The sequence below is a fragment of the Bradyrhizobium sp. BR 10261 genome, assembly GCF_019455395.1.
In the GTDB taxonomy this organism is placed as follows: Bacteria; Pseudomonadota; Alphaproteobacteria; order Rhizobiales; family Xanthobacteraceae; genus Bradyrhizobium; species Bradyrhizobium manausense.
In genome coordinates, this window is sequence record NZ_JACOFQ010000006.1 from 112417 (window position 1) to 227759 (window position 115343).

The following is a 115343-nucleotide window of genomic DNA, read 5'->3' on the forward strand; positions in this document are numbered from 1 at the left end:
GTCGCAGCGACGGCAGTTTCCAGCCTCACCAGCACGCGCTGGCTGTCGGTCTGACCGAGCGGAATCAGCCGGCTCGCCGCGGAAATCCAGTTCGAGACCAGCGCATGCAGGAAGGCGTGCAGCGTCGCTGCCAGGGGCACGCCGTGCAGCGCGGCGACAACGCCGACCGCAACGGGATAGACTAGTGGCGTGCGGCATGCCGCGACCATGGCATCCAGGCCGTCCGCATTCCACGCCGCGCGCGAGATGTCGATGAAGGCGCGGCCTTGCGAGATGGTTTCGAGCTGCCGCTCGCGCGACGGCACGAAGGCGGCGGCGAGCTCGGCGACGTCACTCAGAGCAGCATCTTCGCCCGCCTCGGCGGCACGGTAAGCATGAACGAGAAACGTCGCGTCACAAGCGCCGGAGCCGTCACTAAGCATGGCATCGAGCCAATTGGCGAGCGACGAGATGTCTGTGATATCGCCGGCCTCAACTGCCCATTCGATGCCGCTGGAATAGGAGAAGCCGCCGACGGGAAATGCCGGCGACAGCCACGTCATCAGCCGGTACAGCGCCGCCGCCTCGCGTTCGGCGAGGTCGCCGGCACCGTCAGGCTCATTTGTGGTCATGAGCATGCTTGTGGCCGTGATGATGGTCGGGATGGTCGCAATGTTCGTCATGGTGATGGTCGTGATCATGCCCATGGTCATGCGCGGCATGATCATGATGATGATCATGGCCGTGATGATGATCATGGTGACCGTGATCATGATGTGCATGATCGTGATGGCCGTGATCATCGTGGCCATGCGCATGACCGGCATCGGCGTAGGCCCCACCCTCAGGATCGAACGGCGCCTCGATCTCGACCACCTTCGCGCCAAGCCCCTTCACCATGGCTTCAATGACGTGATCGCGGCGAATGCGCAAGGCTTTGGTCATGAGCTGCGTCGGCAGATGGCGGTTGCCGAGATGCCAGGCCACACGAATGAGGTGGTGCGGATCGCGGCCGCGGATCTCGAGCAGCGGCTCGGGCGCTGCCACCACTTCGACGAGCCTTCCGTCCTCCAGCACCAGCGCGTCGCCGCCGCGCAGCGCAACGGCGTTTTCCAGGTCGAGCAGGAATTCGAGGCCTCGCGTCCCTGTCATCGCCATGCGGCGGCGGTGCCGATCGTCGAAATCGAGCACGACCGTATCCGCCGGCGTTTCCGTGAAGCGGTGCTGCCCCTTAACCTGCGTCGCCCGGATCATTCGCCGTTACCTCGTCTCGACCTTCTCGGGCGTGATATATTCGATCTTCGGCGGCGCCGTGAAGCACTTTACCGCGACCCGGCCGAACGTCTTCATGTGCTCGGCGGCACGATGTGGCCCCAGCGCCTCCATGTTCTCCCACTGCTCGACGAACACCATCTTGGTGGGATCGGTCACGCTCTCGTGCAGATCGTAGGCGATATTGCCGGGCTCCTTCCGCGTCTCCTTGATGCAGGCGGTGGCGGCTGCGATGAACTCGGCACGCGTTTCGGGCTTGATGGTCAAGGTGGCGACGACGTAGATCACGAGAAATCCTCCCGGCTTTTCTTCTCTGGTTAGATACCGGGCGAGACATTAGACCAGCCGGGATCGAACGCAAAACCGGAAAAGCCGTCCCCGGATGTGCCGGGGACATGCGTTGAGGCGCTATTTCAGTACATGAAATATCGCTGTGCCATCGGCAGCACCTCGGCGGGCGGACAGGTCAGCAACTCGCCGTCGGCGCGCACCTCGTAGGTCTCCGGATCGACCTCAATATTGGGCGTGGCGTCGTTGTGGATCATGCTCTTCTTGGAGATCCTGCTGCGGGTGTTCTGGACCGCATAGAGCTTCTTCTCGATGCCGAGCTTGCGGGCGAGCCCGCCGGTGACGGCAGCCTTGGAAGTGAAGACCACCGAGGACGCCGTACGGGCCTTGCCGAAGGCGCCGAACATCGGCTGATAGTGCACAGGCTGCGGCGTCGGGATCGAGGCGTTGGGATCACCCATCGGAGCTGCAACGATGGTGCCGCCCTTGACGATGCAATCAGGCTTGACGCCGAAGAAGGCCGGCGACCACAGCACGAGATCGGCGAGCTTGCCCTTCTCCACCGAGCCGATCAGCTTCGACACGCCATGCGCGATCGCGGGGTTGATGGTGTATTTGGCGATGTAGCGCTTGACACGGAAATTGTCGTTGTCCTTGCCCTTGTCCTGCGGCAGCGACCCGCGCTGCTTCTTCATCTTGTCGGCGGTCTGCCAGGTACGGATGATGACCTCACCGAGGCGACCCATCGCCTGGGAGTCCGAGGACATCATGGAGAGCGCGCCGAGGTCGTGCAGAATGTCTTCGGCCGCGATGGTCTCCTTGCGGATGCGGCTTTCGGCGAACGCGAGATCCTCCGCAATCGAGGGATCGAGGTGGTGACACACCATCAGCATGTCCAGATGCTCGTCGATGGTGTTGCGGGTGAAGGGCCGCGTCGGGTTGGTCGAGGACGGCAGCACGTTCTTGAGCCCTGCGACCTTGATGATGTCAGGCGCGTGGCCGCCGCCGGCGCCTTCGGTGTGGAAGGCGTGAATGGTGCGGCCCTTGAAGGCCTTGATGGTGTCCTCGACGAAGCCTGACTCGTTCAGCGTGTCGGAATGCAGCATGACCTGGACGTCGTAATCGTCGGCGACGGACAAGCAGTTGTCGATCGCGGCCGGCGTCGTGCCCCAATCCTCGTGCAGTTTTAGTGCGCAGGCGCCGGCCTTGACCATCTCGACCAGAGCAGCGGGCCGCGAGGCGTTGCCCTTGCCTGATATGCCGAGATTGACCGGAAAGGCGTCGAACGACTGGATCATCCGCGCGATATGCCAGGGGCCGGGTGTGCAGGTCGTAGCGAAGGTGCCGTGCGACGGACCGGTACCACCGCCCAGCATCGAGGTGACGCCACTCATCAGCGCGTGCTCGATCTGCTGCGGGCAGATGAAATGGATGTGGCTGTCGAAGCCGCCTGCGGTGAGGATCTTGCCTTCGCCCGCGATCACGTCCGTGCCCGGGCCGATGATGATGGTGACGCCCGGCTGGATGTCGGGATTGCCGGCCTTGCCGATCGCCGAGATCATGCCGTCCTTGATGGCGACGTCGGCCTTCACGATGCCCCAGTGATCGACGATCAGCGCATTGGTGATGACGGTATCGGCCGCGCCCTGCTTGTTCGTCACCTGCGATTGGCCCATGCCGTCACGGATCACCTTGCCGCCGCCGAACTTCACCTCCTCGCCATAGGTGGTGAAATCCTTCTCGACCTCGATGATGAGATCGGTGTCGGCCAGCCGCACCTTGTCACCGGTGGTCGGGCCGAACATGTCGGCGTAGACGGAACGCTTCATCTTGACGGACATCACAAGCCCCGTTTGCGTTTGAATTCTTGGTCAGTGCTCACAGCGAAGCCCTCGCCTTTCGCACCATGTGGTCGAATGTCGTCTCGAGCCAGGCGTTGCCGCCACGGCAGCCGGCGACGACCTGCTCGGCCCAGCCGGTGTAATCGGCGAGATCGTCGCGCTCTTCCGCGGTCGGATCGGAGTGAATGCGCGCCCCGATATTGCTGATCTTGTCGGCGATCTTGATCAGCTTTGCGCCGGGAGATTTGTGCGGAGCGTCCTCGATCTGCTTCCGCCGCCGCTCGGCCTTCGACAGGTTCATGTCGTCGGTGCACTCGGCGACGAGCCCGGCGACACGCTTGGAGAATTTTTGCGCCAGCTCCTCGCGCGTGGTCTCGGTGTCCTCGATCGTATCGTGCAGCCAGCCGGCAGCAACGAGCTCGGCATCGGCGCCATCGCTCGCCGTTGCCAGCAGGTTCGCGACCTCCGCGAGATGATTGATGTAGGGCTCCTTCCCCCGACCCTTGCGCGCCATGCCGTTGTGCCGGCGCGCGGCCAGTTCAGCAGCTTCGGAGATAAGGCGGATGGCAGGCAGCATGCCTCACAGCTTCCCCATCACGTCGCCGCGAAAACCGTAGATCGTCTTCTTGCCCGCCAGCGCCACGAGCTGGACCTCGCGGGTCTGGCCGGGCTCGAAGCGGACGGCGGTGCCGGCGGCGATGTCGAGGCGCATGCCGCGGGACTTCTTGCGGTCGAATTTCAGCGCCGGGTTGGTCTCGAAGAAATGATAGTGCGAGCCGACCTGGATCGGGCGGTCGCCGGTATTGGCGACCGTCAGTGTCACGGTCTTGCGGCCGGCATTGAGCTCGATCTCGCCGTCCTGGATGAAGAGTTCGCCGGGGATCATGTTGTGCCTTTCTCGGTCATTCCGGGGCAGCCCGCAGGGCTGAACCCGGAATCTCGATCAACAATCTCTGGATTCCGGGCCGCCCTTCCACCTTCGCTCTTCGAGCTTCGGCGGACAAGTCGGGCGCGCCGGAATGACGCGTGTGTCTAGCGGATCGGTTCGTGCACGGTGACGAGCTTGGTGCCGTCGGGGAACGTCGCCTCGACCTGAATGTCGTGGATCATCTCGGGGATGCCAGGCATCACCTGGTCGCGGGTGAGCACCTGCGCGCCCGACTGCATCAGCTCGGCGACGGTGCGGCCGTCGCGCGCGCCCTCGAGGATGAAATCGGAGATGATCGCGATCGCCTCGGGATGGTTGAGCTTGACGCCGCGATCTAGCCTGCGGCGCGCCACGATGGCGGCCATCGAGATCAGAAGCTTGTCCTTTTCGCGGGGAGACAGGTTCATGCGAAATCTCTTCGGTTCAACACTTCAATTCAGCCGGCCGTCAATTCAGCCAGAGTCGCGGCAAGGCCGCACCGGTGCGCGCCAGCACGGCCATCATGTCGGCACGCAAACGCGCCGCATCTTGGGCACAGAACCGCGCCATTGCAAAGCCATTCCAGGCTGAAATCCCGACCTCTCCGGCGAAAGAATCCGACCTCTCGCGGAGGCGTTCGACCAATGCCTCGTCGCCCGGCACGATCAGCGCCGTGCCGATCGCGGCAGCGCCCTTCGCGACCGCCGGTCGCGCGAGCTTCGCACCGATATCGCCGTCGAGCCTGACGGTCTCCGCAAAGACCAGCCTGCCGCCACGGGAGAGCCGCCAGCGGTCGACAAATTCGCCCTGCTCCATTCGCTCGCCCATGGCGGTGCGGCCGAATACGACAATTTCACAAAGCAGCAGGGAGGCGGCATCGTCGAGCTCGATGTCGAAGCGGCGATGGACCCGCGCGCGGTCGAACAGGATTGTCTCCTGCGGCAGCCAGCCGAGATGCGCGCCGGCGCCAACCTTCAGGGAAATGTTGAGCTGCGCTGCCGCCCCCGGCGTGCGGTAGACCTTTTCCGCGGCTGCCGTGGTCAGCGTCAGACGCGCAGTCTCAGCGGCCGAGATCTCGACATCGAAGCGGTCGCCGCCGGCGACGCCGCCGGCCGTGTTGACGAACACGCCGGACAGGCCGTCATCCTCCGGCGAGGGAAAGCGCACCCGGAGCGAGCCGGATTCATGCAAGGCGCCCCGCCGCGTCACGCCGTCACGGGCGTGCACGTCGAAGCGCACGGCACCACGGGCGCGATTGGCTTCGAACACCGAAGATGTCGCCAAAGATGTGACCAAGGCGTCGCTGCGCATCCGTCTCCCCCAGCCGGCCGCGGCAGGATTTCTCTAGCCTACAATGCCCCGGCCTACAGCGCCATCTGGCGGCTGATCTCGCTTGGGTCGAGATTGGAGCGGTCGCAGGTGAATTTCACCGCACCACGATCCATCACCGCAAAGCTGTCGCCGAGTTCGCAGGCAAAGTCGAGATATTGTTCGACCAGCACGATGGCGATGTTGCCGAGGTTGCGCAAGTAAGAGATCGCCCTGCCGATGTCCTTGATGATCGAGGGCTGGATGCCCTCGGTCGGCTCGTCGAGCAGCAGCAATTTTGGCCGCATCACCAGCGCGCGGCCGATCGCGAGCTGCTGCTGCTGGCCGCCGGAGAGGTCGCCACCGCGCCGGCCGAGCATGGATTGCAGCACCGGAAACAGCGAGAACACATCGTCGGGAATGTTCTTGTCCTGGCGCTTGAGCGGGCCGAAGCCGGTCTTGAGGTTCTCCTCGACAGTCAGCAGCGGAAAGATCTCGCGGCCCTGCGGCACGAAGCCGATGCCCTTGCGCGCCCGCTCATAGGGCTTGAGGCCGCTAATGTCGCCGCCGTCGAACAGGATCGCGCCCGAGGAGATCGGATATTGCCCGACCATGGCGCGCAGCAGCGAGGTCTTGCCGACGCCGTTGCGACCGAGCACGCAGGTCACCTTGCCGGGTTCGGCGGCGATCGAGACGCCGCGCAGCGCCTGCGCCGCGCCGTAGAACAGGTTGATGTCCTTGACCTCAAGCATTGCTCAGCGTCCCAGATAGACTTCGATGACCCGGTCGTTCGACGAGACCTGGTCAATGGTTCCTTCGGCGAGCACGGTGCCTTCGTGCAGACAGGTGACCTTGACCCCGAGCTCGCGCACGAATGTCATGTCGTGCTCGACCACCATGACGGTGTGGGTCTTGTTGATCTCCTTGAGCAGCTCGGCAGTGAGGTGGGTCTCGACGTCGGTCATGCCGGCGACGGGCTCGTCGACGAGGAGCAGTTTCGGATCCTGCGCGAGCAGCATGCCGATCTCGAGCCACTGCTTCTGGCCGTGGCTGAGGCTGCCGGCGAGGCGGTTGCGGGCGTCGGTGAGGCGGATCGTCTCCAGCACCTTGTCGATGCGCTCGGACTCGGCCCTGCTGCCGCGCCAGAACAGCGTGCCCTTGACGCTGTGATCGACATTGAGCGCCAGCAGCAGATTGTCCTGCACGGTCTGGCTCTCGAACACCGTCGGCTTCTGGAATTTGCGGCCGATGCCGAGCTCGGCGATGCGGGTCTCGTCGAGCCGCGTCAAATCGGTGACGCCGTCGAACAACACGGTGCCCTCGTCCGGCTTGGTCTTGCCGGTGATGATGTCCATCATCGTGGTTTTGCCGGCGCCGTTCGGGCCGATGATGGCGCGCATCTCGCCGGGCGCAAGCGTCAGCGACAGATTGTTGATGGCGTGGAAACCATCGAACGAGACGTGCACGCCGTCGAGATAGAGCATCGCGGAGGTCGCGCGGGTATCCATGACGTTCATGACCGCTACTCCGCCATCTTCGGTTCGGTGATGCCGTCTTCAGCCGCCGCGCTCGCACTCGTCGCGGCCGGACGCCTCTCCTTGGCCTGTTCGCGCCAGGCGCTGAAGGTGCCGACGATGCCCTTGGGCAGCAGCAGCGTCACCAGGATGAACAGCGCGCCCAGCATGAACAGCCAGTACGGGGCCAGCACACCCGAGGTGAAGAAGGTCTTTGCGTAGTTGACGACGATGGCACCGAGCGCCGCACCGACCAGCGTGCCGCGGCCGCCGACCGCGACCCAGATCACCGCCTCGATCGAATTGCCCGGCGCGAATTCGGATGGGTTGATGATGCCGACCTGCGGCACATAGAGCGCGCCGGCAACGCCGGCCATGCAGGCCGACAGCGTGAACACGAACAGCTTGTAGGATTCGACGCGGTAGCCGAGGAAGCGGCTGCGCGATTCGGCGTCGCGGATCGCGATCAGCACCTTGCCGAGCTTGGAGGACACGACGGAGCGGCAGATCAGGAAGCTGAAGATCAGCGCCAGACAGCTCAGCCCGAACAGCGCGGCACGGGTGCCCTCGGCCTGGACGTTGAAGCCCAGGATGTCCTTGAAGTCGGTCAGGCCGTTATTGCCGCCGAAGCCGAAATCATTGCGGAAGAAGGCGAGCAGCAGCGCATAGGTCATCGCCTGCGTGATGATCGACAGATAGACGCCGGTGACGCGGGAGCGGAAGGCGAGCCAGCCGAAGCAAAAGGCGAGCAGGCCCGGCACGACAAGCACCATCAACGCCGCGAACCAGAACATGTCGAAGCCGTACCAGTACCAGGGCAGCTTCTGCCAGTTCAGGAACACCATGAAGTCGGGCAGGATGGGATTGCCGTAGACGCCGCGGGTGCCGATCTGCCGCATCAGGTACATGCCCATCGCGTAGCCGCCGAGCGCGAAGAAGGCGCCGTGGCCGAGCGAGAGAATGCCGCAATAGCCCCAGATCAGGTCGATCGAGAGCGCCAGGATGGCGTAGCAGACATATTTGCCCCAGAGCGCGACCAGATAGGTCGGCACCTGCAGGAACGAGCCTGCCGGCAGCAGCAGGTTGGAGAGCGGGATGAGGATGCCGCAGGCGGCGACGACCATCAGGAAGATCGCCGCGCCGCGGTCCAGCGATCGCGTCAGCATGTGAGGGGTCATGCTTCCACCGCACGGCCCTTGAGCGCGAACAGGCCGCGCGGCCGCTTTTGAATGAACAGGATGATCAGGACCAGGATCGCGATCTTGCCGAGCACAGCGCCGGCGACCGGCTCCAGGAACTTGTTGGCGATGCCGAGCGTGAAGGCGCCGACCAGCGTGCCCCAGAGATTGCCGACGCCGCCGAACACCACGACCATGAAACTGTCGATGATGTAGCTCTGGCCGAGATTGGGGCTGACATTGTCGATCTGCGACAGCGCCACGCCGGCGATGCCGGCAATGCCCGACCCGAGCCCGAAGGTCAGCGCGTCGACGCGCGAGGTGGCAATGCCCATCGAGGCCGCCATGCGCCGGTTTTGCGTCACGGCGCGCATCTCGAGGCCCAGCGCCGTGTAGCGCAGCATGGCGAGCAGGATCACGAACACCGCCAGCGTGAAGCAGAGGATCCAGAGCCGGTTATAGGTGATGGTGATCTGGCCGAGCTCGAACGCACCGCTCATCCAGGAGGGGTTGCCGACCTCGCGGTTGGTCGGGCCGAACATCGTGCGCACCGCCTGCTGCAGCACCAGCGACAGGCCCCAGGTCGCGAGCAGCGTCTCCAGCGGCCGGCCATAGAGAAAGCGGATGATGCTGCGCTCGATCAGCACGCCGATGGCGCCGGCGACGAGGAAGGCGAGCGGCACCGCGATCAGCAGCGAATAGTCGAACAGAGCGGGATAGCGGGTGCGGATCACCTCCTGCACCACGAAGGTGGTGTAGGCCCCCAGCATCACCATCTCGCCATGGGCCATGTTGATGACGCCCATCACGCCGAAGGTGATGGCAAGCCCGATCGCGGCGAGCAGCAACACCGAGCCGAGCGAAAGGCCGTACCAGGCATTCTGCACCGTGGACCAGACCGCCAGCGTATTCTGGATCGAGCCGATCGCGCTCGTCGCGGCCTTCGCGACGGAGGCCGGCTGGTCGGCGCCGATGTCGGAGAGCAGCGCCAGCGCGTCCTGATCGCCGCGCGCCTTGATGGTGGCGACGGCCTCGAGCTTCTGGACTTCGGTGGCGTCGGACTTGAACAGCAGGATCGCCGCCCGTGCCTCGCCGAGCGCGGTCTTGGCCGATTTATTGCTCTCCTTGGCGAGCGCGCTTTCGACCGCCTCGAGCGCGGTCTCTTCATGCGACTTGAAGACGGATTGAGCGGCCTGGAGCCGCGCGCCGAGATCGGGCGACTGCAGCGTCAGGCTGCCGAGCGCAGCATCGACGCTGCGGCGCAGGCGGTTGTTGAGACGGACGGCGCTGGCGCTGTCAGGCACGCTGGCGACGGGCTCACCGGTCGCGGCGTCGATCGACTTGCCGTCGGTGCCGGTGACGTAAACTTTCTTGGTGTCAGGATCAGCCATGAGGCGGCCGTCCTGCAGTGCGCTGATGATCGGAAAGGCGAGCTTGTTGCCGCTGCTTGCGACCGCGCCGATCGCCTCGTCCGTATCCGAATAATCGTCGTTGGCGAATTTGGCGACTGCATCCTCGAACGGACCGGCCAAGGCCGGCAATGCGAACGCGATCAGGAACAGCGACAGGACAAGGCTGCAGAAACGAGCGGACAATTTGGTTGGCACTGTGGATCACCCCGGCAGAAGTGGGGAGAAGACGGCGGAATAGCCGTCTTCTCCCGTCGTGCAGTCGAATGTCAGGTCCGGATCAGGAGCCGGAGCCGAGGCACTTGTTGGTCTTGGTGTTGAAGTTGCCGCACTTCTTGCCGACCCAGTCGCCGATCAGGTCCTTGGAGCCCTCGAGCTCCTTCGACCAGGCGTCGCCCGCCACCAGACCCGGGGTCTTCCAGACCACGTCGAATTGGCCGTTGCCCTTGATCTCGCCGATGAACACCGGCTTGGTGATGTGGTGGTTCGGCAGCATCTTCGAAGTACCACCGGTCAGGTTCGGCGCCTCGATGCCGGGAAGCGCATCGATCACCTTGTCCGGATCGGTCGACTTCACCTTCTCGACGGCCTTGATCCACATGTTGAAGCCGATCACGTGGGCTTCCATCGGATCGTTGGTCGTGCGCTTCGGGTTCTTGGTGTAGGCCTGCCAGTCCTTGATGAACTTCTCGTTCGCCGGGGTCTTGATCGACTGGAAGTAGTTCCAGGCGGCGAGATGGCCGACCAGCGGCTTGGTGTCGATGCCGGCGAGCTCTTCCTCACCCACCGAGAACGCGACCACCGGGATGTCCTTCGCCTTGATGCCCTGGTTGCCGAGCTCCTTGTAGAAGGGGACGTTGGCGTCGCCGTTGATGGTGGAGACCACCGCCGTCTTCTTGCCGGCCGAGCCGAACTTCTTGATGTCGGCCACGATCGTCTGCCAGTCGGAATGGCCGAACGGCGTGTAGTTGATCATGATGTCTTCCTGGGCGACACCCTTCGACTTCAAATAGGCTTCCAGGATCTTGTTGGTCGTGCGCGGATAGACGTAGTCGGTGCCCGCGAGCACCCAGCGCTTCACCTTCTCGTCCTTCATCAGGTAATCGACGGCAGGGATCGCCTGCTGGTTCGGCGCAGCACCGGTGTAGAACACGTTGCGCTCGGACTCCTCACCCTCGTACTGCACGGGGTAGAACAGGATGTTGTTGAGTTCCTTGAACACCGGCAGCACCGACTTGCGCGACACCGAGGTCCAGCAGCCGAACACGACCGAGACCTTGTCCTTGGTGATCAGCTCGCGCGCCTTTTCGGCGAACAGCGGCCAGTTCGAGGCGGGGTCGACGACAACGGCCTCGAGCTTCTTGCCGAGCACGCCGCCCTTTTTGTTCTGCTCGTCGATCAGGAAGAGAATGGTGTCCTTCAGCGTGGTTTCGCTGATGGCCATGGTGCCCGAGAGGGAGTGCAGGACGCCGACCTTGATGGTGTCGTCCGCAGCCTTCGCGCCGGAAATGGACGCCAAACCGAGCAACAGTCCGGTGGTCGCGGCGAGCACGCCGCGGCGGCTAAATGACGCCGCTATATCGTGAATGGATTTGGTAGGCATGGATGTATCATCTCCCTGACGCAGACGTGAAAACGCTGCGAAACGGCCCCACGGCCGCTTGCGATTAACGGAATCGCAAGAACCATGCCATGGGCTCGGCACCTGCCAAGTGATTGGTCGATCTAGACAATTCCGCCGCTATCAAACTTTAGCCGCAGTCTGGCCGCTCAAAATTTAGGCAGATAAATTGTATGCGCATGCGGCAGCCAGTTCATTTTTTGAGCAAAATGGGCTCATTGGCTAAATTTCCGGCATAACTATTTTTGCACCGCCATCGATCCCGGCCGACGGCCCGCCTTGAAAGCGCCCCGTCAATGTTCCATATGAGGGTGGAGATCGCTTGCGAATCGAGCGGTCGTAGCGAGCCGCGTGTTCTTAAGCCCCCACGGGCCTCTGGCTTGCCCCATATCTCCCAAGCCATCCGACACCCCAAACACGCAGGTGTCTTCTCGACACCCTTATGCACGCGCCCCGCTGATTGCGTCGGGCGCCGGCATTTGACATGGAAAGAACCCATCTTTTGACTTCGTTTCAGGACTTCGGCCTCGCCGAACCCATCGCACGTGCTCTCGCCGAAGAGAATTACGTCACCCCGACCCCGATCCAGGCCCAAACCATTCCGCTGGCGCTGACCGGCCGCGACGTCGTCGGCATCGCCCAAACCGGCACCGGCAAGACCGCGTCCTTCGCGCTGCCGATCCTGCATCGCCTGCTCGAGAACCGGATCAAGCCACAGCCCAAGACGGCCCGCGTGCTGGTGCTCTCGCCGACCCGCGAACTGTCCGGGCAGATCCTCGACAGCTTTAACGCCTATGGTCGCCACATTCGCCTGTCCTCGACGCTCGCCATCGGCGGCGTGCCGATGGGTCGCCAGGTCCGCGCCCTGATGCAGGGCGTCGACGTGCTGGTTGCCACCCCCGGCCGCCTGCTCGACCTCGTGCAGAGCAACGGGCTGAAGCTTGGCAGCGTCGAGTTCCTCGTGCTCGACGAGGCTGATCGCATGCTCGACATGGGCTTCATCAACGACATCCGCAAAATCGTCGCGAAACTCCCGATCAAGCGACAGACGCTGTTCTTCTCCGCCACCATGCCGAAGGACATTGCCGAGCTCGCCGATTCCATGCTGCGTGATCCGGCGCGCGTCGCGGTGACCCCGGTCTCCTCGACCGCCGAGCGCATCAACCAGCGCATCATCCAGGTGGATTTCCCGGCCAAGGCCACCTTCCTGACCAAGCTGCTGAAGGACGAGCCGATCAACCGCGCGCTGGTTTTCACCCGCACCAAGCACGGCGCCGACAAGGTCGTGAAGACGCTGGAACGGGCCGGCATCCCCGCCAGCGCGATCCACGGTAACAAATCGCAGAACCATCGCGAGCGCACGCTGGCGCAGTTCCGCTCCGGCGAAATCCGCACCCTGGTCGCCACCGACATCGCCGCCCGTGGCATTGACGTTGACGGCATCAGCCACGTCATCAACTACGACCTGCCGAACGTGCCGGAGACCTATGTGCACCGGATCGGCCGGACCGCGCGCGCCGGCGCCGACGGCACCGCGATCTCGCTGGTCGCCGGCGGCGAGGAACTCAGCTATCTCCGCGACATCGAGCGGCTGATCAAGGTGGCGCTGCCGCGCGAGGACCTCCGCACGGATGCCGGCCGCCGCGATGCCGGCGCTCCCCCGCCCCAGCAACAACGGCAGGGCCGGCCGGGCGGCCGCCCGGGCCAGCGCCCGCAAAGCGCACGGCATGGCGACGGACGGCGTAGCGACGACAGGCATGCCGACGGACGCCATCACAGCTCCGGCAAGCCGAGCGACGGGCGGCCCGGAGAGGGCCGTCATGGCGAGGCGCGGCATGTGGACGGCAGGCCCGGAAACGGCTCCAAGGGCTCTCGTCGCCGCCGCTCCGGTGGTAAGATGCATTCGCCAAACGAACGCCCGGAACAGCGTTCCGCGCATAGCGCAGGAGCGCCTGATGGGATACAAGGCGTGGCCTTTTTGCGCCGTGAGAGTCGGCCGAACGGCCACCCGAACCGCAAACCCCATTCGCACTAGCCGTCCACGACCTGGAGAAATTCATGGCTAAGGAAGAGCTGATCCAGTTCGAAGGACTGGTCACCGAAATCCTCCCCGACGCGCGGTACCGCGTCCAGCTCGACGCCGGGCACGAGATCGTCGCCTATACCGCCGGCAAGATGAAGAAAAACCGCATCAAGACGCTGGCGGGAGACCGCGTGACGGTGGAAATGTCGCCCTACGACCTCGAAAAGGGCCGGCTGATTTTCCGTCACAAGGACGAACGGCCCGCGACCGCCGGTGGACCGCCGCGCGGTGGCCCCCAGCGCGGCGGCCAGTTCCGCCGCCGCTGATCTGCCCTCGCCCCGCCTGGGCGCGGAATTAAAATGCTGACCTGTATGCTGATCCGCCGCGGGCATCACGGCGGATCAAAAAATCGTGCACGTCAGCATTGTTTTGAGGCCTTAATTCCAATAAAATGAATTAATCGATTTTCGGCCGGACGACATTAGCATCCACCGGTACAGCCGGTTCAGACACGCTGACGACCCTTCCAAAAATTCGATCTAACCTGCCTGCGCGAGCGGGCTCTACCATTGTGTATCTGAGAAGGGACTATCCCCGTGAGCATGGGAACCGTGAAGTGGTTTAACGCGACCAAGGGCTATGGCTTCATCCAGCCCGACGACGGCGGCAAGGACGTGTTCGTTCACATCAGCGCCGTCGAGCGCGCCGGCCTCGGCTCGCTGCGCGAAGGCCAGAAGGTCTCCTACGAGATCGTCGCCGATCGCCGGTCCGGCAAGTCGGCTGCCGACAATCTCCGCGACGCAGGCTGACATCCAACGCGCACCTTGCGAGGCGCGCACCTGGATCAGCCTGAACGCACCGAACAACGGAAAAGGCCGTGCGGAACGCACGGCCTTTTTTCATGTCCGAGGGGCAGATGGGCTCAATAGGTCGTGCATGTCGTGCCCGGGCTGTAATAGACGCAGGCGGACAGGCGCGGGCGGGTGTAGGCGACGTCGCTCAGCGTGATCAAATTCTTGAGCACGTAGCCGACCGACGGCGTGTAGATGTAGCTGACCTCGCTGAAGATCAGATAGGTGTTGGCGACAGCGAGCGTCGTGGGAATTGAGACAGTGGATCTCTGCGCCCGCGGGGCCGCCCCCTTGCTCCACTGCACATGCGCCGTCTGCGTCGAATCCACGTAAAGTTCGGTGATCGTCGCCGACACGGGCGTCGCGTCATAAGGCGTCATGATCGCGGTCGAGGCCGCGAAGAAATTGGTCATGTCGGTGTCGGCGACAGTGGTCGACTGCGAAGTGAGGTCCGCCAGCGTCCGCGCCATCAGCGTCACCTTGCGATCGATCGCTATAGCTGACGAGAATTCGACGGTGCCGAACATCATCACCAGCATCAGCGGAACGATCACCGCGAATTCGGTCGCGGCAAGACCTCTGCCGTCGGCAAGGAATTCGCACGCCGAAAAACCGGCCGCCCGCCATAATCTTGCAATCGCCTGCATCGCCGTGCCCGATCCGTTGTCCTAAGGCGCGATGAGATTGGGTTGAATCGTCATCGCGCTTTAGCTCTTTGTTTGAGCATGATCTTTTTCGGAAAACCGCTTTTGCGGATCATGCTTTAGTAGGGCTCGTTCTTGAACGCGGCGGTTGCCACCAGCAGCCGCTTGTTCGTGCTGCCGCAGCCGATGTTGTAGCCGAGCCCGGTCACGAACAGCGGCCACTGATAGAACAGCCGGACCACCACGATGTCGCCGGCATTGCCGGCGTTGTAGTTCATGTTGGTGTCGAAATTGCACGCCCCATCGAGATGCGTCGGCAGCGTTACCGCCGAGAAGGACGAGTAGCTCGTGACGTCGACATACAGGCTGTTGCAGTTGAACAGCGCCGGAATCTGGCTACAGACGTAAGTCTTGAACGTCGCCTGCGTGCAAGGCGAAGCGACGCCGCTCACCGCGCAGGCCGCCACCGAACCCGACTGCGCCTGGCCGGTCAGCACCACGCGGGCGGAATTCTGCGTGATGGTCTCGAGCACCTGGCCCGAAAAGAACACCAGCGCCGTCTCGATGATGGCAAATAGCAGCGCGAAGAAGATCGGCGCAACCAGCGCGAACTCGACCGCCGCCGATCCACCGCGATTCCCGCGAAACCGTCGCAGAGCAGACCGGAACGTCAATCTCGAAGCTACAGGCGATGGCATCGCGTTGAGTTCCCCGGCGGCAGCGATCATGTGCCTCGATCAATATCGGAAACTGATTGTCCAAATGTTTCCGACACTCGATTCGGGCCGGGCGGGGTTGTTAGCAATGGGTTAACCACGCCGGCAGTGCGAAGACCGGAGAACAGAAAGTACGTCGCCCGCGACCGCGTGCGGGACCGGATGGTCCCGCCCTGGCCTGCCGACCGATCGTGCCGGTTCGTCTTGTCAGTCGGTCTTTGTCAGTTCGTCTTTATCAGTTGGTCTTGGCGGCCGCAGAGGCGTTGCCGCTGGCATTGCTGCTCAGCGAGCCGGCCTGGCTCATCGTGGTGTTGAAGTATTGGTCGCTGTCGCCGAGCGTGACGCGGCGCTGGCAGAGCGGCATGCAGCTGTAGGATTCCCGCTCGATCCCGCGATAGACGGTGACGAGCCGGTCGCTTGGGCCTTCGACCTGGATCTGCCGATCGACCAGGATCTCACCGCCGCGATCGAGCGCGATGAAGTTGGTGGCGCCGTAACCCTTGCCGGTCACGACGATCATGCCGCCGGGCTGGAGCGTCACGTCGGCGATCAGCGGATTGCCGACCACGATGGTGGCGACCTTGCCGGGCAAGCGCACCAGCTTGGCCTGGTCGACATTGACGGCAATGGTATCGACGGCAGGCTCGGCAATGCCGATCGCCGGCGATGCCAGCATCGCAGCCGCAGCCAGGAGACAGACGCGCGCATGGCGGCGCAGAAACTCTTTACGCATACTCTTACCCCGGGACGTCACAGACCGGCAGAATCGATTGGAAGCGGAGCCGGCGCCCGACCCGGTTAACCTGCCTGTAATTCGTGAACGTTCCGCAAATTCGCCGACTATTGTTCTACGGACTTGCGTTTTATCGCCCGGCCTGGTGGCGGAACGGATAGGCGAGCTGGCCGGCGATCTCCTTCGGCATGGTCGCATCGTCCTTGCCATAGTCCTGCGGCAGCTCGCCCTTCGGCATGCGGAAGGTGCCGAACAGCACATCCCAGATCGGGAAAGTGCCGGCAAAATTGGTGTCACCGCCCTCTTCGAGCGCCGTGTGGTGCCAGCGGTGGAACACCGGCGTCGCCAGCGCATACCGGAACGGCCCGAAGGTCCAGTTCAGATTGGCGTGCACGAACGCCGAATGGAAGGTCGTGAACGGGCCAACCCAGATCATCACGTTCGGCGATATGCCGGCCATCAGCAGCACGACGTCGACGCCGATCGTTCCGAGCATCAGATTCACCGGATGAAAGCGCGCCGCTGAAATCCAGCTGATCTCCTCTGAGGAGTGATGGATCGCATGGTATTTCCAGAACCCGCCGCCGTGAAACAGCCGGTGCAGCCAGTACAGCATGAAGTCGGACGCTACCAGGAACAGCACCCCCTGCAGCCAGAGCGGCAATTGCGACAGCGGGCCGTGGCCATTGTCGTAGAAGGCGATCAGCTCGTCCGCGTCGTGGATATTGAAGACGATGCCGGCGGTGACGATCAGCAGTCCGATCCGCATGGTGCGGGCAAACACCGGAACGAAGAACCAGTAGCAGATGTCGGTCACGATCTCGCGCTTGCGCCACCACGCCGGACCTGGATTGCAGGCCCAGAAATGCTCGAGCACCGTGAAGATCACCGCGAGCATGAAGGTAACGGGGATCACCTTCGCGATGGTCTCGCCGAGCATCAGGGCGACTTGCATGGGCAGGCTCGACATCATCGCGTCTCTTCCAGGCTGCTGATCCACTCACGCCTACGCCGCGAAATTTAAGGTTGGGTGAAGTTGACGCAGAGTTCAGAACCGGAACGAATCACGGCGGGCGCCTTAAGGCGAAATTCACTCTGGCCAAAAGCATCGGGCACGCGGCGGGTTTGAGCGATTGAATTAACCCCGCCGAAAGAGCTCGGCTCACAAGGTCGGCGCGTCAAGACAGCGCCGAACGAGGCGACCTCACCCAGACGGAGTTTAGTTCATGAAGAACCTGATTGCGCGTTTCGTGAAGGATGAATCCGGCGCCACCGCCATCGAATACGGTCTGATCGCCGCCGGCATCGCGCTGGCCATCATCACTGTCGTTAACAACCTCGGCAGCACGCTGAACACCAAATTCGGCTCGATCAGCACCTCGCTGAAGTGAGCCGAGCGACAAAAAACGGAAAAAGCCCCGGACCTGCGGGGCCTTTGTTTTTTCATGACACGGCGAGTTCCAGTGGCGTTGCGTAAGCACAGAACCGATGCCGCAATGGCGGCGACCGAGGCGGACACGGCGCGCGGCGACGCGTCGGCCTATTGGGTTTGCCTTGCGCTGCTGCTCGCAATGATCACGCTGGCGATGCGCATCGCCAGCATGTGGTGAGACCGCCGGCGACGTCGTTGCCAGGCTGCGGCGGCCGTTGTCGGTTTGTTTAACACTGCCTTCTAGCATGCGCCGGCGCCCCGTTTCCGCGACAGACCCAGGCCTCCAGACGCAGCCCATGACACTCGACCTCGCGCGCCTTCTGCTGTTCCCGGCCCTGATGGCGTTCGCGGCCGCCAGCGATCTTTTCACGATGACGATCTCCAACCGCGTGTCGCTGACGCTGGTCGCGGGTTTCTTCGTGCTCGCCTTCGCCGGTGGTATGGCACCTTACGAGATGCTGAGCCATGTCGGTGCCGGCGCGCTACTGCTCGTCGTGGCCTTCACCTGCTTCGCGATGGGCTGGATGGGCGGGGGCGATGCCAAGGTTGCCGCGTCCGTGGCGCTCTGGTTCGGCTTCGCCCAATTGATGGACTTCCTGCTCTACGCCTCGCTGTTCGGCGGAGCGCTGACGCTGCTGCTGCTGCAGTTCCGACAATGGCCGCTCCCTTACGGACTTGCCGGCCAGGCCTGGCTCGCACGGCTTCACGACAAGCAGACCGGCATTCCCTACGGCATCGCGCTCGCGCTTGGCGCACTGTTGGTCTACCCCGAAACCGAATGGGTGAAGGCGATCGACCTCGCTCACCTCGCACTGCGCTGAACGCCGCGATAACCCGGCGTTAAGGCGATTTAGATACGCCTCATTAACCATGCTTTGACGAATAGCTGGTCAACTGCCGATTACGGCGGCGGCAGCGTCGCGGCGTTTTGTGGAAAGTGAGCGTATGAATAGGGCACGCATAGTCGTCCTGACGGTCGCCATCTGCGCCGGCGGCATCGCTGCGTACCTGGCGAGCGGCTCGGACTCTGCGCCGCCTCCAGCGGCTCCGGTCGCGCAGCTTCCCACCACCGACGTCCTGGTCGCCAAGAACGACATCGGCCTCGGACAGACCCTGAAGCCGGACGACGTGCAGTGGCAGACCTGGCCGACGGCGACCGCCAGCGCCACTTTCATTCGCCGCAACGAGCGCCCGGACGGCGCGACCCAGGTTACGGGTTCGATCGCCCGTGCCCCTTTCATCCAGGGGGAACCGATCCGCGACCAGAAGCTGGTCAAGGCCGATGGTTCGGGCTTCATGGCCGCGATCCTGCCGAGCGGCAAGCGGGCCATCTCGACCGAAATCACGCCGGAGACGGGTGCCGGCGGCTTTATCCTGCCCAACGATCGCGTTGACGTTCTGCTCACGCGCCGCCTCAAGAATCCGGACCCGAGCGGACAGGATATCGTCACGTCCGAGATCCTCCTGACCAATGTTCGCGTGCTGGCCATCGACCAGGCGCCGAAGGAGAAAGAGGGCCAGAACGCAGTGGTCGGCAAGACCGTGACCCTGGAACTCGATTCCGCGCAGACCAGAATGCTGTCCTCAGGCCGCCAGGCCGGAACGCTGTCGTTGGCGCTGCGCAGCATTGCCGATGTCAAGACGACCGAGATCACACTCGATGAATCCGCGCAGCAGCGCGACGGCGTTTCGATCATTCGCTACGGCATTCAAAGTCAGGGTGCGAAAGCACGATGAGGACAGTCGATATGAAATGCAGGGCAGATCAGGCGACGATGCGGACCTCCGTGGTCCGCGCCCTGTCGTTCTCGGCCGCTGTCGCGCTGACGCTTAGCCCCGCGCTGACTCCGGTGATTGCGGCTGACTATCGTCCGGCGGCGCCGGTCGCGGCCGATGGTCAGATGAACGCGCGCTTCCTTTCGCTCGGCGTCGGCAAGTCGATCGTGATCGACCTGCCACGCGACATCAAGGACGTGCTCGTCGCCGATCCCAAGATTGCCAATGCGGTGGTCCGCTCGTCCCAGCGCGCCTACATCATCGGCGCCTCGGTCGGCCAGACCAACATCGTGTTCTTCGATTCCGCCGGCCAGCAGATCGCCGCCTATGACATCGCAGTCAAGCGCGACCTCAATGGCGTGCGCGCGGCGCTGAAGCAGATCTTGCCCAATTCCGACATCCAGATCGACGGCCTCGGGGAGGGCGTCGTCCTGAGCGGCACCGCGGCCAACCCGGTCGAAGCGCAGCAGGCCAACGATCTCGCCGCACGCCTCGCTGGCGGCACCGAGAAGGTGCTGAACTCGATCGTGGTCCGCGGCCGCGACCAGGTCATGCTGAAGGTGACCGTTGCGGAAGTCGCGCGAAACATCGTCAAGCAGCTCGGCATCGATCTCACCGCGAACCTCAACTACGGCACCTCGGTGGTGAGCTTCACCAACTCGAACCCGTTCACCGCGCTTGGCCACAATCTCGTGGACGGCAACAGCCTGAGCGCGAAGTTCGGCGGAGGCCCCTCTGTGCAGGCCACCCTGCGCGCCATGGAAACCGCAGGCGTGATCCGCACGCTGGCCGAGCCGAATCTGACCGCGATCTCCGGTGAATCGGCGACGTTTATCGCCGGCGGCGAATTCCCGGTGCCGGCGGGCTATGCTTGCGATCCTACCACGCATGTCTGTACCACCCAGATCAGCTTCAAGAAGTTCGGCATCTCGCTCAATTTCACCCCCGTGGTGCTGACCGAGGGCAAGATCAGCCTGCGGGTGATGACCGAGGTGTCTGAACTCTCCAACGACAACGCGATCACGCTGTCGCAGGCCGTCACCACGAGCTCGGTGAACTCGGTGACCGTCCCCTCGATCAGGACCCGCCGCGCCGAGACCTCGCTCGAGATTCCCTCCGGCGGCGCAATGGCAATGGCCGGTCTGATTCAGCAGCAGACCAAGCAGGCGGTCAGCGGATTGCCGGGCCTGATGCAGCTGCCTATTCTCGGCACGCTGTTCCGCAGCCGCGACTTCGTCAACAGCGCGACCGAACTGGTCGTGATCGTGACGCCCTACATCGTGCGCGCAACGTCGCCAAAGGACCTCTCGCGTCCGGACGACGGCTTCTCGGCGCCGGCCGATCCGCAGGCCGAACTGATCGGCAACATCAACCGCCTTTACGGCGTTCCGGGGCGGACCGAACCGGCCAAGAACTACCGCGGCACTTACGGCTTCATCACCGACTGAGGCGGAACGGGGACTCAAGTCATGATTACTGCACGACCCCAGATCCGCCACCGCGCCGCCGGCCTCGGCGGCGTGCTCGTCGGTATCGCGCTCGCACTCGGCGGCTGCCAGCACGACGAGGTGGCGACGGCTTCCATTCCCGACGACTACAAGCAACGTCACCCGATCGCGATCGAGGAGCAGAACCGCTCGATCGTGGTGTTCGTCGGTCACGCCCGCGGCGGCTTGACCGCAGCCCAGCGCGCCGACGTGATGGGACTGGCTTCGACCTGGACGCACGAGGGTACCGGCGCGATTCACATCGACGTGCCCACGGGAACGCCCAATGCACGTCCGGTTGCGGAATCCATGCGAGAGATTCAGGCGATGCTGGCGGCCGGGGGCGTCCCCCCGCGCGGCATCATCGCCCGCCCCTACCGGCCGGACGACAAGCGCTTCCTGCCGCCGATCCGACTGACCTATTCGAAGATCGCGGCGGTCGCGGGCCCATGCGGCCTGTGGCCGGAGGACATCGGCCCCTCGATGAAGAACAAGGGCTGGTTCGAGAACAAGGACTATTACAATTTCGGCTGCGCCTATCAGCGCAACATGGCGGCCATGGTCGACAATCCGTCGGACCTCGAGCAGCCGCGGCCTGAAACTCCTGTTTACACCATACGACGCACGGCCGCCTTCGAGAAATACCGCAAGGGGTTGCCGACAGCGACCACCTATCCCGAGGCCGAAAAGGCCAAACTCAGCGACACGGGCAAATGATCAACTACGCGCGCCAGACTCAGGAAGAGCAGCCGGAGATCCCGCCGCCGGTCGAGGAGCATATTGCGCCCGCGCCGCGCGTCTCCGTCCAGGCCTTCTGCGATACCGTGGAGACCGCTGCAGCCGTGCAATCGGCCGGCGAGGATCGCCGCCTCGGCAAGGCCCATCTGAAGATCCAGATGGGCGGCATGATGGCTGCAATCGAAGCTTACCGCTCGGCGCCCACGCCGAACGTGATCGTGCTCGAGAGCGACGCCCGCACCGATCTGTTGGCCGGGCTGGACCAGCTCGCCACCGTCTGCGACGCCGGTACCCGCGTCGTCGTGATCGGCCGTATCAACGACGTCATGCTCTATCGCGAGCTGGTGCGCCGCGGCGTCAGTGACTACGTGCTCGCGCCGGTCGGTGCGATCGACGTCGTGCGCTCGATCTGCAATCTGTTCTCGGCACCGGAAGCCAAGGCGGTCGGCCGCATCATCGCCGTGGTCGGCGCCAAAGGCGGCGTCGGCGCCTCCACCATTTCCCACAACGTCGCCTGGGCCATCGCACGGGACCTTGCGATGGACGCCGTGGTCGCCGATCTCGACCTCGCTTTCGGCACGGCCGGGCTCGACTATAACCAGGATCCGCCCCAGGGCATCGCGGACGCCGTGTTCTCGCCCGATCGCGTTGATACCGCCTTCATCGATCGCCTGCTGTCGAAATGCACGGACCATCTCAGCCTGCTGGCGGCGCCGGCGACGCTCGACCGGGTCTATGATTTCGGCACCGACGCTTTCGACGCCGTGTTCGACACGCTGCGCTCGACCATGCCCTGCATCGTGCTGGACATCCCGCATCAATGGTCGGGCTGGACCAAGCGCGCCCTCATCGGCGCCGATGACATCCTGATCGTGGCGGCGCCGGATCTCGCCAATCTGCGCAATACCAAGAACCTGTTCGATCTCCTGAAGGCCGCCCGTCCCAACGACCGCCCGCCGCTGTACTGCCTCAACCAGGTCGGCGTTCCCAAGCGGCCGGAGATCGCCGCGACCGAATTCGCCAAGGCGATCGAGAGCCAGCCGGTGGTCTCGATTCCGTTCGAGCCGCAGATCTTCGGCGCGGCGGCCAACAACGGCCAGATGATCGCGGAGATCTCCGCGAACCATAAGTCTATCGAGATGTTCCTCCAGATCGCCCAGCGCCTGACCGGCCGGAGCGAGACGAAGAAACAAAAGTCGTCGTTGCTTTCACCGCTGATTGAGAAGTTGCGGGGAAAATAAGCCGCCGCATGGAGTTGTTAAGTGTTCGGTAAGCGTAGCGGAACAGACACCGACTTTCGGGCTCCCAAGCCCGGCGCCGTGTCGCCAGAGCCTGTCTCGGCTCCGGCGCCGACGGTGTCGCGCGCGCCGCCCCCGCCGGTGGTCGCGTCCCCGCCGCTCGCGCCGTCCCGGCCCCCGCCGGTCATGGAAACCCGCCGCTCGGACAATTATTACGAGGTCAAGGCGACCATCTTCGGCGCGCTGATCGAGGCCATCGACCTCGCCCAGCTCGCCAAGCTCGATTCCGAATCGGCGCGCGAGGAAATCCGCGACATCGTCAACGAGATCATCGCGATCAAGAACATCGTGATGTCGATCGCCGAGCAGGAAGAGCTGCTCGACGACATCTGCAACGACGTGCTCGGCTACGGCCCGCTCGAGCCGCTGCTCGCCCGCGATGACATCGCCGATATCATGGTGAACGGCGCCGGGACGGTCTTCATCGAAGTCAGCGGCAAGATCCAGCGGACCGGCATCCGCTTTCGCGACAACCAGCAGCTCCTCAACATCTGCCAGCGCATCGTCAGCCAAGTCGGCCGGCGCGTCGACGAATCCTCGCCGATCTGCGACGCGCGTCTCGCCGACGGCTCGCGCGTCAACGCCATCGTTCCACCGCTCGCGATCGACGGCCCCGCGCTCACCATTCGTAAGTTCAAGAAGGACAAGCTGACGCTGGATCAGCTGGTCAAATTCGGCGCGATCTCGCCTGAGGGCGCCGAGATTCTCCAGATCATCGGGCGCGTCCGCTGCAACGTGCTGATCTCGGGCGGTACCGGCTCGGGCAAGACCACCCTGCTCAACTGTCTCACCAACTACATCGAGCACGACGAGCGCGTCATCACCTGCGAGGACGCCGCCGAACTTCAGCTCCAGCAGCCCCACGTGGTGCGGCTCGAAACCCGCCCGCCCAACATCGAGGGCGAAGGCCAGGTCACCATGCGCGAGCTGGTGCGAAACTGCCTGCGTATGCGCCCCGAACGCATCATCGTCGGCGAAGTCCGCGGGCCGGAGGCCTTCGACCTCCTCCAGGCCATGAACACCGGCCACGACGGCTCGATGGGGACGCTGCACGCCAACAATCCCCGTGAAGCGCTGTCACGCTGCGAATCCATGATCACGATGGGCGGCTTTTCGCTGCCATCGCGAACGATCCGCGAGATGATCTGCGCCTCGATCGACGTCATCGTCCAGGCCGCGCGTCTGCGCGACGGCTCGCGCCGCATCACCCACATCACCGAGGTGATGGGCATGGAAGGCGACACCATCATCACCCAGGACATCTTCCTCTACGACCTGATCGGCGAGGACGCCAACGGCAAGATCATCGGCCAGCATCGCTCGACCGGCATTGGCCGCCCGAAATTCTGGGAACGCGCCCGCTATTACGGCGAAGAGAAACGCCTTGCCGCCGCGCTCGACGCCGCGGAAAAGAAACCGAACACGTGAGCAGGCCGGCGCAGCCATGAACATTCAGGTCCTCGCCCTCGCCTTCCTCGCCACCGCCGCTGTCGGCGGCATCGCCTGGGTCTTCGTCTATCCGATGCTGTCGGGCGAGCGGAAGGCCGAGAGCCGCCGTGCCTCGATCGCACGCGCCGAGGCGCCGACGGCCCGCCAGGCCGAGAAGACCCAGCGCTCGCGCCGCGAGCAGGTCGAGAGCTCGCTCAAGGATCTCGAGGCCAGGCGCACGCAGGAGAAGAGCGTCCCGCTCAACATCCGCCTGTCGCAGGCGGGGCTCGACTGGACCACGCAGAAATTCTGGATCGTGTCCGCGGTCGTGGCGGGCGTGTTTTTCGTCGGCACATTGTTTGGTGGCGGCGGCCTGCTCGGCGCGGCAGGTCTTGCCTTTGCCGGCGGCTTCGGCCTGCCGCGCTGGGCCCTGGGCTTCCTGAAGAAGCGTCGCGAGAACAAGTTCCTTGCAGCGCTGCCCGACGCCGTCGACGTCATCGTCCGCGGCATCAAGGCCGGCCTGCCGCTGTTCGAATCGATCAAGGTCGTCGCGGCCGACGCGCCGGAGCCGCTGCGCAGCGAATTCCTGGCCATCATCGAGACGCAGGCGATCGGCATGCCGCTCGGCGAGGCCTGCTCGCGCCTCTATGAGCGCATGCCGCTGCCCGAGGCCAACTTCTTCGGCATCGTGGTGTCGATCCAGCAGAAATCGGGCGGCAACCTCTCCGAGGCGCTGGGCAACCTCTCCAAGGTGCTGCGCGACCGCAAGAAGATGAAGGAGAAGATCCAGGCGATGTCGATGGAAGCCAAGGCCTCGGCCGGCATCATCGGCTCGCTGCCGCCGATCGTGATGTTCCTCGTCTATCTCACGACCCCCGGCTACATCTCCCTGCTGTGGACCCATCCCACCGGACAGCTGATGCTGGTCGGCTGCGTCGTCTGGATGTCGATCGGCATCATGGTGATGAAGAAGATGATCAACTTCGATTTCTGAGTGATGGTGCCGCATGGTCGAGTTCCTCGTTACGAAACTGCATGACGCCCACTTCATGACCATGCTGCTGGCAGCCATCGCTGCCAGCGCCACCGTGTACACGCTGGTGATGCCGATGTTCGCCGGCGAGGGCCTCTCCAAGCGCATGAAGGCGGTGGCGAGCGAACGCGAGCGCATCCGGCAGCGCGAGCGCGAGCGCCTCAACAAGAGCGAGAAGGTCTCGCTGCGCCAGACCCCCAAGCAGCTCGTCTCGAAGGTGGTCGAGGACTTCAATCTCACCAAATGGCTGGCGCAGGAGGCTGCGCGCGACAAGCTGATCATGGCCGGCTATCGCGGCCATGCGCCTTACATCACGTTCCTGTTCGCCCGCCTGGTCGCGCCGATCGTGCTGTTCATCGGCTCGGTCATCTACGTCTTCCTGATCGCCCATATGGACCGCCCGATGCCGATCAAGATCGGCATCTGCGTCGGCGCGGCCTATCTCGGCCTGCAGGCGCCGATGCTGTTCCTCAAGAACGCGATCTCCAAGCGCCAGCTCTCGATCAAGCGCGCCTTTCCCGATGCGCTCGACCTGCTGCTGATCTGCATCGAATCCGGCATGTCGGTGGAAATGGCGTTCCGCAAGGTCGCAACGGAGATCGTCGGCCAGTCGATCGCGCTGTCGGAGGAATTCACCCTGACCACCGCCGAGCTGTCCTATTTGCAGGACCGCAAGGTCGCTTACGAAAACCTGGCGAAGCGCACCGGGCTCGAAGGCGTCAAGTCGGTCTGTCTGGCGCTTCAGCAGGCGGAACGCTACGGCACCCCGCTCGGGCAATCCTTGCGCGTCATGGCGCAGGAAAACCGCGACATGCGCATGAACGAGGCCGAGAAGAAGGCCGCCGCGCTGCCACCGAAGCTGACGGTGCCGATGATCCTGTTCTTCCTGCCGGTGCTGTTCGTCGTCATTCTCGGACCGACCGGCATCAAGATCTCCGAGCTGCACTGACACGCGATCCAAGAGCGCGAAAACAACCCCATGCACAGTAGCCGGCTGGCGCCGGCTCGGCGTCATGTGGATCGCGGCAAACGTCCGAATGATCGGATGAAATTCACGCCATCGCGCCAAAGGCGGCGGATCAGTCGGGCTGGCTGAGGGAAGCGACCGGGGTGCGCTTCGGCGCGCCGCGCGGAGCGTCGTTGCGGCTCAGCATCTCCTTCAGATAGGCGACATTGGCCGCCGCCTGGTCCGGCGGCAGGTCCGCCTTCACGATGGTCTCGGCTTCCGCGAAGCGGCCCTGGAGACCGACCACCAGGCCGAGATTCTGCCGTACCCGCGCCCCCGCGCGCGGCGACGCATAGGCCTGCCGCAGCGCCTCTTCCGCCTTGGGCAGGTCCCTCGTCAGCATGTAGGACAGGCCGAGATTGGAGAGCACGCCGGGATCATCAGGCGCGATCTTCAGCGCGCTGGCATAGTAGCCGCGCGCCTCGTTGTGGCGGCCCATCTGGTCGAGGCAGGTGCCCTGCACCGACAGCAGGCGCCAGTCCGGATTGTCGGGCGAATGCGCCTTCGACAGCACGTCGAAGGCCTGCTGGAAATTGCCGGTGTCGGAGAGCGCGCGACCGTATTGGGCCAGCAGCGCCTTGTTGCCGGGATTGGCGATGGTCGCCTGTTCGAGCACGGCCGCGGCCTGGGCGCGCTGGCCGTTGGCGCGCAGGGCCTGGCCATAGGCCAGCGCCGTATCGGCATCCTTGGGATTGGCCCGATAACGCTCGCCATAGACCTCGACGGCGCGCGCCGGATCGGCCGGCGCAGCAGCCTCCGCCTTCGGCCCGATCGAGCCGGTGACGTCGGAGAGCTTGGACATTGCCGTGCAGCCGCCGAGGCTCGCGGCCACCAGCGCGATCAGCGAGGCGGACGCAAGAAGCCGGACAGGACGGAACCGTTGACTCATGACGCTTTGACTCTCGAGCGGATTGATCGAGCCGAACGCGCCAGCAATAGACGGTTAACCCTAATGGCCGGTTAACGTGGGCCCGTGCTGCCCTGCAGCGGCGCAGACTGTCGAGCTTGCGAACGAGCTCGGCCAGTGCATGGGATGTCGCGAGGTGCCCTGCGGCAGCGCACGCATCAACGGCAGTTCTCGACGAAGATACGCGCGCCGCCCGTGGATCGTTTCGAGAGGCCCGATCAATATTCGATGGCGAGACGCTTGCGGATTTCATCAATGCGTCTGTCGAGCGCGTCGAACCGCGCGTGGATCGAACGATCATGGAGATAGAAGACGTAACCGCCGGCGAGGAATGCGAAGACCCAATGGTGATGCTCGACATAGCCAAAGATGGCCTCGATGGCCTGGCCAATGAATGTGATCCCGCTCCACACGAATTCCATCGCAATTCCTCCCGGCACGCATTGTCGTCGGCCACGGGCGTTCTCTGCACCCCTGATGACCTGCTTGGCGACCACTGCCGGAACCTAGCATGGGTCTTGCTCTGCGAGTAGCGGCTCGCCGAACGGTGACCGCAATGCCGATTGCGGCCACGGCAAAACTCTGCGAAGTCTGCTTTCCACCCGAACGACCTCCGAGCCCGCCAATGCCTTCCATCTTCGAGACGTCCTCGACTGCCACCCCGATCAATTTCGTCACCAAGTCGAGCTGGGACGCCGTGCGTGAGACGCTGCCGCCGGCGCAGCGGCAATTCGCCATGGCCAGCGCCTTCACCGCCAAGCCGGGCGGCTATCTCGCGCTGCCCGCGCCAGACGGCGCGATCGCGCGGGTGCTGTTCGGCCTCGAGGACGACGGCGCCAAGTCGCGCGATCCGTTCCGGCCCGGCGCCCTGCCCGGCCTGCTGCCGGCCGGCACCTATCGCTTTGCCAATGCACCGCACGATGCACGATTGGCGGCGCTCGCCTTCGCGCTGGGGTGCTATCGCTTCGCCCGCTACCGCAGGGACGAGAGACCCGACGTCCGCCTGATGCCGCCCGATGGCGTCGACGCCGCCGAGATCGATCGCATGGCTGATGCCGTGATGCTGGCGCGCGACCTCATCAACACGCCGTCCAACGACATGGGGCCGGAGCAGCTGGCCGCCGCCGCGCAAGCCCTCGCGACCGAATACGGCGCGAGCTATGCCTGCACCATCGGCGAGGAACTTGAGAACAACTTTCCGCTGATCCATGCGGTCGGCATCGCCTCCAGCCGCGCCCCGCGCCTGATCGATATCGGGTGGGGCGACCCTGATCATCCCAAGGTGACGCTGGTCGGCAAGGGCGTCTGCTTCGACACCGGCGGGCTCGATTTGAAGCCGTCGAGCGGCATGCTGATCATGAAGAAGGACATGGGCGGCGCCGCCAATGTGCTGGCGCTGGCGCGCATGGTGATGGACGCCAAGCTGAAGGTGCGCCTGCGCGTGCTGATCCCGGCCGTCGAGAATGCGGTTTCCGGCAATGCCTTTCGCCCGCTCGACATCTTCACCTCGCGCAAGGGCATCACGGTCGAGATCGGCAACACCGACGCGGAAGGACGGCTGGTGCTCGCCGACGCGCTGGCGCTGGCCGACGAGGAGAAGCCCGAGCTGCTGATTGATCTGGGCACGCTGACAGGCGCTGCGCGCGTTGCGCTGGGGCCGGATCTACCGCCCTTTTACACCAATGATGAGACGCTGGCCGCCGACGTCGCGCGCTGCGCGGCGCAGGAGAACGATCCCTTGTGGCGCATGCCGCTGTGGCCACCTTACGATGCCTGGCTGGACTCCAAGACCGCCACCATCACCAACGCGCCGTCAGGCGGCTTTGCCGGCTCGATCACCTGCGCGCTATTTTTGCAACGCTTCGTCGAGCATGCCGGGAGCTGGCTTCATGTGGATATTTTCGGCTGGACGCCGTCGGCGAAGCCGGCGCGGCCCGAGGGCGGTGAATGCCAGGCCGCCCGTGCCATCTACAAGATGCTGAGCGAGCGCTATGCATGATATCAGGCTGACACCGGCGCGCGGCGACCTCGCCGCGAAATATCTCGAGGGCAAGGTGCAGGCCGATCGCTTCGTCACCGGCGAGGAGTTCGAGGTCATCGCGCCGATCGCACCGGTGCGCGAGCAGCCGTCCTCGAACGCGATGCTGATGACGGAAGCGCTGCGCGGCGAGCGCGTCACGGTCTACGATCGCAACGGCGAGGGCTGGGCCTGGGGCCAGCTCGGCAGCGATGGCTATGTCGGCTGGCTGCCGGATGCCGCGCTGGCGAAGCCGGCGGCGGCGCCGACGCACAAGGTGACCGCGCTGCGCACGCTCGCCTTCCCCGGCCCCTCGATCAAATTGCCGCCGGCAGATTCGCTGGTGCAGGGGTCGCAGCTCACGATCACGCGCGAGGACGGCCCTTTCGCCGTTACACGCGAGGGCACGTTCGTGCCGAAGACCCATCTTTCGCCGCTCGACCATCGCGAGGGCGATTTCGTCGCGGTCGCGGAACGCTTCGTCGGCACGCCCTATCTCTGGGGCGGCAAAAGCAGTTTTGGTATCGATTGCTCGGGGCTGGTGCAAGTGTCACTGACGGCCGCAGGCATCGGCTGCCCGCGCGACAGCGACATGCAGCAGACGGGCCTCGGCCGCGCGCTGGAGCCGCATGAGCGGAGCAGCTTGCTGCGCGGCGATCTGATCTTCTGGAAAGGCCACGTCGCCATCGTGCGCGACGGCAGCACCATGGTTCACGCCAACGCGTATCACATGGCGACGGTGATCGAGCCGATCGCGCCGGCGATCGCGCGGATCAAGGCGGCCGGCAGCGAGGTCGTTGCGATCAAGCGGCTGTAGCGTCACCTCGTAGGGTGGGTTCGCCTTGCAGATGCGCGGAAGCGCATCTGCTTGGTGTAACCCACCTCTTCAGCTTCGGCAGATAAAGGAGTGGCGGGTTACGGCTTCGCCTAACCCACCCTACACACTGAATTCACTGATCAGGAGGTGCCCAGCGAGTTGATGTCGGTCACCACATCAGCGCCAGGCACAAACCTGACCAGGCCGGATTTGATCGCATATCCGCCTACTATGACTTTTGGACGAACGCCGGCCGGCAACTCTCCGACACGGGCGGAGATGGCCGCCACACTGTTGAGCTGTTGGGGCAAAGCCATCGAGATCAACAATGCTTTGGGCGCAGCTTTGAGAATGTGCTGCGGCAGTTCTCGCGGATCGAGATGATTGACGACGGTTGGTGTACAGATGCCGCGACTTTCGAGCCAAAGGGCAAGAATGCGGACTGCCAGCGTATGAGTATTGCCCGGCGCATTCATGAGAAAATACCGTGGCACGCCTGCTCGACGTCGTGTCCTGCCCGGTTGCATGCTGGCTTCGATCATCTCGATCACGCGCCCGCTAAAGGCCGTGAACTCGTGTTCGTCCGCAACGGTGACGGTGCCGGAACGCCACTGTTCGCCGATCTTGTAGAGCAGCGGGGTCAGAATTCCGAGGAGGATATCAACGGGCCTGAAGTTGGCAGCAATCGATTCTTTAACAAGCTGCTGAGCCGAGGGAAGATCATTCCGGCGCCCTGCTTCGTAGAGCGAATGGTAAACACTGCGGAGAAACTCGGAGTGCCTGACGACTTCGCTTGCGAATATATCGGGGTGGTCGGACTCGCATCTTCGGCAGAGGCCGTAAGTGACGGAACAATCCTCATATGGGGAGGTTTCGCCTTGAAATTGCTGACAGTATGAGCACCACTTCAGCATTGGCGTGAGCACCTCATCTGAACATGCGAACCGATCGGCCGCAGCGTCGATCAAGAAACTGACAAGCCAATTGCGAAGGTGCTTGGCATCTATTCCATTTTCCGAGAGAGACGGGTGCGTCTGACATGACGGCGGACTATGCCCCGCGTTTTATTCCGATGAATATCGCTTCACGCTAACATTTGTTATGTCGACGGCCATGGACCCATCAGATTGGTGATATTCGCTCGCTGTGGGTCATTGGCGTCGGCATGCCCTGGACTCGGGAGTTTCCCGTCTACCCTATAGGCAGAGATCATCAGACCGAGGGGCACACCGCAAACGGGCCAGGAGCGACCAATTGACGCTCATGCCGTGGCTCGTTCACGGCGGAAGAAATGCTGCGACTGATCCGATTGGCTCGCCACTAAAGCGCGATGAGATTAGGATGAATCGTCATCGCGCTTAGGGCACGGGTCCGGCGGCGCGGAGTGACGTCCGCTGGAGGATTGCGGTGAAGTGCACTCTATTGGCCGCTCCGCTTCAAGCCCGGCAGGGGCAGTGCACTTCACCGTAACCAAAGAGCTCACACCATCCCACGTGCTGGTGAAACTCACATGCGCCGTGACGCCTCAGTAATCGACGACGGCGGCGGACTCGCGCCGGCCCCCATCATGCGTTGAGCAATGAGGGCGTAAACCTTGCGCCAGGCTTGTTCCAGCTCATCGGTCCAATGCGGCCCAAGACCACGCGCAAGGCTCCAGAGCAGTGCTTCGCCGACGACCGGATAGTGCTCAGGTTTTACGCCATAGCGCAGATGATTGCGGCCAAGCATGTCGGCGCCTGACAACAGCCCGGTCGCCTGATCGAGACTGCCAACCAGCACCGCCAGCTTCGAGATGAAATCCTGCTTCAGGACGCTCATGTCGGCCGGAAACATGGGCCTGAATTCCGGCGCAAGCTCAAATATGCGATCGTAGAACGCGGTCGTCATGTCGGTGGCGTTCGCAAATATCATGTCGAACGAGGACCTGACGCCGACGATCTCCTCTGCGGTCAACATCGTGATTCCAACTTCGCAAAAGCCAATCTAAAGACCGCGCATATGCCGAAATGCGACCGGGTGCGGACTCATGAATCCTCGGACTCAGGTCGCCCGACACCGGCGAGTATACTTGCAACCATTACTGTCGGCAAACACCAGCAGATTGCATTCGGCAACGTAGGACGGGCCCGCGCCGCCGCGAAACCCATCAAACCTTGTTCTTTCAATCGGAGCGCACCAAGGATTGTTTGGCTCTGGCCGTCTGGCGATGGGTTTCGCAGGGGCTCAACCCATCCTGCCAACTGCCTCGAATGCCCGCGATCTCAAGCGGGGCTCCTCCCGTTCTTGTCGGCTGTGTGCCCGTCCCCGTTCGGCCCTCAGGCGTGACCGACTTCCTGCGGCCGAGGCTGGAGCTTGGCAAGGGCCGCCGCAAATGCAGCCTCGAGCTCAGCCCGACTTATTCTGACCGGATCCTCGGCACGCAGATCTTTCTTCACAAGATCGGCCACCGGCATTGTCAGCGGCAGCAGCGAATTGGTGCTGTGCCAGCTCTTGATCCAGTGCTCCGGCCAATTGCCCCATGAATTGAGCTGACCCAGGCCATCAATATCGCCCATGACCTGATTGTAGTCGGCATCGGTCTCTTCCTGGATCACGCAGCCGAACGTGGTGATATGAAGCTGCCGCGTGTGCTCGGTCGTCAGGCTGCGAACCGCATTCTGAATGCAAAGCGCACCCTTGCTATGGCCATAAAGCCGCTTGATCTGCTTCGCGTTCGCAAGGATCTCGTGGAGAATCTCGCTCTCCGGATTGCCGCTTTGGAAAGCTTCATCGCCAATCGCAGTGGATGACAGGCGCCGCCCGACTTTCGCCAGTTGCAGCGCCGTGCGCGCCAAGACCTGCTGGGAGAGGCGCCGCATGAAGTCGTGAACGCCAAAACCGAACCATCCGCCCAGCGCCTGCGGAATAATATCGGCCAGACCGTAGCCGGGGACGATGGCCGCCACGGGTTCGCGCAGGGATTCCGAAATGTTCCAGGCGAAGGCGGCCGAGCCGAGCGCTGAACTGCCGACGCCGGTCACGCTGATCATCCTGACCGGCTTCGCCTCGCCACCGCGACTGGGCGTAAACGACAAACCATCTCGCAAAAACGACTTCACGTCGTCGTAGCTCTGAACAAAGGGGGCATGATGGGCGTCAACCACCAGGATCGCGCCTTCCGGGTTCGCATGCGCGCTCAGATTGATGAATTTCGCGGCAGCTTGCGCGGCCGCGACGCTGTCCTGCGCGGATGCGGCAAACTGCGAGTTGGCGGTGGTCACGGTAATGCCGCGGGTCAGGAGACGCAGCCACAGCAGGCCCACATCATAGAACAGCGCGTCGGCCAGCGTGTTGCTTTGCCGGAAAACCCACAGCAGCGGTTCGACGAACTCGCGCGGCACATCGAACGATTTGAGTTCGCTCCCGGCCTTGGGCTGAGGCAAAGGCCAGCTCAAGAAAACCTGTCCTGTCGGAAACCACTTGGAAAAATCAAAATCAGCAAGGGGTAGCGCCGGTAATCTCGCAATGTCAACATCGGGCATCACATTCTCCTGCATGCAACCTCCCGGCGAGCCACCTTACTTTTTTCTAGCGCAATTGGCAATTGCAACGCGGGCGGGGCGAATACTCGATGCCGGCAGGAAGCGGCGCGGTTGCTTCCGACTGGTCGGCTTTTACGGCGGCAGAAATGCTCTCGCTACTGATCCGATGACTTCGCTGCTAGCTGCCGGCCGAGAGGATCGAGCGAAAATGAAACGAGATGTCACGGGCATCTCCGCTTCGGCCCGACCATCCTGGCCGATGAGTATCAATCCGGCGCCGCCATTTGCCACATTCAGAACAATCGGCTCGCCGCTCCATGTCTTGATCGGCTCCATTGCGATGATGAGAAATTCGCCGATAGGCTGATCGAAATATTGGAGACGCAGTTGCGGGCCGACTTCGGCAGCAGCCAGTTCAAGACCGAGTTGCTGGGCGCGTGCGTAGACGCTGGCCAAGGTCACGGTGTCGGACATAAACCCAAGCTGCGCGGGCGACAGATCGACAAGCTCTACATGTGTCTTCCGGGAGCTCACGACGAACGTCGGCCGGGCAAGGATTTCAGCGGCCTGACCACCGACATGGCAGCCCTTGCTATCGAGCTCGTTGCGCAACGCAAGAGAGTCAGCGAAGGTACCTATTGTGATCGTCTTCCATGTCGCAACGTCGCGCCCGGACTCGATAGGCTGTTGGGACGCTGGGGCCGAGCGTATCTTGAGCTTCAGCTGGTTCTGCAACACATCGCGGGCCGCGCAGTGAGCGGACGCGGCGCTCGCAAAGGGAATGACGCAGACCGCCGAGAATATGGAAGCCAAAACGTAGGGACAAACTCGCCTTGAATGGGCAACACGTGCCGCGCGCCGGGCTCGGCTTCCGAACGTGAACATGGCAGATGGCTTTTCTAAAAGGTTGGACAGAAAAAGCCCGCCTCCGAGTCAATGGGAAGAACGGAGGGAAATGACGTCCAATGAACATTTCCGCAGCCGACTTTGTAATAAGTCCGGAGGCGGGGCCTGTGGCCAAAGTATTCCAATTTGCAAATGGCGGGCGGCAGTCCGTAAGCCCGCTAACCCGTCCGCCCCATCAGTCCTGACGGGAATGATGGCGCTTGAGGATAGCACCCGGAGCAAACCGGCTCAACGCCAAATTCGGCTGTGAGCCATAAGCTGACGAAATCGGCGCACCGACGACTGCTTGGCTCCGGCCGTCAGGCAATGGGTTTCGCAACAGCTCCACTCATCCTACCTGCCATGTGCTGCATGATCCGGAAAAATGCGAAGCGGTTTTCCCTCGCGACATCAGCGGAACGTGCTTGCGCGGAGATCATGCTCAAAGAATAACCTAAAGCGCGATAATCTCATCGCGCTTTAGACAACCAAATCATGCGTGAAATGGTGCTCAATGCCTCTTGCGTGATCAACGGCGCCAGGCTCGGCGTGCGAAGCGCCAATCGGGTCTGCATGATGCATCTGCGCCAGAGCGTCAATTTCCGCATCGTGCGGAGCATATCCAATCGTATCGGATCTGTGGCCAGACTTAAGATGGTCGGACGCTTTGGCCTCTGCCATATCGTTCTTGAAGTGAAAGGAATCTCCTCGCTGGGGCGCAGCTGTCGTTTGCGCCGGACCGGAGACGTCGGTCGCATGGCCGTTGCTGCCAGCATCCTGGCCGGGCGCCGCGTGCGGATTTTTGCAAGCATTCGCGTGCGCTTCGTGGGCATCGTGCTGCGACTGGGCGGACTTGAGATGACTTCCGGGTCCATCGTCCGCGACGTGCTTTCCGGCAGCTGCCGAACCATGCTCCGAAGCGTGCAGATCGCGATGCGATTGCCCGGGACTGGATTCGTGCCCGGCCTGGTCGTGTTTGCCATGCTGCTTTTCGACTGCAGCGCCGTCCTCCGACGCCTGCACATCGGCTTGCGATTTTCCATGATCTACATCGTGCCCTCGCGACTCCTGCTCGGCATGCGGCTTGCCGGCTGAGGCGCCTTGTTCCGAAACATGCAAATCGCGCTGCCCTGATTCACGATCTGGCCCCTCTCCTGCGCTCGCCCGCATGGTGTCGTGTTCGGCACGCATCGATGGGTCCGCGGCAGCCACCTGCGCGAGGCCGCTCTGTTCAATCAGAGCATCGACGGCACCGGCTCCGATGTGAGGGGTCGCGTTGCCGTCAGCCCCATCCTCGCGCCGGGTTGCGTCGACGGTCTGAATTTCGTCATGTCTGCCGCTGCCATCGCTTTGGGCAGCAGCGAAGACGAATGAGTCATGATGTGTTTCAGGATCGAGCCAGGCCGGGTTGTCGAAGCCGCTGAGCGCCGGATCGACGGTCCCGGGACTATTGAGGGCGGCCATTTCGCTGCTGCCGCTTGCGGCAGCCGACGCAAGGAGATCGTTCGGGCTATCGCCAACCTTGAAGGCCTGCGCGGGACTATGAAGGAACTCGTAGATCAAGACTCCGACCGCCGTCATCAAGAATGCGCCAGCGCTGCTCAAGCCCGGCCTTGAAGATGTGAGCGTCGGCAACGTGATCGCGCCGGCGACACTATCGTCACGGGATTCGACCGGCCTGCCGGCCGTCGTCGGCGTGCCGGCTACGGAATGATCAATGCGGCCGACCTTGCCCACGGCTTTGACCGCTTTGCCCGGCGCAATAGCCGTTTTTTGCGTGGCGATTTTAATGGTCACGACGGCGCTTGTGCCGTCTGCGGCCGTGACCGTGACGTTGTCGGTATCCGCATGATCAATTGCGGCCGCGCTCGCGTCGCTGACATCGTCGAGCGCCGCCCAGATCAGAGCTGCGAGCGCGCCGATTCCGCCGAAAAGGCGCGACAGGGCGAAGGTCGCGAGCTCGGTCCGGCTTTTGATGTCGAGCTGGGCCGATATGCGATCGAGGCGCGCCTTGATGGCGCCTGGGGCGACCTTGAGGCGGCGCGCAATCTCCTTGTTCGACATGCCGGAGGCGACCAGGCGCATGATCTTGCGGTCCTGGTCCGTCAGCGCGGCCAGCCCATTCTCACCCAACGCGCCGTTGCGCGGCTTGCTGGCGGCCGCCCGCCCCGGGGGCGGCGCCACCAGCCTCAGGGATTGAATCAAGGTTTCGGGCTCCTCGCGCATCGGAATCGCACTGCAGGCCCCCGCTTCGATGGCAGCGGCGAGATCGCCGCGCGCAACCGACGCGGTGTAGAAGACCAGGCGCGTGGCAAGGTTTTCGGCATTGGCGACGGCGAGCATTTCAGCAGCCGTCACGTCGGAAAATCCGTCCTCGACAAGCACGACATCCGGCGTCAGCCTCCGAAGTGCGTCCAGGCAATCGGTTCCATTGATGCACGAGGCGACGATTTCGAAGTCACGCTCCGCCGCAAATAGCGAGGCAAACCCCTGCAGAACGATCGGACGGCGATCAGCTATGACGAGTCGGATAGGGAGCATCTGCGGCATCTCGTCCGGCGTTCCTAACTCGCCCGGCAACGCGACCTAGGTGCAACGACGGCACTTCAAAGAGCAGCGCGGCAACGCACGACATTCCCGTTGGTTCCGACGGCGAGAGGTGAGGAGACTAGGTCGCGACCGAGCCGTTCCCCGCCGTCTCCAGCCGGAATGCCGCCGCGAACAGGGCGCGCGTGTAGTCCGTCTTCGGGTTCTTGAACAGCTCGGCGGCCTGGCCTTCCTCGACCACCTTGCCGCCGCGCATCACGATGAGGTGGCTGGCGAGCGAGGCGACGACGCGTAAGTCGTGCGAGATGAACATGTAGGTGAGATCGCGCTTGCGCTGAAGCTCACGCAAGAGATCGACCATCTGGGCCTGGAACAACATGTCGAGCGCGCTGGTCGGCTCGTCCAGCACGACGAAGTCGGGCTCCAGCACGACCGCACGCGCGATCGAGATGCGCTGGCGCTGGCCGCCGGAGAATTCATGCGGGTAGCGATAGCGGGTATCGGGCTTCAGCCCGACATCCTCGAGCGCCTTGACGACGCGCGCCTCGCGCTCCTCGCGCGACAGCTTTGGCTGATGCACCGAGAGGCCTTCGGCGATGATGTCGGCGACCGACATGCGCGGTGAGAGCGAGCCGAACGGATCCTGGAACACGATCTGCATGTCGCGCCTGAAGGGACGCATCTCCTTGAAGCGCAGACCCTGGATGTCTTTGCCCAGGAAGACGATGCGCCCGTTCGAGGAGATCAGCCGCAGCAGCGCCAAGCCCAGCGTGGTCTTGCCCGAACCGGACTCGCCGACGACGCCGAGCGTCTCGCCCTTGCGCACGGCGACGCTAACGCCGTCGACCGCCTTGATGTGCCCCACGGTCTGGCGCATCAGGCCGCGCTTGATCGGAAACCACACCTTGAGATCGTCGGCCGACATCACCACCGGCGCGTTCGGCTGCGGCGGCGCCGGATCCGGCTTCGGCTCGGCCGCGAGCAGATCGCGCGTATAGGGATGCTTCGGGGCCTTGAAGACCTGCTCGACCGGCCCCTGCTCCACGATCAGGCCACCCTTCATGACGCAGACGGTGTCGGCGATGCGACGGACGATGCCGAGGTCGTGGGTGATGAAGAGCAGGCTCATGCCGAGCCGAGAGCGAATTTCGGCGAGCAGCGCCAGGATCTGCGCCTGCACGGTGACGTCAAGCGCCGTGGTCGGCTCGTCCGCGATCAAGAGGTCCGGCTCGTTGGCGAGCGCCATCGCGATCATCACGCGCTGGCGCTGGCCACCGGAGAGCTGGTGCGGATAGCTCTTCAGCCGCGTCTCCGGCTCGGGAATGCCGACCTGCGTCAGCAATTCCAGCGTCCGCCTGCGCGCCTGCGCATTGCTGGTCGGATTGTGCAGCTGGATGATCTCGCCGATCTGCGCCTCGATCGTGTGCAGCGGATTGAGCGAGGTCATCGGCTCCTGGAAGATGATGGAGATGTCGCTGCCGCGAATCTGGCGCATCTGCTGCTCGCTCTGGTCGATCAGCTCCTGGCCTTTGAAGCGAATGCTGCCCGAGGGATGCGAGGCACTGGGATAGGGCAGCAGCTTCAGGATCGAGAGCGCGCTGACCGACTTGCCGGAGCCGGACTCGCCGACCAGCGCGACGCATTCGCCGCGCTTGATCTGGAACGATACCTTGTCGACTGCGAGCGTCGTGTTGCCGCCCTGGTGGAAAGCCACCGAGAGGTCGCGGACGGCAAGCAGGGGCTGGTTGATCGCGTCCATCACGCCCTCACTTGAACGTCTTGCGCGGATCGAAGGCGTCGCGCACGGCTTCGCCGATGAAGATCAAGAGCGACAGCATGATCGCGACCGAGAAGAAGCCGGTAAAACCGAGCCACGGCGCCTGCACGTTGGATTTGCCTTGCGACAGCAGCTCGCCGAGCGAGGGCGAGCCGGGCGGCAGGCCGAAGCCGAGGAAGTCCAGCGCCGTCAACGTCATCACCGAAGAGGAAACGATGAAGGGCAGGAAGGTCATGGTCGCGACCATCGCATTCGGCAAGAGATGCCGGAACATGATCACGGCGTTCGACACGCCGAGCGCGCGCGCCGCCTGGATGTATTCGAAATTGCGTCCGCGCAGGAACTCGGCGCGCACGAGGCCGACCAGCGACACCCATGAGAACAGCAAGAGAATGCCGAGCAGCACGAAGAAGCCGGGCACCAGCACCGACGACAGGATCAGGAGCAGATAGAGCGAGGGAATCGCGGTCCAGATCTCGATGAAACGCTGGAAGGTGAGGTCGATCCAGCCGCCGAAATAGCCCTGGATACCGCCGGCGGCGACGCCGACGATCGAGGAGACGATGGTGAGGCAGAGGCCGAACAGCACCGAGATGCGGAAGCCATAGATCAGCCGCGCCACCACGTCGCGGCCCTGATCGTCGGTGCCAAGCCAGTTGTATTCGAGATCACGGCAGCTCTTCAGGCCCTTCTTCTCGACCACCGACTTGCATTGGGCTTCCGTCAGCATCCAGGTCGGCGGCGACGGCGCCGGGGTCGGCAGATCGAGATTGTGGGTGTCGTAGGAATAACGGATCAAGGGCCAGACGATGCTGCCGCCCTTGTCCTTGATCAGCTTCTGCAAGTACGGATCGCGATAGTCCGCCGCCGTCTCGAAGTCGCCGCCGAACGTCGTCTCCGAATAGGTGACGAAAGCCGGCCAGTAGAGGTGGCCGTCATATTTGATCAGGAACGGCCGGTCGTTGGCGATCAGCTCGGCGAACAGCGACACCACGAACAGCACCATGAAGATCCAGAACGACCAGTAGCCGCGCCGGTTCGCCTTGAAGTTCTCCCAGCGCCGCTTGTTGAGCGGCGACGGCACGAACGGCTTGCGCGTGATCGGCACGGCTGCGCCGAGCGGCGTCTTGGCCGAGGTCTCGATCGGGGTCGGGGCGGTCAGGGCCATCAGACCTCCCTCGCCTCAAAGTCGATCCGCGGATCGATCCACATATAGGTCAGATCGGAGATCAGATTGACCACGAGGCCGACCAGCGAAAAGATGTAGAGGGTGCCGAACACGACGGGATAGTCGCGGTTGAGCACGCTCTCGAAACTGAGCAGTCCGAGCCCGTCCAGCGAGAAGATCGTCTCGATCAGCAGCGAGCCGGAGAAGAAGGCGTGGATGAAGGCGCCCGGGAAGCCCGCGATCACGATCAGCATCGCGTTGCGGAAAATGTGGCCATAGAGCACCTGGTTCTCGCTGCAGCCCTTGGCCCGCGCGGTCATGACATATTGCTTGCGGATCTCGTCCAGGAACGAGTTCTTGGTGAGCAGCGTCATGGTCGCGAATGCGCTGAGCCCCATCGAGATCAGCGGCAGCGTCAGGTGCCAGAAATAGTCGATGATCTTCCAGTACCACGGAAAGCTCGACCAGCCGTCCGAGGTCAATCCGCGCAGCGGGAACCAGTTGAAGAACGAGCCGCCGGCGAACAGGATGATCAGGAGGATCGCGAACAGGAAGCCCGGGATCGCGAAGCCGATGATGATCACCGCGGACGTCCAGGTGTCGAAGCGGGAGCCGTCCTTGACCGCCTTGCGGATGCCGAGCGGGATCGAGATCAGATAGGTGATCAGCGTCAGCCAGATGCCGAGCGAGATCGAGACCGGCAGCTTCTCCTTGATCAGCTGGATCACGCTGACATCGCGGAAATAGCTCTTGCCGAAATCGAAGCGGGCGAAGTTCCAGACCATCAGCGCGAAACGCTCCGGCGCCGGCTTGTCGAAGCCGAACTGCACCTCGAGCTTCTTGATGAAGTCAGGATCGAGCCCCTGCGCGCCGCGATATTTGGAGTTGATGGCATCGCCACCGGCACCGAGCTGCCCCGGAGCGCGCTGCGCGAAATCGCCGCCGCCCGAGATGCGCGAGGTCCCGCCGGTGTCGGCGCCCGAGAGCTGCGCGATCACGCGCTCGACCGGCCCGCCCGGCGCGAACTGCACGACGACAAAGGACACGAACAGGATTCCAAGCAGCGTCGGAATCATCAGGAGAATGCGACGGGCGATATAGGCGCTCATGATTATTTCGCCTGATCGAGCTTGGCGGCCTTGGCCGCGTCGAACCACCAGTTCTCAGGCGCGCCGACGCCTTGCGCATATTTCGCCGGCTTGTTGGGATGGCTGAACTGGTCCCAATAGGCGACGCGGTGGAAGTTCGCATACCATTGCGGTACCCAATAGCGCCCGGCGCGGAACACGCGATCAAACGCCCGGCAGGCCGTGGTCAGCTCGACCCTCGTCTGTGCGGCGACGATCCTGTCGATCAGCGCGTCGATGACGGGATCGGAAATGCCGGCCAGATTGTACGAGCCCTTGGTCTTGGCGGTCTGCGAGGAGAAGAACGCCCGCATGGAATCGCCGGGGGTCGCCGACATCGAGAAGCGCTCGATGGTCATGTCGAAGTCGAAATCCTCGACGCGCGCACGATATTGAACCGCATCCACCAGGCGGAACGTGGCGTCGATGCCGAGCGTCGCGAGGTTCTTCAAGTATGGCCCGTGATGCGGCTGGATCGACTGCTCGTCGTTCAGGAACTCGATCGTGAAAGGCTCGCCATTGGGCAGAACCCGCTTGCGATCCTTGATGACGTAGCCGGCTTCGTTGAGCAGTTCGCTCGCCTTGCGCAGCAGGGTGCGGTCCTGTCCCGAGCCGTCCGACACCGGCGGCACGAAGGGCTGACCGAACACCTCGTCAGGCACCTTGCCACGGAAGGGCTCCAGCAATGCGAGCTCTTCCGGTGAAGGCGGCCCGGACACCATCATGTCGGAGTTCTGGAACGGCGAGCGCGTGCGCGCATAAGCGCCGTACATGATCGACTTGTTGGTCCACTCGAAATCGAAGGCATAGATCAGCGCCTCGCGGACGCGCGGATCCCTGAACTTGTCGCGGCGCAGATTGATGAACCAGCCCTGCGCGCCCGACGGGGTCTCGTCCGGCAGCTGCTCCTGCTTGACGCGGCCGTCCTTCACCGCCGGGAAATCGTAACGCGTGGCCCAGATGCGCGAGGTGAGCTCCTCGCGGAACAGATAGTTCTTGCCGGTGAAGCCTTCGAAGGCGACGTCGCGGTCGCGATAGAACTCGTAGCGCACCGTGTCGAAATTGTAGCTGCCGCGGCAGACCGGCAGATCGGCGCCCCACCAGTCCTTGACGCGATCATATTCGATGTAGCGGTTGACCTCGAACTTGCTGACCTTGTACGGGCCGGAGCCGAGCGGCGTATCGAGCGTCGATTCATCGAAGGCGCGCGTCGCGTAATACGCCTTCGAGAAAATCGGCAGGCCCGCGACATAGAGCGGAACGTCGCGCGCACGGTTGGGCGCGAAGGTCACGACCACGGTGGCGTCGTCGAGCGCCTCGGCCATCACGAAATCGCGCAGCTGCACGACGATCAGCGGATGGCCCTTCTCCTTCAGCACATTGAGCGAGAAGGCGACATCATGCGCGGTGAGCTTCGAGCCGTCGTGGAAACGCGCCTCGGGCCTGATCGTGAAGGTGTAGGCCAGCTTGTCCGGCGAGATCCGCACCGATTTCGCGACAAGCCCATACATCGCGTCGGGTTCGTCATTGGCGCGCACCATCAACGGCGCGAAGGTCATGTCCATACCCTGCGCGCCCTCGCCCTTCAGGATGTAGGCGTTGAGGGAGGAGAAGGTGAAATAGGACTGGTTGTACGAACGCACCGAAGGGATCAGCGAGAACGCGCCGCCCTTCGGGGCATCCGGATTGATATAGTCGAAATGGTGGAAATCTGCGGGATATTTCAGGTCGCCGAAGGCCGAGATGCCGTGGGCCTCGGCGGGCCCCTCGGACGCCGCTGCGTTACGGCGTGCGGCGGCGCTGAGCGCGCCGCCGACACCGAGGACCAGCACATGCCTGCGTGAAAGCTGCACCATGCGGGACATGTCCTTCACGACTTCTTTGCGATCCGTGCCGCCTTGTCTGCGTCGTACCACCAGATAAACGGGAAGCCGGACTGCCCATATTTGGGCAATTCCGCCGGCCGACCGAAGCGATCCCAGCGTGCAGTGCGCACCTTCGGATAATTCCATTGCGGCACGACGTAGTGATTCCACAGCAGCACGCGGTCGAGCGCCTTGGTCGCCGCAACGAGATCATCGCGATCGGTCGCAAAGATCAAGCGCTCGATCAACTTGTCGATGGCCGGATTCTTGATGCCGGCAAGATTGCGCGAACCGGCGATATCGGCGGTCTTGGACGACCAAAACTCGCGCTGCTCGTTGCCCGGCGATTGCGACTCGCCCCAGGAGTTGGTGACGACGTCGAAATCCCACTCGCGCGTCCTGTTCTCGTATTGGGTCGGATCGACCGTGCGCACGCTGACGGCGATGCCGAGCCGTTCCAGCGACGGCTTGTAGAACAGCGTGACTCGCTCGAAGCTCGGATCCGAGTTTAGCAGCTCAAGGGAAAACTGGGTGCCGGTCTTGACGTCGATCAGCTTGCGGTCGCGCACCTCGTAGCCGGCCTCCTTGAACAAGCGCAGCGCCTCGCGCAGATTATCGCGGACGGCTTCCGGGCTGCCGCCGACCGGATTGGTGTAGGGAGTCGTGAAAACTTCGGGCGGCACTTGGGCGCGCACCGTCTCGAGGATTTCGAGCTCTTTCCCCTGCGGCAATCCGGTCGCCATCAACTCGTCGATGCCGTCGAAATAGCTGCTGATGCGCTTGTACTGACCGTAGAAGATCTGCTTGTTCATCTCCTCGAAGTCGAACGCATAGTTGAGCGCACGGCGCACGCGCGGATCGCTGAACTTGGCGCGGCGCAGGTTCGGCACGAAGGCCTGCATCACGCCCGAGCTGCGATTGGGAAATTCCTCGAGGATCACCCGTTTTTCGGTCACCGCCGGGAAATCGTAGGCGGTCGCCCAGTTCTTGGCGCTGTTCTCGGTGCGCCAATCGACCTGATCGGCCTTGAAGGCCTCGATCGCGACGGTGGCGTCGCGGAAATATTCGTAGCGTAGCTCGTCGAAATTGTTGCGCCCCACATTGGCGGCGAAATCGCCTCCCCAATAGTCCTTGACGCGTTCCAGCGCGATCGACCGTCCTGCAACGAATTCCTTGACCTTGTAGGGGCCGGAGCCCAGCGGCACTTCGAGCGTGGTCGCCGAGACATCGCGCTTCCTGCCCTGCGCGTCCGTTCCTTCCCACCAATGCTTCGGCAGGACCGTGAGCTGCCCGACGATCTGCGGCAGCTCGCGGTTGCCTGGTGCGTCGAACACGAATTTCACCTCGCGCTCGCCGACCTTCTCGGCCCGGACCACATGGCTGTAATAGGCCGAGTACATTGGATGATGCTTCTTGAAGGCATCGAGCGAGAAGATCGCGTCCTCGACACTAACAGGCTTGCCATCATGCCATTTGGCCTCCGGCCGCAGACGATAGGTGACAAAGGAGAAATCGTCTGGGTGGCTGACGGCTTCGGCCAGTGCGCCGTATTCGGTCGAGACTTCGTCGAGAGCGGGCGTCATGAGGGATTCGTAGATGAATGCGACGGCACCGGAGACCTGCCCCTTCACGCCGGACACGACGATATTGAAGTTATCGAAGGTGCCGATGGCGATCTGGCGGGCGACGCCGCCCTTGGGTGCGTCCGGATTGACGTAGTCGAAGCGCTTGAAGTCGGCCGGATACTTGACCTTGCCAAACAGCGAGAGCGCATGGCGCCAGGGAAGCTCGCCCGCGGATTGTGCCTCTGCCGTGCCGACGACGGGAACACCCGCTGCAGAGCCGAGGGCGGGAAGCGCAGCGACGGCCGCGCCGGTGAGCAAGAGATCGCGTCGGGTAATGGCCAAATCAACATCCCTGTCTTGAAGGAGGCTACTCCTTTAAGTTCCCAATATAGGCGAGGTTTCGACGGAACACGTTGCTTTTTCCTCATCTTGGAAGGCCGGACGGCATGTCCGATGCGGCCAAACGCCTCGATAACAACGCCGCGAGGCCCGGATACGGAAACGGCCAGGCTTTTGAAGCCTGGCCGCTTGTCCAAGATGACGTGCCGATAGGCCTTATTTCGCCGCGGTCGGGAGCGGCTTCGGGCTGTCGGAGAGGCTGTTCAGGTAGGCGATGACGTCGGCGCGCTCCGAGTCCTTCGGGATACCGGCAAAACCCATCGCGGTGCCGGGAACGGCGGCCTTGGGATTGGCAATGAACTTGTTGAGCGCGTCAAAGTCCCAGGTGCCGCCCTTGCTCTTCATCGCGGCCGAGAAGTTGAAGCCGCCGCGGCCTTCGCCGACGTGATCGCCCACAATGCCATAGAGGTTCGGTCCGACGCGGTTCGGACCGCCCTTTTCGAAGGTGTGGCAAGCGCCGCACTTCTTGGCGGCGGAGGCGCCCTTTTCGACGGACGCGGTCTGGAGCAGCTTTTCGATCGGTTCGGACGTGGCCGGGGCAGCGCCTGCTCCGCCCTTGTCACCGGCTTCTTCCTTCACCGCAATCTCGAAGCCCGGCTTTTCCGGCATCTTGGGCGAGAACAGCGCCTGGGCGGTGAAGCTCGTCACCAGCAGAATGAGACAGGTGCCGAGTACCGCACCGAGAATCTTGTTGAGTTCGAAAGAGTCCATTTCCGGCCAGGCCCCACACCGCAAGAAGGAATAAGCGGCCGGGCGGCCGCCAGGACGAGCCTCGGGAGAATCAGACGTTCCTTATTGTTTCCCCGAGTTTTGCCATTCAGATATCGGTTTGCCCGTGCTCTGGCAACCCGTATAAGCGAGCCGGCTCATCGCCCATCCCCATCCGATTTCTTGAGGCGGAAAACGCCTCTTTCCCAGGCCCTTAAACCGATGATCGATCCTCGCATCCTGGTGCTGATCCCGGCCCGCATGGCCGCCACCCGCCTGCCCGGCAAGCCGCTCGCCGATATCGCGGGCCTGCCGATGATCGTGCATGTGATGCGGCGCGCCGAAGCCGCCGGTATCGGTCGGGTGGCGGTGGCAACCGACACGGACGAGATCGCTGCTGTCGTGAGAGCCCATGGCGGCGAGGCGGTGATGACCAGCCCCGCGCACCCCTCCGGCTCCGACCGCATCCATGAGGCCATGCAGAAGCTCGACCCGGACGCGAAGGCCGAGATCGTGATCAATCTCCAGGGCGATTTCCCGACCATCACACCGCAGACCATCCGCGAGGTGCTGCCGCCCTTCGACGATCCTGGGGTCGACATCGTGACGCTGGCCTCACAGATCCACACCGAGGAGGAAGACCGAGCCCCGAGCGTCGTGAAGGCGATCGGCTCGCCGATCGGGCCGCGGCGGATGCGGGCGCTCTATTTTACCCGCGCGACCGCTCCCTACGGCGACGGACCGCGTTACCACCATATCGGTCTCTATGCGTACCGCCGCGCGGCGCTGGAGCGCTACGTCACGCTGCCGCGCTCTCCTCTGGAGGTTCAGGAAAACCTGGAGCAACTCCGGGCGGTGGAAGCCGGCATGCGCATCGACATCATCATCGTCGACAGCGTGCCGCGCGGCGTCGACACGCCGCCGGATCTCGAAACCGCCCGCGGCATCCTTTCCAAATCCTGAGCCGCTGCTACAAGGCCGTCATGAGCAAGATGAAGATCGCATTCCAGGGCGAACCTGGCGCCAATTCCCATATCGCCATCGTCGAGGCCTATCCCGACGCGGAACCGATGCCCTGCGCCACCTTCGAGGATGCACTGTCGGCGATCTCCTCGGGCGAGGCCGATCTCGGCATGATCCCGATCGAGAATTCGGTCGCCGGCCGGGTCGCCGACATCCATCATCTGTTGCCGGCGTCCGGCCTCTTCATCATCGGCGAATGGTTCCTGCCGGTCCGCCATCAACTGATGGCGATCAAGGGCACCAAGCTCGAGGACATCAAGAGCGTCGAGAGCCATGTGCATGCGCTCGGCCAATGCCGCCGCATCATTCGCAAGCTCGGGATCAAGCCGATCGTGCACGCCGATACCGCCGGCAGCGCCCGCGACATCTCCGAGCGCAAGGACAAGACTGTCGCCGCGATCGCCTCGCGCCTCGCAGCAAAAATCTACGGCCTCGACATCCTCGCCGAGGACATCGAGGACGAGGCCCACAACACCACGCGGTTCGTGGTGCTGGCGCGGGAGCCGAAATGGGCCGCGCCAGGGTCGGGTCCGCTGGTCACCACTTTTGTTTTTCGGGTGCGCAACTTGCCCGCCGCGCTCTACAAGGCGCTCGGCGGCTTTGCCACCAACGGCGTCAACATGACCAAGCTTGAGAGCTACATGGTCGACGGCAATTTCTTCGCCACGCAGTTTTATGCTGACGTCGACGGCCACCCCGAAGACAAGGGCCTGGCGTTTGCAATCGAGGAGCTGAAATTCTTCTCGCGCGAATTCCGCATCGTCGGCGTGTATCCGGGCCACCCCTTCCGCGCGACGTTCAGCGAGAAGCAGGACTGATTGCTGTGTCGTTCCGGGGCACGCAGCGTGAACTCGATATTAGGGGTTCGATGCTTCGCATCGCCGCGGAATGACAGCAGTGGTTATGCCGCCCGCTTCGGCCCCAACGCCTCCGCCAGCAGCGAATATGACTTCTTGCGCGCTTCGTGATCGTACACGGCGGTGATCACCATCAGCTCGTCGGGTTTGCTCGCGTCGATCAGCGGCTGCAGCTTCCTCTGCACGGTCGCCGGATTGCCAACGAACAGGCGCGAGCGGTTGCGCGCGATCGAGATGCGCTCGGAATCCGTATAGGGATAGGCCAGCGCTTCCCCGACACTCGGCAGCGGCAGATATTGACCGCGATCGCGGCGCAGGCGATTGAGATCGAAGGACGTGGCGAGCCTTTCGGCCTCCTCATCGGTGTCCGCCGTGATGACGGCAACTGCGAGGATCGCATGCGGGGTCGCGCGCCAGGCCGAGGGCTGGAAGCGATTGCGATAATGCACCATCGCATCGATCGCATCATGGGACGCAAAGTGATGCGCAAAAGCGAAGCCCATGCCGACTTGTGCTGCCAGCTCCGAGGAATAATCGCTGGAGCCGAGCAGCCAGATCGGCGGCAGCTTGGTGTCGTCGGGCATCGCGACGACGTTGTGATAGGGATGGCCTGCCGGAAATTCGCGGGTCTCCCACAGGATCAATTCGTGCAGCCGCTCCAGGAAATCGTCGCCCTCACGGCGGTCGAGCCGGCTGCGCAGCGCATAGGCCGTGGCGCCATCGGTGCCGGGGGCGCGGCCGAGGCCGAGGTCGATGCGGCCGGGAAACAGCGCCTCCAGCATCTTGAAGCGCTCGGCTACGACCAGCGGGGCGTGGTTGGGCAGCATCACGCCGCCAGAGCCGACACGGATGTGCTTGGTCACCGCCGCGATCTGCCCGATCATCACGTCGGGCGCCGGGCTGGCGACCGAAGCGAGATTGTGATGCTCGGCGAGCCAGTAGCGGACATAGCCGAGCCCGTCGACATGGCGCGCCAGGTCGATGCTGTTACGCAGCGCAACGGCCGGCTTTGTGCCTGTGGTGACGACGGAAAGGTCGAGGACTGAAAGCGGGATCATAGCGCGGTAACGTAATAGAGGGCAGCGCGGCGACAATGGGCAGCGGGCGCAGATCTGGCGTGTGTCGTCCGCGAGCCCGGGCGTATGGCGCAGCCCGGAGTTGGGACAGGTCAACCACCTGCAACATAGAATTCACTCTGCCCACCCTCAAAACGAGAGGTCCGTCAGGCCTAGAGAATCGATCATCTAATTGGTATATTTGTAAAATATTCTATTTTAGCATACTTCCCACTCGAAGCCTACAAACTGCAATATTGATAGTAATATTGCACGAAGTGGGCGACTTCCCATCACCGATGGGCTGTCGGGTAATCCGCCTTTGTCCTATCTTAGACCTTCCCAAGATAGACCCCGGCCGCCAGACCCTGGCGAGCCCCTGGAGTGAGTGGTGCCATGACCGAGACGACGACGCCTGCCCATACCGAAGGGCAAGACGGGCACCTGAAGCGGCCGGCGATCTCCTTCGAGTTCTTTCCGCCCAAGACGGAAGATATGGAGCGGAATCTCTGGGAGACCATCAACCGGCTGGCGCCGCTGGACCCGAAATTCGTGTCAGTGACCTATGGCGCCGGCGGCTCGACCCGCGAGCGCACCCATTCGACCATTTCCCGCATCCTCAAGGAGACCGCGCTGCTGCCAGCCGCGCATCTGACCTGCGTCGGCGCCTCGCGCGGCGAGATCGACGAGATCGTCGACCGCTACCATGAGGTCGGCGTCCGCCACATCGTGGCCTTGCGCGGCGATCCCGCCGGCGGCATCGGCACGCCCTACTCCGCTCATCCCGACGGCTACCAGAGCTCTGCCGACCTCGTTGCGGGCATCAAGAAGCGGCACGCCGATATCGAGGTGTCCGTCTCGGCCTATCCCGAGAAGCACCCTGAGGCGCGCGATTTCGATACCGATATCGACACGCTGAAGGCAAAAGTCGACGCCGGGGCGACGCGCGCGATCACGCAGGTCTTCTTCGATAACGATCTCTACTTCCGTTACCTCGACCGCGTTCGCGCCCGCGGCATCAACATTCCGATCGTGCCGGGCATCATGCCCATGCACAATTTCAAGCAGGCCCGCAATTTCGTCACCCGCGCCGGCACCACGGTGCCGGACTGGTTCGCCGCGAAGTTCGACGGCCTCGATGACGATGCAGAGACGCGGAAGCTGGTCGCCGCAACCGTCGCCGCCGGCCAGGTGCAGAAACTGGCAAAACACGGCGTCGACACCTTCCATTTCTACACCATGAACCGCGCCGATCTCGTGTTCGCGATCAGCCATTTGCTCGGCATTCGCGCCAAGAGCGCGCAGAAGGCGGCTTAAGACATCATGACCGTATTCCCCTCGCCCACGCGAACCGCCCTGATCAACGCCGCGCGCGAGCGCATTCTCGTGCTCGACGGCGCCATGGGCACGATGATCCAGAACCTGCAGTTCGACGAGGCCGCCTTCCGCGGCGAGCGCTTCAAGAACTTCCATCGCGACTTGCGCGGCAACAATGACCTGTTGATCCTGACCCAGCCGCAGGCGATCGAAGACATCCACGCGGCCTATTTGCGCGCCGGTGCCGACATCGTCGCGACCAACACGTTCTCGACCACCTCGATCGCGCAGGCCGACTACGATCTCACCGACATCGTCTACGAGATGGCGCGCGAAGGTGCCCGCCTCGCCGGCAATGCCGCCCGCCGGGTTGCCGCCGAGGACGGCAAGCCGCGCTTCGTCGCCGGTGCCATCGGCCCGACCAACCGCACCGCCTCGATCTCGCCTGACGTGGCCAATCCAGGCTACCGTGCCGTCACCTTCGATGACTTGCGCAAATCCTATGGCGAGCAGATCCGCGGCCTGATCGACGGCGGGGTCGATCTGCTGCTGGTCGAGACCATCTTCGATACGCTGAACGCCAAGGCGGCGCTCTATGCCATCGCCGAGATCACCGAGGAGCTCCGCATCGACATGCCGGTGATGGTGTCGGGCACCATCACCGACAAATCCGGCCGCCTGCTCTCCGGCCAGATGCCGGAAGCGTTCTGGAATTCGGTGCGGCACGCCAAGCCCGTCACCATCGGCTTCAACTGCGCACTCGGCGCCGAAGATCTGCGCGCGCATATCGCCGATATCGGCCGAGTCGCTGACACGCTCGTTTGCGCTTACCCGAACGCCGGCCTGCCCAACGAGTTCGGCCAGTATGACGAGACGCCGGAATACATGGCGCGCCTGGTCGGCGAATTCGCGCGCGATGGCCTCGTCAACATCGTCGGCGGCTGCTGCGGCACGACGCCGGAGCATATCGCCGCGATTGCTGCCGCCGTCGCCCCGCACAAGCCGCGCATCGTGCCGGAGATCGCGCCAAAGCTCCGCCTCTCCGGCCTCGAGCCGTTCGTGCTGACCGATGCGATTCCGTTCGTGAACGTCGGCGAGCGCACCAACGTCACCGGCTCCGCCCGCTTCCGCAAGCTCATCACATCAGGCGACTACGCCGCGGCGCTGCAGGTCGCGCGCGACCAGGTCGAGAACGGCGCGCAGATCATCGACGTCAACATGGACGAAGGGCTTCTGGATTCGGAAGCCGCGATGGTGACATTCCTCAACCTCGTCGCCGCCGAGCCCGACATCGCCCGCGTGCCTGTCATGGTCGACTCGTCAAAATTCTCGGTGATCGAGGCCGGCCTGAAATGCGTGCAGGGCAAGCCGGTCGTGAATTCGATCTCGATGAAGGAAGGCGAGGAGAAATTCATTCACGAGGCCAAGATCGCGCGGCGCCATGGCGCGGCCGTCGTGGTGATGGCATTCGACGAGGTCGGCCAGGCCGACACGTTCGCGCGCAAGACCGAGATCTGCAAGCGCGCCTACGACATCCTCGTCAATCGCGTCGGCTTCCCGCCCGAGGACATCATCTTCGATCCGAATATCTTTGCGATCGCGACCGGGATCGAGGAGCACAATAATTACGGCGTCGACTTCATCGAGGCGACGCGCTGGATCCGGCAGAACCTGCCGGGCGCGCATATCTCGGGCGGCGTGTCGAACCTGTCGTTCTCGTTCCGCGGCAACGAGCCGGTGCGCGAGGCCATGCATTCGGTGTTCCTGTATCACGCCATCAAGGCCGGCATGGACATGGGCATCGTCAATGCCGGACAGATGATCGTCTATGACGATATCGATCCCGAGCTGCGCCAGACCTGCGAGGACGTCGTCCTCAACCGCGATCCCGGCGCCTCCGAGCGCCTGCTGGCGCTCGCGGAAAAGTTCCGCGGCAAGAAGACGGAAGCCAAGGAAGCTGATCTCGCCTGGCGCGAATGGCCAGTGGAGAAGCGGCTGTCGCATTCGCTTGTGCATGGCATCACCGAGTTCATCGAGCAGGACACCGAGGAAGCCCGCAAGAATTCCTCGCGACCGCTCGACGTGATCGAGGGACCGTTGATGGCCGGCATGAACGTGGTCGGCGACCTCTTCGGCGACGGCAAGATGTTCCTGCCGCAGGTGGTGAAGTCCGCGCGCGTCATGAAGCAGGCCGTTGCCTATCTCATGCCGTTCATGGAGGAAGAGAAGGCGCGCAACCTCGCCAGCGGCATCGGTGGCGCGGCGAGTTCGTCGGCGGGCAAGATCGTGCTGGCGACCGTGAAGGGCGACGTCCACGACATCGGCAAGAACATCGTCGGCATCGTGCTCCAGTGCAACAATTACGAAGTCATCGATCTCGGCGTGATGGTGCCGGCGGCGAAGATCGTCGAGACCGTGAAGGCCGAGAAGGCCGACATCGTCGGTCTCTCCGGCCTGATCACGCCCTCGCTCGACGAGATGGCGTTCTTCGCCGGCGAACTGCAGCGTGAAGGCCTCAAGCTGCCGCTGCTGATCGGCGGCGCCACGACGAGCCGCGTGCATACCGCCGTCAAGATCGACCCGAGCTATCGCGCCGGGCCCGTGGTCCATGTCAATGATGCCAGCCGCGCCGTCGGCGTCGCCTCCTCGCTGCTCTCGCCGGAGAAGCGTGAGGCTTATGCGGCCGAAGTGCGCGCCGAATACGCCAAGATCTCCGAGGCGCATCTGCGGGCGCAGGCGGACAAGAAGCGGCTGAAGCTCATTGATGCGCGCGCCAACCGCGTGCCGGTCGATTTCGCCAGGAGCAAGCCGGTGAAGCCGACCTTCCTCGGCACCAAGAGCTTTGACGACTACGATCTCGCCGAGCTCGTGCCCTATATCGACTGGACGCCGTTCTTCCAGACCTGGGAGCTCGCCGGCCGCTTCCCCGCCATCCTCAAGGACGAGAAGGTCGGCGAGGTCGCGCGCTCGCTCTATGACGATGCGCGCAAGATGCTCGACACCATCGTCAAGGGGAAATGGTTCCGGGCGCGCGCCACGATCGGCTTCTGGCCGGCGAATGCGCAAGGCGACGACATCGTGCTCTATGCTGATGATAACAGGACCAAGAGCATCGCGACGCTGCACACGCTGCGCCAGCAGCTCGAGAAGCGCGAGGGCCGGTTCAACGCCGCGCTGGCCGACTTCGTCGCGCCGGCCGGCGTGCCCGACTATGTCGGCGGCTTCGTAGTGACGGCCGGCATCGGCGAGGACGCGGTCGCCGACCGCTTCAAGATGGCGAACGACGACTACTCCTCGATCCTGTGCAAGGCGCTGGCCGACCGCCTCGCCGAAGCCTTTGCGGAAGCCATGCATGCCCGCGTGCGCCGCGAGTTCTGGGCCTATGCGCCTGACGAGGCGCTCTCCAACGAGGAGCTGATCCTGGAAAAGTATTCTGGGATTCGCCCCGCGCCCGGTTATCCCGCGCAGCCCGATCACACCGAGAAGGCGACGCTGTTCGAGCTGCTCGATGCCGAGGCGACCGCCGGCGTGAAGCTGACCGAGAGCTTTGCGATGTGGCCGGGCTCCTCCGTATCCGGGCTCTATTTCGCCAGCCCCGAGAGCTATTATTTCGGCGTCGGCAAGATCGAGCGCGACCAGGTCGAGGACTACGCCGCGCGCAAGGGCATGAGCGTCGCGGAGGCCGAGCGCTGGCTCGCGCCGGTGCTGAACTACATCCCGTCGCAGCCGGCGAGCGACAAGGCCTTTGCCGCAACGCCCGCCAACGACGAGATGTCGAAGGATCTCGCCTCGCATCCGCCCGGCTGCACCTGCGCGGTGCATCTGGTCTGGCAGAAGAAGCGCGCGGGGGCGGGGTAGGCGCCAGGATCGCAAAACGCGAAACAACCCCATGCACAGTAGGGATGGGGTTGATCGGGTTATACGATTTCGTTTTTACGGAAAATCGTTTGCTCCGTCGGGCAAAACAGCTGTATAAGGGCAGGATCGGGTATGGCGCGTGATGCCCACCGCCGTCATTCCGGGGCGCGCCCCTTGGCGCGAGCCCGGAATCCATTTGTCCTCATCACCCGCCGCACAATGGATTCCGGGTTCGCGCTACGCGCGCCCCGGAATGACAGCGTGGCCCTTACCCCTTCGGCGGCGCCAGCGGCTGCACGATCTCCTTGAACGGGGCCAGCGCTTCGCAGCGATCGGAATGGGCTGCGAGGGCCGGATAGCGCCCTGCGTCGAACAGGTCGGGATGCGCCTCGCGGGTGAAGCGGACGACGCAGGCCACCGCAATGTCGGCATGACCGATGCGCGTTCCCAGCCAGTACAGCGTCGTCACCTTGGCGCGCTCGGCCTCCAACACCCCAAGCACGTCGCCGATCTGCGCCCGGCAACGCTCGACCCATAGTGCCAGCTGCTCCTTCCGCAGCACGCGCTCATAGAGCAGGCTGACCGCCTTGTCGCCGAGGCCGGTCGCCAGCGCGCAGATGCGCAAATGCTTGCGCCGCTCGACGCCGCTCCGCGGCAGCATCGCCCTGTCAGGCCCGACGAGCTCGTCGAGATAATCCAGGATGATCGTGCTTTCGATCAGCGCCTCGCCATCGTCGAGCACCAGCGTCGGCACCCGGCGCAAGGGATTGTACGGCGCGATCTTGTCGGCATCGCCGAAGGTCGACCACGGCTTGTGCTCGAAGCCAAGCCCGTAAAGCCGCAGCGCAATCGCGACGCGACGGACGAAGGGGGAATCATATTGGCCGATCAGGAACATGGTTCTCGCTCTTCTCTGTCGTTGGACAAGGCAGGGCCGATCAGTCTCCACGACAAGATCGCAGCAGCGCAAGGAAAATCCTCGACATGCAGCATTGCATCTGACGCAACGGCGCCGGGACAATTTCTCCCGAATGCGCTATCAAGGACGGCATCATGACAGCACCATCAGACATCAATCGCGAGCGGATCGCTGCGACCGAGGCCGTCATCCGTCCGCATATCCGCCGCACGCCGCTGGTCCAGGCCGATCTCGCCGAATTCGGCCTTGCGGCCGCGCCCGTCACCTTCAAGCTCGAAATGCTGCAGCATTCCGGATCGTTCAAGGCGCGCGGCGCCTTTGCCAATCTGCTGCTACGGCAGGTGCCGCAAGCCGGTGTCGTCGCCGCCTCCGGCGGCAATCACGGCGCGGCCGTCGCCTATGCGGCGCAACAGCTGGGGATTCCCGCAACGATTTTCGTTCCTGATATCACCTCGCCCGCCAAGGCCGAACGGATCAGATTCTATGGCGCCGAGCTCGTGATCGCAGGCAATCGCTATGCCGATGCGCTGGCGGCCAGCGAAGCGCATGTCGCACGGACCGGCGCGCTTGCCGTTCACGCCTACGACCAGGCTGAGACGTTGCTTGGCCAGGGCAGCGTTGGCCTCGAGCTGGAGCAGGACGCCCCCGAGATCGACACGCTGCTGGTGGCCGTCGGCGGTGGCGGCCTGATCGGCGGCATCGCGGCGTGGAGCGCGGGCAGGACGCGCATCATTGCCGTTGAGCCCGAGCTGTCGCCGACCCTGCATGACGCGTTCGCAGCAGGCGCCCCGGTCGACGCGCCGGCCAGCGGCCTCGCTGCCGACAGCCTGGCGCCGCGGCGCGTCGGCGAGTTGATGTTCCCGATCGCGCGCGCTTATGTCGAGCGCGTCGTCCTCGTCAGCGACGATGCGATCCGGCAGGCGCAGGCCGCGCTGTGGTCGACCTTGCGCCTCGTCACCGAACCCGGCGGCGCAGCCGCGTTCGCCGCGATGCTCTCCGGCCGCTATCGTCCGTCACCGGGCGAGCGCATCGCGGTGCTGGTTTGCGGGGCGAATACGACGGCGGTGAAGTTTGAGGGATAATTTTCAGGAGCGACGCATGATCAGGCTGCGCGCACATCCCGAAGTTTATCGCGAGATTTCGCCGCTAGAAACGGCGGCGGCGATCTCGGTGAAAAGTTCGCTGCTCTGCTTCCCGCTGATTTCAAAACATAAATCATCGGCAGATATCGTCGCTCCGATTCCTACTCTGGGATTGAACAGTCCCAGCCGTTCTATTTTGAAGCGCTTAGCAATGAAATTCAGGGCACCATACACGATGAGCTGACGAACATCTATCGATCGGAACAGTCGATCACCCGCCTTTACCTCATAAAGCGCATCCGACGCGATCAGATCTCCTTTGCAGGAATCTATCATTCCGCAACCGGGAAAGATTGGCTCGGTGAGAAGAGAACCTGCAGGCTTATTGAACGTAAACATCCAAGCTAGGCGGCGCCGCTGTTCGTTAATATCGACAACCTCTTCGGGAGTGAGTCCGCCTTCCGCAACTATCTCGCCTTGAGTCTCCCGACGAATTGGCAACGATCGAACATAAGAAACAGCCCGATCCAACTCCCCAGGCGTCAGTCCTCCTGGAGGCCAACCAACGCTGCCATTCGCGGTTTGGCAAAACGCCGCAAAAGCGACTTCATTGATGAACCCTCTGCGCATTGGAGCAGCAGCGCTTGCCATCCCAGGGAATTCGCGCACGTAGTGCCCTAAATTCAAGCGCCGGACAAACATATCTGTGGTCGGCGCGACGCTCTTCCAGAACGACGAGTAAACTTTGCAAAATGTAGATGCGGATATCACAAGGGGATACTCCATCCAGATTGATTAGCTTTCTCGCTCGCCCAACGCTGGACAAGTTGCTCAAACGGAGAAAACTGATCGCTCGTATGCTGCCTCCAATGCTTACCCTCATCCCGCAAAGAATACGAAGCAACGATAAAGGCTCGCCTTTCAGCTACACTGAGCGATTGAAAGCTGGCTCGCAAATCAGAAAGCCAATACCAATTTTTCCATTTCGCCATTGTTAAGATTATGTCCCGGCGCAATAACGAAGAAGATGTCGACAGCTTGAAAATTCGAACTAGAACGGCTTCCGCCTCTGGCGAATGCCTACACGACAGAACGCGAAGCGCGTAAGCGAGATTGAGATCAACGCGCAAAACGTGTGAGTGATTCTCTATAAGCTCAATTATCTTCTTATGTACGGTCACTTGAGCCACTGGCGAGAGGTCGTCGAACACAGCCCGAGCTACAGTGAGAACGCTAGAAAATATGGGGTACAGTAGCTCAGCGTTGTCGACCATCGTCGTAATGGCGTCGTCTCTCGCCCTTGGTTCGAGATATTTGACGGCAGCCACGATCTTTCGCGCTAGGCCTATGTGTATTCGACTCTTTAGGAGTTCTTCCCGCAACAAACCAAGGATATCGAATCGCTCAATTTCGGCTTGCAGGATCGCGTAGTCCTCATTTTTGGTCGGCGAGTATGGATCAAATCGGAGCGACAGCTGCATCAAACCTTTTGCCCGCGATTGTGACCCGCTAGGGCTGCTATCTCCGTCATTTGGGTTTAGGGGATTTGTCGCTGCAAATTCCGCACTCGACATGATCCTAGTCTTCGATTTTTGCAGTTGAAGACCTTGGGTTCGAAGGAGCTTTTCGGATAGGAAGATGAGGCGCGCGTAGGCCTCCTCGTCGCTATCGCAAAAGATATGAAAGTCATCTGCAAAGCGACAGAATGTTATTCCTTCCATCTCTAAGAGACGATCAATTTGATTGAGAACTAGTTCGGATAGAATACGAGCCGCAGGACCTCCAACCGGAAGGCCAAACGAATTGGTATTCGAGTAATTTTTTAGGTACGACATAATCCTACTGTGGGTATCACCAACAGTCGCGAGTTGGAGAAGGGCATTCTCCAATCGATGGTGGCCCAATCTCGGATAGAACTCCGAGATATCGCAGACCACGACGAATTTGAACTTCTTCGTGTGCTCAAGTGAGCACTCCATGAAATCGCGCCAGTTGCATCCGCTGTCGAAGATATCCGCCGTGTCGTCGTCCCACCGGCATCGATAAGAAAAGACGCGCTTTGCGCTGACGGGAAGTCGAGCGCGCTCAATTGCGTCGGATATCGAAAGCACAAGCGCTAGAAAGTACAAATTCCAGAGCGGATCCATCTGGGTAGCCCATCGAAATCCCGTATAGTTTACGGGTGCTAGCGCAGCATCATGTGCAGGTGGATACCGATTTAGATTTCCATCAAAATCTTTATGAATCTCTCGCAACAAGTCGAGACATTGGGCTCTCTTGTCGAAGAAAATGTGATTCTCGATCGGAAACGGAAAGATATCAGTGTCGCCGTGCCGAATTACATTTGAAATTGCCCGTTCGAAGAATTTGTCCATCGCCCACCGCGGCAGCCGTCTACATGCATGAGTTGCGCAATCATATTTTTCTATTGGCAGATCAGGAAACTAGCAAGCCGCGAGATGCTTTTGAATTGAACGCTCTTCCGCTCGGCAGGCGGCCTAGTGGGGTCGACCAGCGCGCCGCGCGCCCGACTTTGCCGCGATGCCATGAAGTCACTGGGAGGCTATTCCAAGCCTGCTCGGACTGATTTGCCAACCGCTGTGGGTTTCGCGCGGACTCGGAAAAATAGTGCGGCGATACCCAACGGCAACAGCCGGACCTATTCGCGTCCCCTCGCCTGAACTCCGCCTTGCCGAACAAGATGTCGCATGGTTCAGTCCGGGGACCCCCGGGGGAAGGTCGATGAATCGGCAGTGGGCGGCAGCGGTCGGCGTGGCATTTGCGGCGATGTTGCTGAACGGCGGCGCATTCGCCGCCGACCTGCCGCTCAAGGCGCCGGCGAAGCCCGTCGCTTTCAACCCGTTCTGGGCGGAGGTCGACTATCTCGCCTGGAGCGTGACCGGAGACAAGCTGCCGGCGCTGGTGACGACGGCGCCGGTCGGCACGCCGCTGGGCATCGCCGGCGCGCTCGGGCAGCCGACCACGACCGTGCTGTTCGGCAATTCCAGCGTCAACACCGACTGGCGTTCGGGCGGACGCGTCACCGCCGGCTATTGGTTCGAACCGCAGAGGAGAAGCGGCGTCGAGGCATCGTTCTTCGGGCTGGAAAATATCGGGACTGGCTTTGCCGCCGACACCGGCACCAATCCGATCCTGACGCGGCCTTTCAGCAACGCGCTGACGGGACTTCCCGACACGCTGATCGCAAGCTTTCCGGGCGTCGCCACCGGCAGCGTCAACGCCAACGAGACATCGCGCCTGCTCGGCGCCGGCGCGCTTTATCGCCAGGAGTTCGCCCTGTGGAGCGGACAGCGCGTCAGCGCGCTGGTCGGCTATCGGTACTTGCGCGCCTCCGACACGCTGTGGATCACCGACACCGCGACCGGCCTCGTCTTCGGCACGTTCGTTCCGACGGACAATTTCAAGGCGGCGAGCAATTTCCACGGCCTCGATCTCGGCCTTGCCGGTGACTGGCGAAACGGTCCGTGGTCGCTGGAGTGGCGCGGCAAGGTCGCGCTCGGCGCTGACCTCAACACCGCCGACGTGTCGGGCTCGGCGGTTTCGACCATCGCCGGCGTCACCACGACGGCGACGCCGGGCGGCTTCCTCGCACTCGCCAGCAACAGCGGCCATTTCTCACAGACCAGATTCGCCGCGGTGCCGGAGCTCTCGCTCAAGGCGGGCTACGAGATCGCGCCCGCCAGGCGCCTGACCGTCGGCTACGACGTGCTGTACTGGACCGGCGTGCAGCGCGCCGGCGGGCTGATCGACCCCACCGTCAATCCAAGCCTGATACCCCCAGGCCCGCCCGCGGGCCCGACCCGGCCACTGCCGGTGATGAACACGACGAACCTGCTCGCGCAGGGATTTAGCTTCGGCGTGCGGTATAATTATTGAGGGCGCGGTAGCTGCGCTCGCAATGACGGTGTGGATATGGTCGCGATCTATTCGATAACAGGTACGTGCTTCGCCGCATCGCGCGGCACCGTGCCATCGAGCCGCGGATCATCGGCGATCTCGATCTGGCGGCGGAACGGACGGAAGCCGGAGCGCTGATAGAACGCGACGGCGGAGGGATGATCGAAGGTGCAGGTGTGCACCCAGACGCGCTGCACGTCGCGCGACCAGGCACGCTCCAGTGCGCGGTTCATCAGGAAGCGGGCGGCACCGGTGCCGATCAAATTTGCCGTGACACCAAAATAGACCAGCTCGCACTGACGGGGTTCACGGAAGTCCAGCTCCAGCAGGCCCTCGTCGCGGCCGTCGGCGACGAGTGCATAGACCTCGATGCCTGCGGCGTGGATGATCGCGGCAAGCTCGGGGTCGTTCATCTGCGTTCGCGAGGACCATAGCCAGTCCTCGCCGACGCGGCGGTAGAGGTCGCGGTACCAGGCAAGCGCGGGCGCATCGACCTTGCGCAGGGTCCATGCGCCGGGCGGATCATCGCGACGCGGGGGAGGCGCGGTCATCTCGAGATGGGTGACGACGGCGGCGATCTTGCCGGCGGGGACGTCGGAATAGCCGTCGGGGAGGATCATGGGGGGATTCCTGTGGGCCGAGCGCTAGCCAAGCATTCTATGTTGTCCCGGCGAAGGCCAGGACCCATACGCCGCAGCAGATGTTGTAAGCGCAACTCGTCGTTCCAACCGCGCAAAACACTCTGTATTCGTGGCTATGGGTCCTGGCTTTCGCCAGGGACGACGGCGGAGTTTGTGGATGCGCGCCCGCCAAGAATCCGCCTACCCCTCGCCCTCGTCGCTTGCCAGCACGCCCTTCACCGCGCGGGCCCAGCCGGCGAGCTTGCGCTCGCGGGTGGCATCGCTCATGTTCGGCTTGAAGCGGTGCTCGAGACGCCAATTGTCGGCGAACTTGGTCGGCTCGGGATAGACGCCGGCATCGAGACCGGCGAGATAAGCGGCCCCCAGCGCGGTGGTCTCCTGGATCACCGGGCGGTCGACCGGCGCATCGAGCAGATCGGCGAGACGCTGCATGGTCCAGTCGGACGCGGTCATGCCGCCATCGACGCGGAGCACGACGCTGGCCACCTCCGAACTCGGCCAGTCCGCGCGCATCGCGGCCCAGAGGTCGAAGGTCTGGTAGCAGACGCTCTCCAGCGCGGCGTGCGCCAGCTCGGCAGGGCCGGTGTTGCGGGTGAGGCCGAACAGCGCGCCGCGGACGCGCGGATTCCAGTAGGGCGCGCCCATGCCGACGAAGGCCGGCACCAGATAGACGCTCTGCATGGAATCAGACTGATCGGCAAGCGGTCCGGTCTCCGCCGCATGCTTGATGATGCCAAGGCCGTCGCGCAGCCATTGCACCGCGGAGCCTGCCACGAAGATCGAGCCTTCCAACGCATAGGTACGCTTGCCGTCGAGCTGGTAGGCGATGGTGGTGAGCAGTTTGTTCTTGGAGGCGACGGGCGTGGAGCCGGTGTTGAGCAGCGCGAAGCAGCCGGTGCCGTAGGTCGACTTCATCATGCCCGGACGGAAGCAGGCCTGGCCAATGGTGGCGGCCTGCTGGTCGCCGGCGATGCCCGAGATCGCAATCGCGCCGCCGAACAGGTCCGGCGTGCTCTCGCCGAAGCGCGCGGAGGAATCCTTCACCTCCGGCAGCATCGAGCGCGGCACGCCGATGATCTCCAACAGCTCGTCGTCCCACTGGCCGGTGTGGATATTGAACAGCAGCGTGCGCGAGGCGTTGGTGGCGTCGGTGGCATGCACCTTGCCGCCGGTGAGGCGCCAGAGCAGGTAGCAATCGACGGTGCCGAACATCAGCTCGCCGCGCGCGGCACGCGCGCGGGCGCCGGGGACATGGTCGAGGATCCAGGCGACCTTGGTGCCGGAGAAATAAGGGTCGATGATCAGGCCTGTTTTCTGCGAGATCAGCGGCTCGCGGCCTTCGTGCTTGAGCCTTGCGCAGATATCGGCGGTGCGGCGGTCCTGCCAGACGATGGCCCGGTGCACGGCCTGGCCCGTGGCGCGGTCCCACACCACGGTGGTCTCGCGCTGGTTGGTGATGCCGATCGCGGCGATGTCTTTCGCCGTGATGCCGGCCTGCTCGATGGCCTCGCGGCAGACCATCACGGTCGAGGTCCAGATGTCCTCGGGCTCGTGCTCGACCCAGCCGGAGGCCGGAAAATGCTGCGGAAACTCGGCTTGCGCCTTCGCCGCAATGGAAATATCGCCGCGAAACACGATCGCGCGCGAGGAGGTGGTGCCCTGGTCGATGGCGAGGACGAAAGACATGGAAGCTTACCTTGGCGTTTTCCCTGAGGGGATATTGTGTCGCGCCAAAGAAACGGGATTGCCGCCAAGAGGTCAAGCTGGGATGAGCGGCTGCAGCTGGACAAAAGCTACACCACCGCCGCGGCAACACCGCCGTCGACAACGATGGTGGCCAAACAGGGATGTTCGGCTCCGCTGATGCCGCTTGCTCGGTGTCATCGCCCGACTTGATCGGGCGATCCAGTACGCTGCGGCGGATATTGTGTGAACGAACTACCGCCGCGGCGTACTGGATCCCCCGCCTTCGCGGGGGATGACAGTGGTCGTGTGACTCAGATCAACCCGCCCGCATCCGCGACGCGGCGCTGGTGATAGTCGGTGTCGCCAAACGTGTTCTCGATCATGGTGAGGCGCTTGAAGTAGTGGCCGATCTTCGCCTCCATGGTCATGCCGATGCCGCCGTGGAGCTGGATCGACTGCTGGCCGACGAATTTCAGCGACTTGCCGATCTGCGCCTTGGCGGCGGCAATGGCGTTGCTGCGCTCCCTGGCGTTCTCGAAATCGTTCGCCATGGTCGCGAACATCGACATCGAGCGCGCCTGCTCGGTGGCGACGAACATGTCGGAGGCGCGGTGCTGCAGCGACTGGAACGAGCCGATCGCGACGCCGAACTGCTTGCGCGTCTTGATGTATTCGACGGTGGTCTTGAGCGACTCGTCCATCAGGCCGACCGCCTCGGCGCAGAGCGCGACGCGGGCCTCGTCCACCACGCGCTCGATCAGGGCGAGCGAGTCCTCGGGGTTGCCGATCGCCGCATCGCCACCTACCTCGACGCCGGTGAAGGTGATGTCGGCGGCGTGCAGGCCGTCCTGGGTCGGGTAGGATTTCTTGGTGACGCCCTTGGCATCCGCCGGGACCAGGAACACGCCGACGCCGGTGGTGTCGCGGCGGTCGCCCCTGGTGCGCGCGGTGACGACAAGCGTGTCGGCGTTCTCGCCGTTCAGCACGACGAACTTCTCGCCGTCGATGACCCAGCCGTCGCCCTTCCTCTTCGCGGTGGTTGCGACGTCGAACAGATCGTAGCGCGAATTCTTCTCGAGCTGGGCGAACGCCAGCGTCTTGCTGCCGTCGACGATCCCGGGCACATGTGCGGCCTTCTGCGCCTCGGTGCCGGCGTGGCGGAGGAAGCCGCCGCCGATCACGACGGTCGCCAGATACGGCTCGAGCACCAGCGCCTTGCCGAGCGCTTCCATCACGATCATGGTCTCGACGCCGCCACCGCCAAAGCCGCCATCGGCTTCGCTGAAGGGCAGGCCCAGCAGGCCCTGCTCGGCGAGCTTGAGCCAGACGGCTTTGCTCCAGCCACCCTTCTCCTTCATGTATTTCTTGCGGCTCTCGAAATCGTAGGAATCGGTCAGCAGGCCGTCGATGCTGTCCTTCAGGAGCCGCTGCTCCTCGGTCAGGTCAAAATCCATGTTTCTCTCCAAATCGGCGGGAATTTCCCTGCCGTCGCCTTATCCTCAGTCGTCATCCCCGCGAAAGCGGGGATCCAGTAAACGCCGCCGCTGCCGTACTCACGACCGCCGCGGCGTACTGGGTCCCCCGCCTTCGCGGGGGACGACAGCGTCATTGTGCACTCAAAGCCCCAGCACCGCCTTGGCGATGATGTTGCGCTGGATCTCGTTGGAGCCGCCGTAGATCGAGACCTTGCGGTTGTTGAAGTAGCTCGGCGCGATCTGGGCGGTCCAGTCCATGGCTTCGTTGGAGCCGTCGTCGCCGTGCACGTCGTAGGGAGCCGCGAACGGGCCGATCACTTCCATCAACAGCTCGGTGGTGGTCTGCTGGATCTCGGAGCCCTTGATCTTCAGCACCGAGGACGCCGGATTGGGCTTGCCCTTGCCGTGCTTGCCTTCGTCGGCGACGACGCGCAGCTGCGTCAGCTCGAGCGCCTTCAGCTCGATCTCGCAGGCGGCGAGCTTCTCGCGGAAGGCGGCGTCCTGGATGATAGGCTTGCCGCCGGATTCGACCTTGGATGCGAGATCCCTGATGCGACGGATGCGCTCCTTGGAGACGCCGACGCGGGCGATGCCGGTGCGCTCATTGCCGAGCAGGAATTTTGCGTAATCCCAGCCCTTGTTCTCCTCGCCGATCAGGTTCTCGTAGGGCACCTCGACGTCGTCGAAGAACACCTCGTTGACCTCATGGCCGCCATCGATGGTCTGGATCGGGCGCACGGTGACGCCCTTCGACTTCATCGAGAACACGATGAACGAGATGCCCATCTGCTTCTTGGCGGACGCATCCGTGCGGCAGAGGCAGAAGATCATGTCGGCATGCTGGGCCAGCGTGGTCCAGGTCTTCTGGCCGTTGATGATCCACTTGTCGCCACGGCGCTCGGCTTTCGTCTTGAGCGAAGCGAGATCGGAGCCGGAGCCGGGCTCCGAGAAGCCCTGGCACCACCAATCGTCGACATTGGCGATGCGCGGCAGGTACTTCTTCTTCTGCTCTTCATTGCCGAAGGTGTAGATGACAGGGCCGACCATGCTGACGCCGAAGGCGAGCGGCTGCGGCGCCGGATAGGACTGCAGCTCCTCATTGAAGATGTAGTGCTGCACGGAGGTCCACCCCGTGCCGCCATATTGCTTCGGCCAGTGGCTGACGCCCCAGCCCTTCTTGTTGAGGATGCGCCACCACGTCACCATCTCGTCCTTGCTGAGATGGCGGCCTTCCACCAGCTTGCGCCGCGTATCCGGCGGCACGTTGTCGCGGAAGAATGCCCGTACTTCCTCGCGAAACGCCTGCTCTTCCTTCGTGAATGCGAGATCCATCGGATCCTCCTGTGACCGAAACCAAGCTTTTATTCATCGTCATCCTGGCGAAAGCCAGGATCCATGACCACCAGCCATCGTTTTGCGAAGGCAACTGCTGTCTGTCCGCCACACTCCTGCTGCGTCGGTCAAGAGCGACCTCCTGCTGGGGTGGATTGTGCTGATTTCTGCTGCTGGCGCAATTCGTGGCGCGACAGTTTTCCGACCGGCGTGCGCGGCAGATCGTCGACGAACTCGACCGCAGCAGGCATTTCGTGCTTGCCGACCTTGCCGGCGAGCTGCGCGCGCAGCTCGTCGAGCGAGAACGGCTTTGCGTCCGGCCTGAGCTTGATGAAGGCCTTGGCGGCTTCGCCCCTGTATTCATCGGGAATGCCGAGCACGATCACCTCGTGCACGCCCGGGACGGTGTAGATCGCCTGCTCGATCATCTGCGGATAGACGTTGAAGCCGCCCGAGATGATCATGTCCTTCTTGCGGTCGACCAGGAAGAAATAGCCGTCGGTGTCGACATAACCGATGTCGCCGGTGAGGAAGCGGCCATCGATGAAGGCCTCCGCGGACCCCGCCGGCTTGTTCCAATAACCCTTGGTGACGTTCGGGCCCTTGATGCGGATCTCGCCGACTTCGCCCGGCGGCAGCACTTTTGTCGGATCGTCCAGCGAGACCACGTCGAGCTCGATGCCGGGGAGCATGAGGCCGATCGAGCCGGGCTTGTCGGGACCTGCAGGCGGATGGCCGGTGCCGGGCGAGCAGGTCTCGGTCATGCCCCAGCCGCTCCTCAGCTTCTTGCCGACCTTGCGCTCGAAGAAGCTTGCGACCTCGACCGGCAGCGGCGCGCCGCCGGAGCCGATGGCGGCGAGCGAGGAGAAGTCGCGCTTGTCGAGATCAGGCAGCGCGGCGATCGCGATCCACATGGTCGGCACGCCAGGGAAATAGGTCGCGCGCTTGACCTCGATGTCGCGCATCACGGCCTCCACGTCGAAGCGCTGGTGCAGCGAGATCAGATTGCCGCGCCTGATTGAGGACAGCAGCACCACTGTCAGCGCAAAGATGTGGAACAGCGGCAGCACGCAGATCACGCGCTCGATCACATCACCGCGGGCGGCGCGGGCCGGCCTGCCCCAGACGTCGTAGATCGACACCGCCGAGGTGAGATTGCCGTGCGTCAGCATGGCGCCTTTCGGCAGGCCGGTGGTGCCGCCGGTATATTGCAGCAGCGCGACGTCATCGACGGCAACCGCCGGCCACTCTGCCGGCGCGGTCGCGCCTTCGACGAAGGTCTTGAAGGTGACGATACGCGGATCGTCGGGAATCGCCGCCTGCGGCGTGCCGATCTTGCCCCAATGATCGTCCTCGCAGACGACGAGGCGGTCGATCAGTCCCTTTTCCAGAAATTTCAACGCCGTCGGCAGCAGGGCCTGGAGGTTCGAGGTCACCAGCAGGCGCGAGCCGGAATCGGAAATCTTGTGCGTCAGTGCGATCTCGCCGTCGAGCGGCGACAGATGCGCGACGCGGGCGCCGGCCTTCAGCGCGCCGAAGAAATTGACGGGATGATCCGGCGTGTTGCCGAGGAACAGCGCGACCGACGCGCCCTTGCCGCAACCGGCGCGGAGGAACGCAGCCGCGGCGCGATCGGCTTTGCTCGCGAGCTCGGTATAGGTGATCGGACGGTCGCGAAACTCGAGCGCGGTGCGTGGGCCGTAATTTGCAGCGGCCGTCGCGAGCAGGTCAGGCAGCGTGCCCTGGACGATGGTGTCGTCCCAATGCACGCCCTCGGGGTAAAACTGTTCGCCGGGATGGGTCATGGATTCCTTAAACCACACTAGCCGTCATTCCGGGGCGATGCGAAGCATCGAACCCGGAATCCATCAGGCCGCACGTTCGGAGGAGAAATGGATTCCGGGCCTGGCCCTGCGGGCCATCTACGTTGCGCAATTGCGCAACGGAGAATGACGTGCGCAGAGAGCCCCCATCAAGCCGCTTTCGACTCGGCGGCCAGCGAGCCGAACGTCTTGCCCTCCGCGGCGAGCTTCTTCAGCAGCGGGGCGGGTTCGAGGCTCGGGTCGTTGGTCTCCTTGGCGTAGTAGGAGAGACGATCGGCGATGTGCTTGAGGCCGACGCCGTCGGCCCAGTACATCGGGCCGCCGCGGTAGATCGGCCAGCCATAGCCATAGAGCCAGACCACGTCGATGTCGGAGGGACGCGCCGCGATGCCCTCTTCGAGGATCTTCGCGCCCTCGTTGATCATCGGATACATCATGCGCTCGAGGATCTCGTCGTCGCTGACCACGCGCTTCTTGCGGCCGAGACGCAGCAGCGTCTCGTCGATCAGCTTCTCGACCTCAGGATCGGGCAGCGGCGCGCGCGAGCCGGCTTCATATTTGTAGTAGCCCTTGCCGGTCTTCTGGCCGAAGCGGCCGGCTTCGCAGAGCGCGTCCGCGATCTCCGACTTGATGCCGCGATCTTTCCGCGAGCGCCAGCCGATGTCGAGGCCGGCGAGATCACCCATCGCGAACGGGCCCATCGGCATGCCGAACTTGGTCACGACGGCGTCGACCTGCTGCGGCAAGGCGCCTTCGAACAACAGCTTCTCGGACTGCTTGCCGCGCTGGGCCAGCATGCGGTTGCCGACGAAGCCGTCGCAGACGCCGACCACGACCGGCACTTTTGCAATCTTGCGCGCGATCGAGACGGCCGTCACCAGCGCATCCGGCGCGGTCTTGTCGGCACGCACGATCTCGCACAGCTTCATGACGTTCGCGGGCGAGAAGAAGTGCATGCCGAGCACGTCCTGCGGACGCCTGGTCGCCTTCGCGATCTCGTCGATGTTCAGGTACGAGGTGTTGGAGGCGAGCACGGCGCCGGGCTTGGCGTACTGGTCGAGCTTGCCGAACACCTCCTTCTTCACCGCCATGGTCTCGAACACGGCTTCGATGACGAGGTCGGCATCGCCGACATTCTCGATCCCGACAACGCCGTTGATCAGCGCCATGCGCTTGGCCGGCGCATCCGCCGGAATGCCGCCGCGGGCGGCGGTCGCTTCCCAGTTCTTCTGCATGATGCCCATGCCGCGCTTGAGCTGCTCCTCGCCGGTCTCGATCAGCGTGACGGGAACGCCGGCATTGGCAAAGGACATCGCGATGCCGCCGCCCATGGTGCCGGCGCCCAAAATCGCAACACGGTTAACGGGACGCGACTTGGTGCCTTCGGGTACGCCTGCAATCTTGTTGGCCTCGCGCTCGGCGAAGAAGGCGTAACGCTGCGCCTTGGACTGGTCGCTGGCGACGAGCTTGAGGAAGCCCTCGCGCTCCTTCTTCAAGCCTTCGTCGAACGGCAGGTCGATGGCATAGCCGACGGCGTCGGCTGCCGCGAACGGCGCTTCCAGCCCGCGCGACTTCTTGGTCATCGCGGCGACGGCGTTGGTGAAGATCGAGCGGTCGGCCTTCGCGGCTGCGATCTTGGAATCGTCGTCACGCAGGCGGCGCAGCGGCCGCTTCTCGGCCAGCAGTTTTCGCACGAAGGCTTCGCCGCCGGAGGCCGGGCCCTCGATGATCTCCTCGATCAGGCCGGCCTTGAGCGCTTCGGCCGCACCAATGGGGTCGCCGCCGACGATCATCTTGACCGCGAGCTCGGGACCGACCGCGCGCGGCAGGCGCTGGGTGCCTCCGGCGCCCGGCAGGAGGCCGAGCTTGACCTCGGGCAGGCCGAGCCTGGCTTCCTTGACCGCGACGCGGAAATGACAGGCGAGCGCGACTTCGAGGCCGCCGCCGAGCGCGGTGCCGTGGATCGCGGCAACGACGGGCTTTGGCGAATTCTCGATCGCGGACAGCACGTCGTTGAGGGCCGGCGGCTTCGGCGGCTTGCCGAATTCGGTGATGTCGGCGCCGGCGATGAAGGTGCGTCCGGCGCAGGTCAGCACGATACCCTTGATGGCGGGATCGGCGACCGCAGCCTTGACGCAGTCCAGGATACCGCCGCGGACTGCGGCACTCAGCGCATTGACCGGAGGGCTGTTGACCGTGACGATCCCGACCTCGTCATGACGCTCAAGCTTGACCACTTCGCTCACGGTTTCCCTCCTTGGTGGGATTTACTTTTGTTCGATTTCGCGGTGCGGAATTTAATTCCGCATCTTGACGGCAGGGTTATTTTGAAGCACGGACGTTGTCAACGACTCCGCGCAAGAGCAGATCAGGGATGAAGCGTACAGGAAAGAAGACCGCGACCGATCGGAATTTCGTCGTCGCGCTTTCCCGCGGGCTTGATGTCTTGCGCGCATTCCAACCCAGCGACGGACTTCTTGGCAATCAGGAGATTGCCGCCCGCACCAATCTGCCGAAGCCGACCGTTTCGCGGCTGACCTACACGTTGACGAAGCTCGGCTATCTGACGCCGGTTCCCCGTTTCGAGAAATATCAGCTCGCACCCGCCGCAATGGCGCTGGGTTACGCGGCGCTCGCCAATCTCGGTGTTCGGCATTTGTCCGAGCCGTTCCGCGAGGAAGTGATGCGCGCGACGGGGGGCGCGGTCGCGATCGGCGGCCGCGACCGTCACAGCATGATCTATTTCGGACAGAGCCGCGGCAGCGAGACCGTCGGCGTTCAACTTGACGTCGGCTCGCGCGTCCCGATTGCAACCACTGCGATGGGCCGCGCCTATTTCTGGGCGCTGGGCGAGGACGAGCGCGCCGAGCTGTCGCGCGTGCTGCGCGAGCATTACGGCAGCCGCTGGCCGAAGATGCGCGACGGGCTGGAGCGTTCCGGCGAAATGGTCGCCAAGCATGGCTTCGCGATCTCGGTCGGCGACTGGCACGACGACATCGGCGCCGCCGGTGTTGCGCTCAAGCTCAACGACGGAACCGGGCCCTACGCATTCAATTGCGGCGCACCGGCATTCCGCTTCACGGAAGAACGATTGATCAACGACATTGGACCGCGTCTGCTTGCGATGGTAAGGAACATCGAAGCGGCACTTGGCGGTCTGATGTCGCTATCCAAAAAAGACGACAGCAAAAAGCTGAAATCAGGAGGAAAAGTTGCGCGTGTGGCCGAGGGGATTAGATAGCCTTTGTCATGTCAGGGAGCGGTTTGCGTCGCCCCTTCGCCCACTGCTCAGTGTGGGCGAGACGAGATGACGCAGGCACAGCTCGCGCAGGGGACATCGCCTCTGCTCGCGGTTCGCGACGTCAGCGTCGTGTTCGGCGGCATCGTCGCGCTCAACGGTGTGTCCTTTGACATGCACAAGGGCCAGATCCTCGGACTGATCGGCCCCAACGGCGCCGGCAAGACCACCCTGTTCAACTGCCTGTCCCGCCTCTACCAGCCGTCGTCAGGCGACATCCTGATGGAAGGCGCGAGCATTTTGAAACGCCCGCCGCACCGGATCGCCGAGATCGGCATCGGCCGCACGTTCCAGAACGTGGCGCTGTTTCCGAACCTGTCGGTGATGGACAATGTCCGCGTCGGCACCCATGCCCGCACCTCCTCCGACATCATCAGCGACTCGCTGCGCCTCGCCTGGATTCGCCGCGGCGAGAGCAGCGTGAACAAGAAGGTGCACGAGATCCTCAGCTATCTCGACCTCGAGGACGTCGCACACACAACGGTCTCCGGCCTGCCCTTCGGCACGCAGAAGCGCGTCGAACTGGCGCGGGCGCTGGCGGCAGACCCGAAGATCCTGCTGCTCGACGAGCCCGCCGGCGGCCTCAACCACGAAGAGGTCTACATCCTCGGCGACCTCATCCGCAAGATCCGCGACGAGCGCCACATGACGGTGCTGCTGGTCGAGCACCACATGGGCCTCGTGATGTCGATCGCCGACCACGTCGTCGCGCTGAATTTCGGCAAGAAGCTCGCGGAAGGCACGCCTGCGCAGGTGCAGGCGGACCCCGACGTCATCAAGGCCTATCTCGGGAGCAAGGACCAATGACTGTTCTGCTCAACGTCAAGGACCTGCGCGCCTATTACGGCCAGGTCCAGGCGCTCCACGGCCTCACCTTCTCGCTCAACGAGGGCTCGCTGACGACGCTGCTCGGCGCCAACGGCGCCGGCAAGACCACCACGCTGCGCGCGATCTGCAACATGGTGCGCTCCACCGGCGGCATCGAGTTCGACGGCAAGCCGCTGAACAACCGCTCGACCGAAAGCATCGTGCGCTACGGCATCGCCCACGTGCCGCAGGGCCGCGGCACCTTCACCACCATGACGGTGGAGGAGAATCTCCAGTTGGGGGCCATCACCCGCAAGGACAATGCCGGCATCGTCTCCGACATCGAGCGCATGTATGCCCACTTCCCGGTGCTGAAGCAGCGCCATACCCAGCAGGCCGGCACGCTCTCCGGCGGCGAGCAGCAGATGCTCGCGGTCGCGCGCGCGCTGATGCTGCGGCCGCGGCTGATGCTGCTGGACGAGCCGTCCTTCGGCCTTGCGCCGCTGGTCGTGCGCGACCTGTTCGGCATCCTCGGCAAGATCAACCGCGAGGACAAGGTGTCGATCCTGGTGGTCGAGCAGAACGCCCAGCTCGCGCTCGAGCTGGCCGACCAGGCCTATGTGATCGAGACCGGCCGTATCGTGATGTCCGGCAATGCCAAGGACATCGCCAACAACGAAGAAATCCGCAAATCCTATCTGGGCTACTGAGGAGCCGGCACCATGGAACTGTTTACCAACCAGGTCCTGGCCGGGATTGCCACGGGCGCCATCTACGCCTGCATGGCGCTCGCGGTGGTCATGATCTACCAGGCCATCGACCATCTCAACTTCGCGCAGGGCGAGATGGCGATGTTCTCGACCTTCATCTCCTGGCAGCTGATGCAATGGGGATTGTCCTACTGGGTCGCCTTCCTGATCACGCTGGTGCTCTCCTTCGTCGCCGGCATCGCGATCGAGCGCATCCTGTTCAAGCCGCTGGCGAAGGCGCCTGTTCTGACCAACGTCGCCGGCTTCATCGCGCTGTTCGCGATCATCAACTCGTCGGCCGGCCTGATCTGGGACTTCACCATCAAGCAATATCCGACCCCGTTCGGCTCCGCGCCGTTCCTCGGCAGCCAGCTGATCTCGACCCATCAGGCCGGCATGATCGGCGTCACCGTGCTGCTGCTGCTCGGCCTGTATTTCTTCTTCCAGTACACCAGGATCGGCCTTGCCATGCGCGCGGCCGCCTCGGTGCCTGAATCGGCGCGCCTCGTCGGCATCAACACGAGCTGGATGATCGCGCTGGGCTGGGGCATGGCGACCGCGATCGGCTCGATCGCCGGCATGCTGATCGCGCCGGTCGTGTTCCTCGAGCCCAACATGATGGGCGGCGTGCTGATCTACGGCTTCGCCGCGGCCGTGCTCGGCGGCCTGACCTCACCGCTCGGCGCCGTGGTCGGCGGCTTCCTGGTCGGCATCTTCGAGAACCTCGCCGGCACCTACATCCCCGGCGTCGGCAACGAGCTGAAACTCCCGATCGCGCTCGCGCTGATCATCTCCGTCCTGGTCGTCAAACCCGCTGGTCTGTTCGGCCGGCACATCGTCAAGCGAGTTTGATCATGAGCGCTGTCGAAGACGTCGTCACGGAAGCCCCTGCCGTCGAGGCCGTTCCGAAGCGGGCCATGACGCTGGGCACCGGCACCTCGGTGGTGGTGCTGCTGCTTCTCCTCGTCGTGCCGGTGTTCGCGAAGAATTTCGTGATCTTCCAGCTGACCCAGCTGCTCTATCTGGGCCTCGCGGTGCTGGCGCTCAACATCCTGACCGGCGGAAGCGGCCAGTTCTCGCTCGGCCAGAGCGCGTTCTACGGCATCGGCGCCTACATCACCGCCGTGATGATGGAGCAGTTCGACATCCCCTACTTCCTGTGTCTGCCGGTTGCGGGCGTGCTTTGCTTCGGGGTGGGCTTCCTGTTCGGCCAGCCGGCGCTGCGGCTCTCCGGCGTCTATCTGGCGCTCGCGACCTTCGCGCTCGCCACCGCGATGCCGCAGCTGCTCAAGCTGAACTTCCTCGAGAAGTGGACCGGCGGCGTGCAGGGCCTCGTCGTGACCAAGCCGGATGCGCCGTTCGGGCTGAAGATGTCGCAGGACATGTGGCTGTATTACTTCACGCTGGTCGTCGTGCTCGCGATCTACATCTTCTCGGTCAACCTGTTGCGCTCGCGCTCGGGCCGCGCCTTCATGGCGATCCGCGACAACGAGATCGCGGCCTCCGCCATGGGCGTCAATGTCGCGCTCTACAAGACGCTCGCCTTCGGCGTCTCCGCCGGCATCACCGGCGTTGCCGGCGGCCTCAGCGCCATCGCGGTGCAGTTCGTCGCGCCCGACAGCTTCACCATCACGCTCGCGATCCAGCTGTTCCTCGGCATGGTCGTCGGCGGCGTCGGCTGGCTGCCGGGCTCGATCGTCGGTGCCGCCTTCATCATCTTCGTGCCGAACATCGCGGAAGGCATCTCCAAGGGCCTCTCCGGCGCCGTGTTCGGCGTGCTGCTGTTCCTCGTCATCTACCTCGTGCCGCATGGCGCAAGGCAGGTCGCGATCCTGGGCCAGCAATTCGCGGGCAGGCTCAGAAAGAACTGACCCATTACCAAGACCGTCGTTTCAACCAAGGAGACCCAATTGACTTTCGCAAGAACACTGCGAACCGCCGCACTGGTAACGGCGGTCGCCACGCTCGCCTCCACCGCCGCCCTCGCCCAGAAAAAATACGACACCGGCGCGACCGATACCGAGATCAAGATCGGCAACATCATGCCGTATAGCGGTCCGGCCTCGGCCTACGGCATCATCGGCAAGACCGAAGAAGCCTATTTCAAGATGATCAACGACAAGGGCGGCATCAACGGCCGCAAGATCAACTTCGTCACCTATGACGACGGCTATTCGCCGCCGAAGGCCGTGGAGCAGGTCCGCAAGCTGGTCGAGAGCGACGAGGTGCTCGCCGTGTTCAACCCGCTCGGCACACCCTCGAACAGCGCGATCCAGAAATATCTCAACGCCAAGAAGATCCCGCAGCTGTTCGTCGCCACCGGCGCCACCAAGTGGAACGACCCGAAGAACTTCCCCTGGACCATGGGCTGGCAGCCCTCCTACCAGAGCGAAGCCCATATTTATGCCCAATGGCTGCTGAAGGAGAAGCCCGACGCCAAGGTCGCGATCCTCTATCAGAACGACGATTTCGGCAAAGACTACCTCAAGGGCACCAAGGACGGTTTCGGCCCCAAGGCTTCGAACATCATCCTGGAAGAGAGCTATGAGGTCTCCGAGCCGTCGATCGACGGCCACATCGTCAAGATCAAGGCCGCCAATCCCGACGTCCTCATGATCTACACGACGCCGAAATTCGGCGCCCAGACCATCAAGAAGACCGCCGAGCTCGGCTGGAAGCCGCTGCAGATCATCACCAACGTGTCGGCCTCGGTCGGCAGCGTGATGAAGCCGGCCGGCTTCGAAGCCTCGCAAGGCGTGCTGTCGGCGGCTTATGCCAAGGACGGCGCCGATCCGCGCTGGAACGACGATCCCGGCATGAAGAAGTGGTCCGAATTCCTCGACAAATACATGCCCGGCGCCGACAAGACCGATGCCAGCATCGTCTACGGCTACGGCGCCGCTCAGACGCTGGCCAAGGCGCTGGAACAATGCGGTGACGATCTCACCCGGGCCAATTTGATGAAGCAGGCGGCCAGCCTCAAGGACTTTGCGCCTGATACGCTGCTGCCCGGCGTCAAGATCAACACCGGACCGAACGACTTCGCACCGATCAGCCAGCTGCAGATGCAGCGGTTCAAGGGCGAGAAATGGGAACAGTTCGGCGAGATCCTGAACGGCGACGTCGCTCCGGAATGATGCGCTGACGCCGTCGTCCGAATTGCCAAAGCCCCCGCGAGCCATCGCGGGGGCTTTTTGTTGACGTCAGATATCAATCTTGTTCAATGCGGCGCCGATCCGGATGAGGAAGGAGTGAAATGGCCGTCGCTCGATTTCAGGTTGCGGTAGTTTTCGCCGCATTTGCGTTGTGCGCTGCGACAAGCGATCGCGTGCAGGCGCAGAAATCCTACGACAGCGGCGCCTCCGATACCGAGATCAAGATCGGCAACATCATGCCCTATAGCGGCCCGGCCTCGGCCTATGCCGTGATCGGCAAGACCGAAGAGGCCTATTTCAACAAGGTCAATGCCGAGGGCGGCATCAACGGCCGCAAGATCAAATTCATCTCGTATGACGACGCCTATTCGCCGCCGAAGACGGTGGAGCAGGCGCGCAAGCTGGTCGAAAGCGACAACGTGCTGCTGATCTTCGGCTCGCTCGGCACCTCCACCAACGGCGCCATCCGCAAATACATGAACGAGAAGAAGGTGCCGCAATTGTTCGTGGCGAGCGGCGCGTCGAAGTGGAACGACCCGAAGCAATATCCCTGGACCATGGGCTGGCAGCCGAGCTACGCGGGCGAGGCGAAGATCTACGCCAAATACATCATGAAGGAAAAGCCGGACGCGAAGATCGGCGTGCTCTACCAGAACGACGATTTCGGCAAGGATTATCTGAACGGACTGAAGCAAGGCCTCGGCGCCAAAGCCTCGATGATCGTGCTGGAGGAGCCCTACGACACCTCCGAGCCCGCGGTCGACGAGCACGTCGTGAGGCTGAAGACCGCAGGCGCCGACGCCCTCGTCAGTATCACCACGCCGAAATTCGCAGCGCAGGCGATCAAGAAGGCGGCCGAGATCAACTGGCACCCGATCCACATCATCTCCAACGTCTCGGCCTCCGTCGGCGGCGTGATCGAGCCCGCGGGCTTGGAGATCTCGCAAGGCATCCTGTCGGCGACCTACATCAAGGACGGCTCCGACCCGCAATGGAACGCCGATGACGGCATGAAGAAGTTCTACAACTTCCTCGCGGCATACGACCCGAAGGCCAACAAGCTCGATGCCGGCATCGTATTCGGCTACGCCGCGGCGCAGACCATGGTGAAGGTGCTGCAGATGTGCGGCGACAATCTCACCCGCGACAACGTCATGACGCAGGCAGCTTCCCTGAAGGACTTCGCGCCCGACACGCTGCTCCCCGGCATCAAGATCAACACCGCACCCGACGATTTCGCGCCGATCAAGCAGCTTCGGATGATGCGGTTCAAGGGCAAGGCCTGGGAATTGTTCGGCGACGTCATCTCGAGCGAGCTGGGCCATTAGCGCGCGGCTCGCGCACGGCGCAATTTACAGTCATTGACGACGATCCGGCGCAACTCAAGGTTCGCGCGCAAAGCCTGAACACCGCAGTCCTGCGGAGCGGAATATTCCGCGCGTATCGATCAAATCGCGCCCGAGACAGTTTCGCCCGGGCGTTCTCCTTGCTGGCGCCGCAGGAAGGGTATTCAATGTGACTCGGAGTGAGGCAACACCTGCGCTCCCAATCAAGAACAAACGACACATCGAAACGACCAAGGGAGATCAAGATGCCTGCAATGCACGTGCGTTTGGGGGCCCTTGCGGCCGCCCTCGCGCTCTCTACGGCCCTGTCGACCGGGGCGTCAGCACAGAAGAAATACGACACCGGCGCTTCCGACACCGAAATCAAGATCGGCAACATCATGGCTTATAGCGGTCCTGCATCCGCCTACGGCGTGATCGGCAAGACCGAAGAGGCCTATTTCCGCAAGATCAACGCGGAAGGCGGCATCAACGGCCGCAAGATCAATTTCGTCTCCTATGACGACGCCTACTCACCGCCGAAGACGGTGGAGCAGGCGCGCAAGCTCGTCGAGAGCGACGAGGTGCTGTTCATCTTCAACTCGCTCGGCACGCCGCCGAACTCGGCGATCCAGAAATACATGAACAGCAAGAAGGTGCCGCAGTTGTTCGTCGCCACCGGCGCCACGAAGTGGAACGATCCGCAGAACTTCCCGTGGACGATGGGCTGGCAGCCGAACTACCAGAGCGAGACGCAGATCTACGCGAAGTACATCCTGAAGGAGATGCCGAACGCCAAAATCGCCGTGCTGTTCCAGAACGACGATTACGGCAAGGATTATCTGAAGGGACTGAAGGATGGCCTCGGCGCCAAGGCAGCTTCGATGATCGTCCAGGAGGAGAGCTACGAAGTTTCGGAACCCACGATCGACTCGCACATCGTCAAGCTGAAATCGACGGGCGCCGACGTCTTCGTCAACATCACGACGCCGAAATTCGCGGCACAGGCGATCAAGAAGAACTCGGAGATCGGCTGGAAGCCGGTGCATTTCCTCAATAACGTGTCGATATCAATCGGCAGCGTCATGAAGCCGGCAGGAATAGAGAACGGACAGGGCATCATTTCGTCGGCGTATCTGAAGGATCCGACCGACCCGCAATGGAAGGACGATGCCGGAATGAAGGCCTGGAACGAGTTCCTCGACAAGTACTACCCCGATGCAAACCGGACAGATAACTCCGTCGTCTACGGCTATACCGTCGCGCAGACACTGGCCCATGTGCTGAAGCAGTGTGGGGACGACCTGACCCGAGAGAATGTCATGAAACAGGCCGCGAGCATCAAGGATCTTGAACTCGGAATGATGCTGCCGGGGATCAAGGTCAACACGTCCCCGACCGATTTCGCGCCGCTCTCGCAGCTCCAATTGATGCGATTCAAGGGCGAGACCTGGGAACGATTTGGCGACGTCATCAGCGGCGACGTCGGCGGCTGACGGCATCGTCGGCGCCAACAGCGACTAAAGAAGCAGCCCCTGCGGCCTCCTCGCAGGGGCTTTTCCTTGAAGCTTGCGGCCAAATCGGGTTGAATTGCATCGCGCCGCCAACAACCATGGCGACAAGAAAAGGAGCGCGCGCACACCAAGAAATTGAAAAAAGGGAGATTGGAATGCCCGCTGTCACCGGCAAGCTTGCGGCCGCGTCACTGGCACTCGCGCTCATTGCGGCCACGACCTCCATCGCATCGGCCCAGAAGAAATACGATACCGGCGCGACCGACACCGAGATCAAGGTCGGCAACATCATGCCCTACAGCGGACCGGCCTCCGCCTACGGCATCATCGGGCGGACGGAAGCCGCCTATTTCAAGAAGATCAACGAGGAAGGCGGCATCAACGGCCGCAAGATCAACTTCGTCTCCTACGACGACGCCTATTCGCCGCCGAAGGCGGTCGAGCAGGCCCGCAAGCTGGTCGAGAGCGACGAGGTGCTGTTCATCTTCAACTCGCTCGGCACGCCGTCGAACTCGGCGATCCAGAAATACATGAACTCGAAGAAGGTGCCGCAGCTGTTCGTCGCCACCGGCGCCACCAAGTGGAACGATCCGCAGAACTTCCCATGGACCATGGGCTGGCAGCCCAACTATCAGAGCGAAACGCAGATCTATGCGAAGTGGCTGCTCAAGAACAAGCCGGACGCCAAGATCGCCGTGCTGTTCCAGAACGACGACTACGGCAAGGACTATCTCAAGGGGCTGAAGGACGGCCTGGGTGCCAAGGCGGCGAACATGATCGTCGCCGAGGAGAGCTATGAGACCTCAGAGCCGACCATCGACAACCACATCGTGAAGCTGAAGTCGACCGGCGCCGACGTGTTCATGAACATCACGACGCCGAAATTCGCTGCCCAGGCCATCAAAAAGAACGCCGAGATCGGCTGGAAGCCGCTGCACTTCCTCAACAACGTCTCGGCCTCCGTCGGCAGCGTGATGAAGCCCGCGGGCTTTGAGAACGGCCAGGACATCATCTCCGCCGACTATCTGAAGGACGTGGCGGACCCGCAGTGGAAGAATGACCCCGGCATGAAGGACTTCCTCGCTTTCATGGATAAATACTTCCCTGAAGGCGACAAGCTCGACCACGGCACCATCGTCGGCTACGGCGTGGCGCAGACCCTGGTCCAGGTCCTGAAGCAATGCGGAGATGATCTCACCCGCGCGAACGTCATGAAGCAGGCCGCGAGCCTGAAGGACTTCCGCACCGAGGTGCTGCTGCCGGGCATCCAGATCAACACCTCCCCGACCGACTTTGCCCCGATCAGCCAGCTGCAGCTGGAGCGGTTCAAGGGCGAGAAGTGGGACCTGTTCGGCGACGTGATCAGCGCCGACGTCGGCGGCTAGACGCGACAAGCGCGACAATAGCAAGGCCCCCTGCGAGACGATCGCAGGGGGCTTTTGCTATGTGCTGTTTGTGATTACGCGATTGCACAATCGAATGATGGTAAAGGCTGCTTACCCTTTCGCGCCCGATGCGCTAGGCAGGGGCATGGCGACGTCCTCGCCACAGCTTTAGTCTGCTCAAGAGTTAGCCGAAAGCCATCGTCATGACCGACCGACGTCCCCTGCTCCGCGCGCTCTATGATGCCGCGGTGGCCGCCGCCCATCCGAACACGATCCTGGCGCCTCACTTGCGTCCCGCACCGAAGGGGCGCGTGATCTGCCTCGCCGCCGGCAAAGGCGCCGCCGCGATGGCTGCGGCCGCGGAGCGGCACTATCTCGACACGCTGGGGCTCGCGCCGGAACGCCTCGTCGGCATCGCCACCACGCGCCACGGCTACGGCGTGCCGACGCGCCGGATCCGCGTGGTCGAGGCCGGCCATCCCGTGCCCGACGAGGCCGGCCTGAAAGGCGCGGCCGACACGCTCGCGCTGGCGAGCGAGGCCGGCCCCGACGATCTGCTGCTGGTGCTGCTCACCGGCGGCGGCTCGGCGAACTGGATCGCGCCGGTGGACGGGATCAGCTTTGAGCAGAAGCAGGCGGTCAACAAGGCGCTGCTGCGTTCGGGCGCGCCGATCGGCGAGATGAATGTCGTGCGCAAGCATCTGTCGCGCATCAAGGGCGGACGTCTCGCACGCGCCGGCCAGAACGCCGCGGCAATCGTGACGCTGGCGATCTCCGACGTGCCGCATGACGACCCTTCCGCGATCGCCTCGGGTCCGACCGTGCCGGACACAACCACGCTGGCCGACGCGCGTGCGATCGTCGCGAAGTACAAGCTCGCCATCGACGATGCCGTCGCGCGCGCGCTCGACAATCCCGCCAACGAAAGCGCCAAGCCCGGTGATGCGGCCTTCGCACGCGCCTCGTTCGAGCTGATCGCACGTCCCAAGCAATCGCTGGACGCCGCGGTGAAACTTGCCGAGGAGGCCGGCTACGAGACCATCGATCTCGGCGCCGATCTCGAAGGCGAGGCCCGCGAGGTCGCGGCCGATCATGCCAGGCTTGCGCTCCAAGCCCGCGCGCAAGGCAAGCGTGTCGCCATCCTCTCCGGCGGCGAGCTCACGGTGACCGTGCGCGGCCAGGGGCGCGGCGGCCCCAACCAGGAATACGCGCTGGCGCTGGCCTCGCTGTTGAAGGACACGCCTGACATCGCCGCGCTTGCCGGCGACACCGACGGCGCCGACGGCGGCGCCGGCCATCCCACCGATCCCGCCGGCGCGCTGATCGATGCGGCGACGTTCGCCAAGATGAAGGCGCAAGGGCTTCAGCCGCAGGCCTATCTGGACAACAACGACGCCACGACCTTCTTCGAAGCGACGGGCGACCTGCTGCAGCCGGGACCGACGTTGACCAATGTGAACGACATCAGGGTGATCCTGGTCGACTGACACCGCGACGGCCGAAACCATCTGATCCCGCGGATCGCCATGGTTAAGGATCTCTGACTCCGCGCCGTACTGCGCCACGCCGGTCACCGGAATCGCTGTCCTTAACCTCGCGTTCGCCGCAGTTTGAGGAACCTGCTGCTTATTTGGGCAAATCGTTGGGCTCGTTCACCACCGCCTGCTCTAATGCGCGCTCGGGGGCAACGCGCATGACTGAGAGTGACAGGCAGGTGGAAGGCATCGATCCGCTCGTGCTCGGCGAGCTGCTGGCGTGCGCCACCAGCAATCTGTGGCTTGGAATCATCCTCTTCAGCAGCGACCGCAAGGTGATTTTCTGCAATCCGCGCTACCGCGAGATGTACGCCCTGTCACCCGAACAGGTTCGTCCGGGCACGCCGATCAAGGACCTGATCGAGCATCGGCTCAAGCTGGGCCTTAACATTCGTGGCGAAGCCGGCGCCTATGTCCGCGCCCGCACCGAAGGCTCGATCGCCAGCGAGAAGACCGTCCAGCAATTCGACGACGGCCGGATCATCGCCTACACCATCCACCCCCTGCCCGGCGGCGGCGGCATGGCGACCCACGAGGACATCACCGAGCGCGAGGAGCTCAGTGCACGTCTCCAGGAACGCAATTTCCAGTTCGACATCGCCATCAACAACATGTCGCACGGGCTCTGCTTCTTCGACGCCGACCATCGGCTGCGGGTCTGCAATGCACGCTATATCGACATGTACGGCCTGCCGCCCGATCGCGTCGGTCCCGGCACACCGCTGGCGGAGATCCTCGAGATGCGTTTCGAGGCCGGCAGCGTGCCGGCGATGACGCGCGAGGAATACGCCAGCTGGCGGACCGGTGTCGCCACGTCGGCCGAGGCCACCGACAGCATCGTCGAGCTGCGGAACGGACGCACCTTCAAGATCAGGCACCGTCCGATGCCGGATCTCGGCTGGGTCGCAACCCACGAAGACATCACCGAGCAAAGGAAGGCGGAGCTGCAGATCGCGCATATGGCGCATCATGACGCGCTGACGGACCTCGCCAACCGTGCGCTGCTCGGCCAGCGGCTCAGGCAGACGATCGAACAGGGCGGCCTGTTCGCGGTGCATCACATCGATCTCGACAAGTTCAAGGCGGTCAACGACACGCTCGGTCACCAGGCCGGCGACATCCTGCTCCAGGCGGTCAGCCGCCGCCTGCGGCGGCTGGCACGGGACAGCGACACGATCGCGCGCATGGGCGGCGATGAATTCGTGATCCTGCAGACGCCGATTTCAGGCCAAGGCGACGCAGAGGTGCTGGCGCGCGAGGTGGTCGGCGCGTTGAGCGCACCGTTCGAGCTCGACGAACATCAGGCCATTGCCGGCGCGAGCGTCGGCATCGCCGTTGCGCCGCGCGACGGCACGACGCCCGAGCAACTCCTGCACAATGCCGACGTCGCGCTGTACCGGGCGAAAAGCAACGGTCGCGGCATGCACCGCTTCTTCGAGCCGGCCATGGACGAAGAGGCGCAGAACCGTCGCGCGCTGGAGCTCGATCTGCGCAAGGGCCTTGCTGCCGGCGAGTTCGAGCTGCACTACCAGCCGATCGTGAAAGCCAGCGACCGCGAGATCAGCGGGTTCGAAGCCCTGATCCGCTGGCGGCATCCGCGGCGCGGACTGGTCGCACCCGGCGACTTCATCCCGCTCGCGGAGGAGATCGGCTTGATCGTGCCGATCGGGGAGTGGGTGATCCGGCAGGCCTGCGCCACCGCGAGCCGGTGGCCGAACCATCTGCGCGTCGCCGTCAACATCTCGGCCGTGCAATTCCGTCAGCCGAGCCTGACCGAGGTGATCGTCGGCGCGCTGGCGGCCACCGGCCTTGATCCGGGACGACTCGAGATCGAGATCACGGAAAGCGTGCTGATCCAGGACCGGGATGGCGCGCTCGCGACGCTGCACCAGCTCCGCGCGCTGGGTGTCAGGATCGCCATGGACGATTTCGGCACCGGCTATTCGTCGCTGACCTATTTGCAATGCTTCCCGTTCGACAAGATCAAGATCGACAGGTCCTTCGTCGGCGGCGTCGGCAACGATGCGGGATCGCTCAGCATCGTGCGGGCGGTGGCGGCACTGGCGCAGGGCATGGGCATGACCACCACGGCAGAGGGCGTGGAGACCGACGAACAGCGCGAGCGGATTTCGGCGGAGGGCTGCAACGAGATGCAGGGCTATCTGTTCAGCCCGCCTTTGCCCGCCGCGGAGATCGAGCGCCGTTTCCTCGCCGCTGACAGGCCCGCCATGCCGGACCGGATCGCCGCGGCGTAGTGGGCGCTCGCCCCGCCGTGGGGGCTTACCGCTTGGCGCTGACGTGCTCGAGCAGCGCGAGCAGGCCCTTCAACAGGTCCGTCGGCGACGGCGGGCAGCCCTTGATGTGCAGATCCACCGGGACGGTCTCGGATACGCCGCCGACGCAGGCGTAGCTGCCTTTGAAAATGCCGCCGTCGATCGCGCAGCCGCCGACGGCGACGACCCACTTCGGATCGGGCGTGGCGTTGTAGGTCCGCTCCAGTGCCTGTCGCATGTTCCTGGTCACGGGACCCGTGACCAGCAGCACGTCGGCATGGCGTGGCGAGGCGACGAAGCGCAGGCCGAAACGTTCGACGTCGTAGAAGGCGTTGGACAGCGCGTGGATCTCCAATTCGCAGCCGTTGCAGGACCCGGCATCGACCTCGCGAATGGCAAGAGAACGCCCAAGCCTGGCCTGGGCGGCGCGATCGACTTTCGCGGCGAGCTCGGCCAGCGCCGAAGCGTCCGGCGCCGGCGCGGGCTCCGTCAGCGAACCATGGGTGAGGCTTTCGAGCAGGGTCTTGCGCATGGCTTAGAGGTCCGCGCCCGAATAGGAACAGTTGAACGACTTGTTGCAGAGCGGGAAGTCGGCGATGATGTTGCCCTCGATCGCGGTTTCCAGCAGCGGCCACTGGAACCACGACGCATCGCGCAGGTGGCAGCGTTCGACACGCAGCTCGCCATCGAGCCGCAGCCACGCCAGGACGTCGCCGCGGAACGCTTCCGTCAGCGCCAGACCTTCACATCCGCCACGCCCCGCCAGCGGTGCGGTCCTGATCTCGCCCGGCTCCATCAAGTCCAGGATCTGCGCGATCAATCCGACGCTCTGCTCGACCTCGCGGATTCGGATCCAGACCCGCGCGTTGACGTCGCCCGTATCCAGCACCGGCACCTCGAACGACAGACGATCGTAGGGCGCGTAGGCAAGTGTGCGGCGTGCATCGAAATCGCGGCCCGAGGCCCGGCCGACATAGCCCCCGGCGCCGAACTGCCGCACATAGTCCGCCTTCACGATGCCCGTGGTGACGGTGCGGTCCTGCAAGGACGCGGTGTTGTCGTAAAGCTCGATCAGGCGCGGGAAGACCTTGTTGATTTCCGCAAGCAGCGTTCGCAGCGCCGGGAGACCGTCCGGCGCGATATCGCGCGCCACACCGCCGGGCACGACGACATCCATCATCAGGCGATGGCCGAACGCAATATCCGCAGCGCGCAGGGTCCGCTCGCGCAAGATGCCCGTCTGCGCATGCATCAGCGCGAACGACGCATCGTTGCAGATCGCGCCGATATCGCCGAAATGATTGGCGAGCCGCTCCAGTTCCGCCATCAGCGCCCGCAAGTGATTCGCCCGCCGCGGCACCTGGATATCGAGCGCCGCTTCCGCTGCGCGTGCAAAAGCGAAGGCGTAGGCGACCGCGCTGTCGCCGGAGGTACGGTTGGCGAGCTTTGCCGCGGCCTCGAGGTCAGCGCCCTGCATCAAGGACTCGATGCCCTTGTGGGTATAGCCGAGCCACTGCTCCAGCCGCACCACGTGCTCGCCATTGGCGGTGAAGCGGAAATGGCCGGGCTCGATGATCCCGGCATGGACGGGACCGACCGCGACCTGGTGCAACGCTTCGCCCTCGGCCGGAAGGAACTGGTATGGCTGCAGGTCGCGCGATGCGTTGCGGCCGGAGAGCGGATAGGATCGGCCCCAGGCATCATGATCGAGCCATGGCCGCTGATCGTCCGCAGCGAGGGGAGCAAGCCCGAACAGATCATGGATGGTCCGTTCCAGCCGAAGCGCAGGTGGATGACGGCTGGCGACGCTTGGAAACGTGCCGGCCGTACATTCGTAGGTTATGACCGCGATTTCTGCCGAGCCGCCGTCGAGCATTGCCATATGCACTGCCGCCCGTTCGCCCCAGAAGCCGAGCAGCGTGAGGCTTCCCTCGACCAGCCGATCGATCGCCGCCTGCCAGCCCGCCTCCGTCACGACCGCACGCGGCCAGGGCCGGTGCGACGGCACCGCATGAACATGGGGGATGCTGTCGAGGATGCCCATCGCTACCCCAGGAGCTTTGCGACGTTCTGGAAGCCGGCGACCAGCCCCGGCGGCAGATAGATGCCGGCCATCAGCACCAAAGCGAGATGCGTGAACATCGGCACATAGGACGCCTCTGCCGGCGCGGTGGGTCCCTTGGGTTCGCCGAACATCACGGCGCCGATGCGCAGCAACAGGCCGCCGAGCGCGATGATGATGCCGAGCACCAGGATGACCGTCAGCCAGGGCGCGTGCGAGAAGGCCGAGCTGACCACCAGGAACTCGCTCATGAAGATGCCGAGCGGCGGCAACCCGACGATGGCGACGACGCCGAGCATCAAGCCCCAGCCGAGCACGGGATTGGTCACCGTGAGTCCGCCGATATCGGCGATCTTCTGCGTGCCCTTGACCTGCGCGATGTGGCCGACGGCGAAGAAGATCGCCGACTTGGTCAGCGAATGCATGGTCATGTGGAGCAGGCCGGCAAAATTCGCCAGCGGCCCGCCCATGCCGAAGGCGAAGACGATGATGCCCATATGCTCGATCGAGGAGTAGGCGAACATGCGCTTGATGTCGCGGCGGCGGTAGAGCATCAGCGACGCGAAGATCACCGAGATCAGGCCCATCGTCACCATCAGCGGCCCCGGCGCGATGGCGGCGAGATTGACCGCGAGCATCATCTTGAAGCGCAGCAGCACGTAGAGCGCGACGTTGAGCAGCAGGCCCGAGAGCACCGCCGAGATCGGCGTCGGGCCTTCCGCATGGGCGTCGGGCAGCCAGGCGTGCAGCGGCGCGAGGCCGACCTTGGTGCCATAGCCGAGCAGCAGGAAGACGAAGGCGACGTTGAGCAGCGCCGGGTCGAACTGTGCGGCGTGCTTCACCAGCACCGTCCACACCATGCCGTCGAGCCCCTCGCCGACCACCGGGCGCGCCGCCATATAGACCAGGATGGTCCCGAACAGCGCCAGCGCGATGCCGACGCTGCCGAGGATGAAATATTTCCAGGCCGCTTCCAGCGCCTCGTGGGTGCGGTAGATGCCGACCATCAGCACGGTCGTAAGCGTCGCCACTTCAACCGCGACCCACATCAGGCCGATATTGTTGGCGATGAGCGCGAGGTTCATCGCGAACATCAGCGTCTGATACATTGCGTGATAGAAGCGCAGGAACGCCGGCGTCAGGCGCCCGGTCTCGATCTCGTGCTGGATATAGCTCGCGCTGAATACCGACGTGGTGAAGCTGACGAAGGTGGTCAGCACGATGAAGACCTTGTTGAGATCGTCCACCAGCAGATACTGCCCCGACACCGGCTCGACCACGAACAGCGAAAGCGAGGTCAGGAAGGTCGCGAGCGCCGCCACCACGTTCAGCTTCGCCGTTTGCCGATAGCCCGGCAAGATCGCCAGCAGCGCAGCCGAGACGGCCGGGATCACGAGGATGGCGCTGAGGACGTCAATGCTCATCGCCGCTCCCCACGAAAACGATCGAGTGCCTGCACGTCCACGCTGTCAAAGCGCTCGCGGATGCGGAACAGGAAGATGCCGATCACGATAAAGGCGATCAGCACCGAGAAGGCGACGCTGATCTCGACCACCAGCGGCATGCCCTTGGCGCCGGTCGCCGCCAACACCAGCCCGTTCTCCAGCGACATGAAGCCGACGACCTGGCTGACGGCGTTGCGCCGCGTCACCATGACCAGGAGCCCCAGCAGCACCACCGACAGCGCGAAGGCAAGGTCCTCGCGCGCGAGCGCGTCGGCTCCCGGCGTCACCCGCAGCATCACCACCATCGACAGCGCGACGAGGCCGATGCCGGCCATCATGGTGAGCCCGATCCCGATCACGTTCTCGATCTCACGGTGGATGCCGAGCCGCTTGATGATCCGGTGCAGCGCCACCGGAATGATGATGGCCTTGAACACCAGCGCGATCAGCGCCGTGAGATAAAGATGCGGCGCTTGCTGCACATAGGCCTGCCACGCCACCGACAGCGCCAGCACGCCGGCATGCAGCGCGTAGACGTTGAGCAACGCATAGAGCCGGTCCTGGTAGAGCATCATGAAGCTCGCCAGCACGAGGGAGCCGGCGAGCAGGTGGGCGATGTCGAATTGCAGGCTGCTCATCTGTCAGAGGCTCCCCGACACGAAGCGCAACAGGGTGGCGAGCAATGCCAGCATCAGCGCCGCGCCCAGAAACTCGGGAATCCGGAACACGCGCATCTTGGCGATTGCGGTTTCGAACAGGGCGAGCAGGAAGCCAAGGACCGTCAGCTTGCCGAGATAGAGCAGCGCGCCGAAGACGAACCTGACAACGCTCGCGTCCGCAGTCGCCATCCCCCACGGCAGGAACACGCAGGCGATCAGCGATACGTAGAGAAGGAGCTTGAGCTGCGACGACAGATCGACCAGCGCGAGATGTCGCCCCGAATACTCCAGCACCATGGCCTCGTGCACCATGGTGAGCTCGAGATGAGTGGCGGGGTTGTCGACGGGGATACGGGCATTTTCCGCCAGCGCCACGATGGTCAATGCCACGAATGCCATGCCAAGCGACACGCGCAGGCCGACAGCGTCCGAGCCCATGAACTCGGCCACGTTGGCGAGCTGAGTCGAGCCGGCGATCATCGCAACCGAGAACACCGTGATCAGCATCGCGGGCTCGGCGAGGGAGGCGATCATGACCTCGCGGCTTGAGCCGATGCCGCCGAAGGCGGTGCCGACATCCATGCCGGCGAGCGCCTGGAAGAAACGGGCGCTGCCGAGCAGCGCGATGATGGCGATGAGGTCGGCGGTCCAGGAGAACAGGAACCCGTTGCCGAAAGTCGGCACCAGCGAGGCCGCGACCCAGGTTCCTGCGAACATCAGATAGGGAATGACGCGGAACAGCCAGGATGCATTGTCCGCGAGCACGACGTCCTTGCGCATCAGGCGAATGAGGTCGCGATAGGGCTGCAGCAGCGGCGGCCCGCGCCGGCGCAGCAGCCGCGCCTTGACCTTGCGTACGAACCCGGTCAGCAGCGGCGCCAGTCCCAGCACCAGCAGCATCTGGGCGCCCTGGGAGAGGATGTCGCGCAGCGCATTCATAGCACCACCACCAACAGCAGCACGATCAGCGCCACGAAGACCAGCGTCAGGTAGCGGCGGATGGTGAGAAACTGCAGGATATTGATGCGGTCCGTCGCAAAAGAGACGACCTTCGCGATCGGCGCGTACAGCGCATCCCAGATCAAATCGCGCAGCTCGACCTGAAGCCGCGCAGGGCGCGGCGAGGACGGCGGCGGCATCTCGCCGATCTCGCGCGCGGCAAAGATGACGCTGCCGAACACGCGGCGGATCGGCTGCGAGAAGCTGGAGGCCGAGTACTGGATCGCCGGGTTCGGATCGGGATAGCCGCAATCCCAGGCCGGTGCGCGGCGCAAGCGGTCGGAGGCCAGACGGTGAATGGCCGACGCCGCCGCCGTGCCGGAGAGTGCCGCGAACACGAACACCAGAAGGCCGTTATAGGAGCTGCGGCTTTCCGCGATCGGCACGATGGTGAGCCACTGCAATCCGACCTGATGCGGCATGACGTTGCCGACCATGGCCTTGCTCACCGGCGCCAGCGCATCGATGAGCAGCCCGGGCAGGATGCCGGCAATGAGGCAGAGGGCCGCGAGCAGCAGCATCGCGGTCAGCGAGAAGCGGTCGGTCTCATGCGCTGACGCCGCGACATCCGAACGCGGCCGGCCGAGAAAGCTGATGCCATAAAGCTTGACGAAGCAGGCCGCGGCAAAGGCGGCCGCGAGCGCCAGCAGACCGCCGACCCCCGGAATCACCAGCTTGAGGCCCCAGGAGGGCAGTTGCGGTGAGAGCAAAATCGCCTGGAAGGTCAGCCATTCCGAAACGAAGCCGTTGAACGGCGGCAGCGCCGAGATCGCGACGCAGCCGATCAGCACCGCGAACGCCGTCTTCGGCATGCGATGGATCAGCCCGCCGAGCTTCTCCATGTCGCGCTCGCCGGTTGCTCCCAGCACCGCGCCGGCGCCGAAGAACAACAGGCTTTTGAACAGCGCATGATTGAAGACGTGCAGCATGGCCGCCGTGAAGGCGAGCGCCGCCACCCAGTCGAGCCCTTGCGCCTTGAAAGCCAGTGCCAGCCCGAGGCCGGTGAAGATGATGCCGATATTCTCGATCGTCGAATAGGCGAGCACGCGCTTGATATCGCGCTGCATCAGCGCATAGAGCACGCCCAGCGTCGCCGTCGGACCGCCGACCAGCAGCACCACCATGCTCCACCACCACACCGGTTCGGGCAGAAGGTCAAACACAATGCGCACGAAGCCGTAGACGGCGACCTTGGTCATGACGCCGCTCATGAGGCCGGAGACATGGCTGGGTGCAGCGGGATGGGCGAGCGGCAGCCAGGCGTGCAGCGGCACCAGGCCGGCCTTGGAGCCGGCGCCCAGCAGCACGAGGATCACCGCCATGCCGGTCAACGCAGCGGAAGGATGCGAAGCCCGGATCGCATCGAAATCGTAGCCGGCGCCGCTCGCCAGCAGGCCGAAGGCGAGCAGCAGCGCCAGCGTGCCGAAACTCGCCATCAGAAGATAGACGTAGCCGGCGCGGACATTCTCGGCTTCCCGATGATGCGACACCACCAGCGCCCAGGAGGTCAGCGACATGAATTCCCAGGCGACCAGGAAGCTGAAGGCATCGTTCGCCAGCACGACGACGTTCATCGTGGCGAGATAGGCTGGATAGAACGGCAGCACGCGGCCGGGGGAATCCTCGTGCTTGGAGTAACCGAGTGCGAACAGACTTGCGGCGGCGCCGCCGAGATTGACGATGACGAGGAAGAAGGCAGACAACGCGTCGAGCCGAACATGGGCACCGAGCCAGGGCAGTCCGATCGGCAGCGTCGCGCTCAACACCGGATGGCTGGGATCGAGCAAATGAAGGAGCGCGGTGGCGCAGAGCGTCGCCGTGATGACGAGGCAGGCGCCATAGAGCACGACCGAGCCGCGCGGACGCATCGACAGCGCGATTGCAGCCGGCGTCAGCGCCAGCAGAACCGCCACTGACCATAGCGCCACCGCGATCATGGCCGCTCCCGGATCATGATCTGCGCGCGCGTCGTCATCGCTATTGGCTGCCCGCGCTCGGAGGTGGGGACTTCAGCCGCACGCCGCGCCCTCCGGCGCTCGACGCCGCACCATCGGCGATCAGCTCGATGCCCGCCACCGACAGGGCCTCGACAAGCTTCATAAGGGAATCGACATTGCCGCGGATCACCCCTTCGGAGGCCTCCATGCGCTGGATCGTCGGCAGCGACAGCGAGCTGCGCTGCGCAAGTTCGCGCTGGTCGATCCCGAGCAAGGCTCGGGCGGCTCGAAGCTGCGCGGCGGTGATCACGGGCAGGATCTCCGTGGCAATCAGGGTGATTGATTTGCCAAGCTTAAGGTATACAAAGTGATGTTTCAAGCATCATTTTGTATTTGCAGCGCATCAATCCGAGGACATCCTGCGGCGTAGGGAATCAGGGCCCCGCGCCAGGTCGCAGCCTAGACATGATTGTCCGCCTTAAAACTCGTTCGCGATCTTCGACAGCATCCCGAGCAGGGCTTCGCGGTTGGCTTGCCCAAGCAGCTCGTTCAGCCGCGACTCGTGCTTGGTGGCGACGAGCTTCTTGGCACGGGTCAGCACGGCCTTGCCCTTGTCGGTCAAGACAAGGATGTGCGAGCGGCGGTCGTTGGTGGAGCGGATCCGGGCGCAGAGGTCGCGGCTCTCGAGATTGTCGAGCAGCGCGACGAAGTTCGGCCGGAGGATGCCGAGGGTGGAGGCGATCTCGGTCTGGTTACGGCCCGGATTCTTCTCGACCAGCAGCAGCACCGAGAATTGCGCCGGCGTCAGCTGGAGCGAGGCCATGCAGCGCAGGAAGTTCTCGAATACCTTGAGCTGCGCCCGCTTCAGCACGTAGCCGAGCTGCTCGGAGAGCTCGCCGAGCTGGAGGGCTTCGGCAAGACCCTGGCTTTGCCCCTCCGGCGCCTCCTTGCGGCCCTTGGTCGCCTCCGACGCCTTTTCGGCGGACTTTTCAGCGGTTTTGGAAACGGTCATCGCCTCGTGCTCGTAATCCCGTTAAATTCGGGACGGGTCGTCCCCCACCCTTGAAGTTATATTTGATAATTGTTATGGATCATATCAAATATCGTCAGCGTATTTCAATGGCTGTGTGAGGACCATCCACCGCAATTGCGGAGATCGGTCCTCGATCTTGAGGGGGAGCGTCCGGTCTTGAACACCACTATCATGCTGTTCCTGCTGCAGGACGGCATCACCAATGGCGCGATCTATGCGCTGCTCGGCCTGGCGCTGGTGCTGGTGTTCGCCGTCACCCGCGTCATTCTCATTCCCCAGGGCGAATTCGTCACCTATGGCGCGCTGACCTATGCCTCGCTGGCTTCGGGCCAGATGCCGGGCACCGCCAAGCTGGCGCTGGCGATGGGCATCGTGGCCTGCGCCTTCGACCTGTTCGTGGCCCGCAAGACGCTGCATGGCCGGCTGATCCTGCGCAGCGTCCTCGCCAATGTGGTGCTGCCGGCCATCGTGCTGGCACTGACGATCAGCTTGGCGGCGCAGAAGCCGCCGGTCGCGGTCTGCATCGCGCTGTCGCTGGTGATCGTCGCCATGATCGGCCTCTATCTCTACCGCATCGCATTCCAGCCGCTGGCGCACACCTCGGTGCTGGTGCTGCTGATAGCATCCGTGGGAGTCCACCTCGCGCTCCAGGGATTGGGCCTGTTGTTCTTCGGCGCCGAGGGCCAGCGCGGACCGGCCGTGCTGTCAGGCGCCTTCACCGCGGGCGCGCTGCGCTTCACCGGCCAGAGCCTCACGGTCTACGGCATCACCATCGCCTTCATCGTCGGTCTCTGGCTGTTCTTTGGGCTAACGCTCTACGGCAAGGCGCTGCGCGCCACCGCCGTCAACCGCCTGGGGGCGCGGCTCGCCGGCATCCGCACCACGCTGTCGGGGCAGATCGCTTTCCTGCTGGCCTCCGTCATCGGCGCGCTCTCGGGCATCATGATCGTGCCGATCACGACGCTCTATTATGACAGCGGCTTCCTGATCGGCCTGAAGGGCTTTGTCGCCGCAATCATCGGCGGCCTCGTCAGCTATCCGCTGACGGCGGTCGCGGCCCTGTTCGTCGGCATCGTCGAGGCGTTCTCGTCCTTCTATGCCTCCAACTACAAGGAGGTGATCGTGTTCATGCTCCTGATCCCGGTGCTGCTGCTGCGCTCGCTCGCCGCGCCCGCGGTCGAGGAAGAGAAGGACTGAGGCCAAGATGCAGAGCCGGCTTCCCATTCTCGTCTTCGCAGGTGTCATGGCGGCGATCCCGTTCATCCCGGGCATGCCACCGTTCTGGATCGTGCTGCTCGACAATATCGGCCTTGCCGCGCTGGTCGCGATGGGCCTCGTGCTGCTCACCGGCGTCGGCGGCCTGACCTCTTTTGGTCAAGCAGCCTTTGTCGGCTTCGGCGCCTACACCACGGCGCTGCTGACGACCGCGTACGGCCTCTCGCCCTGGCTGACCTTGCCGCTGTCGCTGCTGGTCAGCGGCCTGCTGGCGGTGCTGCTCGGCCTCGTCACGGTCCGCCTCTCCGGCCATTATCTGCCGCTCGGCACGCTGGCCTGGGGCCTCGGCCTGTTCTACCTGTTCAGCAAGCTGGAATTCCTCGGGCGCAACGACGGCATCTCGGCGATCCCGCCGCTGTCGATCGGCTCATTCAAGATGCTCTCGCCGGGCTCGATCTATTTTGCGATCTGGGTCGCGGTGATCCTCTCGGCTCTGCTGACGATGAACCTCCTGGACTCGCGCACCGGCCGCGCCATCCGCGCACTCCGCCGCGGCCATGTCGCAGCCGAAGCTTTTGGCGTGCACACGCCGCGGGCCAAGCTCCTGGTCTTCATCCACGCCGCCGTGCTTGCGGGCCTGTCCGGCTGGCTCTACGCCCATCTGCAGCGCGCGGTGAACCCGACGCCGTTCGGGGCGCAGGCCGGCATCGAATATCTCTTCATCGCCGTGGTCGGCGGCGCCGGCTATGTCTGGGGCGGCGTGCTGGGCGCGGCGATCGTCGTGATCCTGAAAGAGGTGCTGCAGAGCTATCTGCCGCTGATCCTGCCCGGCTCCGGCCAGGTCGAGACCATCGTGTTCGGCATCATGCTGGTGGCGCTGCTTCAGCTTGCCCCCGGCGGCGTCTGGCCCTGGCTGGTGTCGTTCCTGCCTGAACGCGCCGGCGGCAAGAAGCCCGATACCTCGCTGAAGCTGGAGCAGCGCAGCCGCGCGTCAGGCGAAGCGGGCGTCCTGCTCCAGGTCGAAAAAGCGCGAAAACAGTTCGGCGGCGTGGTCGCGGTCAACAACGTGTCCTTCGACGTCCAGGCCCGCGAGATCGTCGCGCTGATCGGACCCAACGGCGCGGGCAAGAGCACCACCTTCAACCTGATCACCGGCGTGCTGTCGGCGACATCGGGCTCGATCTCGGTGCTCGGCAGGAAGGTCGATCGCGCGCCGCCGCAGGAGATCGTCAAGCTCGGCATCAGCAGGACGTTTCAGCACGTCAAGCTGGTGCCCGACATGACCGTGCTGGAGAACGTTGCCATTGGCGCGCATCTGCGCGGCCATTCGGGACCGCTCGCTTCGATGCTGCGCCTCGACCGCGCCGATGAAGCAAAGCTGCTGGCGGAAGCCGCCCGCCAGATCGAGCGTGTTGGGCTTGCCGAGCAGATGCACCAGCTCGCAGGCTCGCTGTCGCTGGGACAGCAGCGTATCGTCGAGATCGCGCGTGCGCTGTGCGTCGACCCGATGCTGCTGCTGCTCGACGAGCCGGCCGCGGGCCTGCGCCACATGGAGAAGCAGCAGCTCGCCAAGCTGCTGCGCGAGTTGCGCGATGGCGGCATGTCCGTCCTTTTGGTCGAGCATGACATGGGCTTTGTGATGAACCTGGCCGACCGTATCGTGGTGCTCGACTTCGGCACCAAGATCGCCGAAGGCACGCCGGCCACGATCAAGACCAATCCCGAAGTGATCAAGGCCTATCTCGGAGTGGCGGCATGAGCGCGCTGTTGTCAGTCACCGACGCGCATGTCGCCTACGGCAAGGTCGAAGCCGTGCGCTCGGTCTCGCTTGAGGTCGGCACGAACGAGATCGTCACCATCGTCGGCGCCAACGGCGCCGGCAAGACCACGCTGCTGTCGGCGACCATGGGCATCCTGCCGCTGAAGGGCCGCGTCACCTTTGCAGGGCAGGACCTCGCCCGGCTCGACATCGAGGATCGCGTCGCGATGGGCCTCGGCCTCGTGCCGGAGCACCGCGAATTGTTCGTCACCATGAATGTCGAGGACAATCTCGAGCTTGGCGCCTTCCGCATCGAGAAGAGCCGGGCGAAGGCCTCGATCGAACGGATCTACACGCTGTTTCCGCGCCTGAAGGAGCGCCGCAAGCAGCTCGCCGGCACCTTGTCCGGCGGCGAGCAGCAGATGCTGGCGATGGGGCGCGCGCTGATGGGCGAGCCGAAACTGCTGATGCTGGATGAGCCGAGCCTTGGCCTTGCGCCGATCATCGTCGCAGACATTTTCCGCATCGTCACCGAGCTCAAGGCCAGCGGCGTCTCCGTGCTGCTGGTCGAGCAGAACGCGCAGGCCGCGCTCAAGATCGCCGACCATGCCTATGTGATGGAGCTCGGCGAGTTCGTGCTCAGCGGCAAGGCCAGCGACATCGCTGCGAACGAGCGGGTGGCGGCGAGCTATCTCGGCTTCCAGCACGAAGGCGCAAGCGTGATCTAACTACAAAGCGTTTTCGAGCGAAGTGGATACCGGTTCGCGTTAAGAAAACGCGTCAAATGTTATCGCCTCGCGGTCCGCACAAAGCCCCAGGCGGCGATCGCGGCCAACAGCAGCGAGATCAGCACGTTGTAGCCGGCGAGCGAGAGGCCGAGGAAGCGCCACTGCACCTCGTCGCAGCGCACCACCTTGACGGTGTCGAGCCGAGACAACAGATCGCCGGCACTGCCGAGATTGACGACCGGGCCGGAGCAATCGGTCGGGCCCTTCCAGAACCCCCATTCGACGCCGGAATGGTAGGTGCCGAGGCCGGCATTGGCGAGCGTTGCCAGCACGAGAATCGCGAGCCCCGCCAGCAGCAGCGGCCGCGGCGCCCCGCTCCGTGCCGCAAACGCCGTGAGCGCGCCGAGCGGGATCGCGAGATAATAGGCATAGCGCTGCTCGAGGCAGAGCGGACAGGGCAGGATCTCCAGAACCAGCTGGAAGAACCAGGCCCCCGCGATCGTCGCCGTCGCGATCAGGGTGACGGCCAGCGAGGCGGTCAGCGCATGGCCCCCGACTGCGGGGCGAAACGCTGATATTGCTTCACTCTGGGTCGTCACGGCGGCCTCTCCAGCTGGGGGCTTGGTCTTAAAGCCTCTAACCCCGGCCCATCCCCCTGTCGAGAACGATGGGGATCACTTTGGCGCGGGTTGACCCCGCCTTTCCCATGGCTATAGTCCGCCGGCTTCGCGACGCTCTCCTCTGGAGGGGCCGACCGAGGGCCCCTGTGGCGGAACTGGTAGACGCGCTCGACTCAAAATCGAGTTCCGCAAGGAGTGCTGGTTCGATTCCGGCCAGGGGCACCAGCTTCGCGCGACCAGATCCGTTTGGGTTGGCGGCCGCATCGTTGTTGCGGACCATCCGCTCGATTCCGTCGTTCGGAATAGCGAAATTCGCTGCGATCACTTTATTTTCCCGATGCCGGCAAAAATACCAGCAAATTGGCCGAGGCGCGCAGGCCCGGGTTGCCTATCATCAGCCTGAGTTAATGTCGGCCAACTCACCCGAAGCAAAGTCATAATGGTCGACGCTTGTGCATCTCGTCCGGAAGCGGATTGATTTCGCGGCTTTGCAACGCGTTGCGCTTCGCCGCCGGAGTTCGCGTGCATATGCCGTGACGAAGAGATCGTCTGTGCGTCCGGCTCTGCCTTTCCGAAGGCACCTGCCGAGCCGGGAGGTTTCGTCCGGACCCAGGCCTTCAGGGAGCGAGGACATCGGCCGGCAGGGTGGCCACCGATTCAGGGCAGCCTCAAAATGGTTGCCGCACTGCGGGGGGACTTACCGTTTGACGGAGGATCGGCGAAAATGAGACTAACAGGGAAGCGCCACCTCGGGCGGGACTTGCTTTTCCGCCAACGTTTCGTGTGCAGTCTCTCGTCTTCGAGAATATCAAACAATGAATTGGGAGAGAAACCATGAAGCCTGCTATTCGACTCGCGGCCATGTCAGCTATCGGCAGCGCGATCCTCGCCGGATCGGCCCTGGCCGATACCAGCGGCAAGAAGATCGCGTTCTCCAACAACTACGCCGGCAATTCCTGGCGCCAGGCGATGCTCAAGAGCTATGACATCGTCACGAAGAAGGCAGTGGCCGACAAGGTCGTCGCCGCGGCGGACGTGTTCACCACCGCCGACAAGGAAGTGCCGACCCAGGCCGCGCAGATCCAGAACCTGATCCTGCAGGGCTACGACGCGATCGTCATCAACGCGTCTTCGCCGGACGCGCTCAACGGCGCCATCAAGCAGGCCTGCGACGCCGGCATCGTCGTCGTGTCCTTCGATGGTATCGTCAGCGAGCCCTGCGCCTACCGTGTCGTTGTGGATTTCAAGGACATGGGCAAGCAGGAAGTGGCGCAGATGGCCAAGTTCCAGCCCAAGGGCGGAAACCTCCTGGAAATCCGTGGCCTCGCCGGCACCTCCATTGACGAAGCCATCCACAACGGCATCCTGGAGGGGGTCAAGGATCATCCGGAGTTCAAGATCGTCGGTTCGGTGACCGGCGACTGGGACCAGACCACGGCGCAAAAGGCGGTTGCGACCGTACTGCCTTCACTGCCCGAGGTCGTCGGCGTGGTCGACCAGGGCGGCGACGGCTACGGAGCCGCGCAAGCTTTCGCGGCGGCTGGCAAGCCGCGGCCGACCATCATCATGGGCAACCGGCAGGACGAACTTGAATGGTGGAAGGAGCAGAAGGCCAAGGACGGTTACACGACATGGTCCGCCTCGATCGCGCCGGGCGTATCGACATTGGCATTCTGGGTCGCCCAGCAGGTGCTGGATGGCAAGAAGGTTCCACACGATCTTCTGGTGCCCTATCTCGCCTTCACTCAGGCCGACTTCGAAGCCGAACTGCCTAAAATCCCGAAGGGCAGTGTCGCGAGCCACGAATACACCCAGCAGGACGCCATCGATGCGATCAAAGCCAACATGAAGTGATGGGGCCATGGCTGACGGCCGCTCGGCGCAGGCAGTGAATGACCCTCGGAGCATCTGATATCGTCAGACTGGACGGCGTCGAAAAGCGTTTCGGCGCCGTCCGTGCGCTTGATAGCGTCGATCTGACAGTCCAGAGGGGCGAGTGCCTCAGCCTGGTCGGACACAATGGCGCCGGCAAATCCACGCTGATGCATATCCTGGCGGGGACGGTCGCGGCGGATCGCGGGCGCGTGGTCATTGGCGGCGCCGAGCAGAAGGCCTATGCGCCGGCGCGGGCCAAGCATCTCGGCATCCGCTGCGTCTTTCAGGAGCTGTCGCTCTGCCCCAACCTGACGGTGGCCGAGAACACGCGGGTGTTTCATCCGGTGCTCACCGGCCTGAACTGGCGTCGCAAGGCCGGCGCACTGATCACAAGCAAGCTCGACGAGATCTTCCCCGGTCACGGCGTCGGCCCCTCCGACCTGATTCAGGATCTTCCAATTGCGCGCCGTCAGATGGTCGAGGTGGCGCGGGCCTTCACTGCGACCGATGAGCCCGTGCGTCTCGTCATTCTGGACGAGCCGACCTCCTCGCTCGATAGTCACACTGCCGGGCAGTTGCTCGCCTTCATGCGGCGGGCCGTCGCCAATGGCATCAGCTGCATCTTCATCTCGCACCTGCTCGGCGAGGTCCTGCAAAACAGCGACCGTATCGTGGTGATGCGTGACGGGCGGACCATCGCTGCCGATCGCGCCGAGGCGTTCGACCGCAACCGGCTGGTCACCACCATGGGCGGCACGGAAGCGCCGACGACCGAGGCGAACGCCGGCGACCATTTGGCACGAGGGAAGACGCCCCTGCATGTTCGCGCGCGCCCGCGGCAGCAGGGCGGATCCACAGACCTGGTCGCCCACGAGGGAGAGATCATCGGCCTTGCCGGGCTTGCCGGCCACGGGCAGACCGATCTGCTGCTGGCGATCTTCGCGGCTGCGACGAGCCCGCGCCCGGACGTCGCGGTCAACGCAACGGTTGCCTTGGTGGCCGGCGATCGCCAAGCCGACGGCATTTTCCCGTTATGGTCGATCGCGGAAAACATCGGCATATGCTCATTGCGCAAGCTGCGCCAGGGAGTCTTGATTTCGCGCCGGCGGGAAGACACGCTGGCCAATTTCTGGCGCGACAGGATCAAGATCCGCACTCCCGACATCCACAACAACATTCTGTCACTGTCAGGCGGCAACCAGCAGAAGGCGCTGTTTGCGCGCGCGCTTGGGTCGGAGGCGCGCATTGTATTGATGGACGACCCGATGCGCGGCGTCGATGTCGGCACCAAGCTCGAAGTTTATGATCTCATCCGCGAGGAGGCGCGCGGCGGGCGGACCTTCATCTGGTACACGACGGAGACCGACGAATTGAAGAAGTGCGACCATGTCTACGTGTTCCGCAACGGCGCTATCGTCGCCGACCTCGCCCGCGATGAGCTGACCGAGGAAAAGGTGATCCAGTCCTCCTTCATCGGGACCGACCCGAGATGACGGCCAAGTCGACTGTCGCGGCCCGGCCAGCATTCATGCCGTTCGGCAAGACGGATTCACCGCGGCTGCTGCGCGCGTTGCTGCCGGCCCTGTCGCTGGCGCTGGTGCTGCTTGCCATCGCCTGGCTGAACCAGCGCGCGATCAGCTATTTCGGCTTCACTCTCATGCTCAATCTGGCGATCCCGATCGCGCTGGCGACGGTCGCGCAGATGTTCATCATTACCGGCAACGACCTCGACCTCTCGATCGGTGCTTTCGTGGGTTTCGTCGGCTGCGTCACGGCGACCTGGCTGCGCGACACCCCTATCTTGGGAATCCTCACGCTGCTCGGCTGCGTCGGCGCATATGCGGCGCTCGGTGCGCTGATTCATTGGCGCAACCTGCCTTCGATCGTGGTGACTCTCGGCATGAATTTCGTTTGGCAAGGCCTCGCCGTGCTTCTGCTGCCTAAACCCGGCGGTCGGGCGCCGGACTGGCTGTTGGCGTCGATGAGCGTCAAGCCGCCACTGGTTCCGTTTCCGGTGCTGGCCGCGCTGATCATCGCTGCGGTCAGCTATTTCGGCCTGATGCGAACATCCTATGGAGCTATCCTGCGCGGCTCTGGTGGCAACGCCACCGCGATCGGTCGCGCCGGCTGGTCGCTGCTGAAGGCCAAGATCGTGCTATATGCGTGCGCCGGCCTGTTCGGCGTGCTGTCGGGGCTCTCATTGATCGGCATCACGACGTCCGGCGACGCCAACATCGGCAACGGCTACACCCTGCTCTCGATCGCGGGCGTCATCCTGGGCGGCGGCGAATTCGTCGGCGGACGTGTCTCCCCGATCGGTGCCGTGATCGGCGCGCTGACGCTGGCGCTGGCGGCTTCCCCGCTTCTCACCTTCATGCATCTTCCGCCGGACTGGCAGGTCGCCGCCAACGGGGCCATTCTGATCGTGGTGCTCGCCGCGCGCGCGTTGATCAGCCGCAGGGAGGTCGAACAATGATGGCGGCGCGGCGTTGGCTGTTCGCGAGTCCCTGGATGTGGTCCTATCTCGGCGCGGCCCTGGTGTGGATCGCGGCGATTATCTTCACTCGCGGCTATGGCGCCGGTGGCATGCTTATCGCCGCGCTGTCGCTTGCGGTGTTCACCGTGGTGGTCGGCATCGGGCAGATGTTCGTCATCACGCTCGGTCCCGGCAACGTCGATCTGTCGTTGCCGGCCAATATCGGGCTTTCCAGCGCGGTGGCGATGACCGTGATGGCCGGCGATGACCGTCTGGTCGCCATCGGCCTCGCCGCCGCACTCGGCTGCGGGCTCGCCATCGGCATCGTCAACTATCTCCTGATCCGCGCTCTAAGCATCCCACCGATCATCGCGACGCTTTCGGCGAGCTTCATTATCCAATCGATCGACATCAGCTACGGGCGCGGTCTGCAAATCAAGCCACCGCCGGGCTTTGCCGATTTCACCAACATCCAGATCCTCGGCATTCCCTTGCTCGCCATTCTCACGGCGGTCTTCACCGTCGCCGCCGGCATTGTTTTGCAGCGCACCGTTTATGGACGATCGGTGCTGGCGATCGGCCAGAACATTCGGGCGGCAAGGCTTGCGGGAATCCGGGTCGGATGGGTGCGCTTTGCTACCTACGCGCTGTCGGGCACGCTTGGCGGTCTCGACGGGGCATTGCTGGCCGGCTATTTCCGGGGCGCGAACGTCGATATCGGCAATGAATATCTGCTCGCCTCTGTCGCGGTGGTCGTGATCGGAGGCACCTCGGTTGCCGGCGGCAAAGCCAATGTCGCGGGGCTATGGGGCGCGGCGCTCTTCCTCGTCCTGCTCCTGACCATGTTGAACACTTTTGGAGTCAGCGCCGGCGTCCGGCTCCTGGTGACCGGCTTCGTCATCGTCGCCGTCATCTCGGCCGCCGGTGGAGAGAAAAAGCGGGACTAGGGTCAGCCACGATCGGAAAGGTCCCGACCTGGTCCTGCGCAGCTGCGTTGGCCCCTTGATTCACGACCGATTGTTACGAGCCAGGCAGCAAACGACCTTCACTCGGCAGCGGCTGCGCGACGATGCGCTTGACTTGAGGCGTCGCTCATTCGCTTCGTCGGTAGAAGGCTCCGCGGCCGACCAATGAGATATCCCTGCATCTCGTCGCAGCCTTCCTGGACCAGGAGAGCCATCTGAGCGCTCGTCTCGATTCCTTCCGCGAGAACCGGAACTCCGAGCCCATGGGCAAGGCCGATCACAGCCCGCACGATCGCGAGCGAACGCTCGCTCTGGCCGAGCGAGGCGACGAAGGACCTGTCGATCTTGATCCGGTCCAGCGGAAACGCTTCGAGATAGGACAGCGAAGAATATCCTGTGCCGAAATCGTCCAGCGCCATCAGGACACCGAGTGCCTTGAGCGCCTCCATCGTTCGCTTGGCTCGAGGAACATCTTCGATCAGGACGCCTTCGGTGATTTCCAGTTCCAGGCGAGCCGCCGAAAGCCCGCTCTGCCGCAGCGCCTGGCGGACCTGCCGATCGATGTTTTCGCGGCGGAACTGAGCGGCCGAGACGTTGATGGTCGCACCGGGCTCTCGTGACGACGGCCCAAAACTTCTACTTGCGAAGACCATGCCTACGCTCTCGACGTCGACTATCCTTCTGTGCGGTGAGCTCCTACAGCATCAACCAAAGATTTTGCCAGCGTTCTGTCCGCGTAGTGCCCCGCAATCGAGTACCATGGCAGAGCGATCACACGCTCTACTAACCGCTTCGGCACTTGCTTTTCCGAGAAACCGAGGGCTGCGGCCGGGAAGGCCGGATCCTTCTGCAGACTTGCACCGAGAAGAATGCCCGTTCTGAACTCCAGCGGTATCGGACGTATCTCGGGCGGGATAGATGTTGCAGCGGACAGATTGGGAACGATCACCATACCTATGGTGACTTGCCTTGTTATGTCGGCGCCTATTAGGGCGGTCATCTCTCTCGGTGAAAGCGAATACTTGACAATCCCGCCCCGCTGCGTGCTCTCAAGCATATCTAGTGCCAAAGGATGCCCCGGGAACATCGCAAGCGACCCAGCACTTATCTGACTTTGTATGGGTGTCCCTAGGCCGCTGACACCGCCATCTGTCTCAACGAGCACAGCGCGGTCATTGCAGCAAAAATTGCCTCCCAACTCATGAAGCAGATGCAACATAAGCGAGGTCTTCCCCGCGCCATTTGCCCCAATGATTACCGCGCCAGAGTCAAAGATGGGCGCTACACCGCCATGGACGCGCAGGCCATCGACCAAACGGGAAACAAGGTACTCCCTTATGAAGCGCTTGGCCCACTTTGTAGCCGCTTCGGAGCGAGATTCGCTAAACATGGAAATCGCGCTCTTTTGCACCAAGACGAGGAGATCGTCGCGAAGAGAGACTAGAAACTCATCGCCGGCTCTTATTATCGGCACGGTCTTGCCAAAGAACCACTTATGCTCCTCGCCCGAATTCTCCACTGTCTGAACAATACTCTTGAAGCCGGGCACCCGGGCCTCATTCACAAATCGGATGGCATAGTTCGATTTGTCGACATGCTCGTTCTCCACGTGAAAGTAGGGGGTAACATAAGAGAAAATGTCTTTCGCAGCCGCGCGGCAATTCGACTCTAAGTGGAGAGAGCTGCCCATCCACGAGATCTTTGAACAAACAAGGTGACCTGTCGTTAGAAGCGATTCAGCTTCGTTAAGCGCCTGAAAGATCCGTTGCACTCTTGCCCTCCGTGCGGACATGTTCCAGGTGACAATCAAGTATGAACGACCGTGCTCGCTCAGCCATCACCTTTGGGTGGGCATTGCTCAGCCATAGAATTCTTGTTCTATCCAGCTCCTCAAATTCTCGCATAACTTCCCGATAGCTCTCACACAGGCAAAACAAGAAGTCTCGATGTTCGTGTCGCCATCGAAGAGACTCTGCTCCTTCATTTGCGCGCTTCTTGAGGCGAACATCCAGCTCCGCTGGGGGAACGAGAAGCACAATTGCAGTTTTGGGCCATGCCGTCTCTTGGAACAGTGACTGTATGCTTTGCTCAAGCTCGCACGCGTGCGAATTCGAAATCCACCGCAGCTTCGAATACGCGCGTATGTAGGAAAGGGTATCAAGGACACATCGATCCCCGATTCGCGGGGTTTGTGGGTCGCCGCCGCAAACTGCGCGGTGGATTAAGAGTTCAGTGAAATAGACTGCAGCACGGACGAACGCCCGCTCGAATGGGCCGACGTCCTGCACCGGGAAAGGTAAACGGGAGAGCTGCGCTATGACACCGTCGGCGGTGACATTACGAACAAGTGTAGTTTTCCCGGCACCATGAGGACCACATACATAGACAGGATCTAACATGGGCTCCGTCGCTTGTGCCTACTGGGTACGCCATAACTCGCCCTGGGCATCGAAACCGCGCCAAAATCGCTAAGAGTGCCTGGTGGGCGAGATTCCTGCGCATCGACACCATCAGTTTTGGCAGCCACTGGCCGCCCCGTCATTTGACCAACCTTGTCTGCGGCCGGCGTTAACCGGGCGTGACCTTGCTGGCAGTTCGGACGTCGTTCGCCATTCTGAAGATAAAAACGGATGCCACCACAACCGCGAGGACGCCTGCACCGACAATCAACGTTCTCGACAGTCCGATAAGGAATGCTAACGGTCCCCATATTGCTGCTCCGAGTGCACTGCCGCCGTAGGTGCACAAGAAGTAGAAGGACAGAGCTCTCGCTCGTTGGCTTACTGCTAAGCCCTGGAGCGCAGCAGCGTTCATCCGTAGCATGATGATGAAGAAGGAGCAGCCTGCCAAACCGGCAAAGGGGATCCATAGAATCCAATGGCTCGCGGTCGCCAAGGAAAGTGCGTAAGCGATGAAAAGGGCTCCGAACAACGGAATTTCGCTCTGCCCCAAAGTACCCTTGAGCTTGTCTTGGGCTAGTGCGCCGACGATGGCCCCAAGTCCAAAGCACGAGGATATGTAGCCCAAGACCTCCGGCCGATCTGGATAGGTCGATTTCACGAGCACGGGGAGGAGAGCCAAGATCGAACTCATGGAGAAAATCGCGAGGCCAGCCATGCAAATGACGTGGAGGAAGCGGCCACTCAGAATTCTCGATCCTTCCGGAGATTTGACTTGCTTGTCTCGCATCCTCCAAGGCGACGAGTCCATGAACACTATACAACCGATCGATAACATACAGGAGGCGAACGCTACCAAGGTTACGCTGACATAAAGTGACTGCGCTATGAGAAATCCGGCAAGGACGGGGCCCACCAACCGTCCGACGTTGACGCATACACCATGCAATGAAAGCACGTTTTCTGTCTGTGAGTCAGGGAACCGAGAAATAATGGTCGCCTGGTACGCCGGCCCCCGCACGGCAATGCCAAGATTCCAGAAAAAGATGCCCGTTAGTGCTACGACGGCTAACGATTGGAAAAAGAAGCTTAGTCCAATTACGGCGGCACCTATCGCAAGCAATATCTGCCCACAGAGGTGGGTTAGCTTCAAGGAATATCGATCCGCAAGCCAGCCCGAAGGTATCGTGAAAATTGCGAAGGGCAGGTTAGTGGTGAAAGAGACAAGCGGAGCAAGTATGACGCCCGAAGGGTGTCCTGCGATGAACCAAGCAACGATGAGCGTCTGGGTCTGCGTCGAAAGCTGCATGAGGAGCGTCGCTGACCAGTACACACAGAAGACCCGATCCATGACGAGCAGTTCGAACTGCGAACTTTTCCCAGAACTGGTCTGCTGCTGCACGTGATGGACTCCCCTTTCGGCAGACCATAGCCGGAGAGATACACTCCCGGCAAAGAGTCGGGCTAGAGGTCAACAGTTGCGGCAATCGAAATGCCGCAATCACGCAGCGCCTCAATCTTCTCCCGCTTCGTAGATAGCAGCACGACCTGTCCGATATTCAGGTATTTGAGGATCTCGCCGAATTGTCGAAAGTCGCGATGGTCCAGTTCGATCCCGAGGCGCTGGCAGGCGACGGCACTCGTTTCGCCTGTTTCCTTCCGCCTGCGATATACCTCGAGCTTACTCAGCAAACCACGCCCCCGCCCATCGTGTTGTCCAGTGTGGACAATCAGACCATTACCCCTCTCAAATATGTACTTCATCGCGCTGACAAGTTGCGGCCGACAATCGCATTCGCTGTCGCCCACGACCGTCCCCAGCTCGCAGCCCGACTGGATACGAAATGGCACCGGTGCGACGAGGCCCGTGTAAATAAGCAGATGGGTGTACACGGCGTTGCCATATTGGGCCTGGAGCGCGCCAACCTGAAAGTTTCCAATCTCGTTTTCGATCGTCACTCCCATAACTTGCTTCTCGACAGAGAACGACGGTGGATTTGCCGAAGCGCTGCCCATCTGGTGCACTCCCACCTGAATCATCTTAGGAGGCCCATGAGCAGCGGAACCTCGGTTACCTTTTGATGAGGGAAGCCGTGCCCCCAAAGATCGTCTTCCCCGAAGCACTCTCCGTGGTCTCCGGCAACGACTACGAATATTGGCCGAGGCAGATCCGCGATGAGCGCGCCCACCTTTCTATCGACGCTCTCGACAGCCGCGATCTGTGCGCGCTTCAGGACAGCGAACTCATCGCGGTCAACGATCATGCGTTGTGAAGCACTGGCTTTGCAGCCCCAAATGCCCTGGTACTTATCGATCACATTCCAAACGCGGCTCGAGCACGAATTGCCGTCATAGTCGTACGGAACATGCGTCTCTGGACAGTTGATGAACAGAAAGAACCTCTCGCCCTGAACGGCCTCCGCTAGATCCTTAGAGTGCGCAAGGGGAAATTCGCAAGCCTTCCGCGGGTGAAATACGGAGTCGGTCTCTCCGTAGTATCGAAAATCGCCGAACGGATGTCTAAGTGTCTCATGTCGAAACCAGCGAACCCCACCGCTCCCAATTACCTTGTAGCCTTTCCGAGCGTATTCCTCGGGCACCGTCGGCGCTTGAATTGTGAGTCCTACGGTATCAAGAGGACGAGGCCGGCCGGAAGCCAGACGCCACAGTTGACGGACTTCCGGCGTATAAAACTGCTCATAAGGAGGCTCGTTCACTGAAGGCAGGTACCCCATGAAAAAACTCATATGCGCGGGCAACGTGTACGTCCCATGGGTACCGGCTCGACGAACCTTCCCTAGCTTGTCGAAGGTTGGTGTTCGAGCCTCAAGGAACGTGTCAAAACGACAAGAATCCAACGTTAGAAATAGAACATTCATTCCGTCTATGTTCATCGCGGCAGTCCTGACAGGAGGGTTTCACCAGAGAGCGTTCGCTTGCCGTCACCAACTTCAACCTGAGCCCTTCGATACGCCTTCAGTTCCCGGCGCAGTGCTGCAGGCGCGATAGTCTCTCCTGCTTCCGTTCGCGTCGAATGCGATCAGCTTGCCCCCTTAGAAACCTCGCAACCGGCAAAGGCACGGAGTCGAAGTCGACCAGGATCAGAGCAATACAGTTATCGTCTTGCGTATTTAACCCGCCGGCCGTTGACGCAGGCATCATTCACCGTGACTTCAATCAGACGTTTCTGCTCGTCGTTCCAAAAGCAGGTAACACAGCGATTTCACGTTTTCAATGTAAAGTTGTAATATTGCTTTCATCAAACCAAGGGCGCTAAGATTGTTTCTCGAAATAACGAGGATCGCTGATGACCCCCAGGTCTATTCATGAGGCCACTACCCTTGCTTCGCCTGTCCACAACGATGAAAGTTGGCACAAGCAAGATGGATCGATTTTTATTCTCAATGGTCGATACCAGCTACCCATCGATGAGCTGCTTCGCGACCTGTACCTCGCGGCAGATGATCTCGTGGTGGTCGGCGGGTCTCTTATTGACGGCTATGGGAATGCGTTTTCAGACGTTGACGTCTACGTCGTTACAGAGAGGCGTCCAGCAATTGAACGTGTGGAATGGCGCCGTCATGACTGGATGTGGAGTTCCAGCGGCGACATAAGCGAGAAGCGATCAGGCGTTCTTCATGAGACTTTTGACTACGTTGCAGACACTCGCCTTGCTATCAATGTTGAGTACATAGAACGAGCGGAGGCGCAAGCTCGTTTTGAACACGCCTGCGCCCGATATCTGGACGCCCTGACTCACACCCAACCCCTGAGCTTGTTGAGCTACAGGGAGTCGCATTTCCTTCATCGCCTTTTGTCCGGCGTTCCCATAAGAAATGGGTCGCTCATGGAGGCTATCGTAGGAAAGTTTGACACCGCCAAACTTTGTTACTTGGGATATCGGACATTCGTCGGTAACTATCCGGCATTCCGAGACGTATGTGGAGCGTGCGTTGCAGGTAACTGGGAAAATGCCGCGTTGCTTGCGCGCTCCTATCTTAGCGGCCAAATGATGGCGCTCACTTTCCTTGGCGGACAATCCAACCCGAACATAAAATGGGTGTTATCCAAGGCAAGGGGCATGCCGCCTGACTACAAAGGCATTGTCGCCGAGTACGAACGCGTTCTGCTGGAGCCCATCCGGACCGCTGACGAGCAGGCCAAGATCGTTTGGGAGAGTTTGGATCTCATCGACAGAATTCTGATGGCCTCGCACCGGTTGCTGGATCTCAATCCAGCCTTTTTGTCGACGCATCAGGCCTTGCGACTGCTTCGTGAGGAGCGACAACGGCATCACGCGCACCCTGATATTGAAGGTTACTTCTCTTTGTGGGAGAAGCTGTATGCTGAAACGCCCGACAAGATCGCCGAAATGGTTCGCCAATCAATAGCCACGGTTGTCGAGGCGCGCACGGCGATCAAACTTGGGACCCGCCGAGTTTGAGAACGAGGCACCTCCCCACGTGCGCAATGACATCAGACAATGTCGTCCGCAGCCGACTCGGCGCGCGACAAGAAACCGCGCTTTGGCTGGCCATCGCCGGCATTCTTGCAGCCGCTATTGGGTTTTCCCGGAATCCAACCCCGCTTGCGCAAGCGCTCGCTGCAATTTTCATTGCCTGCGCACTGGTCCTCGCCGCCTTTGCCTATGGTGCGCAAGCAGGGTATTCACTTCTCACGCACGCACCTCTGCCGCGCCGCCGACCGAAATTCGACGGCGACACGTGGAGCCCCGCAAAGTGTTTCTGCAATGGCGCTATCGTCGCCGACCTCGCTCGCGATGAGCTGCTCCTGCGAAGCTGCGTTGGCCCCGTGATTCACGGCCGATTGTTACGAGCCAAGCAGCAAACGACCTTCACTCCGCAGCGGCTGCGCGACGATGCGCTTGACTTGAAGTATCCCTCATTTGCTTCGTCGGCCGAAGGCTCCTCGGCCGACCGATGAGATATCCCTGCATCTCGTCGCAGCCTTCCTGCACCAGGAGAGCCATCTGAGCGGTCGTCTCGATTCCTTCCGCGAGAACCGGGACTCCGAGCCCATGGGCAAGGCCGATCACAGCTCGCACGATCGCGAGCGAACGCTCGCTCTGGCCGAGCGAGGCGACGAAGGACCTGTCGATCTTGATCCGGTCCAGCGGAAACGCTTCGAGATAGGACAGCGAAGAATATCCTGTGCCGAAATCGTCCAGCGCCATCAGGACACCGAGTGCCTTGAGCGCCTCCATCGTTCGCTTGGCTCGAGGAACATCTTCGATCAGGACGCCTTCGGTGATTTCCAGTTCCAGGCGAGCCGCCGAAAGCCCGCTCTGCCGCAGCGCCTGGCGGACCTGCCGATCGAGGTTTTCGCGGCGGAACTGAGCGGCCGAGACGTTGACCGCGACCCGTAGCGGCTGATCCCAGGAAGCCGCTTCCAGACAAGCCTCCGTCAGGACCCAGTCGTCAATTTGCGCGATCGCGCCGCTCTGTTCGGCGATCGGAATGAAGTCTCCAGGCGGAATGACGCCGCGCAGGGGATGCCGCCAGCGAACCAGCGCCTCGTAGCCCAGCACCGCGCCGTTGCGGTCCTGCTGCGGCTGATACTCCAGGTATAGCTCCCCCCGCTCGACAGCGCCTCGCAGATCGTGCTCCAGCGCACGGCGATTCCGCAGCTGTTGGTCCATGGCGCTGGTGAACAGGCGAATGGCACCCCTGCCCTCGTGCTTGGCCCGGTAAAGCGCTGCATCCGCGTTTGCCAACAGCGCGACGGCATTGTCCGCATCTCTCGGATACAGGGCGACGCCGACACAAAGGTCTATTTTCAGCGCATGGTCATCGACCTCGATCGGCTGCTCGAACTGTTCCCGCATGCGCGTGGCGAGCAGTTCGGCGGTCGCTGGTAGCGGCAACTGATCGGCGATCCCGATGAATTCGTCACCGCCGACGCGCGCCACGTAGGCCCCTTGCGCGGCCTCCTGCAGCCGTCTTGAAGCTTCGCGCAGGACGGCGTCGCCGACGGCATGACCGAAACGGTCGTTGATCTCCTTGAAATGATCGAGGTCGATGCAAAGCACGGCGAAGGCGCCGTCGGTAATCTCCGCGCGCTCGATAACGGTGCCGAGCTGCTCGTCCAAGGCAGCCCTGTTGGGCAGCTCGGTGAGGGCGTCATGACATGCGAGATAGCTCACCCGCTCCTGTGCTCGATTTCTGTCGGTCACGTCGAAGGCCACACTGACATGAGCCGGTTGCCCATCATACAGCAGCGGCCTGGAGTCGATCACAACCTGAATCGCTTCCCCGTCGGCCGTCTTGTGCAGCTCGCAATCCCGCTTGCCATGCTCTTGATCATGAGATTCCAGGTCGTGCTCGTACATCAGCAGGAGGTCCTGGCGAGAATAGCCGTAGTGCCGGCACATCGCGCCGTTCACAGCCAGGAGGCGCCCCGTGGTCGCCTCAGCCACCCACATCGGAAGAGGATTCTCCTCGAAGAGGAGGCGGAAGGATGCCTCGCGGCGCTTCAGGTCAGTGATGTCGATCCGCACTCCAATGCTGCCGCCGTCACTGGTTCGCCTTTCCTCGACCCGGACCCAGCGGTCACCGGCCAGATGCTGCTCATGCGAGTAGTGTGGCAATGCGTGGCGGGCCAGGCGGTCGGCGAGCCACTGCTCTTTCCGCCCCGCGGCCTCCGGGTACTGCCCCGCCGCCAGGCCGGTGCGAAGAATGGCCTCGAAAGGAGACCCGACGGCAAGTGCTTCGCGGCTCGCGGCGTAGAGATCGGCATATCGACGATTCCAGAGAACCAGGCGATCGTCCTTATCGAAAACAGCAAGCCCTTCGGGGACTACATCGAGGGCTTCGGTCAGGTGGGTGTGAGCGGCGCGGGCAGCTGCTTCGGCCTGCTCGGCCGCGGCCTTGGCTTCCGTAAGAGCCCTCTCGGTGCGATGACGCTCGGTGATGTCCTCGTGGGTCGCGACCCAGCCCTTTCCCTCCATGGGGCGATGCCGGATCCGCACCATCCGGCCGTTGCTCAATTCGACGGTCGTATCGGAGCTTTCGGCGATGATCGGAGCGCTGTTGCGCCAGACGAGATAGTCCTCTTTCGCCATCTTCGGCGCGCTGCCGACCGAATAGCGGAGATCGACGATGTCGTTCAGCTTCATGCCGGGCCGGACCAGCTTCGGATCCAGATCATAGACCTCGAGATACTGCCTGTTGCAGACGATCAGGCGCTGATCATCGTCAAAGAAGCAGAGGCCTTGGGACATGTTGTTGAGCGCCCTGTCGAAGCGCTCCGCGAACGCGGTTGCAGTCTGCTCTGCGGCCCGCGCGCGATCTCCCTCCGCAGACAATCGTCCGTGGGTCTCGACCAGCTTAACGAAGGAGCGGAAATTGGTGTTGATCATCCTGGCGAGCAAAGCGAGCAGCGCCAGCAGATTGATCCCGACCGAGACCAGGACAGCATCGCCGGAGAGCAGCAGAAGCGTCGCGATCGGTGCGCCGGCAATCAACATCACCAGACGAGAGGCCGGCGGGAAGCTGCCAAGACAATAGGCGGTCCCGACGCAGCCCATGAAGAGCAGCAGAGCAACCGACGCGCGCAGGCCGGGCTCGACCGTCATGAACAGCGCCAGGATCCAGATCACAAAGCCAGAGCTGAGCACCACCGTGGCGAGGCGAACTCTCGCGAGTTCTCGGTACGACTCGGCGGCGGTCAAGTCGGCGTTCTTCAACCGGAACCACTGGGCCACCCGAACCAGGCAGGCTGCCAGGAGAACGGCCGGCAAGGCAAATCGCAGCCAGATGGACACGGTGTTCGGAAGGACCAGCCCCACACTGACACTGTTGACCAAGAGCACGGCATAAAGAACCGGTACCTGCTCGCGGAGCACGCGGAACTGCTCGACAAGCACGGAACTGCCGAGAGGATTTGTCGTGTCGCCTATAGCGAAAGAAGCACGTAAGCGCGCCAAGAAGCCCATCAACGATCGTCCTGCCCTGCCCAAGGCTAAGGGAGAGAGACGAAGGACTTGTAAATGCAGGTGGTGTTTCAGGCCTTAACGGATCACCGCTTGCGCATCAAAGGACAGGCTCGGGACATAACATATGTTAATGACAGGGAGCTCCGCAGCACAGCGATACGTCTTTCCCTGCCGACAAAATCACGGACCACGCCGAGACTATTTAAATCAAAGCTCTGCCATCGCGAAGCGATCCGGGAAAGCGCCTTGGCGTAGATCATTTTATCGCTCGTTCAGCCGGACCGACAAAGACATGGGCGCGACACTGCAATTTTCGCAAGTGCCTGGAAGGCCTTGAAACGATAAGGCCCGCTTCTAATTTCATGGCTAGCCGCGCAGCAATTGCACGGCACGATCGGGCGCCTGGTACAGGGCCCGGTCAGAGGGCACCCGGCAGGTGTCCGGGGTGCTCTTATCCATGTTGCTCAAAGGAGGATATGGCTATGACCACGCTTGATCTTGCTCCCCTGTGGCGAACGACCGTCGGGTTCGATCGCTTGTTCGATCTAATGGAGGGCTCCGGCCGATGGAGCGGCGGGGACAACTACCCGCCCTACGACATCGAACGTGTCGGCGAGGACCACTACCAAATCTCTCTGGCGCTTGCGGGCTTCACACCTGACGAGGTCTCCATTACGGCCGAGCAGAACACGCTGACCGTTGAGGGCCGCAAGGCCGAGAAGGGAAGCCACCATTATCTCTTTCGCGGCATCTCTTCGCGCCCGTTCCGGCGGATGTTCAATCTGGCGGAGTATGTGGAGGTGAAAGGTGCCTCGTTCGAGAACGGCATGCTCAAGATCGATCTGGTGCGGCAGGTTCCGGAAGCGATGAAACCGCGCCGGATTGCGATCAGCACAGGTGGCGAATACCAGCAAGTTGAGAACAAGCAGGCGGCCTAACAGGGGCTGCTCGCAGTTGGAGCTCGCGCCGTGGCCCCGCCGCGTCGCGGGCGCTTGGAACAGGGAAAGGAGACACTCTATGGCTATCACTGATCTGATCCCCTGGAGCCGTGGTCGTGACCTGACCACCCGTCGCTCCGAAACCTACAATCCGGTTCTCACCCTGCATCGGGAGATGAACCGCCTGTTCGACGACGTCTTCCGCGGCTTCGATGTCGCACCGTTCGGCGGCAGCTTTTTCGAGCAGTCGATGAACTGGCCGAGCATCGAGGTCAACGAGAGCGACAAGGACGTCAAGGTCACGGCGGAGTTGCCGGGCCTCGAGGAGAAAGACGTCCAGGTCGAACTCGCCAACGGCGTTCTCTCGATCAAGGGAGAGAAGAAGACCGAGACGGAAGACAAGGATCGCAAGTTCAGCGAGCGCTACTATGGCCGGTTTGAACGACGCATCCCGGTCGACGACGTGGATCAGGACAAGATCTCCGCTGCGTTCAAGAACGGCGTGCTGACGGTCACCATGCCGAAGCTGCCGCAAGCGGAGTCCAAGGTGAAGCGGATTGCAATCAACTCGAAATGACTGCGAATGGACGGGAGCGGGTCTCCGCTCCCGTCCCACCAAAGCTCGGGGCGTGCCCAATCATGGACACCAGACGGAAATCCAGTTTTGCAGGCGCAGCGGATGTTGTTGCACATGCCGAGACCGCGGCTCAGCACATCAAGGAACTGAAGGTGGCTTGTGCGAACGGGGATAAGGACGGAGCCCGACGATCGCTGCGCCAGGCGATCAGCGAACTCGAGCTGGCTCGCGCGATGGTGCGGACCGGTCTCGACTGAATCCCGAACAGAGCCAGATTTTTGATCGCCGAGCGTGGCTAAAGCGCGTCTTGGCCCCGAAGACGCGCGGGACTACGCCGCAGAGTTGAAGTCGCTCTTCCTGGCCCGGTCAGCCGCTGCGCGGCTTGCCGCAATGGCCATCCAGTCTCGCAGCAATCCTCTGTCCTCCCTGGAGAACGATGCCCGCCGTTTGAGGTCCTCAAGAGTCTCGCCGGGATGGCATCGCTCGAAATCCTGCCGGATCAGAGATTCGAGATAGGCCGTCTTACCTTGAGCGGCACCGCCCAAGTCGGAATCCGGCGCGATCGTCATAGTCGTCCCTCCTTTCGCGGTTCTCAAAGCCTATCGTGGCTATCAACTGCCTCCAGTTCGGCATCTAATTTTTCGACTATGCGGCGAAGCGATCCGGGAAAGCAACCTGGCGGAGATCATCCATCACTCGCTGCTCTCGCTCAATTCGGGCCAGATAGAGCTGGCGCTCTTGCTCGCTCGTCGCAGTTGAGAGCAGGCGCTGGTAGTGACCGATCACCTTCTGACTGCCTCGGATGAGGAAGTCGCGGACGCCGAGCTCGAGTGCTGTGCTTGAGGCTGCATCGGAGCTACCGCGCGCGGAATGCCTCGCCCAATTCGGTCCCGGCATGATTGTCGCTGGCTCTTCATGGCATTGCCAAGAGGGCGGCCCTCGCGGGCCGCTCTCTGACGTTCAGCTTGTTGCCGTCTGTCCCGCGGAACGTGGCGCCGGCTGCGGCCAAATGCCTGAGGGCGCGGAGGCCGGCGGCAGCAAGGTGTCGATCTTCATCGTTGCTGGCGCGGGCTGCCACTTCAGCCACGGCATCGTGTCGAGATAGGGAATTGGCGGCAGTGGCAGTCCAGCGAAGGCGCCCTGCGTGGCCTCGGCTCCCCGCGGGCTTTCCACGCCGTAAGCAGCGAAGGCCGTCAGGGATATTGCGCTGCCCATCAGCAGAGCGAGCAGGCCTCGCCGCAGATTGCGGCTGGTCTCCGTCCGGGCGGAGAACGTATGGTGATGGCTCAGCATCTATACTCCTCCAATCGTTCGAAAACAGATCCAGGCAAGGGTGACAAAGCTCAGGTAGAACATGAACCAGTGGATCGCGTCCTGTCTCATCCTGAGCCGACGACGGATAGACTTGTTCATGGCGGACTCCGTTTGCAGAAGGTGATCCTTTCTCCTCTCGTTGGGAGAGCCCGGCCTTGATCGGCCGGGCTCTCTTGTTCAGAAGTCCATCGCGGGAGCTGCCGGAGCCGGTTCAGCCTTCTTCGGCTTTTCGGCCACGAGCGCCTCGGTCGTGATCAGCAGCGATGCGACCGACGCGGCGTCCTGCAAGGCGGTGCGGACCACCTTGGCGGGATCGATCACACCGGCTTTTACGAGGTCCTCATACTCGCCGGTCGCCGCGTTGAAGCCCCAGTTGTAGCTCTGGTGCTCCAGAAGCTTGCCGACAATCAGTGAGCCATCCTCGCCGGCGTTCTGCACGATCTGCCGGGCCGGCACCTGAATGGCGCGGCGAACGATGTCGATGCCGGCCTTCTGGTCCGCGTTCGCGGTCTTGATGGCCTCGAGCGCTTTCAGCGAACGCAGAAGGGCGACCCCGCCTCCGGGGAGAATGCCTTCCTCCACCGCCGCGCGCGTCGCGTGCATGGCATCGTCGACGCGGTCCTTGCGCTCCTTGACTTCGACCTCCGTCGCTCCGCCCACGCGGATGACTGCGACGCCTCCGGCAAGCTTGGCGAGGCGCTCTTGCAGCTTTTCACGATCATAGTCGGAGGTAGTTTCCTCGATCTGGAGCCTGATTTGCTGGGCGCGCGCCTCGATATCCTTCTTGGCGCCCGCACCGCCGACGATGGTGGTATTGTCCTTGTCAATGACCACCTTCTTGGCGCGGCCGAGCATCTTCACTGTCACCTTTTCCAGCTTGATGCCGAGGTCCTCGCTGATGACATTGCCGCCGGTCAGGATCGCGATGTCCTCCAGCATGGCCTTGCGGCGATCGCCGAAGCCCGGCGCCTTGACGGCCGCGACCTTCAGTCCGCCGCGCAGCCTGTTGACGACCAATGTCGCAAGCGCTTCACCTTCGATGTCCTCCGCGATGATCAGGAGCGGCTGACCGGACTGAACGACCTGCTCGAGCAGCGGCAGCATGGTCTGCAAGCCCGACAGCTTCTTCTCATGGATCAGGACGTAGGGATCCTCGAGCTCGACGCGCATCTTCTCGGTGTTGGTGACGAAGTAAGGCGAGATGTAGCCGCGATCGAACTGCATACCCTCGACCACTTCGAGCTCGGTATGCAGGCTCTTGGCCTCCTCGACGGTAATCACGCCCTCATTGCCGACCTTGTTCATGGCGTCGGCCAGGAAGCGGCCAATCTCGGTATCACCATTGGCCGAGATCGTGCCCACCTGGGCGATTTCGTCGTTGGAGGTGATTTTCTTGGCGTGTGATTTCAGGTCGGAGACGACAGCGTCGACAGCCAGGTCAATGCCCCGCTTCAGGTCCATTGGATTCATGCCGGCGGCGACGGATTTGCTGCCCTCCTTGAAGATGGCCTGTGCAAGCACGGTCGCCGTTGTGGTGCCGTCACCGGCGGCATCGCTGGTCTTCGACGCGACCTCG

The 115343-nt window shown here is 63.0% G+C and carries 101 protein-coding genes and 1 tRNA gene (2 of these 102 only partly in view); 44 read left to right on the forward strand and 58 right to left on the reverse strand.

What is annotated here, in order from left to right:
• The 13 genes from HYH07_RS08755 to urtA all read right to left on the reverse strand — a co-directional run.
• On the reverse strand, positions 1 to 617 hold the 5' portion of the coding sequence (locus HYH07_RS08755; RefSeq protein WP_220002263.1) for an urease accessory protein UreF. 112 nt of this gene lie to the left of the window's left edge; the window shows 617 of its 729 coding nt (coding positions 1-617); it begins with the start codon at positions 615 to 617; its stop codon lies off the left edge, out of view.
• A complete protein-coding gene (gene ureE / locus HYH07_RS08760) occupies positions 598 to 1233 on the reverse strand; it encodes an urease accessory protein UreE (protein ID WP_220002123.1) in 636 nt (211 codons plus the stop codon). The genes HYH07_RS08755 and ureE overlap by 20 nt, the downstream gene beginning before the upstream one ends.
• A gap of 6 nt (positions 1234 to 1239) precedes the next feature.
• A complete protein-coding gene (locus HYH07_RS08765; protein ID WP_057759418.1) occupies positions 1240 to 1539 on the reverse strand; it encodes a putative quinol monooxygenase in 300 nt (99 codons plus the stop codon).
• 125 nt (positions 1540 to 1664) lie between these two features.
• Complete coding sequence (ureC, locus tag HYH07_RS08770; RefSeq protein WP_220002124.1) at positions 1665 to 3380, reverse strand: urease subunit alpha; 1716 nt, start codon at positions 3378 to 3380, stop codon at positions 1665 to 1667.
• Positions 3381 to 3417: 37 nt separating this feature from the next.
• Positions 3418 to 3957, reverse strand: coding sequence for an HD domain-containing protein (locus tag HYH07_RS08775; protein ID WP_220002125.1), 540 nt, complete (start codon positions 3955 to 3957; stop codon positions 3418 to 3420).
• A 3-nt stretch (positions 3958 to 3960) separates the two neighbouring features.
• The gene (locus HYH07_RS08780) at positions 3961 to 4266 is read right to left on the reverse strand and encodes an urease subunit beta (RefSeq protein WP_220002126.1); all 306 of its coding nucleotides are present in this window, start codon (positions 4264 to 4266) and stop codon (positions 3961 to 3963) included.
• A gap of 146 nt (positions 4267 to 4412) precedes the next feature.
• On the reverse strand, positions 4413 to 4715 hold the full coding sequence (locus HYH07_RS08785) for an urease subunit gamma (RefSeq protein WP_007605424.1): 303 nt from the start codon (positions 4713 to 4715) through the stop codon (positions 4413 to 4415).
• A 40-nt stretch (positions 4716 to 4755) separates the two neighbouring features.
• A complete protein-coding gene (locus HYH07_RS08790; RefSeq protein WP_220002127.1) occupies positions 4756 to 5598 on the reverse strand; it encodes an urease accessory protein UreD in 843 nt (280 codons plus the stop codon).
• A gap of 53 nt (positions 5599 to 5651) precedes the next feature.
• A complete protein-coding gene (gene urtE / locus HYH07_RS08795; protein WP_220002128.1) occupies positions 5652 to 6347 on the reverse strand; it encodes an urea ABC transporter ATP-binding subunit UrtE in 696 nt (231 codons plus the stop codon).
• A gap of 3 nt (positions 6348 to 6350) precedes the next feature.
• Positions 6351 to 7112: an urea ABC transporter ATP-binding protein UrtD gene (gene urtD / locus HYH07_RS08800; protein WP_057759432.1), complete on the reverse strand. Its 762-nt coding sequence runs from the start codon at positions 7110 to 7112 to the stop codon at positions 6351 to 6353.
• 5 nt (positions 7113 to 7117) lie between these two features.
• Positions 7118 to 8287, reverse strand: coding sequence for an urea ABC transporter permease subunit UrtC (gene urtC / locus HYH07_RS08805; RefSeq protein WP_220002129.1), 1170 nt, complete (start codon positions 8285 to 8287; stop codon positions 7118 to 7120).
• Entirely contained in the window at positions 8284 to 9894 is a 1611-nt protein-coding gene (gene urtB, locus HYH07_RS08810; RefSeq protein WP_220002130.1) for an urea ABC transporter permease subunit UrtB, read from the reverse strand. Before urtB ends, urtC begins: the two co-directional genes overlap by 4 nt.
• Before the next feature lie 82 nt (positions 9895 to 9976).
• Positions 9977 to 11299: an urea ABC transporter substrate-binding protein gene (gene urtA, locus HYH07_RS08815; protein ID WP_057759438.1), complete on the reverse strand. Its 1323-nt coding sequence runs from the start codon at positions 11297 to 11299 to the stop codon at positions 9977 to 9979.
• A 502-nt stretch (positions 11300 to 11801) separates the two neighbouring features.
• Between urtA and HYH07_RS08820 the strand changes: the two genes are divergently transcribed.
• The 3 genes from HYH07_RS08820 to HYH07_RS08830 all read left to right on the forward strand — a co-directional run bounded on the left by HYH07_RS08820 (position 11802) and on the right by HYH07_RS08830 (position 14149).
• Positions 11802 to 13352, forward strand: coding sequence for a DEAD/DEAH box helicase (locus HYH07_RS08820; RefSeq protein ID WP_220002131.1), 1551 nt, complete (start codon positions 11802 to 11804; stop codon positions 13350 to 13352).
• Between the two features lie 23 nt (positions 13353 to 13375).
• A complete protein-coding gene (infA, locus tag HYH07_RS08825; protein WP_008546913.1) occupies positions 13376 to 13666 on the forward strand; it encodes a translation initiation factor IF-1 in 291 nt (96 codons plus the stop codon).
• A 270-nt stretch (positions 13667 to 13936) separates the two neighbouring features.
• The gene (locus HYH07_RS08830; protein WP_057759442.1) at positions 13937 to 14149 is read left to right on the forward strand and encodes a cold-shock protein; all 213 of its coding nucleotides are present in this window, start codon (positions 13937 to 13939) and stop codon (positions 14147 to 14149) included.
• 113 nt (positions 14150 to 14262) lie between these two features.
• Here the strand turns inward: HYH07_RS08830 and HYH07_RS08835 are convergent, their stop codons facing one another.
• The 4 genes from HYH07_RS08835 to HYH07_RS08850 all read right to left on the reverse strand — a co-directional run bounded on the left by HYH07_RS08835 (position 14263) and on the right by HYH07_RS08850 (position 17254).
• Positions 14263 to 14838, reverse strand: coding sequence for a TadE/TadG family type IV pilus assembly protein (locus tag HYH07_RS08835; protein WP_220002132.1), 576 nt, complete (start codon positions 14836 to 14838; stop codon positions 14263 to 14265).
• A gap of 116 nt (positions 14839 to 14954) precedes the next feature.
• Complete coding sequence (locus tag HYH07_RS08840; RefSeq protein ID WP_220002264.1) at positions 14955 to 15533, reverse strand: TadE/TadG family type IV pilus assembly protein; 579 nt, start codon at positions 15531 to 15533, stop codon at positions 14955 to 14957.
• A 253-nt stretch (positions 15534 to 15786) separates the two neighbouring features.
• Positions 15787 to 16284: a pilus assembly protein N-terminal domain-containing protein gene (locus tag HYH07_RS08845; protein WP_220002133.1), complete on the reverse strand. Its 498-nt coding sequence runs from the start codon at positions 16282 to 16284 to the stop codon at positions 15787 to 15789.
• A 130-nt stretch (positions 16285 to 16414) separates the two neighbouring features.
• Positions 16415 to 17254 carry a sterol desaturase family protein gene (locus HYH07_RS08850; protein ID WP_220002134.1) on the reverse strand — a complete coding sequence of 280 codons (840 nt, stop codon included), beginning with the start codon at positions 17252 to 17254 and terminating at the stop codon, positions 16415 to 16417.
• A 256-nt stretch (positions 17255 to 17510) separates the two neighbouring features.
• Between HYH07_RS08850 and HYH07_RS08855 the strand changes: the two genes are divergently transcribed.
• The 10 genes from HYH07_RS08855 to HYH07_RS08900 all read left to right on the forward strand — a co-directional run bounded on the left by HYH07_RS08855 (position 17511) and on the right by HYH07_RS08900 (position 26425).
• Complete coding sequence (locus HYH07_RS08855; protein ID WP_057759447.1) at positions 17511 to 17675, forward strand: Flp family type IVb pilin; 165 nt, start codon at positions 17511 to 17513, stop codon at positions 17673 to 17675.
• 78 nt (positions 17676 to 17753) lie between these two features.
• Positions 17754 to 17894: a hypothetical protein gene (locus HYH07_RS08860; protein WP_220002272.1), complete on the forward strand. Its 141-nt coding sequence runs from the start codon at positions 17754 to 17756 to the stop codon at positions 17892 to 17894.
• Positions 17895 to 18012: 118 nt separating this feature from the next.
• Positions 18013 to 18537, forward strand: a complete 525-nt coding sequence (locus tag HYH07_RS08865; protein WP_220002135.1) for a prepilin peptidase — start codon at positions 18013 to 18015, stop codon at positions 18535 to 18537.
• Between the two features lie 124 nt (positions 18538 to 18661).
• Positions 18662 to 19453 carry a Flp pilus assembly protein CpaB gene (gene cpaB / locus HYH07_RS08870; protein ID WP_220002136.1) on the forward strand — a complete coding sequence of 264 codons (792 nt, stop codon included), beginning with the start codon at positions 18662 to 18664 and terminating at the stop codon, positions 19451 to 19453.
• Positions 19454 to 19464: 11 nt separating this feature from the next.
• Positions 19465 to 20940 (forward strand): type II and III secretion system protein family protein, encoded by a 1476-nt coding sequence (locus tag HYH07_RS08875; RefSeq protein ID WP_220002137.1) that lies wholly within the window; start codon positions 19465 to 19467, stop codon positions 20938 to 20940.
• A 21-nt stretch (positions 20941 to 20961) separates the two neighbouring features.
• Positions 20962 to 21696 (forward strand): CpaD family pilus assembly protein, encoded by a 735-nt coding sequence (locus HYH07_RS08880; protein WP_220002138.1) that lies wholly within the window; start codon positions 20962 to 20964, stop codon positions 21694 to 21696.
• The gene (locus tag HYH07_RS08885) at positions 21693 to 22958 is read left to right on the forward strand and encodes an AAA family ATPase (RefSeq protein WP_220002139.1); all 1266 of its coding nucleotides are present in this window, start codon (positions 21693 to 21695) and stop codon (positions 22956 to 22958) included. The genes HYH07_RS08880 and HYH07_RS08885 overlap by 4 nt, the downstream gene beginning before the upstream one ends.
• A 21-nt stretch (positions 22959 to 22979) precedes the next feature.
• Complete coding sequence (locus HYH07_RS08890) at positions 22980 to 24443, forward strand: CpaF family protein (RefSeq protein ID WP_220002140.1); 1464 nt, start codon at positions 22980 to 22982, stop codon at positions 24441 to 24443.
• A 16-nt stretch (positions 24444 to 24459) separates the two neighbouring features.
• Positions 24460 to 25437 (forward strand): type II secretion system F family protein, encoded by a 978-nt coding sequence (locus HYH07_RS08895; RefSeq protein ID WP_220002141.1) that lies wholly within the window; start codon positions 24460 to 24462, stop codon positions 25435 to 25437.
• A 13-nt stretch (positions 25438 to 25450) separates the two neighbouring features.
• Entirely contained in the window at positions 25451 to 26425 is a 975-nt protein-coding gene (locus tag HYH07_RS08900; RefSeq protein WP_220002142.1) for a type II secretion system F family protein, read from the forward strand.
• A gap of 130 nt (positions 26426 to 26555) precedes the next feature.
• Here HYH07_RS08900 and HYH07_RS08905 read toward each other — a convergent pair whose 3' ends face one another.
• Entirely contained in the window at positions 26556 to 27371 is an 816-nt protein-coding gene (locus HYH07_RS08905) for a tetratricopeptide repeat protein (protein WP_220002143.1), read from the reverse strand.
• Positions 27372 to 27607: 236 nt separating this feature from the next.
• Positions 27608 to 27811 (reverse strand): hypothetical protein, encoded by a 204-nt coding sequence (locus tag HYH07_RS08910; protein WP_057759462.1) that lies wholly within the window; start codon positions 27809 to 27811, stop codon positions 27608 to 27610.
• A 203-nt stretch (positions 27812 to 28014) separates the two neighbouring features.
• Here HYH07_RS08910 and HYH07_RS08915 point away from each other — a divergent pair, with 203 nt between their 5' ends.
• A complete protein-coding gene (locus tag HYH07_RS08915) occupies positions 28015 to 29388 on the forward strand; it encodes a M17 family metallopeptidase (RefSeq protein WP_220002144.1) in 1374 nt (457 codons plus the stop codon).
• Positions 29381 to 30223, forward strand: a complete 843-nt coding sequence (locus HYH07_RS08920) for a C40 family peptidase (RefSeq protein WP_220002145.1) — start codon at positions 29381 to 29383, stop codon at positions 30221 to 30223. The genes HYH07_RS08915 and HYH07_RS08920 overlap by 8 nt, the downstream gene beginning before the upstream one ends.
• A gap of 140 nt (positions 30224 to 30363) precedes the next feature.
• On the opposite strand, the gene HYH07_RS08925 is transcribed toward HYH07_RS08920, so the two are convergent.
• The 11 genes from HYH07_RS08925 to HYH07_RS08975 all read right to left on the reverse strand — a co-directional run bounded on the left by HYH07_RS08925 (position 30364) and on the right by HYH07_RS08975 (position 45788).
• Complete coding sequence (locus HYH07_RS08925) at positions 30364 to 31191, reverse strand: B12-binding domain-containing protein (protein WP_220002146.1); 828 nt, start codon at positions 31189 to 31191, stop codon at positions 30364 to 30366.
• Between the two features lie 538 nt (positions 31192 to 31729).
• Positions 31730 to 32179, reverse strand: coding sequence for a globin family protein (locus tag HYH07_RS08930; protein ID WP_220002147.1), 450 nt, complete (start codon positions 32177 to 32179; stop codon positions 31730 to 31732).
• A 359-nt stretch (positions 32180 to 32538) separates the two neighbouring features.
• Positions 32539 to 33744, reverse strand: coding sequence for a hypothetical protein (locus HYH07_RS08935; RefSeq protein WP_220002148.1), 1206 nt, complete (start codon positions 33742 to 33744; stop codon positions 32539 to 32541).
• Positions 33745 to 33876: 132 nt separating this feature from the next.
• Positions 33877 to 34629, reverse strand: a complete 753-nt coding sequence (locus HYH07_RS08940) for a hypothetical protein (RefSeq protein WP_220002149.1) — start codon at positions 34627 to 34629, stop codon at positions 33877 to 33879.
• A 480-nt stretch (positions 34630 to 35109) separates the two neighbouring features.
• On the reverse strand, positions 35110 to 37179 hold the full coding sequence (locus HYH07_RS08945; RefSeq protein ID WP_220002150.1) for a LuxR C-terminal-related transcriptional regulator: 2070 nt from the start codon (positions 37177 to 37179) through the stop codon (positions 35110 to 35112).
• Between the two features lie 118 nt (positions 37180 to 37297).
• Positions 37298 to 38935, reverse strand: coding sequence for an ABC transporter ATP-binding protein (locus HYH07_RS08950; RefSeq protein ID WP_220002151.1), 1638 nt, complete (start codon positions 38933 to 38935; stop codon positions 37298 to 37300).
• 7 nt (positions 38936 to 38942) lie between these two features.
• Complete coding sequence (locus HYH07_RS08955; RefSeq protein WP_220002152.1) at positions 38943 to 40121, reverse strand: ABC transporter permease; 1179 nt, start codon at positions 40119 to 40121, stop codon at positions 38943 to 38945.
• A complete protein-coding gene (locus tag HYH07_RS08960) occupies positions 40121 to 41230 on the reverse strand; it encodes a microcin C ABC transporter permease YejB (protein WP_220002153.1) in 1110 nt (369 codons plus the stop codon). The genes HYH07_RS08955 and HYH07_RS08960 overlap by 1 nt, the downstream gene beginning before the upstream one ends.
• A 2-nt stretch (positions 41231 to 41232) precedes the next feature.
• Positions 41233 to 43104 carry an extracellular solute-binding protein gene (locus HYH07_RS08965; RefSeq protein WP_220002154.1) on the reverse strand — a complete coding sequence of 624 codons (1872 nt, stop codon included), beginning with the start codon at positions 43102 to 43104 and terminating at the stop codon, positions 41233 to 41235.
• A gap of 14 nt (positions 43105 to 43118) precedes the next feature.
• Complete coding sequence (locus HYH07_RS08970) at positions 43119 to 45020, reverse strand: ABC transporter substrate-binding protein (RefSeq protein ID WP_220002155.1); 1902 nt, start codon at positions 45018 to 45020, stop codon at positions 43119 to 43121.
• A gap of 213 nt (positions 45021 to 45233) precedes the next feature.
• Entirely contained in the window at positions 45234 to 45788 is a 555-nt protein-coding gene (locus HYH07_RS08975; RefSeq protein WP_057759482.1) for a cytochrome c family protein, read from the reverse strand.
• Between the two features lie 219 nt (positions 45789 to 46007).
• On the opposite strand from HYH07_RS08975, the gene HYH07_RS08980 reads away from it, so the two are divergent.
• Together HYH07_RS08980 and HYH07_RS08985 are read left to right on the forward strand one after the other, a co-directional pair.
• Positions 46008 to 46748, forward strand: coding sequence for a 3-deoxy-manno-octulosonate cytidylyltransferase (locus tag HYH07_RS08980; RefSeq protein WP_220002156.1), 741 nt, complete (start codon positions 46008 to 46010; stop codon positions 46746 to 46748).
• A gap of 20 nt (positions 46749 to 46768) precedes the next feature.
• A complete protein-coding gene (locus HYH07_RS08985) occupies positions 46769 to 47626 on the forward strand; it encodes a prephenate dehydratase (RefSeq protein ID WP_057759485.1) in 858 nt (285 codons plus the stop codon).
• Between the two features lie 83 nt (positions 47627 to 47709).
• Here HYH07_RS08985 and HYH07_RS08990 read toward each other — a convergent pair whose 3' ends face one another.
• Positions 47710 to 48723 (reverse strand): LLM class flavin-dependent oxidoreductase, encoded by a 1014-nt coding sequence (locus HYH07_RS08990; RefSeq protein ID WP_220002157.1) that lies wholly within the window; start codon positions 48721 to 48723, stop codon positions 47710 to 47712.
• A gap of 393 nt (positions 48724 to 49116) precedes the next feature.
• On the opposite strand from HYH07_RS08990, the gene metF reads away from it, so the two are divergent.
• Both metF and metH read left to right on the forward strand, forming a co-directional pair.
• Positions 49117 to 50037 (forward strand): methylenetetrahydrofolate reductase [NAD(P)H], encoded by a 921-nt coding sequence (gene metF / locus HYH07_RS08995; RefSeq protein WP_220002158.1) that lies wholly within the window; start codon positions 49117 to 49119, stop codon positions 50035 to 50037.
• Between the two features lie 6 nt (positions 50038 to 50043).
• On the forward strand, positions 50044 to 53895 hold the full coding sequence (gene metH, locus HYH07_RS09000) for a methionine synthase (protein WP_220002159.1): 3852 nt from the start codon (positions 50044 to 50046) through the stop codon (positions 53893 to 53895).
• Between the two features lie 268 nt (positions 53896 to 54163).
• On the opposite strand, the gene HYH07_RS09005 is transcribed toward metH, so the two are convergent.
• Positions 54164 to 54793, reverse strand: a complete 630-nt coding sequence (locus tag HYH07_RS09005) for a glutathione S-transferase family protein (protein ID WP_220002160.1) — start codon at positions 54791 to 54793, stop codon at positions 54164 to 54166.
• 155 nt (positions 54794 to 54948) lie between these two features.
• On the opposite strand from HYH07_RS09005, the gene HYH07_RS09010 reads away from it, so the two are divergent.
• A complete protein-coding gene (locus tag HYH07_RS09010; RefSeq protein ID WP_220002161.1) occupies positions 54949 to 55896 on the forward strand; it encodes a threonine/serine dehydratase in 948 nt (315 codons plus the stop codon).
• A 45-nt stretch (positions 55897 to 55941) separates the two neighbouring features.
• On the opposite strand, the gene HYH07_RS09015 is transcribed toward HYH07_RS09010, so the two are convergent.
• A complete protein-coding gene (locus HYH07_RS09015; RefSeq protein ID WP_220002162.1) occupies positions 55942 to 56667 on the reverse strand; it encodes a hypothetical protein in 726 nt (241 codons plus the stop codon).
• Entirely contained in the window at positions 56664 to 58271 is a 1608-nt protein-coding gene (locus HYH07_RS09020; protein WP_220002163.1) for an RNA-directed DNA polymerase, read from the reverse strand. The genes HYH07_RS09015 and HYH07_RS09020 overlap by 4 nt, the downstream gene beginning before the upstream one ends.
• A 367-nt stretch (positions 58272 to 58638) precedes the next feature.
• Here HYH07_RS09020 and HYH07_RS09025 point away from each other — a divergent pair, with 367 nt between their 5' ends.
• Complete coding sequence (locus HYH07_RS09025; protein ID WP_220002164.1) at positions 58639 to 59793, forward strand: BBP7 family outer membrane beta-barrel protein; 1155 nt, start codon at positions 58639 to 58641, stop codon at positions 59791 to 59793.
• 47 nt (positions 59794 to 59840) lie between these two features.
• On the opposite strand, the gene HYH07_RS09030 is transcribed toward HYH07_RS09025, so the two are convergent.
• The 6 genes from HYH07_RS09030 to HYH07_RS09055 form a co-directional block, all read right to left on the reverse strand.
• Entirely contained in the window at positions 59841 to 60434 is a 594-nt protein-coding gene (locus HYH07_RS09030; RefSeq protein WP_220002165.1) for an N-acetyltransferase, read from the reverse strand.
• A 201-nt stretch (positions 60435 to 60635) separates the two neighbouring features.
• Complete coding sequence (gene glpK, locus HYH07_RS09035; protein WP_220002166.1) at positions 60636 to 62141, reverse strand: glycerol kinase GlpK; 1506 nt, start codon at positions 62139 to 62141, stop codon at positions 60636 to 60638.
• Between the two features lie 311 nt (positions 62142 to 62452).
• Complete coding sequence (gene pimD / locus HYH07_RS09040) at positions 62453 to 63595, reverse strand: pimeloyl-CoA dehydrogenase small subunit (protein ID WP_220002167.1); 1143 nt, start codon at positions 63593 to 63595, stop codon at positions 62453 to 62455.
• Positions 63596 to 63757: 162 nt separating this feature from the next.
• Positions 63758 to 64948, reverse strand: coding sequence for a pimeloyl-CoA dehydrogenase large subunit (pimC, locus tag HYH07_RS09045; RefSeq protein WP_220002168.1), 1191 nt, complete (start codon positions 64946 to 64948; stop codon positions 63758 to 63760).
• Positions 64949 to 65076: 128 nt separating this feature from the next.
• Positions 65077 to 66753, reverse strand: coding sequence for a dicarboxylate--CoA ligase PimA (pimA, locus tag HYH07_RS09050; protein ID WP_220002169.1), 1677 nt, complete (start codon positions 66751 to 66753; stop codon positions 65077 to 65079).
• A gap of 167 nt (positions 66754 to 66920) precedes the next feature.
• The gene (locus tag HYH07_RS09055) at positions 66921 to 69017 is read right to left on the reverse strand and encodes a 3-hydroxyacyl-CoA dehydrogenase NAD-binding domain-containing protein (RefSeq protein WP_220002170.1); all 2097 of its coding nucleotides are present in this window, start codon (positions 69015 to 69017) and stop codon (positions 66921 to 66923) included.
• Positions 69018 to 69145: 128 nt separating this feature from the next.
• Here HYH07_RS09055 and HYH07_RS09060 point away from each other — a divergent pair, with 128 nt between their 5' ends.
• From HYH07_RS09060 to HYH07_RS09110, 11 genes are all read left to right on the forward strand, one after another.
• Positions 69146 to 70012, forward strand: a complete 867-nt coding sequence (locus tag HYH07_RS09060) for an IclR family transcriptional regulator (RefSeq protein WP_220002171.1) — start codon at positions 69146 to 69148, stop codon at positions 70010 to 70012.
• A 66-nt stretch (positions 70013 to 70078) separates the two neighbouring features.
• Positions 70079 to 70876: an ABC transporter ATP-binding protein gene (locus tag HYH07_RS09065; RefSeq protein ID WP_220002172.1), complete on the forward strand. Its 798-nt coding sequence runs from the start codon at positions 70079 to 70081 to the stop codon at positions 70874 to 70876.
• Positions 70873 to 71586 carry an ABC transporter ATP-binding protein gene (locus HYH07_RS09070; RefSeq protein WP_057759509.1) on the forward strand — a complete coding sequence of 238 codons (714 nt, stop codon included), beginning with the start codon at positions 70873 to 70875 and terminating at the stop codon, positions 71584 to 71586. The genes HYH07_RS09065 and HYH07_RS09070 overlap by 4 nt, the downstream gene beginning before the upstream one ends.
• Positions 71587 to 71598: 12 nt before the next feature.
• The gene (locus tag HYH07_RS09075) at positions 71599 to 72477 is read left to right on the forward strand and encodes a branched-chain amino acid ABC transporter permease (RefSeq protein ID WP_220002173.1); all 879 of its coding nucleotides are present in this window, start codon (positions 71599 to 71601) and stop codon (positions 72475 to 72477) included.
• Positions 72478 to 72479: 2 nt separating this feature from the next.
• Positions 72480 to 73496 (forward strand): branched-chain amino acid ABC transporter permease, encoded by a 1017-nt coding sequence (locus tag HYH07_RS09080; protein ID WP_220002174.1) that lies wholly within the window; start codon positions 72480 to 72482, stop codon positions 73494 to 73496.
• A gap of 39 nt (positions 73497 to 73535) precedes the next feature.
• Positions 73536 to 74762 carry an ABC transporter substrate-binding protein gene (locus tag HYH07_RS09085; protein ID WP_220002175.1) on the forward strand — a complete coding sequence of 409 codons (1227 nt, stop codon included), beginning with the start codon at positions 73536 to 73538 and terminating at the stop codon, positions 74760 to 74762.
• Positions 74763 to 74881: 119 nt separating this feature from the next.
• Complete coding sequence (locus tag HYH07_RS09090; RefSeq protein ID WP_220002176.1) at positions 74882 to 76108, forward strand: ABC transporter substrate-binding protein; 1227 nt, start codon at positions 74882 to 74884, stop codon at positions 76106 to 76108.
• A gap of 263 nt (positions 76109 to 76371) precedes the next feature.
• Positions 76372 to 77601 carry an ABC transporter substrate-binding protein gene (locus tag HYH07_RS09095; RefSeq protein ID WP_220002177.1) on the forward strand — a complete coding sequence of 410 codons (1230 nt, stop codon included), beginning with the start codon at positions 76372 to 76374 and terminating at the stop codon, positions 77599 to 77601.
• Between the two features lie 173 nt (positions 77602 to 77774).
• On the forward strand, positions 77775 to 79004 hold the full coding sequence (locus HYH07_RS09100; RefSeq protein ID WP_220002178.1) for an ABC transporter substrate-binding protein: 1230 nt from the start codon (positions 77775 to 77777) through the stop codon (positions 79002 to 79004).
• Positions 79005 to 79207: 203 nt separating this feature from the next.
• Positions 79208 to 80491, forward strand: coding sequence for a glycerate kinase (locus tag HYH07_RS09105; protein ID WP_220002179.1), 1284 nt, complete (start codon positions 79208 to 79210; stop codon positions 80489 to 80491).
• Between the two features lie 206 nt (positions 80492 to 80697).
• Positions 80698 to 82794, forward strand: coding sequence for an EAL domain-containing protein (locus tag HYH07_RS09110; RefSeq protein ID WP_220002180.1), 2097 nt, complete (start codon positions 80698 to 80700; stop codon positions 82792 to 82794).
• Between the two features lie 25 nt (positions 82795 to 82819).
• Here HYH07_RS09110 and HYH07_RS09115 read toward each other — a convergent pair whose 3' ends face one another.
• The 8 genes from HYH07_RS09115 to HYH07_RS09150 form a co-directional block, all read right to left on the reverse strand.
• Positions 82820 to 83344 carry an NADH-quinone oxidoreductase subunit B family protein gene (locus HYH07_RS09115; protein WP_220002181.1) on the reverse strand — a complete coding sequence of 175 codons (525 nt, stop codon included), beginning with the start codon at positions 83342 to 83344 and terminating at the stop codon, positions 82820 to 82822.
• A gap of 3 nt (positions 83345 to 83347) precedes the next feature.
• Positions 83348 to 84856 (reverse strand): nickel-dependent hydrogenase large subunit, encoded by a 1509-nt coding sequence (locus HYH07_RS09120; protein ID WP_220002182.1) that lies wholly within the window; start codon positions 84854 to 84856, stop codon positions 83348 to 83350.
• A gap of 2 nt (positions 84857 to 84858) precedes the next feature.
• Positions 84859 to 86298, reverse strand: coding sequence for a hydrogenase 4 subunit F (locus HYH07_RS09125; protein WP_220002183.1), 1440 nt, complete (start codon positions 86296 to 86298; stop codon positions 84859 to 84861).
• A complete protein-coding gene (locus HYH07_RS09130; RefSeq protein WP_057759534.1) occupies positions 86295 to 86957 on the reverse strand; it encodes a hypothetical protein in 663 nt (220 codons plus the stop codon). Before HYH07_RS09130 ends, HYH07_RS09125 begins: the two co-directional genes overlap by 4 nt.
• A gap of 3 nt (positions 86958 to 86960) precedes the next feature.
• Positions 86961 to 87917 carry a respiratory chain complex I subunit 1 family protein gene (locus tag HYH07_RS09135; protein ID WP_220002184.1) on the reverse strand — a complete coding sequence of 319 codons (957 nt, stop codon included), beginning with the start codon at positions 87915 to 87917 and terminating at the stop codon, positions 86961 to 86963.
• The gene (hyfB, locus tag HYH07_RS09140) at positions 87914 to 89914 is read right to left on the reverse strand and encodes a hydrogenase 4 subunit B (protein WP_220002185.1); all 2001 of its coding nucleotides are present in this window, start codon (positions 89912 to 89914) and stop codon (positions 87914 to 87916) included. Before hyfB ends, HYH07_RS09135 begins: the two co-directional genes overlap by 4 nt.
• Before the next feature lie 40 nt (positions 89915 to 89954).
• Positions 89955 to 90224, reverse strand: coding sequence for a helix-turn-helix transcriptional regulator (locus HYH07_RS09145; RefSeq protein WP_220002265.1), 270 nt, complete (start codon positions 90222 to 90224; stop codon positions 89955 to 89957).
• Positions 90225 to 90392: 168 nt separating this feature from the next.
• Positions 90393 to 90926: a MarR family winged helix-turn-helix transcriptional regulator gene (locus HYH07_RS09150; protein ID WP_220002186.1), complete on the reverse strand. Its 534-nt coding sequence runs from the start codon at positions 90924 to 90926 to the stop codon at positions 90393 to 90395.
• A 177-nt stretch (positions 90927 to 91103) separates the two neighbouring features.
• Between HYH07_RS09150 and HYH07_RS09155 the strand changes: the two genes are divergently transcribed.
• Genes HYH07_RS09155 through HYH07_RS09165 form a run of 3 tightly spaced genes read left to right on the forward strand, consistent with a single transcriptional unit; the run spans position 91104 to position 94649 of the window.
• Complete coding sequence (locus HYH07_RS09155) at positions 91104 to 92144, forward strand: branched-chain amino acid ABC transporter permease (RefSeq protein ID WP_220002187.1); 1041 nt, start codon at positions 91104 to 91106, stop codon at positions 92142 to 92144.
• Positions 92145 to 92151: 7 nt separating this feature from the next.
• Positions 92152 to 93921, forward strand: coding sequence for an ABC transporter permease subunit (locus tag HYH07_RS09160; protein WP_083514877.1), 1770 nt, complete (start codon positions 92152 to 92154; stop codon positions 93919 to 93921).
• Positions 93918 to 94649, forward strand: a complete 732-nt coding sequence (locus tag HYH07_RS09165) for an ABC transporter ATP-binding protein (RefSeq protein ID WP_220002188.1) — start codon at positions 93918 to 93920, stop codon at positions 94647 to 94649. The genes HYH07_RS09160 and HYH07_RS09165 overlap by 4 nt, the downstream gene beginning before the upstream one ends.
• Positions 94650 to 94708: 59 nt before the next feature.
• On the opposite strand, the gene HYH07_RS09170 is transcribed toward HYH07_RS09165, so the two are convergent.
• The gene (locus tag HYH07_RS09170) at positions 94709 to 95248 is read right to left on the reverse strand and encodes a disulfide bond formation protein B (protein WP_220002189.1); all 540 of its coding nucleotides are present in this window, start codon (positions 95246 to 95248) and stop codon (positions 94709 to 94711) included.
• Between the two features lie 161 nt (positions 95249 to 95409).
• Between HYH07_RS09170 and HYH07_RS09175 the strand changes: the two genes are divergently transcribed.
• The 5 genes from HYH07_RS09175 to HYH07_RS09195 all read left to right on the forward strand — a co-directional run bounded on the left by HYH07_RS09175 (position 95410) and on the right by HYH07_RS09195 (position 100567).
• Positions 95410 to 95494: transfer RNA gene (locus tag HYH07_RS09175), tRNA-Leu, on the forward strand.
• Between the two features lie 609 nt (positions 95495 to 96103).
• Positions 96104 to 97123 carry a substrate-binding domain-containing protein gene (locus HYH07_RS09180; protein ID WP_220002190.1) on the forward strand — a complete coding sequence of 340 codons (1020 nt, stop codon included), beginning with the start codon at positions 96104 to 96106 and terminating at the stop codon, positions 97121 to 97123.
• 38 nt (positions 97124 to 97161) lie between these two features.
• Positions 97162 to 98637 carry a sugar ABC transporter ATP-binding protein gene (locus HYH07_RS09185; protein WP_220002191.1) on the forward strand — a complete coding sequence of 492 codons (1476 nt, stop codon included), beginning with the start codon at positions 97162 to 97164 and terminating at the stop codon, positions 98635 to 98637.
• 35 nt (positions 98638 to 98672) lie between these two features.
• Entirely contained in the window at positions 98673 to 99620 is a 948-nt protein-coding gene (locus HYH07_RS09190; protein WP_228749347.1) for an ABC transporter permease, read from the forward strand.
• Positions 99620 to 100567: an ABC transporter permease gene (locus HYH07_RS09195; protein WP_220002266.1), complete on the forward strand. Its 948-nt coding sequence runs from the start codon at positions 99620 to 99622 to the stop codon at positions 100565 to 100567. Before HYH07_RS09190 ends, HYH07_RS09195 begins: the two co-directional genes overlap by 1 nt.
• 98 nt (positions 100568 to 100665) lie before the next feature.
• Here HYH07_RS09195 and HYH07_RS09200 read toward each other — a convergent pair whose 3' ends face one another.
• The 5 genes from HYH07_RS09200 to HYH07_RS36795 form a co-directional block, all read right to left on the reverse strand.
• The gene (locus tag HYH07_RS09200) at positions 100666 to 101238 is read right to left on the reverse strand and encodes an EAL domain-containing protein (RefSeq protein WP_228749326.1); all 573 of its coding nucleotides are present in this window, start codon (positions 101236 to 101238) and stop codon (positions 100666 to 100668) included.
• 20 nt (positions 101239 to 101258) lie between these two features.
• A complete protein-coding gene (locus HYH07_RS09205; protein ID WP_220002193.1) occupies positions 101259 to 102356 on the reverse strand; it encodes a hypothetical protein in 1098 nt (365 codons plus the stop codon).
• Between the two features lie 797 nt (positions 102357 to 103153).
• Positions 103154 to 104386 carry an MFS transporter gene (locus HYH07_RS09210; RefSeq protein ID WP_220002194.1) on the reverse strand — a complete coding sequence of 411 codons (1233 nt, stop codon included), beginning with the start codon at positions 104384 to 104386 and terminating at the stop codon, positions 103154 to 103156.
• Between the two features lie 62 nt (positions 104387 to 104448).
• Positions 104449 to 105000, reverse strand: a complete 552-nt coding sequence (locus tag HYH07_RS09215; protein ID WP_220002195.1) for a hypothetical protein — start codon at positions 104998 to 105000, stop codon at positions 104449 to 104451.
• 20 nt (positions 105001 to 105020) lie between these two features.
• Complete coding sequence (locus HYH07_RS36795) at positions 105021 to 105878, reverse strand: sulfatase-like hydrolase/transferase (RefSeq protein ID WP_220002196.1); 858 nt, start codon at positions 105876 to 105878, stop codon at positions 105021 to 105023.
• 413 nt (positions 105879 to 106291) lie between these two features.
• Here HYH07_RS36795 and HYH07_RS09225 point away from each other — a divergent pair, with 413 nt between their 5' ends.
• Entirely contained in the window at positions 106292 to 107428 is a 1137-nt protein-coding gene (locus tag HYH07_RS09225) for a hypothetical protein (RefSeq protein WP_220002197.1), read from the forward strand.
• Between the two features lie 411 nt (positions 107429 to 107839).
• Here HYH07_RS09225 and HYH07_RS09230 read toward each other — a convergent pair whose 3' ends face one another.
• Positions 107840 to 110938, reverse strand: a complete 3099-nt coding sequence (locus HYH07_RS09230; RefSeq protein ID WP_220002198.1) for an EAL domain-containing protein — start codon at positions 110936 to 110938, stop codon at positions 107840 to 107842.
• A gap of 482 nt (positions 110939 to 111420) precedes the next feature.
• On the opposite strand from HYH07_RS09230, the gene HYH07_RS09235 reads away from it, so the two are divergent.
• The 3 genes from HYH07_RS09235 to HYH07_RS09245 all read left to right on the forward strand — a co-directional run bounded on the left by HYH07_RS09235 (position 111421) and on the right by HYH07_RS09245 (position 112710).
• The gene (locus HYH07_RS09235; RefSeq protein WP_220002199.1) at positions 111421 to 111876 is read left to right on the forward strand and encodes an Hsp20 family protein; all 456 of its coding nucleotides are present in this window, start codon (positions 111421 to 111423) and stop codon (positions 111874 to 111876) included.
• A gap of 79 nt (positions 111877 to 111955) precedes the next feature.
• Positions 111956 to 112453, forward strand: a complete 498-nt coding sequence (locus tag HYH07_RS09240) for an Hsp20/alpha crystallin family protein (protein ID WP_220002200.1) — start codon at positions 111956 to 111958, stop codon at positions 112451 to 112453.
• A 62-nt stretch (positions 112454 to 112515) separates the two neighbouring features.
• On the forward strand, positions 112516 to 112710 hold the full coding sequence (locus tag HYH07_RS09245) for a hypothetical protein (protein ID WP_220002201.1): 195 nt from the start codon (positions 112516 to 112518) through the stop codon (positions 112708 to 112710).
• A 72-nt stretch (positions 112711 to 112782) separates the two neighbouring features.
• Here HYH07_RS09245 and HYH07_RS09250 read toward each other — a convergent pair whose 3' ends face one another.
• From HYH07_RS09250 to groL, 3 genes are all read right to left on the reverse strand, one after another.
• Positions 112783 to 113022, reverse strand: coding sequence for a hypothetical protein (locus tag HYH07_RS09250; RefSeq protein ID WP_220002202.1), 240 nt, complete (start codon positions 113020 to 113022; stop codon positions 112783 to 112785).
• A 391-nt stretch (positions 113023 to 113413) separates the two neighbouring features.
• A complete protein-coding gene (locus tag HYH07_RS09255; protein WP_220002203.1) occupies positions 113414 to 113746 on the reverse strand; it encodes a hypothetical protein in 333 nt (110 codons plus the stop codon).
• Positions 113747 to 113944: 198 nt separating this feature from the next.
• Positions 113945 to 115343 carry the 3' portion of a chaperonin GroEL gene (gene groL, locus HYH07_RS09260; protein WP_220002204.1) on the reverse strand. 224 nt of this gene lie beyond the right edge of the window, so only the last 1399 of its 1623 coding nucleotides appear in the window; the start codon falls outside the window, past its right edge; the stop codon is at positions 113945 to 113947.

Bases quoted from the DNA above. Each gene is read 5' to 3' on its own strand.
- ureE (WP_220002123.1), bottom strand. From the start codon at position 1,233: ATGATCCGGGCGACGCAGGTTAAGGGGCAGCACCGCTTCACGGAAACG.
- ureC (WP_220002124.1), bottom strand. From the start codon at position 3,380: ATGTCCGTCAAGATGAAGCGTTCCGTCTACGCCGACATGTTCGGCCCG.
- HYH07_RS08775 (WP_220002125.1), bottom strand. From the start codon at position 3,957: ATGCTGCCTGCCATCCGCCTTATCTCCGAAGCTGCTGAACTGGCCGCG.
- HYH07_RS08780 (WP_220002126.1), bottom strand. From the start codon at position 4,266: ATGATCCCCGGCGAACTCTTCATCCAGGACGGCGAGATCGAGCTCAAT.
- HYH07_RS08785 (WP_007605424.1), bottom strand. From the start codon at position 4,715: ATGAACCTGTCTCCCCGCGAAAAGGACAAGCTTCTGATCTCGATGGCC.
- HYH07_RS08790 (WP_220002127.1), bottom strand. From the start codon at position 5,598: ATGCGCAGCGACGCCTTGGTCACATCTTTGGCGACATCTTCGGTGTTC.
- urtE (WP_220002128.1), bottom strand. From the start codon at position 6,347: ATGCTTGAGGTCAAGGACATCAACCTGTTCTACGGCGCGGCGCAGGCG.
- urtD (WP_057759432.1), bottom strand. From the start codon at position 7,112: ATGAACGTCATGGATACCCGCGCGACCTCCGCGATGCTCTATCTCGAC.
- urtC (WP_220002129.1), bottom strand. From the start codon at position 8,287: ATGACCCCTCACATGCTGACGCGATCGCTGGACCGCGGCGCGGCGATC.
- urtA (WP_057759438.1), bottom strand. From the start codon at position 11,299: ATGCCTACCAAATCCATTCACGATATAGCGGCGTCATTTAGCCGCCGC.
- HYH07_RS08820 (WP_220002131.1), top strand. From the start codon at position 11,802: ATGGAAAGAACCCATCTTTTGACTTCGTTTCAGGACTTCGGCCTCGCC.
- infA (WP_008546913.1), top strand. From the start codon at position 13,376: ATGGCTAAGGAAGAGCTGATCCAGTTCGAAGGACTGGTCACCGAAATC.
- HYH07_RS08835 (WP_220002132.1), bottom strand. From the start codon at position 14,838: ATGCAGGCGATTGCAAGATTATGGCGGGCGGCCGGTTTTTCGGCGTGC.
- HYH07_RS08840 (WP_220002264.1), bottom strand. From the start codon at position 15,533: ATGCCATCGCCTGTAGCTTCGAGATTGACGTTCCGGTCTGCTCTGCGA.
- HYH07_RS08845 (WP_220002133.1), bottom strand. From the start codon at position 16,284: ATGCGTAAAGAGTTTCTGCGCCGCCATGCGCGCGTCTGTCTCCTGGCT.
- HYH07_RS08850 (WP_220002134.1), bottom strand. From the start codon at position 17,254: ATGTCGAGCCTGCCCATGCAAGTCGCCCTGATGCTCGGCGAGACCATC.
- HYH07_RS08855 (WP_057759447.1), top strand. From the start codon at position 17,511: ATGAAGAACCTGATTGCGCGTTTCGTGAAGGATGAATCCGGCGCCACC.
- HYH07_RS08865 (WP_220002135.1), top strand. From the start codon at position 18,013: ATGACACTCGACCTCGCGCGCCTTCTGCTGTTCCCGGCCCTGATGGCG.
- cpaB (WP_220002136.1), top strand. From the start codon at position 18,662: ATGAATAGGGCACGCATAGTCGTCCTGACGGTCGCCATCTGCGCCGGC.
- HYH07_RS08875 (WP_220002137.1), top strand. From the start codon at position 19,465: ATGAAATGCAGGGCAGATCAGGCGACGATGCGGACCTCCGTGGTCCGC.
- HYH07_RS08880 (WP_220002138.1), top strand. From the start codon at position 20,962: ATGATTACTGCACGACCCCAGATCCGCCACCGCGCCGCCGGCCTCGGC.
- HYH07_RS08885 (WP_220002139.1), top strand. From the start codon at position 21,693: ATGATCAACTACGCGCGCCAGACTCAGGAAGAGCAGCCGGAGATCCCG.
- HYH07_RS08895 (WP_220002141.1), top strand. From the start codon at position 24,460: ATGAACATTCAGGTCCTCGCCCTCGCCTTCCTCGCCACCGCCGCTGTC.
- HYH07_RS08900 (WP_220002142.1), top strand. From the start codon at position 25,451: ATGGTCGAGTTCCTCGTTACGAAACTGCATGACGCCCACTTCATGACC.
- HYH07_RS08905 (WP_220002143.1), bottom strand. From the start codon at position 27,371: ATGAGTCAACGGTTCCGTCCTGTCCGGCTTCTTGCGTCCGCCTCGCTG.
- HYH07_RS08910 (WP_057759462.1), bottom strand. From the start codon at position 27,811: ATGGAATTCGTGTGGAGCGGGATCACATTCATTGGCCAGGCCATCGAG.
- HYH07_RS08915 (WP_220002144.1), top strand. From the start codon at position 28,015: ATGCCTTCCATCTTCGAGACGTCCTCGACTGCCACCCCGATCAATTTC.
- HYH07_RS08920 (WP_220002145.1), top strand. From the start codon at position 29,381: ATGCATGATATCAGGCTGACACCGGCGCGCGGCGACCTCGCCGCGAAA.
- HYH07_RS08930 (WP_220002147.1), bottom strand. From the start codon at position 32,179: ATGTTGACCGCAGAGGAGATCGTCGGCGTCAGGTCCTCGTTCGACATG.
- HYH07_RS08935 (WP_220002148.1), bottom strand. From the start codon at position 33,744: ATGCCCGATGTTGACATTGCGAGATTACCGGCGCTACCCCTTGCTGAT.
- HYH07_RS08940 (WP_220002149.1), bottom strand. From the start codon at position 34,629: ATGTTCACGTTCGGAAGCCGAGCCCGGCGCGCGGCACGTGTTGCCCAT.
- HYH07_RS08945 (WP_220002150.1), bottom strand. From the start codon at position 37,179: ATGCCGCAGATGCTCCCTATCCGACTCGTCATAGCTGATCGCCGTCCG.
- HYH07_RS08950 (WP_220002151.1), bottom strand. From the start codon at position 38,935: ATGGACGCGATCAACCAGCCCCTGCTTGCCGTCCGCGACCTCTCGGTG.
- HYH07_RS08955 (WP_220002152.1), bottom strand. From the start codon at position 40,121: ATGGCCCTGACCGCCCCGACCCCGATCGAGACCTCGGCCAAGACGCCG.
- HYH07_RS08960 (WP_220002153.1), bottom strand. From the start codon at position 41,230: ATGAGCGCCTATATCGCCCGTCGCATTCTCCTGATGATTCCGACGCTG.
- HYH07_RS08965 (WP_220002154.1), bottom strand. From the start codon at position 43,104: ATGGTGCAGCTTTCACGCAGGCATGTGCTGGTCCTCGGTGTCGGCGGC.
- HYH07_RS08975 (WP_057759482.1), bottom strand. From the start codon at position 45,788: ATGGACTCTTTCGAACTCAACAAGATTCTCGGTGCGGTACTCGGCACC.
- HYH07_RS08980 (WP_220002156.1), top strand. From the start codon at position 46,008: ATGATCGATCCTCGCATCCTGGTGCTGATCCCGGCCCGCATGGCCGCC.
- HYH07_RS08985 (WP_057759485.1), top strand. From the start codon at position 46,769: ATGAGCAAGATGAAGATCGCATTCCAGGGCGAACCTGGCGCCAATTCC.
- HYH07_RS08990 (WP_220002157.1), bottom strand. From the start codon at position 48,723: ATGATCCCGCTTTCAGTCCTCGACCTTTCCGTCGTCACCACAGGCACA.
- metF (WP_220002158.1), top strand. From the start codon at position 49,117: ATGACCGAGACGACGACGCCTGCCCATACCGAAGGGCAAGACGGGCAC.
- metH (WP_220002159.1), top strand. From the start codon at position 50,044: ATGACCGTATTCCCCTCGCCCACGCGAACCGCCCTGATCAACGCCGCG.
- HYH07_RS09005 (WP_220002160.1), bottom strand. From the start codon at position 54,793: ATGTTCCTGATCGGCCAATATGATTCCCCCTTCGTCCGTCGCGTCGCG.
- HYH07_RS09010 (WP_220002161.1), top strand. From the start codon at position 54,949: ATGACAGCACCATCAGACATCAATCGCGAGCGGATCGCTGCGACCGAG.
- HYH07_RS09020 (WP_220002163.1), bottom strand. From the start codon at position 58,271: ATGGACAAATTCTTCGAACGGGCAATTTCAAATGTAATTCGGCACGGC.
- HYH07_RS09025 (WP_220002164.1), top strand. From the start codon at position 58,639: ATGAATCGGCAGTGGGCGGCAGCGGTCGGCGTGGCATTTGCGGCGATG.
- HYH07_RS09030 (WP_220002165.1), bottom strand. From the start codon at position 60,434: ATGATCCTCCCCGACGGCTATTCCGACGTCCCCGCCGGCAAGATCGCC.
- glpK (WP_220002166.1), bottom strand. From the start codon at position 62,141: ATGTCTTTCGTCCTCGCCATCGACCAGGGCACCACCTCCTCGCGCGCG.
- pimD (WP_220002167.1), bottom strand. From the start codon at position 63,595: ATGGATTTTGACCTGACCGAGGAGCAGCGGCTCCTGAAGGACAGCATC.
- pimC (WP_220002168.1), bottom strand. From the start codon at position 64,948: ATGGATCTCGCATTCACGAAGGAAGAGCAGGCGTTTCGCGAGGAAGTA.
- pimA (WP_220002169.1), bottom strand. From the start codon at position 66,753: ATGACCCATCCCGGCGAACAGTTTTACCCCGAGGGCGTGCATTGGGAC.
- HYH07_RS09060 (WP_220002171.1), top strand. From the start codon at position 69,146: ATGAAGCGTACAGGAAAGAAGACCGCGACCGATCGGAATTTCGTCGTC.
- HYH07_RS09065 (WP_220002172.1), top strand. From the start codon at position 70,079: ATGACGCAGGCACAGCTCGCGCAGGGGACATCGCCTCTGCTCGCGGTT.
- HYH07_RS09070 (WP_057759509.1), top strand. From the start codon at position 70,873: ATGACTGTTCTGCTCAACGTCAAGGACCTGCGCGCCTATTACGGCCAG.
- HYH07_RS09075 (WP_220002173.1), top strand. From the start codon at position 71,599: ATGGAACTGTTTACCAACCAGGTCCTGGCCGGGATTGCCACGGGCGCC.
- HYH07_RS09080 (WP_220002174.1), top strand. From the start codon at position 72,480: ATGAGCGCTGTCGAAGACGTCGTCACGGAAGCCCCTGCCGTCGAGGCC.
- HYH07_RS09090 (WP_220002176.1), top strand. From the start codon at position 74,882: ATGGCCGTCGCTCGATTTCAGGTTGCGGTAGTTTTCGCCGCATTTGCG.
- HYH07_RS09095 (WP_220002177.1), top strand. From the start codon at position 76,372: ATGCCTGCAATGCACGTGCGTTTGGGGGCCCTTGCGGCCGCCCTCGCG.
- HYH07_RS09100 (WP_220002178.1), top strand. From the start codon at position 77,775: ATGCCCGCTGTCACCGGCAAGCTTGCGGCCGCGTCACTGGCACTCGCG.
- HYH07_RS09105 (WP_220002179.1), top strand. From the start codon at position 79,208: ATGACCGACCGACGTCCCCTGCTCCGCGCGCTCTATGATGCCGCGGTG.
- HYH07_RS09110 (WP_220002180.1), top strand. From the start codon at position 80,698: ATGACTGAGAGTGACAGGCAGGTGGAAGGCATCGATCCGCTCGTGCTC.
- HYH07_RS09115 (WP_220002181.1), bottom strand. From the start codon at position 83,344: ATGCGCAAGACCCTGCTCGAAAGCCTCACCCATGGTTCGCTGACGGAG.
- HYH07_RS09120 (WP_220002182.1), bottom strand. From the start codon at position 84,856: ATGGGCATCCTCGACAGCATCCCCCATGTTCATGCGGTGCCGTCGCAC.
- HYH07_RS09125 (WP_220002183.1), bottom strand. From the start codon at position 86,298: ATGAGCATTGACGTCCTCAGCGCCATCCTCGTGATCCCGGCCGTCTCG.
- HYH07_RS09130 (WP_057759534.1), bottom strand. From the start codon at position 86,957: ATGAGCAGCCTGCAATTCGACATCGCCCACCTGCTCGCCGGCTCCCTC.
- HYH07_RS09135 (WP_220002184.1), bottom strand. From the start codon at position 87,917: ATGAATGCGCTGCGCGACATCCTCTCCCAGGGCGCCCAGATGCTGCTG.
- hyfB (WP_220002185.1), bottom strand. From the start codon at position 89,914: ATGATCGCGGTGGCGCTATGGTCAGTGGCGGTTCTGCTGGCGCTGACG.
- HYH07_RS09150 (WP_220002186.1), bottom strand. From the start codon at position 90,926: ATGACCGTTTCCAAAACCGCTGAAAAGTCCGCCGAAAAGGCGTCGGAG.
- HYH07_RS09160 (WP_083514877.1), top strand. From the start codon at position 92,152: ATGCAGAGCCGGCTTCCCATTCTCGTCTTCGCAGGTGTCATGGCGGCG.
- HYH07_RS09165 (WP_220002188.1), top strand. From the start codon at position 93,918: ATGAGCGCGCTGTTGTCAGTCACCGACGCGCATGTCGCCTACGGCAAG.
- HYH07_RS09180 (WP_220002190.1), top strand. From the start codon at position 96,104: ATGAAGCCTGCTATTCGACTCGCGGCCATGTCAGCTATCGGCAGCGCG.
- HYH07_RS09185 (WP_220002191.1), top strand. From the start codon at position 97,162: ATGACCCTCGGAGCATCTGATATCGTCAGACTGGACGGCGTCGAAAAG.
- HYH07_RS09190 (WP_228749347.1), top strand. From the start codon at position 98,673: ATGCCGTTCGGCAAGACGGATTCACCGCGGCTGCTGCGCGCGTTGCTG.
- HYH07_RS09195 (WP_220002266.1), top strand. From the start codon at position 99,620: ATGGCGGCGCGGCGTTGGCTGTTCGCGAGTCCCTGGATGTGGTCCTAT.
- HYH07_RS09200 (WP_228749326.1), bottom strand. From the start codon at position 101,238: ATGGTCTTCGCAAGTAGAAGTTTTGGGCCGTCGTCACGAGAGCCCGGT.
- HYH07_RS09215 (WP_220002195.1), bottom strand. From the start codon at position 105,000: ATGGGCAGCGCTTCGGCAAATCCACCGTCGTTCTCTGTCGAGAAGCAA.
- HYH07_RS36795 (WP_220002196.1), bottom strand. From the start codon at position 105,878: ATGAACATAGACGGAATGAATGTTCTATTTCTAACGTTGGATTCTTGT.
- HYH07_RS09225 (WP_220002197.1), top strand. From the start codon at position 106,292: ATGACCCCCAGGTCTATTCATGAGGCCACTACCCTTGCTTCGCCTGTC.
- HYH07_RS09230 (WP_220002198.1), bottom strand. From the start codon at position 110,938: ATGGGCTTCTTGGCGCGCTTACGTGCTTCTTTCGCTATAGGCGACACG.
- HYH07_RS09235 (WP_220002199.1), top strand. From the start codon at position 111,421: ATGACCACGCTTGATCTTGCTCCCCTGTGGCGAACGACCGTCGGGTTC.
- HYH07_RS09240 (WP_220002200.1), top strand. From the start codon at position 111,956: ATGGCTATCACTGATCTGATCCCCTGGAGCCGTGGTCGTGACCTGACC.
- HYH07_RS09245 (WP_220002201.1), top strand. From the start codon at position 112,516: ATGGACACCAGACGGAAATCCAGTTTTGCAGGCGCAGCGGATGTTGTT.
- HYH07_RS09250 (WP_220002202.1), bottom strand. From the start codon at position 113,022: ATGACGATCGCGCCGGATTCCGACTTGGGCGGTGCCGCTCAAGGTAAG.
- HYH07_RS09255 (WP_220002203.1), bottom strand. From the start codon at position 113,746: ATGCTGAGCCATCACCATACGTTCTCCGCCCGGACGGAGACCAGCCGC.